Annotated in this window: 72 protein-coding genes, 4 pseudogenes and 3 riboswitches; of the genes and pseudogenes, 37 read left to right on the top strand and 39 right to left on the bottom strand. The window is 42.1% G+C overall.

The annotated features are described in order from the left end of the window. Positions 1–1,538, top strand: a 1,538-nt coding sequence (locus PHO71_RS12675) for a carbohydrate-binding protein (RefSeq protein ID WP_300203775.1), incomplete at its 5' end; no start/stop codon positions are given. A 257-nt stretch (positions 1,539–1,795) separates the two neighbouring features. On the opposite strand, the gene PHO71_RS12670 is transcribed toward PHO71_RS12675, so the two are convergent. The 5 genes from PHO71_RS12670 to PHO71_RS12650 all read right to left on the bottom strand — a co-directional run bounded on the left by PHO71_RS12670 (position 1,796) and on the right by PHO71_RS12650 (position 9,812). Continuing rightward, positions 1,796–2,890 (bottom strand): 6-bladed beta-propeller, encoded by a 1,095-nt coding sequence (locus PHO71_RS12670; protein ID WP_300203773.1) that lies wholly within the window; start codon positions 2,888–2,890, stop codon positions 1,796–1,798. A 159-nt stretch (positions 2,891–3,049) separates the two neighbouring features. Beyond that, positions 3,050–3,349: an NVEALA domain-containing protein gene (locus tag PHO71_RS12665; protein WP_300203771.1), complete on the bottom strand. Its 300-nt coding sequence runs from the start codon at positions 3,347–3,349 to the stop codon at positions 3,050–3,052. A gap of 1,652 nt (positions 3,350–5,001) precedes the next feature. After that, entirely contained in the window at positions 5,002–6,345 is a 1,344-nt protein-coding gene (locus PHO71_RS12660) for a citrate/2-methylcitrate synthase (RefSeq protein ID WP_300203769.1), read from the bottom strand. 28 nt (positions 6,346–6,373) lie between these two features. Then, positions 6,374–7,564, bottom strand: coding sequence for an NADP-dependent isocitrate dehydrogenase (gene icd / locus PHO71_RS12655; protein ID WP_300203767.1), 1,191 nt, complete (start codon positions 7,562–7,564; stop codon positions 6,374–6,376). Positions 7,565–7,568: 4 nt separating this feature from the next. Then, a complete protein-coding gene (locus PHO71_RS12650; protein WP_300203765.1) occupies positions 7,569–9,812 on the bottom strand; it encodes an aconitate hydratase in 2,244 nt (747 codons plus the stop codon). 53 nt (positions 9,813–9,865) lie between these two features. Between PHO71_RS12650 and PHO71_RS12645 the strand changes: the two genes are divergently transcribed. Next, positions 9,866–11,821 carry an AAA domain-containing protein gene (locus tag PHO71_RS12645; protein ID WP_300203763.1) on the top strand — a complete coding sequence of 652 codons (1,956 nt, stop codon included), beginning with the start codon at positions 9,866–9,868 and terminating at the stop codon, positions 11,819–11,821. 216 nt (positions 11,822–12,037) lie between these two features. Here PHO71_RS12645 and ilvC read toward each other — a convergent pair whose 3' ends face one another. From ilvC to ilvD, 6 genes are all read right to left on the bottom strand, one after another. Further along, positions 12,038–13,081 carry a ketol-acid reductoisomerase gene (gene ilvC / locus PHO71_RS12640; RefSeq protein WP_300203779.1) on the bottom strand — a complete coding sequence of 348 codons (1,044 nt, stop codon included), beginning with the start codon at positions 13,079–13,081 and terminating at the stop codon, positions 12,038–12,040. 84 nt (positions 13,082–13,165) lie between these two features. Then, complete coding sequence (locus PHO71_RS12635; protein ID WP_300203761.1) at positions 13,166–13,753, bottom strand: porin family protein; 588 nt, start codon at positions 13,751–13,753, stop codon at positions 13,166–13,168. 14 nt (positions 13,754–13,767) lie between these two features. Next, the gene (locus tag PHO71_RS12630) at positions 13,768–14,511 is read right to left on the bottom strand and encodes an acyl-ACP thioesterase domain-containing protein (RefSeq protein ID WP_300203759.1); all 744 of its coding nucleotides are present in this window, start codon (positions 14,509–14,511) and stop codon (positions 13,768–13,770) included. Further along, positions 14,511–15,071, bottom strand: coding sequence for an acetolactate synthase small subunit (ilvN, locus tag PHO71_RS12625; RefSeq protein ID WP_300203757.1), 561 nt, complete (start codon positions 15,069–15,071; stop codon positions 14,511–14,513). Before ilvN ends, PHO71_RS12630 begins: the two co-directional genes overlap by 1 nt. A gap of 32 nt (positions 15,072–15,103) precedes the next feature. Continuing rightward, on the bottom strand, positions 15,104–16,801 hold the full coding sequence (gene ilvB / locus PHO71_RS12620; protein WP_300203755.1) for a biosynthetic-type acetolactate synthase large subunit: 1,698 nt from the start codon (positions 16,799–16,801) through the stop codon (positions 15,104–15,106). Positions 16,802–16,868: 67 nt separating this feature from the next. Next, positions 16,869–18,671: a dihydroxy-acid dehydratase gene (gene ilvD, locus PHO71_RS12615; protein ID WP_300203753.1), complete on the bottom strand. Its 1,803-nt coding sequence runs from the start codon at positions 18,669–18,671 to the stop codon at positions 16,869–16,871. 471 nt (positions 18,672–19,142) lie between these two features. On the opposite strand from ilvD, the gene PHO71_RS12610 reads away from it, so the two are divergent. Continuing rightward, on the top strand, positions 19,143–19,733 hold the full coding sequence (locus tag PHO71_RS12610) for an FKBP-type peptidyl-prolyl cis-trans isomerase (protein WP_300203751.1): 591 nt from the start codon (positions 19,143–19,145) through the stop codon (positions 19,731–19,733). A 91-nt stretch (positions 19,734–19,824) separates the two neighbouring features. Here PHO71_RS12610 and PHO71_RS12605 read toward each other — a convergent pair whose 3' ends face one another. Then, positions 19,825–21,111, bottom strand: a complete 1,287-nt coding sequence (locus PHO71_RS12605; protein ID WP_300203749.1) for a serine dehydratase subunit alpha family protein — start codon at positions 21,109–21,111, stop codon at positions 19,825–19,827. Between the two features lie 134 nt (positions 21,112–21,245). Here PHO71_RS12605 and PHO71_RS12600 point away from each other — a divergent pair, with 134 nt between their 5' ends. Continuing rightward, positions 21,246–22,331, top strand: a complete 1,086-nt coding sequence (locus PHO71_RS12600; protein ID WP_300203747.1) for a PCMD domain-containing protein — start codon at positions 21,246–21,248, stop codon at positions 22,329–22,331. Between the two features lie 35 nt (positions 22,332–22,366). Continuing rightward, positions 22,367–23,152, top strand: coding sequence for a porin family protein (locus tag PHO71_RS12595; RefSeq protein ID WP_300203745.1), 786 nt, complete (start codon positions 22,367–22,369; stop codon positions 23,150–23,152). A 168-nt stretch (positions 23,153–23,320) separates the two neighbouring features. Here PHO71_RS12595 and PHO71_RS26210 read toward each other — a convergent pair. Beyond that, a pseudogene (locus PHO71_RS26210) lies at positions 23,321–24,043 on the bottom strand (PCMD domain-containing protein); the annotation flags it as partial. A 21-nt stretch (positions 24,044–24,064) separates the two neighbouring features. After that, positions 24,065–24,601: pseudogene (locus tag PHO71_RS26205) on the bottom strand (calycin-like domain-containing protein); the annotation flags it as partial. A 161-nt stretch (positions 24,602–24,762) separates the two neighbouring features. On the opposite strand from PHO71_RS26205, the gene aroC reads away from it, so the two are divergent. Next, positions 24,763–25,839 (top strand): chorismate synthase, encoded by a 1,077-nt coding sequence (gene aroC, locus PHO71_RS12585; protein WP_300203741.1) that lies wholly within the window; start codon positions 24,763–24,765, stop codon positions 25,837–25,839. After that, positions 25,839–27,200 carry a dipeptidase gene (locus tag PHO71_RS12580; protein WP_300203740.1) on the top strand — a complete coding sequence of 454 codons (1,362 nt, stop codon included), beginning with the start codon at positions 25,839–25,841 and terminating at the stop codon, positions 27,198–27,200. Before aroC ends, PHO71_RS12580 begins: the two co-directional genes overlap by 1 nt. Before the next feature lie 207 nt (positions 27,201–27,407). Here the strand turns inward: PHO71_RS12580 and PHO71_RS12575 are convergent, their stop codons facing one another. After that, entirely contained in the window at positions 27,408–28,466 is a 1,059-nt protein-coding gene (locus PHO71_RS12575) for a linear amide C-N hydrolase (protein ID WP_300203738.1), read from the bottom strand. 290 nt (positions 28,467–28,756) lie between these two features. On the opposite strand from PHO71_RS12575, the gene PHO71_RS12570 reads away from it, so the two are divergent. Further along, positions 28,757–29,308, top strand: a complete 552-nt coding sequence (locus PHO71_RS12570) for an SUMF1/EgtB/PvdO family nonheme iron enzyme (RefSeq protein ID WP_300203736.1) — start codon at positions 28,757–28,759, stop codon at positions 29,306–29,308. Positions 29,309–29,419: 111 nt separating this feature from the next. Here PHO71_RS12570 and PHO71_RS12565 read toward each other — a convergent pair whose 3' ends face one another. The 6 genes from PHO71_RS12565 to PHO71_RS12540 form a co-directional block, all read right to left on the bottom strand. After that, positions 29,420–31,663, bottom strand: coding sequence for a DNA topoisomerase 3 (locus tag PHO71_RS12565; protein WP_300203734.1), 2,244 nt, complete (start codon positions 31,661–31,663; stop codon positions 29,420–29,422). 99 nt (positions 31,664–31,762) lie between these two features. Beyond that, a complete protein-coding gene (locus tag PHO71_RS12560; protein ID WP_300203732.1) occupies positions 31,763–33,514 on the bottom strand; it encodes an AraC family transcriptional regulator in 1,752 nt (583 codons plus the stop codon). A gap of 330 nt (positions 33,515–33,844) precedes the next feature. Beyond that, the gene (locus tag PHO71_RS12555; protein WP_300203730.1) at positions 33,845–34,081 is read right to left on the bottom strand and encodes a 4Fe-4S dicluster domain-containing protein; all 237 of its coding nucleotides are present in this window, start codon (positions 34,079–34,081) and stop codon (positions 33,845–33,847) included. Positions 34,082–34,115: 34 nt separating this feature from the next. Continuing rightward, positions 34,116–35,684: a DUF6850 family outer membrane beta-barrel protein gene (locus PHO71_RS12550; RefSeq protein ID WP_300203728.1), complete on the bottom strand. Its 1,569-nt coding sequence runs from the start codon at positions 35,682–35,684 to the stop codon at positions 34,116–34,118. A gap of 16 nt (positions 35,685–35,700) precedes the next feature. Beyond that, positions 35,701–36,885 carry a DUF4876 domain-containing protein gene (locus tag PHO71_RS12545; RefSeq protein ID WP_300203726.1) on the bottom strand — a complete coding sequence of 395 codons (1,185 nt, stop codon included), beginning with the start codon at positions 36,883–36,885 and terminating at the stop codon, positions 35,701–35,703. Positions 36,886–36,923: 38 nt separating this feature from the next. Continuing rightward, on the bottom strand, positions 36,924–39,500 hold the full coding sequence (locus PHO71_RS12540) for a TonB-dependent siderophore receptor (RefSeq protein WP_300203724.1): 2,577 nt from the start codon (positions 39,498–39,500) through the stop codon (positions 36,924–36,926). Between the two features lie 237 nt (positions 39,501–39,737). Between PHO71_RS12540 and PHO71_RS12535 the strand changes: the two genes are divergently transcribed. The 11 genes from PHO71_RS12535 to PHO71_RS12485 all read left to right on the top strand — a co-directional run bounded on the left by PHO71_RS12535 (position 39,738) and on the right by PHO71_RS12485 (position 54,542). Continuing rightward, positions 39,738–40,913, top strand: coding sequence for a helix-turn-helix transcriptional regulator (locus PHO71_RS12535; protein ID WP_300203722.1), 1,176 nt, complete (start codon positions 39,738–39,740; stop codon positions 40,911–40,913). 389 nt (positions 40,914–41,302) lie between these two features. Further along, positions 41,303–42,523 (top strand): DUF3575 domain-containing protein, encoded by a 1,221-nt coding sequence (locus tag PHO71_RS12530; RefSeq protein WP_300203720.1) that lies wholly within the window; start codon positions 41,303–41,305, stop codon positions 42,521–42,523. A 13-nt stretch (positions 42,524–42,536) separates the two neighbouring features. Then, entirely contained in the window at positions 42,537–43,442 is a 906-nt protein-coding gene (locus PHO71_RS12525) for a DUF5119 domain-containing protein (RefSeq protein ID WP_300203718.1), read from the top strand. A 12-nt stretch (positions 43,443–43,454) separates the two neighbouring features. Next, positions 43,455–45,668, top strand: a complete 2,214-nt coding sequence (locus PHO71_RS12520; protein ID WP_300203716.1) for a fimbrillin family protein — start codon at positions 43,455–43,457, stop codon at positions 45,666–45,668. Between the two features lie 3 nt (positions 45,669–45,671). Then, positions 45,672–47,645: a fimbrillin family protein gene (locus tag PHO71_RS12515; RefSeq protein WP_300203714.1), complete on the top strand. Its 1,974-nt coding sequence runs from the start codon at positions 45,672–45,674 to the stop codon at positions 47,643–47,645. 3 nt (positions 47,646–47,648) lie between these two features. Next, positions 47,649–48,677: a fimbrillin family protein gene (locus PHO71_RS12510; protein WP_300203712.1), complete on the top strand. Its 1,029-nt coding sequence runs from the start codon at positions 47,649–47,651 to the stop codon at positions 48,675–48,677. Positions 48,678–48,721: 44 nt separating this feature from the next. Beyond that, on the top strand, positions 48,722–50,395 hold the full coding sequence (locus tag PHO71_RS12505) for a fimbrillin family protein (protein ID WP_300203710.1): 1,674 nt from the start codon (positions 48,722–48,724) through the stop codon (positions 50,393–50,395). An 11-nt stretch (positions 50,396–50,406) separates the two neighbouring features. Continuing rightward, the gene (locus PHO71_RS12500) at positions 50,407–52,092 is read left to right on the top strand and encodes a fimbrillin family protein (RefSeq protein WP_300203708.1); all 1,686 of its coding nucleotides are present in this window, start codon (positions 50,407–50,409) and stop codon (positions 52,090–52,092) included. 74 nt (positions 52,093–52,166) lie between these two features. Next, positions 52,167–53,165, top strand: a complete 999-nt coding sequence (locus PHO71_RS12495; RefSeq protein WP_300203706.1) for a fimbrillin family protein — start codon at positions 52,167–52,169, stop codon at positions 53,163–53,165. Between the two features lie 23 nt (positions 53,166–53,188). Next, complete coding sequence (locus PHO71_RS12490; protein ID WP_300203704.1) at positions 53,189–54,085, top strand: fimbrillin family protein; 897 nt, start codon at positions 53,189–53,191, stop codon at positions 54,083–54,085. Between the two features lie 235 nt (positions 54,086–54,320). After that, positions 54,321–54,542: a hypothetical protein gene (locus PHO71_RS12485; protein ID WP_300203702.1), complete on the top strand. Its 222-nt coding sequence runs from the start codon at positions 54,321–54,323 to the stop codon at positions 54,540–54,542. A gap of 312 nt (positions 54,543–54,854) precedes the next feature. Here the strand turns inward: PHO71_RS12485 and PHO71_RS12480 are convergent. Next, a pseudogene (locus tag PHO71_RS12480) lies at positions 54,855–55,151 on the bottom strand (transposase); the annotation flags it as partial. A 556-nt stretch (positions 55,152–55,707) separates the two neighbouring features. Continuing rightward, complete coding sequence (locus tag PHO71_RS12475) at positions 55,708–55,863, bottom strand: hypothetical protein (RefSeq protein ID WP_300203700.1); 156 nt, start codon at positions 55,861–55,863, stop codon at positions 55,708–55,710. A 489-nt stretch (positions 55,864–56,352) separates the two neighbouring features. Here PHO71_RS12475 and PHO71_RS12470 point away from each other — a divergent pair, with 489 nt between their 5' ends. From PHO71_RS12470 to PHO71_RS12440, 7 genes are all read left to right on the top strand, one after another. Continuing rightward, a complete protein-coding gene (locus PHO71_RS12470; RefSeq protein WP_300203698.1) occupies positions 56,353–57,603 on the top strand; it encodes a DUF3575 domain-containing protein in 1,251 nt (416 codons plus the stop codon). Continuing rightward, positions 57,600–58,646, top strand: coding sequence for a DUF5119 domain-containing protein (locus tag PHO71_RS12465; RefSeq protein WP_300203696.1), 1,047 nt, complete (start codon positions 57,600–57,602; stop codon positions 58,644–58,646). The genes PHO71_RS12470 and PHO71_RS12465 overlap by 4 nt, the downstream gene beginning before the upstream one ends. Before the next feature lie 112 nt (positions 58,647–58,758). Then, the gene (locus PHO71_RS12460) at positions 58,759–59,781 is read left to right on the top strand and encodes a fimbrillin family protein (RefSeq protein WP_300203694.1); all 1,023 of its coding nucleotides are present in this window, start codon (positions 58,759–58,761) and stop codon (positions 59,779–59,781) included. A 102-nt stretch (positions 59,782–59,883) separates the two neighbouring features. Next, entirely contained in the window at positions 59,884–62,733 is a 2,850-nt protein-coding gene (locus PHO71_RS12455) for a DUF1566 domain-containing protein (RefSeq protein ID WP_300203692.1), read from the top strand. A gap of 12 nt (positions 62,734–62,745) precedes the next feature. Further along, the gene (locus PHO71_RS12450) at positions 62,746–64,314 is read left to right on the top strand and encodes a DUF4906 domain-containing protein (RefSeq protein WP_300203690.1); all 1,569 of its coding nucleotides are present in this window, start codon (positions 62,746–62,748) and stop codon (positions 64,312–64,314) included. Positions 64,315–64,332: 18 nt separating this feature from the next. Beyond that, positions 64,333–64,890 carry a DUF1566 domain-containing protein gene (locus PHO71_RS12445; RefSeq protein ID WP_300203688.1) on the top strand — a complete coding sequence of 186 codons (558 nt, stop codon included), beginning with the start codon at positions 64,333–64,335 and terminating at the stop codon, positions 64,888–64,890. 113 nt (positions 64,891–65,003) lie between these two features. Continuing rightward, positions 65,004–65,231 carry a hypothetical protein gene (locus PHO71_RS12440; protein WP_300203686.1) on the top strand — a complete coding sequence of 76 codons (228 nt, stop codon included), beginning with the start codon at positions 65,004–65,006 and terminating at the stop codon, positions 65,229–65,231. A gap of 179 nt (positions 65,232–65,410) precedes the next feature. Here PHO71_RS12440 and scpA read toward each other — a convergent pair whose 3' ends face one another. Further along, complete coding sequence (gene scpA, locus PHO71_RS12435; protein WP_300203684.1) at positions 65,411–67,558, bottom strand: methylmalonyl-CoA mutase; 2,148 nt, start codon at positions 67,556–67,558, stop codon at positions 65,411–65,413. 1 nt (position 67,559) lies between these two features. Then, on the bottom strand, positions 67,560–69,461 hold the full coding sequence (mutA, locus tag PHO71_RS12430) for a methylmalonyl-CoA mutase small subunit (protein WP_300203682.1): 1,902 nt from the start codon (positions 69,459–69,461) through the stop codon (positions 67,560–67,562). A gap of 570 nt (positions 69,462–70,031) precedes the next feature. Between mutA and PHO71_RS12425 the strand changes: the two genes are divergently transcribed. Next, positions 70,032–71,696 carry a putative transporter gene (locus PHO71_RS12425; RefSeq protein WP_300203680.1) on the top strand — a complete coding sequence of 555 codons (1,665 nt, stop codon included), beginning with the start codon at positions 70,032–70,034 and terminating at the stop codon, positions 71,694–71,696. Between the two features lie 119 nt (positions 71,697–71,815). Here PHO71_RS12425 and PHO71_RS12420 read toward each other — a convergent pair whose 3' ends face one another. Next, the gene (locus PHO71_RS12420; RefSeq protein WP_300203678.1) at positions 71,816–72,445 is read right to left on the bottom strand and encodes an AAA family ATPase; all 630 of its coding nucleotides are present in this window, start codon (positions 72,443–72,445) and stop codon (positions 71,816–71,818) included. Between the two features lie 51 nt (positions 72,446–72,496). After that, the gene (locus PHO71_RS12415) at positions 72,497–75,259 is read right to left on the bottom strand and encodes an outer membrane beta-barrel protein (protein ID WP_300203777.1); all 2,763 of its coding nucleotides are present in this window, start codon (positions 75,257–75,259) and stop codon (positions 72,497–72,499) included. A 285-nt stretch (positions 75,260–75,544) separates the two neighbouring features. Then, positions 75,545–75,771, top strand: a riboswitch (cobalamin riboswitch). 148 nt (positions 75,772–75,919) lie between these two features. On the opposite strand from PHO71_RS12415, the gene PHO71_RS12410 reads away from it, so the two are divergent. From PHO71_RS12410 to PHO71_RS12385, 6 genes are all read left to right on the top strand, one after another. Further along, positions 75,920–76,960, top strand: a complete 1,041-nt coding sequence (locus tag PHO71_RS12410; protein WP_300203676.1) for a DUF4465 domain-containing protein — start codon at positions 75,920–75,922, stop codon at positions 76,958–76,960. 47 nt (positions 76,961–77,007) lie between these two features. Further along, positions 77,008–77,240, top strand: a riboswitch (cobalamin riboswitch). Positions 77,241–77,273: 33 nt separating this feature from the next. Continuing rightward, positions 77,274–78,347, top strand: coding sequence for a YncE family protein (locus PHO71_RS12405; RefSeq protein WP_300203674.1), 1,074 nt, complete (start codon positions 77,274–77,276; stop codon positions 78,345–78,347). After that, the gene (locus tag PHO71_RS12400; RefSeq protein ID WP_300203672.1) at positions 78,344–80,374 is read left to right on the top strand and encodes a TonB-dependent receptor; all 2,031 of its coding nucleotides are present in this window, start codon (positions 78,344–78,346) and stop codon (positions 80,372–80,374) included. Before PHO71_RS12405 ends, PHO71_RS12400 begins: the two co-directional genes overlap by 4 nt. A 20-nt stretch (positions 80,375–80,394) precedes the next feature. After that, positions 80,395–81,534, top strand: a complete 1,140-nt coding sequence (locus PHO71_RS12395) for an ABC transporter substrate-binding protein (protein WP_300203670.1) — start codon at positions 80,395–80,397, stop codon at positions 81,532–81,534. A gap of 99 nt (positions 81,535–81,633) precedes the next feature. Next, positions 81,634–82,650, top strand: coding sequence for an iron ABC transporter permease (locus tag PHO71_RS12390; RefSeq protein WP_300203668.1), 1,017 nt, complete (start codon positions 81,634–81,636; stop codon positions 82,648–82,650). Further along, positions 82,647–83,402 (top strand): ABC transporter ATP-binding protein, encoded by a 756-nt coding sequence (locus PHO71_RS12385; RefSeq protein ID WP_300203666.1) that lies wholly within the window; start codon positions 82,647–82,649, stop codon positions 83,400–83,402. The genes PHO71_RS12390 and PHO71_RS12385 overlap by 4 nt, the downstream gene beginning before the upstream one ends. Positions 83,403–83,489: 87 nt before the next feature. Here PHO71_RS12385 and PHO71_RS12380 read toward each other — a convergent pair whose 3' ends face one another. After that, positions 83,490–84,806 carry a DUF5074 domain-containing protein gene (locus PHO71_RS12380; protein ID WP_300203664.1) on the bottom strand — a complete coding sequence of 439 codons (1,317 nt, stop codon included), beginning with the start codon at positions 84,804–84,806 and terminating at the stop codon, positions 83,490–83,492. 167 nt (positions 84,807–84,973) lie between these two features. Then, complete coding sequence (locus PHO71_RS12375) at positions 84,974–85,990, bottom strand: PKD domain-containing protein (protein WP_300203662.1); 1,017 nt, start codon at positions 85,988–85,990, stop codon at positions 84,974–84,976. 161 nt (positions 85,991–86,151) lie between these two features. Next, a riboswitch (cobalamin riboswitch) is annotated at positions 86,152–86,363 on the bottom strand. Positions 86,364–86,519: 156 nt separating this feature from the next. Between PHO71_RS12375 and PHO71_RS12370 the strand changes: the two genes are divergently transcribed. The 3 genes from PHO71_RS12370 to PHO71_RS12360 are packed head-to-tail and all read left to right on the top strand — an operon-like array spanning position 86,520 to position 90,648. Continuing rightward, entirely contained in the window at positions 86,520–87,872 is a 1,353-nt protein-coding gene (locus PHO71_RS12370) for an MATE family efflux transporter (RefSeq protein ID WP_300203660.1), read from the top strand. 16 nt (positions 87,873–87,888) lie between these two features. After that, on the top strand, positions 87,889–88,452 hold the full coding sequence (locus tag PHO71_RS12365; protein ID WP_300203658.1) for a Crp/Fnr family transcriptional regulator: 564 nt from the start codon (positions 87,889–87,891) through the stop codon (positions 88,450–88,452). Positions 88,453–88,512: 60 nt separating this feature from the next. Continuing rightward, the gene (locus PHO71_RS12360; RefSeq protein ID WP_300203656.1) at positions 88,513–90,648 is read left to right on the top strand and encodes a hypothetical protein; all 2,136 of its coding nucleotides are present in this window, start codon (positions 88,513–88,515) and stop codon (positions 90,646–90,648) included. Positions 90,649–90,911: 263 nt separating this feature from the next. On the opposite strand, the gene PHO71_RS12355 is transcribed toward PHO71_RS12360, so the two are convergent. The 10 genes from PHO71_RS12355 to PHO71_RS12310 all read right to left on the bottom strand — a co-directional run bounded on the left by PHO71_RS12355 (position 90,912) and on the right by PHO71_RS12310 (position 109,075). Then, entirely contained in the window at positions 90,912–93,878 is a 2,967-nt protein-coding gene (locus PHO71_RS12355) for a hypothetical protein (RefSeq protein WP_300203654.1), read from the bottom strand. A gap of 18 nt (positions 93,879–93,896) precedes the next feature. Further along, on the bottom strand, positions 93,897–99,548 hold the full coding sequence (locus PHO71_RS12350; protein ID WP_300203652.1) for a leucine-rich repeat protein: 5,652 nt from the start codon (positions 99,546–99,548) through the stop codon (positions 93,897–93,899). Continuing rightward, positions 99,545–100,834: a hypothetical protein gene (locus PHO71_RS12345; RefSeq protein WP_300203650.1), complete on the bottom strand. Its 1,290-nt coding sequence runs from the start codon at positions 100,832–100,834 to the stop codon at positions 99,545–99,547. Before PHO71_RS12345 ends, PHO71_RS12350 begins: the two co-directional genes overlap by 4 nt. Positions 100,835–100,852: 18 nt before the next feature. After that, positions 100,853–103,033 (bottom strand): hypothetical protein, encoded by a 2,181-nt coding sequence (locus PHO71_RS12340; protein ID WP_300203648.1) that lies wholly within the window; start codon positions 103,031–103,033, stop codon positions 100,853–100,855. Then, positions 103,033–106,236 (bottom strand): phage tail tape measure protein, encoded by a 3,204-nt coding sequence (locus tag PHO71_RS12335; RefSeq protein ID WP_300203646.1) that lies wholly within the window; start codon positions 106,234–106,236, stop codon positions 103,033–103,035. The genes PHO71_RS12340 and PHO71_RS12335 overlap by 1 nt, the downstream gene beginning before the upstream one ends. A 540-nt stretch (positions 106,237–106,776) precedes the next feature. After that, positions 106,777–107,112 carry a hypothetical protein gene (locus PHO71_RS12330; protein ID WP_300203644.1) on the bottom strand — a complete coding sequence of 112 codons (336 nt, stop codon included), beginning with the start codon at positions 107,110–107,112 and terminating at the stop codon, positions 106,777–106,779. Between the two features lie 11 nt (positions 107,113–107,123). Continuing rightward, on the bottom strand, positions 107,124–107,420 hold the full coding sequence (locus tag PHO71_RS12325; protein WP_300203642.1) for a hypothetical protein: 297 nt from the start codon (positions 107,418–107,420) through the stop codon (positions 107,124–107,126). 40 nt (positions 107,421–107,460) lie between these two features. Continuing rightward, complete coding sequence (locus PHO71_RS12320) at positions 107,461–107,922, bottom strand: phage tail tube protein (RefSeq protein WP_300203640.1); 462 nt, start codon at positions 107,920–107,922, stop codon at positions 107,461–107,463. Between the two features lie 291 nt (positions 107,923–108,213). After that, positions 108,214–108,651: a hypothetical protein gene (locus PHO71_RS12315; RefSeq protein WP_300203638.1), complete on the bottom strand. Its 438-nt coding sequence runs from the start codon at positions 108,649–108,651 to the stop codon at positions 108,214–108,216. A gap of 31 nt (positions 108,652–108,682) precedes the next feature. Further along, a complete protein-coding gene (locus PHO71_RS12310) occupies positions 108,683–109,075 on the bottom strand; it encodes a structural protein P5 (RefSeq protein ID WP_300203636.1) in 393 nt (130 codons plus the stop codon). A gap of 220 nt (positions 109,076–109,295) precedes the next feature. Here PHO71_RS12310 and PHO71_RS12305 point away from each other — a divergent pair. Continuing rightward, positions 109,296–109,600, top strand: a pseudogene (locus PHO71_RS12305) (hypothetical protein); the annotation flags it as partial.

Below are 109,600 nucleotides of genomic sequence, written 5' to 3'. Positions count from 1 at the left end.
TGCTCTTCCAAGGATACGACGGACAGTTTTTTATAGACGATGACCATACGATGTATATCACCACAGACTCATGGCATTTTAAGATCATGAAACTAAAGTTTGATAAAGCAGGGAAAATATACATCGATAATGAGGACCCCAAATATGAGCAAACAGCCTCCAATAAATTTATCGGAACCTACAAATATCATCAAGTTGATGAAATTAAGAATGCTTTCGAAGCATCCTACATCTATAAAAAAAATGATTTATACTACTTAATGTGGTCTTTCAATGGAAGTGAAAATTACAATGTAAGATATGCAGTATCAGAACACATAACCGGTCCCTATCGGGAGATCAACCAATCAATGACCACTCCTATCTTGCAACGTGATGATACCAATCAAATCTTAGGACCGGGACATCATTCAATGTTTGATTATAACGGACGTATATTTATTGCTTACCACCGACAACACTATCCTTTTGTCGATAGCAAACGGCAAACATGTATCGAGGAAGTATTTTTCAACGCTGATGGAAGTATACAAAAAATTAAACCCACACACAAAGGAGTGACAGTAGCAAATACTAAGAAAGATTCTCGTAAAAACATAGCATTAGGCAAACAAACCAAAGTGTCATCTGCCAGAGAATATGACAGCTCAACTTTTTCCGGTCGTTACCGTACCAATGACATTTCATTCCGTTATTCCGGTAACTTTGCTGTTGATGAGAATTACGGTACACATTGGGATGCAGGAATCGATGTCAAGAATTCATGGATCATTGTAGATTTGGGAAGTAACTGTCGGATAAATGAGATAGAAACTATTTTTGAATTTACAAGCCGTACTTATAAATACAAGATCGAATATTTACAGCAAGAAGAAGCAAGTAATCTGGATATTGCATCAGAGAGTAAGGCTTGGAAAGTTTTTGCAGACAGAACTATGAACGGTGTATCTCAATCTCCTGTCACAGATACTCTCCCAAATAAGTCCTCCGTACAAGGACGATTCGTTCGTCTAAGCATTCTCGATGGTATAAATATTCCGGAGACGGCAGATGGAATCGATCTTATCAATGCAAAGAATGCATTGAGTATCTTTGAATTAAAGGTTTTCGGAGAAAACAAAGCAGATGATATTAACCGCACTTTTGAAGCTGAGAACTTCCATAATCTCTATGGATTAACTCTCGAAAAATGTACTCCCGACGGGTTGGATATTTGTAAAGGCGGAAACAACGATTATCTCCTATATGAAAACATTAATCTGGGAAATGGAGCTGATATTTTTTCAGCAAAAGTAGCTTCAGAAACGAAGGGAGGACAACTTGAGATTTATCTTGATTCCATGCTCAACAAGCCCATTGGTGTTTTAGAAGTAAAGAATACAGGCGGAGAACAAAAATGGACTATTCAATCCACCGGATTAAGTAAAAACGCAAAAGGTTTCCATAAGAAGCTTTATCTTGTATTCAAAGGAAAAGGACAAGAGAATAATCTTTTTAGATTAGATTGGTTTAGATTTGAGAAGTCTAGCAATTTATAGAAATAAAGTTAGATATTAAACTCCCTGTTAGACAATTAGAAACATTCAGCAAATATACAGCAAAACCGACCACTTCATTTGTAATGAAGTGGTCGGTTTTGCTGTATATACATAATTTATGCAGAGAACACATACATAACTAGAGCTTGAAATAACGTTAATGACAAACATAGACCTGAAAGTCAGGATAGAATCTACTAGAAAGCCATATTTCTCTCAACAGTATCCAGAAGACTAATAGCCGAACTACATAAAAGTTATTTCATAGTCCACTTAAGTATCATAAAGTTACTTTCAGGAGATATTATACCATTATAATGAGTTATAGGAAGCTTTTCCCAATATGTCAAGTATTCGTCTGCTGAAATCGGAGACAAAAGTTCTTTATTACTACCATGGAATGTTTTAGGAAAATGACCTGAATATTGACCATTTCTTACTATGGAGCCATCAGAACCTATGATCGCAAGATTATAACGTCCTTGGTGAATATAGCCAAGTAACATATTATCTTCATTTATGACCACCTCACTAATAAAGTCATAGTCACGTTGTTTCTCCATAAAATCCATAACATTAGCAAAAATGCCATCGGGCATCGGTGCAGGAAAGAGTATATCGTATTTTTTAATAACACTATCTACATCACAATTATAGGTATAAATAGAATTGGTAAAAACATCGCAACAGTATACTTCATTTCCAACTGTTTGCAGTGCAGAAGATAGTAAAGGCAGAGTAGGCATCTGTTTGGGAAGGACATGTATCCATTTGCCTTTGAGATTAAAATCACTATCAAAAGCATATAATAGATAGGCATTCTCACCCTCAGTGTATGTATTATGATTGGATGACATCAAGTATCCACAATCATTACTAGTAATATTCCACAACAAAGATTTACTCACTTGTTTAGACATTTTAAATTCGCCCTCTAAGCTATATAAATAAACCTTTGATAGTCCAGTAAGTATAACAACACAACCTGTCTTTTTATTTATAGTATAGTCATATATTTGTACATATTCTCCAGGACCTTGACCAAACTTTCCTATACGGCGCAAATACTTCCCATGCTCATCAAATACAAGCACACATTTCTGAATAGTTTTATCAAGAACGTAATACTCCTTATTAAAATATTCTATCTTTGCAACATCTCCAATAATGCATTCATTGAGAGTATCGAGTGTAATCCATTTCTGAACATCAATGATATCAGAGTATTTCAAATTTGTTTTTGGGTTATCATCTAATTTAATAGTGTATGTTATTCCTTCATTATTATTCTTATCGCGAGACGTACATGAAAATAATAGAATAAAAAGAAAAATAATACTTATATGTTTCATGGTTGATATATGTTAAGACATTATTATATTGCCTAATATCCACACATAGGAGTTTAGACTTTCATTTTGCACTATAGATAAAACATAGTTTAATTTAAAAGACCAAACACCTATGTAATATTATTAATAACGTCGGACCTTTAAACTCTAATTATCTAGTTATATTTTCGGACATGAAGTAAGACGAGCATGTTCACATATCTCAGCATCACTTTTTACCTCGTATGTCTCAATAGCTGTAATACTCATTCCATTCCAATTACCATCTTTATCATAACATGTTACCCAAGCTGATATTCTAGTACACGTTTGAGTTTCATGTTCATTATTAGCAAGCGCCTCGATATTGGTGAGTTTGATATCAGAGAATCTTTCGATTGATTGTACTTTTATCCATACAGTTGCTACAATAGCTAATGCTACAACACACAAAGTTGCCTTAAATAGTTTCGTTTTCATTTCTACTTTTTTTTAAGTTAATAATCAATTATTTAAAATTCTGTATATTCTATCTTTTTAAAGATTTTATTTCATCTTATTCTATCCATACATATACTGTTGCAGTTTACACATTTAAAGTATCTAAATGGTGATTGCAATAAAAAAACATGACTAATCTCACCCTTGTCAGTAGTGACAATCCTAATATCATTTAAAACAATATAAACGAGTCTCCTTCATAGAGTTAAAAATAAAAGTTATATAAACTAATTATTGAAACTGACAACATTGCAATCTTTAGTACTTTGCTTCTCATATAAATAAATTTAAATATTAATAGAAAAACAAATTTTACATACACCTTTTACAAATGTAAAAAATAAATCGTTTACTATGCTTAATATTATACAATATTAACCTTTTTAATACAAATTATGTATAGAACAGAATATAGTTTATTCACTTTCGAATAAAGGCATCTATCCCTATCTCTAAATCATTCTTTTACAGATACCTTATCCTTTATATTAAACAATAAAAGAAAAATTTATTCTATCTAGCTCCCAATTTCCAAAAAAAGTTTATTTTGTAAAATAGTAATAAGATTAAAGTTCTTCTTTTATTTATCTTTTACCAATCTGACATGAATAAACATAAATTGCAAAACGGTATAGTTGTATATAGCCTATTAGTTGATTTAGAACTCAATAATCTCTAAAGAGTCATTGGTAAACTTTGTTCTGTTTCAAGTCATTTTCCTTCCGTTTTGAGAAAGTCCATAATGCATCATTCCCAAAACATAGCACTCAGATTTTCAATCAATATTGTTACCTTATTGAAAATTGATAAATGTTTGCTTAAATAATCTCTTTGCTTACATATGTTCGCAATATAATTAATATAAATTATAACTCCGAACAAATCTTCTATCGATGAAATATTTACTTGAATATAGGAGAATAAGACTTACTCTTCATCGTTAAGCTCATAGTAAACATGATGCACTTTGTTGATCCAGTCCCCCAATTAACAAGTTAGGAGATGGCAATTAAAAAGTATAATCAACCTTATTGACTGTTACCCAAATCCACTCCTCTACCCTTTTATATTTCAAATATCTTTGATTGATATAACAAGTAGATATACATTAGCTACTTTACTCTTAAAGTATTAATAGATAAGTTCCTCTCCATTAATACTAAACTTGTTCTTCTCTAATAGAAAAGTTATTTTTGCCAAAGAGCAATCTATAATTGCAAGTTCTGATTATATAAATGAAACTTGCGTTTTTATAAACGGAACTTGCAATTATACAATCAAAAGTTCCATTTATAGTTTATACCAAACAGAGAGAAACTTTACTATTAAAGAATAAGAAGTTTAGTCTTAATGGAGAAGAATTTATCTATTAAGACTTTGGAAGAGAAGTAGTATAGGTTACTATATCAGAAAAAGGATAAGTCGGACAAAGGTGATAGGTTGATAGAGGATTATGCCTTCTTTCTATTGTAGGAAAGCTTTTAATTAAAACTCATCCAAAAGGAATCCCCCTTTTTAGCTCTGTTTTAAGATAAAAATAGAGTAAATAGGGGGATCTTGATATTCTTAACTTACTGATTATAAATAAAGCTGACTTATTTTTCTATTTTAAGACAGTTTTACCCAATCTATTAACGCTTCTTGATAGGAATATAAGGAGCTTCTTCCAAAACATTCTTATACGCCGGACGAATGATACGTTTACCTTCAAAGTTCAATTCTTCATTGCGGTGCGCACACCAGCCAACGATACGAGCCATGGCAAAGAGGGGAGTGAATATTTCTTGTGGCAAACCGATCATTTCATATACAAAACCGGAATAGAAGTCAATGTTGCTCGATACCGTTTTTCCGTTATTCTTAATACGTCCGAAAGTAGCAATGGCACGTTCTTCCAACAGTTCAAGGAAAGCGAATTCTTCCTCTTTGCCTTTTTCACGCGCCAAGTCACGCGCCTGTTCCTTCAACAGAAGAGCACGCGGATCGGAAATCGTATAAACAGCATGACCAATGCCATAGATTAATCCGGTCTTATTGTACACTTCCTTATTCAGCATACGGGTAAAGTAAGTATCTATTTCATCAACACTCGTCCAATCTTTGATATTCTGCTGCAAGTGATGGAACATATCTGCCACTTGAATATTGGCTCCTCCGTGAAGCGGACCTTTCAGCGAACCGATACCTGCTGCAATAGCCGAATAAGTATCCGTTCCGGTAGAAGAAGTAACGCGGACTGTGAATGTTGAGTTGTTACCACCACCGTGTTCTGCCTGAAGAATCAGCAGTAAATCCAAAGTGCGTGCATCCAACTCCGTATAGTCTTTTTTCAACATATAAAGGAAGTTCTCCGCTATTGACAACTTCTCCTGCGGATGACGAATATGGAGAGAACGCCCATGTGTTGCATGACGAAGCATATTATAAGCATACGCTATGATAGTGGGGAACTTAGAAATCAGTTCAATGCTCTGACGCATCAAGTTATCACGTGAAGTATCATCTGCATTCGGATCAAAGCGATACATTTCTAGTACACTGCGAGACAGAATATTCATGATATTGTTTCCTTCCAATTCGATGATATTCATCTTGGTTTTCTGTTCCAACGGCATATTGTCGTTTATCATTTCAGAAAAGGAAGCCAGTTCTTCTTTATCCGGTAAATGACCGGACAACAACAGATAAGCAACTTCTTCGAAACCAAAACGTTTTTCTTTGATGATAGCGTGAGAGATATCTTCCACATCATACTCCCGATAGAATAATTTACCGGGAATAGGTTTCAGTCCGCCCCCCGGGATACGTTCATAACCTACTACGTTACCAATTTTAGTCAGTCCCACCAACACACCCGTACCGTCTTCATTGCGCAATCCCCGCTTTACATCAAACTTGGAAAACAATTCGTTATCTATCCGGGTAGCTTCCTTCATCTCCTCGGAAAGTTTGTAAATCAAATACTCTTTCTTCATGATATTCTTCGTTTTAGATCGTTATTTCTTATTTTTCAATTCTCGCCACTATTTCACGTGTAAAAGCTGAGGTCGGAAGAGAAGTTCCTCCCGGCATAAAACGAGCCAAGTCGTGAGTAGCACGTGCCTCCAAAAAACTTTGTTCCAAAGACTTCTCGATCAGTTTCGCCGCTTCTCTCCAACCAAAATATTCAAGCATCATAACGGCTGAAAGTATGATGGAGCATGGATTCACTACATCCTTACCGGCAATATTAGGAGCGGTTCCATGAGTAGCTTCAAAGATGGCATGACCTGTGCCGTAATTGATATTTGCTCCCGGTGCAATACCGATACCTCCTACCATAGCAGCCAGTTGGTCGGAGACATAATCTCCATTCAAATTCAAGGTTGCTATTACCGAGTATTCTTCAGGAATCAACAGTGTATTTTGTAAAAACGCATCAGCAATACAGTCTTTTATCACCAGACGTCCGTCTGCCAGAGCATCGGCAAATTCACGTTCTGCCAATTCGTATCCCCATTTCTTAAATCCTCCTTCGGTGAACTTCATAATATTTCCTTTGTGCACCAATGTAACGGAAGGCAAATGATGGTCGAGTGCATACTGACAAGCTGCACGTACCAAACGCTCCGTTCCCTCTTTCGAAACGGGTTTCACTCCAAACGAAGAAGTTTCCGGGAAACGTACCTTTGTCACTCCCATTTCATTCTTCAGAAACTGATAGAACTTTTTAGCTTCCGGCGTACCGGCTTCCCATTCAATTCCTGCATAGATGTCTTCCGTATTCTCACGGAACACACACATATTTACTTTTTCAGGGGCTTTCACGGGAGATTGTACACCCTGATACCAGCGAACCGGACGAAGACATACATACAAATCCAAAGTTTGACGCAAAGCTACATTCAGTGAACGGATTCCTCCACCGACGGGAGTAGTCAGGGGACCTTTAATACCTACCAAATATTCATTAAAAGCTTCCATTGTTTCATCCGGCAACCATGAACCGGTAGCATTGAATGCACGTTCTCCGGCCAAAACCTCTTTCCATTCAATGCGACGTTTACCTTTATAGGCTTTATGCACTGCCACATCCACAATGGCTTGCATAGACGGAGTAATTTCCGCTCCTACTCCATCTCCTGTTATAAAAGGTACGGTAGGCATATCGGGTACCAACAGCGTACCATTCTCCTGCATTGTTATTTTGCTCATCTTTTTATCTTGCATTTAAAGCAGAGCCGGCACGGAACCAGGCAATCTGCTGTTCATTATAAGTATGTTGTACTTCAAAACTTTCTTTTGTTCCGTCTTCATGGTGAAGAACGACTGTCAGATTACGTCCCGGCGCAAAATTTACCAGCCCCGTTATAGAAAGAAGGTCATGTTCCTGTATCTTCTCATAATCAGCTTTATCTATAAAGGTAATAGCAAGCATTCCCTGTTTTTTCAGATTTGTTTCATGAATGCGGGCAAAACTCTTGGCGAGAATGACACGGACATTTAAGAAACGAGGTTCCATAGCAGCATGTTCACGACTAGAGCCTTCTCCATAATTTTCTTCGGCTACAACAATGGAAGGAATACCTTCGGACTTATACATCTTAGCCGTACCGGAGACGGTTCCGTAAGTATTGGTTGAACGATTCCATATCTTGTTCGTTTCACCATTAAACGCATTGACTGCTCCCATCAACATATTATCGGAGATATTCTCCAAATGTCCGCGGAAACGAAGCCATGGTCCTGCCATAGAGATATGGTCAGTGGTACATTTTCCTTGAGTTTTAATCAACAGTGGCATATTAAGTAAATCGTTTCCATCCCACGCAGAGAAAGGAGCCAGTAATTGTAAACGCTGTGATTTCGGATCTACCGTAATTTCTACATTTGTTCCGGCAGGGGCTATATATCCTTGATTACCCTTAGCAAATCCTTTAGGCGGAAGTTCCTTTCCTACCGGTTCAGATAGTTTCACTTTTTCTCCATCATGATTGACCAATCTGTCTTTCAGTGGATTGAAACAAAGGTCTCCGGCGATAGTCAATGCCATAGTCAGTTCGGGAGAAGCTACGAAAGCATAAGTATTGGGATTGCCATCCGCACGTTTAGCAAAGTTACGGTTGAATGAAGTTACAATCGAGTTCTTACGAGTAGGATCATCGGTATGGCGTTTCCATTGTCCGATACAAGGTCCGCAGGCATTTGCCATAATCGTAGCACCTATCTTTTCGAAAACTTCCATCATTCCATCCCGTTCAGCCGTTGCACGAATCTGTTCCGATCCGGGATTAACAATCAAAGGCGCAGCTACACTCAGATTCTTTTCGGCAACTTGTTCTGCCAGAGAAGCGGCACGGCTCAGATCCTGATAAGAAGAATTGGTACAAGATCCAATCAGCCCCACTTCCATCTTACGAGGATAACCATTCAATAATACCTTCTCTGCAAACTCGGAAATAGGAGTTGCAGCATCCGGAGTAAAAGGTCCGTTTATATAAGGTTCCAATTCTGTCAGATTTATTTCGATCACCCGATCATAGTATTTCTCCGGATCGTTAATTACTTCTTCATCCGCACGCAAGTCATCAGCAACGTATTCAGCCATTTCAACGATACGTTTTCTCCCGGTAGCTTCCAAATAACTCACCATTCGTTCGTCATAGGGGAAAAGTGAAGTAGTAGCTCCCACTTCAGCTCCCATATTGCAAATGGTTGCTTTACCCGTGGCCGAAAGTGAAGCCGTTCCCCGACCAAAATATTCGATAATCGCATTCGTAGCTCCCTTAACAGTCAGAATACCCGCTAGTTTCAGGATAATATCTTTCGGAGAAGTCCAACCGTTCAGTTCACCAGTTAGTTTTACACCAATCAGTTTGGGCATTTTCAATTCCCACTCCATACCGGTCATTACATCCACAGCGTCAGCACCTCCGACACCAATAGCTACCATGCTCAAACCTCCTGCATTAGGTGTATGCGAATCCGTTCCCACCATCATTCCGCCGGGGAAAGCATAATTTTCGAGCACTACTTGATGGATGATTCCCGCACCCGGTTTCCAGAAGCCAATGCCATAACGCGAAGAAACATCCCGCAAAAAATCATATACTTCAGCATTTGTCTTGGTGGCAGTGGCTATATCCTCCTTAGCCCCTTTATATGCCTGTATCAAGTGATCACAATGAACTGTAGAAGGTACAGCAACCCGTTCCTTTCCCGCATTCATAAATTGAAGTAAAGCCATCTGTGCAGTAGCATCCTGCATAGCCACGCGGTCGGGACGAAAATTTACATAATCCACTCCACGCTCATAATTTTTTAAACCACTCTCATGATACAAATGAACATATAAAATTTTCTCAGCTAATGTCAAAGGGCGTTTCAATACAGCCCGTATATGTTCTATCTTCCATTTATAGGCAGAGTAGAAAGCCTCTAACATATTCAAATCATACACCATATGCTTTTATTTTTTTAAGTCCAACTATAAAAATAACGAACGAAGCTCCTTGATTGTTTAACAAATTGAAATATATTATCGCTTCCGGCAGAAGATTTGTTACCTTTGCATCTATAATGAATGATAATTCGAAAAGTCCAATTTTGGACCTTCAGCAACAACAACTCCTCCTACGAATGGAGTACGAATATGAGAAGGAGGAGTTTAAGCGGCAAACCGAAACAATGGGTGTCGCCCGCAAAGTGAAACGTGGCCTTTGCTGGTATCCTGCTGCTCTTGGCCGAAGTTACTACAATTCTCTGAATCAACTTGTAATAGATATTACACGAACCGAAAATAAAGAAATAGAACACTCTTTCGAGTTTGGTCGTTCCGTCTGCTTTTTCCGCCAGTCATTCGATGGAAAGGTGAAATATATGAATTTCATTGCAACCGTCAGTTATGCGGATGAAGAACGAATGGTCGTTGTACTTCCGGGAGCCGGTGCGTTGCTCGAACTTCAAACGGATGATGTTCTGGGTGTTCAACTTTACTTTGACGAAACATCGTATCGATGTATGTTCGAAGCGTTAGAAGACGTACTCCGTGCAAAAGGTAACCGACTCGCCGAACTACGCGATATATTATTAGGTACTTCCAAAACCGGATTTCGTGAACTCTATCCCGTTCGCTTTCCTTGGCTCAACAGCACACAGGAGTCAGCAGTCAATAAAGTACTATGCACACGTGACGTTTCCATCGTGCATGGTCCTCCGGGAACTGGAAAAACAACAACACTTGTTGAAGCAATCTACGAAACGCTACATCGCGAACCGCAAGTGTTGGTTTGTGCCCAAAGCAATACTGCCGTAGACTGGATCAGCGAGAAGTTAGTGGATCGCGGTGTGCCCGTACTCCGTATCGGTAATCCTACCCGAGTAAATGACAAGATGTTATCGTTCACTTACGAACGCCGTTTTGAAAATCATCCCGCTTATCCGGAACTTTGGGGAATCCGAAAATCGATCCGGGAAATGGGTAACCGGATGCGACGGGGAAGTTATTCCGAACGGGAAGGTATTCGCAACCATATGAACCGCCTTCGTGACCGTGCTACCGAACTGGAGATTCAAATCAATGCTGATCTTTTTGATAGTTCACGTGTAATAGCCTCTACTTTGGTCAGTAGCAATCATCGACTACTTAATGGACGACGTTTTCCTACTTTGTTTATTGACGAGGCTGCCCAAGCAATAGAAGCTGCTTGCTGGATTGCCATCCGCAAAGCCGACCGGGTTATTCTTGCCGGAGATCATTGCCAGCTTCCTCCCACAATCAAGTGTATCGAAGCTGCCCGTGGAGGACTCGCCCATACATTAATGGAGAAAGTAGTAGCACAGAAACCTTCTGCCGTCTCTTTACTTAAAGTACAGTACCGAATGCACCAAGACATCATGCGTTTCCCCTCCGAATGGTTTTATCATGGCGAACTGGAAGCTGCTCCCGAAGTACGCCATAGGGGAATACTCGACTATAATACTCCGATGAGTTGGATCGACACATCGGAAATGGACTTCCATGAGGAATTTGTCGGAGAAAGTTTCGGAAGAATCAATAAACAAGAAGCTAACCTGCTACTGCAAGAGCTAGAAGCATACATCAACCGAATAGGCAAACAACGGATTTTAGACGAACGGATAGACTTTGGACTCATCTCTCCTTATAAAGCTCAAGTTCAATATCTGCGAGGTAAAATTAAAGGAAGTAGTTTCCTCCGTCCTTTCCGTAGCCTCATCACGGTCAATACAGTGGATGGTTTTCAAGGACAAGAACGGGATGTGGTTTTTATCAGCCTGGTACGTGCTAACGATGATGGGCAAATAGGATTTCTAAATGACTTACGACGTATGAATGTAGCCATCACACGAGCACGAATGAAATTAGTCATTTTAGGTGATGCTGCCACACTAACCAAACATCCTTTCTACAAAAAGCTAATGGAATATATTAATCCAGCTTCTTTTCAATAGTATTATAAAGATAGGATTGCATCAAGTTCTTATAGAGTATAAAAACACTTTATCTCTTTTGAGAAATATCTCGAATCTTATCCTTATCACAGTAGAAATATTCAGTAAATACTCTATTTTTTAATGAGATATTTACTAAATATCCCAAAAGTAAAGGGTGTCCTGCAAATTTACAGAACACCCTTTATTTTATAATATCTTATAACCTATACCAGATTAATTGTTTTCCGGACGAAGCTTACGAACAGTAACAGCAGTCTGCCACATTTCGCTTTCACGCAATTGACGAAGTTCTTCGTTCAGTTTTTCACGATAGTCTGGTTGTGAATTGCTATCAATAGAAATCTGTGCTTCATTACCAGTCTTCACACTGTGATACAGTTTTTCAACTACCGGTTTGATAGCATCGTGGAACGGGCCCATCCAGTCGAGAGCACCACGTTGAGCAGTAGTAGAGCAATTAGCATACATCCAGTCCATACCGTTCTTTGCAAACAATGGCATCAATGACTGAGTCAGCTCTTCTACGGTTTCGTTGAATGCTTCAGAAGGAGTATGACCATTTTCACGCAATACTTCGTATTGTGCCAACAGCAATCCTTGGATAGCTCCCATCAAAGAGCCACGCTCACCTGTCAAGTCGGAAGTAGCTTCACGAACGAACGTAGTTTCGAACAGATATCCTGAACCGATGCCAATACCTATTGCAATCGTTTTATCCATAGCTTTACCAGTAGCATCCTGATAAATAGCGTAAGAAGAGTTCAATCCACGACCTTCAAGGAACATTGTACGCAATGAAGTACCAGAACCCTTAGGAGCAACCATGAATACGTCAATATCTTTAGGAGGAACTACACCTGTGCGATCACTCCAGGTAATAGCAAAACCATGAGAGAAATAAAGTGCTTTGCCCGGAGTCAGGTAAGGTTTAATAGTTGGCCATACAGACATAACAGCTGCATCAGACAACAGACACATGATAATTGTACCTTTATCACAAGCTTCTTCAATGCTGAACAAAGTTTCACCCGGAACCCATCCGTCTGCAACTGCCTTTTCGTATGTTTTTCCCGGACGCTGACCAACAATTACGTTGAAACCATTGTCACGCAAGTTCAATGCCTGACCAGGACCTTGTACACCATAACCGATTACAGCAATTGTTTCATTTTTCAATACCTCACGAGCTTTTTCCAAAGGAAATTCGTCACGGATTACTACAGTTTCTGTAACACCGCCAAAATTCAACTGTGCCATTTTCTTTTTCATTTTTTAAGCTCCTTTTCATCCTCTACAAGGAGATGAATAAGAGCGAGTTATTAATAATTATAATCTTTCTTTCTAAAATCCCACTGTCCAACCTACATTAAATTGGAAGATGTTATTACACTTCTTTCCGGAAGGAGACCATTCTTCAGGATACTTCTTCCAGGCATCAATCAGTCCAAAGTTGTAACTTGCCGAAAGTTGTAAGCCAAAATCCCATTGATAACCGGCACCAACTCCTACAGAGAAGTCAAACTTACGAACCTTATCAATATCGGATAAGTAATCTTCATCCCTCCCATCATCCCGGACTACATTAAAACCAAATTGAGGACCTGCAAATAAAAACAATCCTTTATAAACATATCCTTTCGCATAAATCGGTATACTAAAATAATCCAACTTAGTTGTATATGAAATATAATCCGTACTAAATTTATTGCCTAACATCAGATAATAAATTCCGGTTTCTATCCCTACCCTTTCATTCCAGATAAGCCCTGCACCCAATCCAAAGTTAAATCCGGGACGCATACTACTTTTATCTTTGTCATTGTTCGTTATATTAGATAAACCTAACCCTACCTTAGGCAATAAGTAAAAGTCCTGAGCACCTACTCGAACTGTTATTAAAAGGAGCAATATAAAACAGTACTTCTTCATATCTATTTTTTTTTTTATTCAAAAACGACTTTCGAACGACAAACGACTTCATTACCATTCTTTCTCACTTCTACATGAAACTCATTTTCATTCGCTTCATCACAAAAGAAAGTGAGAGTATCCCCATAATAACTTTCCGCCACATACGCCATTTCAAAACGACGGATACGCTTGGTCTTATACAATTCAATCGGAAACAAGTCAAGAATGTGTTCGATATAACGGATACTGTTTACATGACCGTTAATATCAATATCACTGTATCTGGCAATTATTGTAGCCAATGGTTCAGTCGTAGTCACTTTGATACGTGATGGTTTCTCTATCGGACATGGCTCATCACATACATAGTCTTCAATACTTCCGCCATGCAATGCCAACAAATCAGCCGGCTTACGGGTGTTCAGATTAATCATAGCCCATACAGAACGAGCATAACCGATTTTCTTTCCGTCCTTATTGATGACAGCGAAATTACGATCCGTGAACAGACGATAGACATTCTCTACCCATGTCTGAACAGTAAATTCTTCGTATTGATACGGCATCTCGTCCAACTCGATAGCCAAACGTGAAAGTACCCATGTATAATTATCCTCATTCAATGTGGCAATTCCAAATCCGCGATCACTGGCATGGAAACCTGCACAATTAAGCAAGTGGTTTCCTAATACACCCATTGTCAGACGTCCATTAAAATCAACATGGAAAGGTTCTGCTACAAACTGATAAGTACCTATTTTGGTTTCTGCGTTCATTATTCCTGTCCTTTCTTACTCTTATTATATTTTGCTTCTTGTCCATCCAAAAACTCATTGACCCGTTCGAAGCAACTTGTGGTAATAGCCACACGGCCGGAACGGACAAACTGCAACACACAATTCAAAGCACGTAATTCATCATATAGGGAAGTTATATCTTCACTCATACCATTCTTCTCCACAATAGAGAAAACGGGATTTACTTCCACAATACGCGCATTGTACCTTCTAATAAGTTTCGATGCTTCCGTATTTTCCTGAAAAGCAGGAGTCGAAACTTTATACAAAGCTATTTCATGAAAATAAATTTCATCATCGGTAAAGTAATGAGCCTGAATAACATCAATCTTCTTTTCAATCTGCTTCACTACTTTCTCAATAGTGTCTTTATCGGTCCAAGACGTAATTGTGTATTTATGTACCCCTTTTATTGAAGAGGCAGAAACGTTCAGACTCTCGATATTTATCTGCCGGCGCGTAAAAACAGCTGTCACCTGATTCAGTAACCCGGCAATATTTTCGGAATGAACTATAATCGTATATAATGTTTTATCCATAACTTCTTAAATTAAGAATTATTCCTTTTTATTCAGCACTCCAATAACATCTGGTTTACCGAACCACCCGGAGGGGTCATCGGCAGAACATTGCCTTCTTCCACCACGCACGCCTCAAGCAAGAAAGGACCTTCAGTTGCCAGCATTTCGTCAATAGCAGCCTTCAATTCTTCACGATTAAAAATTCGCTTGGAGGGGATATCATAAGCAGATGCAATTTTCATGTAATCAGGGTTTAACATCGGTGTAAATGAGTAGCGACGGTTAAAAAACATTGCTTGCCATTGACGTACATTCCCAAGATAATTATTGTTCAAACAGATCATTTTAACCGGAGCTTTCTGCTCCATTATAGTACCCAGTTCCTGAATATTCATCTGAAGTCCTCCGTCTCCCATAAATACACATACAGTGCGGTCGGGTGCTCCGAATGTAGCTCCGATAGCTGCGGGAAGCCCAAATCCCATGGTCCCAAGTCCACCGGAAGTCACAATACTCCGCTCTTTCGTATATTTAAAATAACGGGCAGATATCATCTGATTCTGACCTACGTCAGTTACCAAAACGGCCTTATGCTGAGTGGCATTACTAACAGCACGTACCACTTCTCCCATACTCAATGATTCTGAAGAGGGATAAAGTTCAAGACGAATCACCTTCTCTTCTTCTACTTGCTCATATTCTTTAAAGCTATCAACCCATTCAGTATGCTGTTTCTTCTTTAAAAGCTGAGTAACGGCTGCCAATGTTTCTTTGCAATCGCCAAGCACAGCAACTTCTACTTTTACATTCTTATTTACCTCTGCCGGATCAATATCGAAATGAATAACTTTCGCCTGTTTAGCATATGTATCAAGCTTTCCTGTCACACGGTCATCAAAACGCATACCGACAGCAATCAATACATCACATTTATTGGTATTGACATTCGGACCCAGATTTCCATGCATACCCAGCATACCTTTGTTCAACGGATGATCGGTAGGCAAAGCAGAAAGTCCAAGCAATGTACATCCCGCAGGCATATCTGCCTTTTCAATAAAAGTACGCAGTTCCTGCTGGGCATTCCCCAATTCGACACCTTGTCCTACTAATACAAGCGGACGTTCTGCATTATTTATAAGTTCTGCGGCTACTTTTACAGATTCCTCATCAGTCTCGGGAACGGGAACATAGCTACGAATAAAATCGGCCTTTGTCGGTTCATATTTCGTTTTTTCAACCTGTGCATTTTTTGCAAAGTCCAATACTACGGGACCCGGACGACCGCTACGTGCAATGTAAAAAGCACGTGCTACCGCCCAAGCTACGTCTTCCGCACGACGAATCTGATAGCTCCATTTAGCGATAGGTTGTGTAATTCCGACTAAATCTACTTCCTGAAAAGCATCAGTACCTAAGAAACCTGTACCTACTTGTCCAGCTATTACAACAATAGGCGTACTATCAATCATTGCATCTGCAATACCGGTTATAGTATTAGTAGCACCGGGGCCACTAGTCACCAAGCAAACACCCACTTTTCCCGATACCCGTGCGAACCCTTGTGCTGCATGCGCAGCTCCCTGCTCATGACGAACTAATATATGATTTAAGTTCTTTTGATGATCGTACAAAGCATCGAATACCGGCATTATGGAACCTCCCGGATAACCGAAGATAGTATCTACTCCCTGATATTCCAAGGAACGCATCAACGCCTCCGCACCTGTTATTAAGTCTTTACTCATAATAATATAATGTAGTAGCATACCAGCCAATAGCTAATTGGCAAATGCACTTATTTTTTAATTATTCTCAATCAATTAATCTCACCGCTCCTTTATCGGCAGAGCTTACCATGCTGGCATACGCTTTCAGACTCTTCGGCACATAGCGATCACGAGTGACAGGAGTCATCGGGCGGGCAGCCAGTTCTTCATCGGTCAGTCGCACGTTAATCGTCCGGGCGGGAATGTCGATTTCAATAATATCTCCATCCACAATTTTTCCAATATTGCCACCCGCTGCTGCCTCAGGAGAAATATGACCGATACTCAATCCGGAAGTTCCACCGCTGAAACGTCCGTCAGTAATCAAGGCACATTCTTTTCCTAAATGACGGGATTTGATATAAGAGGTTGGGTAAAGCATTTCCTGCATACCGGGACCACCCTTCGGACCTTCGTGCGTGATGACGACGACGTCACCGCTGACGACTCGCCCACTTAGGATACCTTCACAAGCAGCATCCTGCGAGTCAAAGACTTTAGCAGGTCCGATAAATTTCCAGATGCTTTCGTCCACACCTGCCGTTTTTACTACACAACCGTCCTGAGCTATGTTTCCTTTCAGCACAGCCAATCCTCCATCTTTACTATAAGCATGTTCCACATCATGGATACAACCATTAGCACGATCTTTATCCAATTCCTTATAATAAGTATCCTGCGAACCCAAAACCAAATTAAATTTATTTCCGGCTGCACTTGAGTATTTCTTAATTGCTTTTTCGCTTACATTCGGACTCATGATGGAGTATTCATCAATTGCTTCTGCCAACGACATTCCATCCACACGGCGGACTGAAGTATCAACCAAACCTCCTTTTGCCAGTTCGTCCATAATGGCAATGATACCACCGGCACGATTGACATCCTGAATATGATATTTCTGAGTATTCGGAGCGACCTTACACAAACAGGGAGTTTTACGGGATAACATATCAATATCATCCATATTAAAATTCACCCCGGCTTCATGAGCTATCGCCAATAAATGAAGAACCGTATTAGTGGAACCTCCCATTGCAATATCCAGTGTCATTGCATTCAGGAAAGCCTGATGAGTAGCGATGCTACGTGGAAGTATGCTTTCATCTCCCTCTTCATAATATTTCATTGCATTCTCCACAATCAGCTTTGCAGCATCTTTGAAAAGTTTGGCACGGTTTTCATGAGTAGCTACAATCGTTCCATTTCCGGGGAGTGCCAATCCGATAGCCTCATTCAGGCAGTTCATGGAATTAGCAGTAAACATTCCGGAACAACTTCCACACGTCGGACAGGCATTTTGTTCTATCTTTGCTACTTCCTCGTCGCTTACACTATCGTCAGCCGACTTAATCATTGCATCAATCAAGTCCAAATGCTTACCATTCCATTCACCGGCTTCCATCGGGCCACCTGAAACAAATACAGTAGGGATATTCAGCCGCATAGCCGCCATCAGCATTCCCGGAGTAATTTTATCACAATTGCTGATACATACCATTGCATCCGCTTTGTGAGCATTGACCATGTATTCAACACTATCGGCAATAATATCTCGTGAAGGAAGCGAATAAAGCATACCGTCATGTCCCATAGCGATGCCATCATCAATGGCTATTGTATTGAATTCCGCAGCAAAGCATCCCAGCTTTTCAATTTCAGCTTTCACAAACTGACCAATCTCATGCAAGTGCACGTGTCCCGGAACAAACTGTGTGAATGAATTGACGATAGCTATAATAGGCTTGCCCATTTGGTTCTTCTTCATGCCATTGGCTGCCCATAATGCACGGGCTCCTGCCATGCGACGCCCCTGTGTACTAAACGAACTGCGTAATTGCTTTTTCATTTCAATATTTCTTTTAATTAAAAAGCCTTCCTCACAATAGTGAGAAAGGCTCCAAATTTTATCTTTTATGGTACGAATACATACATAAAACCTTTCTCACGCTCTTGATGGGACCACCACGACGCGAATAATATGCAAGACTGCTAGGTTAATAGATGTATGTAACATATTCATATCTTCTTCTATATTTTTGTGATGCAAAGGTAAGGGCTTTTTTCTTATCTCCAAACAAATCGAAGAAAAAAAACGCAAAAAAACGAATAATCGTAAGAAAAGAGAGGGTATAAATCTTATTTTATCACTTAAAGGTTGAATTTACAACTATTATCCACAAAGCTACATCAGTGTTCGTTTTTAACATTTCGCTTAATAATCTGAAATTTGCTATCTTTGCACCGAGTTCAACCAAATAAATATATATCTTTGTTCTTCCGGAATGCCGGAATTTATTAATCAGAAATAAAAAATTAAATGGAAACAGCAGAAAACAAGTACATTACCGTTGCATACAAACTATATACAATGGAAGACGGAGAAAAAGAATTGTTCGAAGAAGCAAAAGCTGAACACCCTTTTCAGTTCATCTCTGGATTAGGCGCAACACTCGAAGATTTTGAAACTCAGGTCGCTGCTCTCTCTAAGGGTGACAAATTCGATTTTACCATTCCTGCTGAAAAAGCTTATGGTGAATATGACGAACAGCACGTTATCGATCTTCCTAAAAATATCTTCGAAATAGATGGTAAATTCGACAGCGAACGTGTGCAAGAAGGAAGTATCGTTCCTTTGATGACTGCAGAAGGAGGACGTGTAAATGCCAGCGTAGTAGAAATCAAACCGGATATAGTGGTTGTAGACCTTAACCACCCTCTTGCAGGTGCTGCATTGATCTTCGAAGGTGAAGTTATCGAAAGCCGCCCTGCTACAAATGATGAAATTCAGGAATTGGTAAAAATGATGAGTGGCGAAGGTGGCGGTTGCGGATGCGACAGTTGCGGCGGCGGTTGTGGTGATCATGAATGTGGTGACGACTGCGGTTGCGAAGGCGGACATTGTCACTGATAAATAAAGAGCTAAAAATGAAAAATGAAGAATTGCTTTGCAGACATTACATAGCTAATTCTTCATTTTTTATTTTTAGCTCTTTATTATTTTAGCATCCTTTGTGGGTCATGATATCAAGTACCATTTTATCTGTTTCATTCATGGCTTGTGAACCAATCCGGGTTAGGTTACGGATACTTTGATCTACATCTTCGTCAATAATTCCCTCAACAGAAGTTACATAGCGGTTTTCCATTGCCATCATAGCAGATAATACCGCAGTTGATACCCCAGTGGTTACTTTTAGAGCACAACTTGGTTTTGCTCCATCACAAATCATACCTGTCAGATTAGCGATCATATTTTGAACAGCAAAAGCTACTTGGTTATAATCACCTCCCATCAACCAAGTGATTCCACAACTGGACCCCGTTGCGGCTACGACACAACCACATAAAGCAGACAGGCGTCCAAGACTTTGCTTGATGTAAATAACGGTAAGATGGCTTAATACCAAAGCACGAATTAATTCTTCTTCTGATTTTTCATTTTCTTCGGCAAAGACAACCACGGGCAAAGTAGCGGCTATTCCTTGGTTACCACTGCCGGAGTTACTCATAACGGGAATCATTGCGCCAGCCATTCGAGCGTCACAAGCTCCGGAAGTATAGGAAAGAATATGAGAGAAAATACTGTCTCCCATCACTTTATATTCGTAAGTTCCACGCAACATTCTGCCTAAAGAATGTCCGTAGTTACCTTTAAATGACTGCTCGGCAGCAGCTTTATTCAAACGGGCAGTATCAAGAATAAAATTGATTTCATCCAAAGGGGCTGTCAAAGCAAAATCATATACTTTACGCAAATTCAATTCAAGTATTTCTTCTTCATCCTCTTCATTGGTCGCTTGCAGTTTATCAAGCAGAATATTTTCGTCTGTTGCTATGTAAATAAAGGTAGTATGTCCTCCGGAAATCACAGCCTTCGCCATTTTATCTGCCGTTTTACAAATAACTTCGATATATAGTTTCTCACTAATACCCTCTTTCAAAGAAATACAAATACGTTTTTCCCCGATAAACTGTTTTCCCTGCTCTACTGCTTCCGGTGTACAATCTTTTAAAACTTCCAATTGATAGTCTGATTTTCCGATTAACACACCCAAAGCAATAGCTATCGGAAGTCCTACCATGTCCGTCCCCGGGATACCGACCCCCATTGCATTCTTCAATATATTGGCACTTAACAAAACTTCGATTTTTTCAGGTTTTCCCCCTAAAGTTTCGGCAGCTTTGGCAACACAAAGAGCCACCGCGATAGGTTCAGTACATCCAATGGCCGGAACAACTTCTCTTTTTATTAAACCGATGATTTGTTTTCTTTCTGATTCAATCATAAACGACATAGATTTAGTTCCCACAAAAATAGGAAAATCTTTCCTACCGACCATTCTAATTTGAACAAATAAAATATCATATTGTTATAAATTTCTTGAATACATAACATAAACAAGTAAATTTGATAAAGAAAATGAAAGCAAAACACGTAATTATCTATACGTTATCAATAATCCTCTCTACTGCCTGTATCCGCGATGAAGCACCCAACGCAGAAGCTGATATAGTAAGCTGTAGTTTGCCTGGAGTAATCATGACAACAAATCCTATTATAAATAATAATTCCGTAACCCTTTTTGTTGCTCCGGGTACTGACCTCACCACTCTTGCACCGGAATTCACTCTTACGCCGGGTGCAAAGATTGCCCCTGTGGGAGGAACTGAACGGGATTTCCATTCGCCACAAACATACACAGTCACCGCAGCCGATGGCTTCTGGAAGAAACTTTATTCTGTATCTGTTGTAGATACGGAATTAGCAACCAACTATAATTTTGAGGATACGCTTGGCGGACAGAAATATTACATATTTGTAGAACGGGAAGGAGGAAAAGTCGTAATGCAATGGGCAAGTGGAAATGCCGGATATGCTTTGACCGGAGTACCCAAAACAGCCGACAATTACCCAACTTTCCAGATAACAGGAGGCACAGATGGAAAATGTTTATCACTCGTTACCCGCAGCACCGGATTTTTCGGGCAAATGGTAGGAATGCCTATTGCAGCAGGTAATTTGTTTATTGGTTCTTTTGATGTAAACAATGCCATGAGTAATCCTTTGAAAGCAACTAAATTCGGTCTTCCTTTCCGGCACGTTCCTACTTATCTGGCTGGTTATTATAAGTATAAAGCCGGAAGCCAATTTACAGAAGGCGGTAAACCGGTAAACGGCAAACGCGATATATGTGACATATATGCCATTATGTATGAGACTAGTGAAACAGTTTCTACCCTTGACGGAACTAATGCCTTCACAAGTCCAAATCTGGTATCAATGGCACGTATAAACGATGCTAAAGAAACTGATGAATGGACTTATTTCAAACTTCCGTTCACTCCCCTTCCCGGAAAGTTCATTGACAAAGAAAAACTTCAGGAAGGAAAATACAATATATCCATTGTTTTCTCTTCCAGCCTTGAAGGAGATCATTTTAATGGAGCAATCGGCAGCAACTTACAAATCGACCAAGCCGAGCTGATTTATCATTCAGAGAACTAATCTTTAATGAAGTACTCATCCTATTTATAATAATCATGAAAATCTATCCTTATATAATATGCCTGTTAATCAGCCTTGGAGTTACCCTTCCTTCTTATTCCCAAGTCGATAGAAATGAAACTCTGATCCGTTCTGCCTTAAGTGGACTGGAATATGAAATTAAAGCCGGTTTCAGTATTGGTGGCACAGCGCCACTCCCACTTCCGGCAGAAATCCGCTCTGTCGATAGTTATAATCCCACTCTTGCTATCAGCATTGGAGGAGAAGTCACCAAATGGTTTGCTCTTCAGAATAAATTCGGAATCATTACAGGGCTGCGACTCGAAAACAAAGCAATGACTACAAAAGCCACTGTAAAAAATTACAGCATGGAGATTTTGGGACAGGGAGGCGAAAGAATAAGTGGTGTATGGACAGGCGGAGTAAAAACCAAAGTACATACTTCGGGTCTGACAATTCCCCTGATGGCTACTTATAAAATAAATAGCCGATGGAATATAAAAGGAGGACCTTATTTTTCCTATATACTCTCAAGAGAGTTTTCCGGAAATGTTTATGAAGGGTATCTTCGCGAAGGAAATCCCACAGGGGATAAAGTGGAATTTACTGATGGGAAAATTGCTACATATGACTTCTCGGACAATTTAAGACACTTTCAATGGGGATTACAGTTTGGTGCCGGGTGGAAAGCATTCAAACATCTAAATATCTATGCAGATTTCACATGGGGATTAAATGATATCTTTAAAAACGATTTCCATACAATTACATTTGCTATGTATCCTATCTATTTGAACATCGGATTCGGATATGCTTTCTAAATTTCTTTTCTGACTTTCTTTCAATTGGTGTCACTTAATTGGCGCGTTTGTGCCAATTAAGTGACATAGTGATGCCAATGGAACGGACAATCGTGCCAATAAGATGGCACAAATAAAATAATTATAGGTTTATATTTTGCTTACTAAAAGATTCAAGTAACGTTATAGTTACTCTGCTGATATCAACTCAAAATCATCTACTATCAATACACTGCCGGGAGCCCCACAAAACTTATCCCCCTCTTTACTGGACGAGCAAATGATGGCAAAACGATATTTCTGATTGGCATCATAAGGCTTCTTATAGTTTAAAGTAATATCAAAGAATGTCCAATTTGCTTGTGCACCTCCTTCAAGAGACGCAGTAGCTACTACTCTATTCGAAGTATAAATATCCGCTCCCGTCAGACAGTCGGAATAATCAGCTTTATATTCATCGGTAATATACAATACTGCTTTAATGGAAAATGCGTCTGTTTGAGTAGCATCTACCGTAGCTATATCGCAAGTTTCTATGGATTGGCAAACATAATAATTTTCACCCGGAGCATATTTATAATATCCTTTCAATGAAAGCGGTTTCTTACTAAATTCAATACCGAACTTAGTACTTTCAAGTGTATTCGGGAAACTGGTCTTAAAAGCTCCCAGAAACAAGGAGCCGGTAGTTACTTTGGGTATCTTGGCAAAACCTGCATCGGCTCCTTTAGAATCCAGTGTTTCAATTTTCGCTGCAGATTTTCCCCAATGCGCATCATTCGTTTGAGTTACTACATATCTATCCACATAATGCATTCCTTTCAGAAAGTGAGCACCCGTATTACTGGAACTCCATCCGGTCGGTTCATAAAAAGTCATGTCCGGCTCTTGTCCTTCCACACCGGGAACCCAAGTTTCAAAGTTATAATAAGTGCCCGCATCAGTAACTAGTTTCACTCCATCAAAAGACACTTTCACAGTTTGGCTCAATGCCGGTACTTTTACAAGAATATCCATATCAATATCTCCGCCTTCCACATCACCATCCACAGTAGTGGCACAAGTACCCAGCATAGCACCTGCTCCCTGAAAAGTCAAGTTTTGCTGACCGGTAAAGTTATATGAAGTTCCATCTTTCTTCACGACACACTTATCCACAACAATATCACCAAGTTTCAATATAGTTCCATTTATAAACAATTCGAATTCTTTCAATTCCATTTTCACTTCAGTATCACTAACCTGAGAGATTGTGATATTCTTCATCAGTCCGTCGGCTATAACCATTTCCTGATCCGAACCATCCGGCGTCATGGTAATATCCATATTTCCACGATAAGTTCCTACGACAGCCGGAGCTGTTATCGTTGGTGGCTCTTCTTTCTTTCCGTTATCATCATCACTACTGCAAGCAACAAAAAGACTAGCAGTACATACCAATGCACATAAATACAATAGATTCTTTTTCATACATTTTGGGTTTAGTTACTAAAAAATAGTTATCACTTATAAACTAAAAAGAGAAGAAAAGGTTCAAAACGCCTCTATTTCGGAAGATATTTCGAATTCACAACCTTCTTATCAAAAACTTTGTTATATTTGCATAGAGTAATTTTTAAAAAGCCACAACTATGTTTAATTCATTTGGCAACATTTTTCGACTCACAAGTTTTGGTGAGTCTCATGGGAAAGGAGTAGGAGGAGTTATCGACGGATTTCCTTCAGGAATTCCAATCGATGAAGAATTCGTACAACAAGAGCTAAACCGACGTCGTCCGGGACAATCAATTCTTACCACACCGCGGAAAGAAGCGGATAAAGTTGAATTCCTTTCCGGTATTTTCGAAGGAAAGTCTACCGGATGTCCCATTGGTTTCATCGTATGGAATGAAAACCAACATTCCAATGATTACAATAATCTGAAAAACGTATATCGTCCCTCACACGCGGATTATACATATAATGTAAAATATGGTATCCGCGACCACCGTGGTGGCGGACGCTCTTCTGCACGCGAAACTATTTCCCGAGTCGTAGCCGGTGCATTGGCAAAGTTGGCGCTTCGTCAGTTAGGTATCGACATCACCGCTTATACATCACAAGTGGGTGCTATCAAATTGGAAGGTAACTACTCGGACTATGATCTTGATTTGATTGAAACAAACGATGTGCGTTGCCCTGACCCGGAGAAAGCTAAAGAAATGGCAGACCTTATATATAAAGTGAAAGGCGAAGGTGATACAATCGGTGGTACAATCACTTGTGTTATCAAAGAATGTCCCATCGGATTAGGACAACCGGTATTCGGCAAACTGCACGCTGCATTAGGTAACGCAATGCTTACTATCAATGCGGCTAAAGCCTTCGAATATGGTGAAGGATTTAAAGGATTAAAGATGAGAGGCTCCGAGCAGAACGATGTTTTCTTCAATAACAACGGACGGATTGAAACACATACCAATCACTCCGGAGGTATACAGGGAGGTATTAGTAACGGACAAGATATTTATTTCCGTGTGGTATTCAAGCCAATTGCAACTTTGCTCATGGAACAGGAAACTGTTAATATCGACGGTATTGACACTACCTTGAAAGCTCGCGGACGCCATGATGCTTGTGTATTGCCACGTGCCGTACCTATCGTGGAAGCAATGGCTGCCATGACTATACTCGATTACTATTTATTAGATAAAACAACGCAATTATAATGACCGAAATTCAGAAATATATTGCTGCAAACGAGCCGAAAATGATGAAGGACTTATTCAGTCTCATCCGTATACCAAGTATTAGTGCTTTGCCGGAACATCGTGACGATATGGTTGCTTGTGCTGAACGATGGGCGCAACTTCTTTTGGAAGCCGGAGCCGACGAAGCACTTGTAATGCCTTCGAAAGGAAATCCAATTGTTTTCGGTCAGAAAATTGTAGACCCAAATGCTAAGACCGTATTGGTATATGCTCATTATGATGTAATGCCTGCTGAGCCTCTCGAACTCTGGAAAAGCCAGCCTTTTGAACCCGAAATTCGGGATGGATACATTTGGGCACGTGGAGCAGATGATGATAAAGGACAGTCTTTTATTCAGGTAAAAGCTTTTGAATACTTGGTTAAGAATGAATTATTAAAGAATAATGTAAAGTTCATTTTCGAAGGGGAAGAAGAAATCGGATCTCCTAGTTTGGAAGCTTTCTGTGAAGAACATAAAGAATTGCTGAAAGCGGACATTATTCTGGTATCGGATACCAGTATGCTGGGGGCAGAACTTCCGTCACTCACTACAGGACTTCGTGGTTTAGCTTATTGGGAAATAGAAGTCACAGGTCCGAATCGCGACTTACACTCCGGTCATTTTGGAGGTGCAGTTGCTAATCCAATCAATGTACTTTGTAAAATGATCAGCCAAGTAACGGATGAGAATGGAAAAATTACAATTCCCGGCTTTTATGACAATGTAGAAGAAGTGCCTCAAGCGGAAAGAGAAATGATCGCGCATATTCCTTTTGACGAGCAAAAATACAAAGGGGCAATCGGAGTAAAAGCACTTTTCGGAGAAAAAGGATACAGTACACTGGAACGTAATAGTTGCCGACCCTCATTTGATGTTTGTGGCATCTGGGGCGGATATACGGGAGAAGGCTCTAAAACGGTCCTTCCTTCAAAAGCATTTGCTAAAGTATCCTGCCGATTAGTTCCTCATCAGGATCATCATAAGATTTCTCAGTTATTTGCTGATTATATCCTCAGTATTGCTCCTGACACTGTACAAGTAAAGGTAACTCCGATGCATGGAGGACAAGGATATGTTTGTCCGATTTCGCTCCCTGCTTATCAGGCAGCAGAGAAAGGATTTGAGATAGCATTTGGTAAAAAACCATTAGCTGTACGACGTGGTGGAAGTATTCCTATCATTTCAACATTTGAACAGGTATTGGGAATCAAAACCATATTGATGGGCTTTGGGCTTGAATCGGATGCAATCCATTCGCCTAATGAGAACTTCTCATTGGATATTTTTAGAAAGGGAATAGAAGCAGTAGTCTATTTCTATTTAGAATATCCCAAATAACAGCTATTTAATAGAGTTTCAAGACATTTGATAAAATTGGATTTATATACTTGATAAATGAGAGTTATGTGAAAACTCTATTTCAAAGTTATAGATGTCCAATTCCTTGATTCTATAAGAATCGTCGAAATGAAAACGGTGGGCAGACTTGCATCATTGCAGTCCACCCACCGTTTCATTTTATAATAACCATCATCCTATCAACATTTACATCTCCGGAGTTTGAAAGAGAAAAGTAAACGGATTACTATCTTTCAAATCTCTGACAGCATCTCCTGCATAAATTTCTCCATGAGTCAATGCCAACTTCTTCACACTTGTTCCTGTGCTAAAATCTATTTTCTTTAAATCCAGCCAAAACAGATTTGGAGTTAAAGTAGACTCAAAATAATATACTTTATTCTTCTGATCAGAAACAGTTCGCCAGCGGGTAGAAGATATATACGGTTTATCAGGAGTATTAATGCCGAACGGAACAGATACATTACGCATGACACTCAATACACTGGGAACGGCTACTTTCTCATCCGAAGTCTGCGGAATTGCATGAATATAGAAAGAAGCACGAACAAAACGGTCACTCGAACGATTTGTCCCCGGAAGCATTTGTATTCCTCCGATTTCTTTCCAATAATTATTAATAGCCAGCTGATCTTCGTATCGAGGAGAGTTTGTCATTACTTGATATTCTTTTCCTTCATGAATATTCAATTTTCCATCGATATATTCCAGAATTGCCGTATTACCGGTTGCATCTGTAATAGCCAGATGCAAAGTAGATTCCGGTCCGTTATTGGGCATACGGGGAGCATCGATCCGAAAGGTTTCCTTTTTCAATTCATCTACTGCTTCACTCACTGTAGCAAAGTTATCAAGCACATATTGAGTCCAGATACTAATCCCCATTGCCGGACGAGTGTCTCCGGGAAGTGAATAAACTGATTCCGGTAGAAAAAGAAGGCTTGCTACCAGTCCCTTTTCATTCATTCCATCACAAGTACCTATATCATACCCGGTTGCTATTACACTTCCATATTTAGAGGTCCAATTCACAGTTTCTCCTTCATTATGTCCTGCACGCTTCATTCCACGTGGGAATACGTAAATATTTGACATAATATCCTCTTTCCAATCCATAGTACGACCTGTTATCACCATCTGTTCAGGACCAATATAGACAGCCCGGGTACAAGCTTCTATAGTCTGTATACTAGATAAAGAGACAGCAGCCAATAACAAAGCAATACCTATTAATTTCTTTTTCATATTCTTTTTCATTTAAAATATTGATATTCCTATGCTATAAGAACAATCATTCAATGATTAATATCGAAGAGTTAGAATAATTTTAAGGAAAAAAAGGGAGTTCACCCTCAAAGGGAATAAAAATCAAAAAGAAGTATATTAAACTAATTTAAGGATAAGCTTTGTAGTTATACTTATTCTCGCCCGTCTAAAAATATAATATAAGGTACATCACTCTCATGAAAAGGAAAAATATTATACTAATTATAACAATATTTGTCTTATTCCTGAAAACAGCATTATTATCAGGCATGGCACAAGAATGTCCTGTATGGGAACGTTATTACGATAGATGCCAACGCGACAGAAGTATTATTGACACCCTTCCTTCTTTATTAGAAAAGAACCTAAATTGGTCGCCTGCAGTGAATAAAGAACAGAAGGAGGTGATTCGTTATATATTATGGAATATGGTTTATGTAGAAGGAGGTACCATGTTTATGGGAGAAAATAATTCTTTATCTGTAACAGTCAATTCTTTTTTCATCAACCGTTACGAAGTAAGCCAAGATGAATGGTATGTTATCATGGGAAAGAATCCATCAAATCTCCATAGACGTGGTTATCCGGTAGATCAGATATGTTGGCTTGACACTGAACTATTCACAAAAAAACTTTCAAAACTAAGCAGACTGCCCTTACAGTTACCTTTTGAGGCAGAGTGGGAATATGCTGCGCGTGAAGGAAGTTACTACACTTACGATAAGTATTGCAAAGTCACCCACCGATATGGTGTCAATCCACATCGGTGGGATATTGATTACGGGTTACGATTAGTAATATCGCTGCCAAACAATCAGTAACTCTGATTTAAAATGATTAGTAGTTCTACTTCTACACATTAAGCAATCTAATTCCTCCATAATTTAGTATAGAAAAGAAGGCAATATCACTGTCACGACCCAATATTAAAATTACGATTCAAAAGCTTTCCGGTAAGTACATCCATTTCTCCATTCGGAACAACCATAGGCTGTTTTTCCTTTAATAATTGTGCCTCTATCACATAGCGGACAAGGCTGTCCCACCAGACCATCAGTCATAGTCGAAGCAGATACAGAGGTTGTTTCGATATTTGTTACAGCATTCGTTTCTTCTACTGCTTGCTTTTTAGGGTTAGTTTCTTTCGGAGTTCTTGGCTTCCGTTCCCGCTTCTTTGGCTCCTTCTTTTCTTTCTCTCCGACTTTTTCCAAAGCAGCTTCCTGAATTGTAATCCGTCGGTTCGAATTATCCGAAAGTACACTCATGACAACTTCTGATACCATCTGTTTCAGTTCTTCCAGAAACTGACGGGCATCATAGGTTCTTTTCTCAATCTCACGAAGTTTCTTCTCCCAAATACCGGTCAGTTCTGCCGATTTCAACAATTCCTCATGTATCATCTGGATTAGTTCAATGCCTGTCGGGGTGGCGATCAGGTTCTTCTTCTCTTTGCGAATATAGTTTCGTTTGAAAAGAGTTTCGATGATAGCAGCACGGGTAGAAGGTCGTCCGATACCATTTTCTTTCAACGCATCGCGGAGTTCGTCATTATCTACCAACTTACCGGCCGTTTCCATGGCGCGAAGCAAAGTTGCTTCAGTGAATGGACGAGGCGGCTGTGTCCACTTCTCATACAGAGAAGGGATGTGAGGACCACTTTCCCCTTTGATGAAGGTGGGAAGAACGTTTTCGTCTTCACCTTCTTTTTCGTCTTTATCTTCCTGAGTTTGTGCACCGGGAACACCAAATACTACCCGCCAGCCCGGTTCGAGAATTTGTTTGCCGGTTACTTTGAATTCAATACTTTCGACTCTGCTCAGAACAGTGTCTTTCTCCGCTTCACTTGGGACAGTAGTACTTTTTACTTCTCCCAGAACAGTAGTAGTAGATACTTTACAGTCGGGATAGAACACAGCTATGAAACGGCGAGCAATCAGATCAAAAACGCGACGTTCTAAATCCGTCAGATTCTGGGGATGTTGCCCGGTAGGGATGATAGCGTGGTGGTCTGTTACTTTCGAATTATCAAATACTTTTTTCGATTTCGTTAAGGTAACATTAGCCAACGGGGCAGTCAGAACTTCGTAGTCTTTCAGTCCTTTCAGTATATTGGGACATTTGGGATAAATATCATCGCTCAGGAAAGTAGTATCTACACGAGGATAGGTAGCAACTTTCTTCTCGTACAAGGATTGGATGATCTTCAGTGTTTCATCAGCAGAATAAGCAAATTTTTTGTTGCATTCCACTTGTAGGGAGGTTAAGTCAAACAGACGAGGAGGATATTCTTTTCCTTCTTTCTTTGCAACGCTAGTGATGGTAAAAGGGGAATCTTTGATTTGGTCTACGAGAGCCTGTCCTTTTTCAGCATTCTCTATGGGATCTATTCCTCGGTTCTCTTCTTCTCTAACTAACTTTTTTGCTGTTGCTTTATCGTCTTTCTTCTTTTCTTCTTCCAAAATTAACTCTTCTTCACTTTTTCTGATGATCGCTGAAAAGGTGGTATCCCGATAAATGGTTTTCAGTTCCCAGTATTGTTTGGGATTGAAGTTTTGTATTTCAAGTTGGCGGTTCACAATAAGTGCCAAAGTAGGTGTTTGCACCCGTCCGATGGAAAGTACTTGCTTATTCTGACCATATTTAATAGTATAAAGGCGGGTGGCGTTCATGCCTAGTGTCCAGTCTCCGATGGCACGGGAAAGTCCTGCTTCGTACAAAGGTTGGAACTCAGACTGATCTTTCAATTTGGAAAATCCTTCTCGAATAGCTTCTTCTGTCAATGAAGAAATCCAAAGCCGTTTCACCGGACAACGTGCACCGGCTTTCTGCATCACCCATCTCTGGATGAGTTCTCCTTCTTGCCCGGCATCACCACAGTTGATGATTTGATCAGCCTGCTGCATCAGCCCTTCAATGATATGAAACTGTTTTTCGTAAGTAGGATTTTCAATGAGTTTAATACCAAAACGCTGTGGAATCATCGGCAGGCTACCCAAACTCCACGACTTCCAGGCGGAAGTATATTCATGCGGTTCTTTCAGGGTACAAAGATGTCCGAATGTCCAAGTCACCTGGTATCCGTTTCCTTCTATATATCCTTCTTTTCGATTGTGGGCACCAAGTACCTCGGCTATATCTCGTGCTACTGATGGCTTTTCGGCTATGCAAACTATCATTCTTTATCTTCTTCTTTTTACTAATAGTCTACAAAGTTACACGATTATTTCGCTCCGACCTTAACAAAGAGAAGAAAAATCGGAATATCTTATCGCTTATCAAGCAGTGATTGCCTGTTTCAGATATTCATTAGGTGTCATTCCCGTACATCTCTTAAAGTTGCGATAAAACGAATTGAGTGAAGCAAAGCCTGCTTCGTCCGCCAAGTGAATAAGATCGTTGGTGGTATGGATACGTGCCAGAATGTATTGGATGCGGTAGTCGTTGAGCCATTGATTGAAGTTACTACCCGAATGGCTATTGACGGCAGATGACAGATAGGAACGATTGGTATCGAGGATACGCGCCAGAAGTTCAAGCGAAAGTTCTTTATTGAGGAAAAGCCTCTCGGTGGCGATTTTCCGTTCAGCAGTGCGAAACAGTTCTTCCTGCGGACTAAATACGGGGACAGATGAGTTTCCCCCGGACGATAACACTTCGGTTCGTAGCCGTTCAATCTCGAACTCCTTATCCTGAATAAGCAATAGTTGGCGGCGGCGCTGACGGTAGAAGACGACCAGTGCCACAATGCTGCAACCTAGTACCAACGTAGCAACACCCACGATGATAAGTATCCGATTGGAGTAAGCAAGCTGAGTTTGTTGCTTTTCGATAGTATACATCAGTTCACTGGTTTTAAAACGGTCGATCACCCGTTTCTTATCCCATTTGTCGATGATGCGGATATAGATGTCTCGCAGCGAGTCACGGCGAGTGAGTAGGTCGGACACTTTTTCGTACTGCCGAAGGGAACGACATAAATTACTATAACGAGTGAGAGCATCAATCTGGTCCGCCAATATGGAAGATGTTTCGGTGAATTCCTCCATCAGGGGGACGATAAGGCGGAAGGTTTCAGAAGCTTCACGGTCTTTGCCATTGTGGTGGAGCAATGTGGCATAACTAGAGCAAACAGGCAGAAAACTGAATGGAAAAGGAGAGTCAGCCTCTGATAACCCTTCGGTAGATTTCGCTTCTTTGCGGAGACAATCTATCAACTTCGTCATAGTAGCAGTAGCGGAATCTTCCCGGTTTTCAGAGAGGTAGGTTTCCGCCAGACGGCTATAAAACGTAGCATCGGAGGCAGTCGCCGATCCTTGCACCATCTTCTCCAAATAGAAGCGGGCACTGTCGGGGCGGGCGAGCTGTAGATGACAGGATGCCAGCATGGAGTAAGCATTATATTCGGAGCGAGCAAAGAAATCGAGATTTGTTTTCCAGTACAATTCGATGATTTCAGCATATTTTCCAAGCCGATACAAGCCAACAACAAGGCTTCTGGAACATTTTTTTTGATACTCCGGTAATTGATGTTCTACCGCAAGTTGATAAGCCTCTTTTTGAAGAGATATCGCTTTTTCATGGTCACCTAAGCTGCTAAAGATTGTGGCAATGCTACCAAGGTCTTCAATAATTAGTTCCGGTTTGTCAGCAGCACGGTGTTCAGCAAGGAGCTCGAAGTAGACGGACAACGCACGTTCTGTTTCAGAAAGATTTTGCAGTATCAAGGCCTTTACTTTTTTAACTGCCCAGCTTTCTTCCTGCGAGAGTGAATAGTGTTCTTCCAACTCTGCCACCCGCAGAAAACATTTCTTGCGCACATTGCTCATCGGAGAAAAGCTACCGTATCTGGCGTAATAATCGACCAGATGCAACAACAACTTCTTCTTCTCTTTTTTCGAAGCAAGTGGCAGGGCCTCCAGTATGCAGTCTTCCTGCTTTATCACCGCCTTTCTTCCTTCATCCCGTGAGGCTACCTCCAACAGGATGGCAACCCGATAGGTTGGGGGCAACTGACGTACCTGCTGCATCAGCGAGTCGAACTGCGAGGAAAGCAGGGGCATCTGCGCTAGCTCGGTGCTCAGTTTGTCAGCTTTCTTGCGCTCCGTCTCCGAACCGGTGCAGCCGATAAATGTAAAGTAACACAAGAGGACAAGAAGTAACAGAACTTTAGCTGTGACTTGTTTGGTGTTATTCCGATGTATTTTCATGTCATTTACTACTTTCTGATAATTAATTTATTTCTGCGCTTTATAAAGCAGATGTAACTGTCATTCAGAACGAAGCGAAAAATCTCTTCAATCGTCTGAATGATAAGTTACTTCTGCCCGTCATAATCTAAGTCCAAAGGCTTACATCACCTAGTCATTTATCGAAATAGCCCTTTTGAGACAACGCTTCAAACAATCAGCACACTTATTACATAGCTCAACATCAGTTACCTCTAACTGATTATTCACCATCACGAGTACCCCCGGCACGCAAACCTCCGTACATCTCCCACAGTTATTACATTTGTTATAATCAATCATTAGGCTGACAAAAAAGTCCGATTCCATTTCCGGATCTTCTGCCGGATTCTTTTCATTGTTTTCCATGTTCATTTCATTTTTTTAAATTAATACTATTTATTTAAAACAAGATTCCTACCTGAGTGGAGATCTCGCTCCCCTCGGTCTGAATCAAACTCTTTACTCCCTGCTCGTACTGCCCCGACAGGCGGACGAACCACCGCACCAACGATCGTTTAGGTTCACGGGTATACGTCAGCGAAGCGTCGATCTTCCAACGTGACGCCACCTCATAGCGGTAGACGCGCTGTCGGAGTTCTTCGTCCATCCACAGACGGATATCCGGCTGTTCCTGCCCGTCCTGCCGCTTCTCGTTCAGAATAGAACCGCCTCCGGTACCATAGCACGCACCCACTGAGACGTCGAGATGCGCACAGGGCAACAGGACATTACGCTTCAATCTCACGTCTGCCGTCAGTCGATGGAGGGGCTGGATGTACTCCACCGGATAGAAAAGCAGTGCACTTTCCGTCTGCCGGAAGGTGACGCCGCAGAGAACGGAGAAACGCGGATGCCACGCATCACGCAGGCGATGGTAACTGTAAGCGAGCTTGTAAATTCCCTCGTGCCAAGTGGAACGAAGCACTCGTCCATAGGTTTGCCACGGTGAACCTGCCTGCTGACGTTGCAAAGGATCGTAATTATTCGCCTGCTTATAGTCTGCTCCCACCGCCCACTCATGCCGGGCATGGGGGGCAAGACGCTGAAGCCGTGCAGTGTACATCAGTCGCCACGCTTCCGTTTCGCTTTCGCAACGGTTCTCCACCCGGTTTCGCTCTACATCCTCACGGATGATGCCGCCACCCAACTGATGAAAAAACTGCACATCGCGACGGACGATGCCCATCTGCAACGCTCCGCCTACCTCGCTACGGGTGTATCGCCACTCGATGGGCTCACCACCGGGAAGTGTGGCGAAGAAACCCGCCGGATAAGAGATGAAAACGGGATAAGTGACATGGCTACCCACGTTCCGATAGTCCACCCCCTCCGCGGAGCGCACATAGAGCAACGAAGCACCCAGACGCATCGCACCCCGTTCATATGCTATGCCGGGGGTCAGTATCCACTCCATCCAGTCATTGCGGTTGCGAGGATCAGTATCCTTAGCAGTCTGCTGCACATCGTAATCGAACTGTGCGCCCACTACCCACTGCCGCCCCAAGGGGAGAGAGAAGGCACCGGTGAGTTCATACTGCTCCGCACGGCGATTACCGCTGACAGAATCACAAAGATTGGCCGCCGACCATTCCGAAGAAGGGGTCATCCCGTTCCAATTCACATCCCGTTCCCGTGTCATCGCATAGCCCAGCCGGCCGTAGAGCGAAACGCTGCCCAACGTCTGATATGATTCGCAACGGACACCGTATCGGTCAGCCGAAGCCGGAAGCATCGGATCACCAAATGCCCCCGATAAATGCCCGTAACCTACTTCTGCAACAGAAAAAGAATGGAAACTGTTCATCGACAGTGCTACCGGATTGGTTCCCGCTAGCCAGACGTTTTGTTGGCGCACCGCTTCCATCGAAGGGATGCGCAGCGTATCCGGTTGCGCAAAAGCGGTAACCATCGAAGGTTGCGCAAATGCTGCAAACGCCACGCAGGCGAAAAGTACTGTCCACTCTTTCATCGGTCGGGTTTATTATTTATTGTTTCAGCAAAGGAACGGATATTTCCATATCCTCCGCAGAGTTATTCGTATCCTGATAGACTGACCGTCCATTCGTAGCAACACTCTTCTTACGAACGAACGACTTGCCCGAATAATTTCCTGAGGAAAAGATAAACGGCTCATTATCCAATACGGCAGGCACGCGCTTCACTCCCGCATCGGCATCGGCCGACACACACTCCACGCAGTCTATTATCCATTCGCGGGGTACCATGAGAAACATCTCGTTCGGGTCGCCCCAGAAATCAGGTTCCATTTCACGGTTAGCAGGATCGGCCACGTAAGCCGGAACGTCGCTCACTGGTAGGGCAAAGACCATCACGGTCGGTCCCCACATAGAAAATCCGGAATTATTTGATGTACCCACCTTCAGCAGCATTGTCATTGGTTTCACATCCGGTGCAATCACATTCTTCAATGTCGGATGATAGAATCCCCAATCCACCGCACTAAGGTTTACTGAGTTTTGGTGCCCGTACTCACCGGCAGTGTGGTTCACGGCATTGGTGGCAATGGTCGTTTCGGCTCCGGATGGCAAGGGATAATCTTGCCCGTTACCGGGAAATTGCCAAGTGAAATACCCGGCAGGAATGCGTTCCATGTCCGGGTCGAGTTCCATCCAAGGTGACCCTATACCATGACTGAAGTCTACTTCTGCCACACACAATCCGTCGAGATAGATCGTTTCGTCAGAGTTGTTGTAGAGGGTAATGTATTGATCGAAGTCATAATCTTCACCCGCCTTTCCTTTACAACCGTCGTAATAAACTTCTTTAATCACTAGGGCATTCGTTTTGGCTTGTGTCAGTGCCAACTTCACTGTGCGGACTGCCTCGTCGGTGTTGGGCAGCAAAGACAGGGATTCGATACGTCCATTGAACACAACACCCGTAGTCGTCTGGTAATGCACCGAAGCCGCATAATCGCCCGGTTCCACGACAAACGCTGCTACTCCGGCAGAGGAGCAGGCAGAGGTATAGACAGTTCCTCCGGTCTTATTAGTTAGCACTACTTTTATGCCATCAAACGATTCGGTGGCAGCTCCTTCGGAGAACACAACCTGCACATTGACCCCACACGAAGTGGTTTCTTCGTCCGAGCAAGCGCCCAGCAGAAGGGTTATAAGAAGAAAAACAGGGAAAATAAGATTCTGTTTCATTGTTTGTTATCAGTTTTGTTGATTATTATTCATTATTGCTAAAATCGGAACATCACCTCCGCTCCGTAATACAAATCGGGATTGAGGATGGCATACTGTTGTGTGCTATTCGTATATCGTTTCGGTTTCGATTGCGTCAGATTATTGGCACAGAACGCTACGGACACGTGCCGTCCTATCTCCTTTGTCACCCGCAGGTTGAGCAAGAAATACGGTCCCCACGAGTCAGTCTGAAAAGAAGTCGTCGTGCCGGCATCCCTCACAAGGTCTGCAAAGCGGGGGTCGGCAGCCATATCGGAAGTAAAGACGTGTCGGTTGCCTTGAGCGTCGAGGTAGAACACCGGATTGAGTTTCTTGCGATGCGCCATGTCTGTTACAATGTCACCCTCTATTCGGTTTCCGGCATCATCCGTCAGATACACCGGATTGTTGTAGTTGCTCTCCATTCCCCTCCGCACGCGGTCTGTCCACACAGCTTGTAACGTCAGCGAAGCTATTAGTCCGATACGGGGCAATTGCGTAATTGCCTGAAAGCGGGTATTGAACTGTTCCCATACACGGAAGTTCGCTACTCCGGTGGCGGCTTCGTACAGCCCCACATAAGGATAAGGCTGACCACCAACCTCCACAGCGGGGTGATAGGCAGAGAGGGCGGCATTTGTTTCTTCCACCTTCAGCCACCCGCCACTGATAAGCATTGACGTGCGTAATGGTTGCCAGCGACCCAAATCGAGTGTATATTCAACTCCTTGCTTACGCTGCGTGACTCCATTTTCGGGACGCTGATAAGCAGCAAAGGTGGATAGCATATGGTATGAAAGGAGTTGCCCGTTGTTCATCACTCCATCCGGAGTGAGCACGGGAATTGCCCCTTTATCTTGCAGATAGTCGTAACGGCGGTAAGTAAACGGTTCCGCTTGCAAGGCTGTGCAAAATCCATCGCGCAGGTGCTCGCTGAACCAAACCACGTCGGCAGTCACACTTGCCAACCGTATATGCACCCCCAGTTCCAATTTCCGGTTCACGGGCAGACGCAGATCAGTATTCGAAGTGCCCTCCGTCGCAAAAGTATGCTTCACCGCCAGGCGGTTTCCATTTTCCGTATCATTATAAGTAAAGCTGTTCTTGTCTATATAAGCCTTGTCGGGGTAAAGATAGGCAAGCAGCGGCATCTTGTGCATCCGTCCCCAGCCCACACGGACACTGAGGTGGCGCAACAAAGAAGCATCATCCCCCTCATTTTCGACCAACACCTGCCGTACATTGATGCGGGGATCTACAGCTGTCCGACGGATGGCATCGGTCTGCAAACGGTCTACCCGGACTCCCGCCTGAATTTCGGTACGCATCTGTCCGCCTGTGCGCAGAATGATTTTATCCTCCGCAAAAGCGGTATAACGATTCATAAACGGCAAGTCATTGTATGAACGGGTGCGCACTTCGAGCATTTCCAACGGCGGACATATAGGATCGAGCTCAATTCCCGCCCCCCGGTTTCCTTCCGTTCCCGCTTCCATACCCAGCATAAAATGATTGTTCACCTTATTATTATATAAGGTATGCTGCCAGTTTGCCGTAAGCGATGCGTTGGCACTTATCGGTTTGCCCTCCACCGAAATCCGGCTGAAGTAATTAGGCGCGATAAAGATACCTTGGTGCTCACCCTCTTCGCGTGTATAAGTCGTTGTCTGTTGCGTGCCCGAATAATAGGTACTCCCTTCGTTCCGTTGAAATCCGTAAGTCATCCCCGTCTGAACTTCCAGACTCGTGAGCCACGGTTTCCCCACCTCCCATCGTCCGCCTGCGGAAAGCGACATACCCCGGTCGATATTTTTCTGGTATTCACCATCCATCATATTCTCCCCCTTCTCCTTATTGTCCTGCCCCCAATATCCACGGGCATTGATCCGTAGCGAAGCCGTACCCAAATCCTGTGCATAAGCCGCCTGTATCCCTACCCGCTGAAAATCCTGTTCGGGGATACGAAGGTCTTGTGCCGAAAGAGCGTAGTCCGCTCCCCAATACAACGTGCCACCCCGCTCGCCAAGAGTTACCCCTTTACCGATAGAGGCCAGTTTTTCAGTGGTTGTAAACCGCAATCCTACGGTATAAGGCTGTACACCAGCTTTCGACTTGACCAGCACCATGCCGCTCGTCACGTCGCCATAGCGGACGGAAGGCACACCGCGTATCACCTCCACCGACTCGACAGATGCCGGCGAAAGTTGGCGCACATCAAATCCGGAAAGTGCCGAACTATTGAAAGGTGCGCCTGAGCCACTAAAACTGTACCGTTGAAGATTGGCATTATTCGTCATCCGTAACCCATCCACAACTATAGCAGTTCCCAGCGCATTAGTCGTATTAGAAGAGGTGGCACTCCGAATGGTAAATGCAGAAGGAGTATTAAGATTAGGGTTGCGTGTAAGCACACCGGGAAGTAATTGCATAAGGTCGGACAGATCGGCAGCCTGGATATGACGAATAGCATCGGAACCAATTATCGAACTGGTACCGGGACTATTCGGTTGGGTAGCAACGACTACCACTTCTTCCAACCGGACAGTATGCAAAGTATCCGCTGAATTTTCTTTCTTATTTTGTCCGAATCCCATAAGTGGAAATAAGAATAAAAGTAGCAGAACAAAGTTATAACATAATATACTGTTTATTTGCATACAGACACATCAACTATAAAGCAATTATAAAATAAGGTAGCTATTTTAACGGCAAAGGTAGAAAATCTATTTTATTTAAGAGATTACCCGCTAAAGAAATAAAAAAAAGATGCAAAGTTCCCTTTCTGTAGCCTTTTAAGTATATATTTGCATACGAATTATTTGAAACATTTCATGTTACTATTAGTATTACATATATTCGTCATTTGCACTTCTTTGCTTGCATGGACTATGCTTACCATCAGCGGGTACTGCCTCCTCCGACATCATAAAGATGCAAAGACGCTTCTTTTTACCTTTATTGTTCTGGCATTATGGATAATCACTTCATTTAATGCGTGGTATGAAGGCGTATTCCTACTTGAGCGAATTGCTCTGGTATCCACCATTAATAGTTGGGGTTTCACGTTCATCACACCATTATTCTATCTATACTACCGCTTTTGTATCACCGATATACCTCCTACCCGCAGAAAATGGATACAGCACTTACTTCTTCCGGGTATACTGGCGATGATCTACATCGGATTCGCTCCTTCCACCTCTACGACTGATAAACTCATCTACACCTGGCAAGAACTTCTCAATCATGATTATACATGGTGGACATTTTTCCGATTCAGTTGCTACCTCTCTCTTGTCGCTCAACTAATCGTCTACCTGCCTCGCCTGTTCGGTCGGAACGGAGTAGGCGGCAAACATACACAAGCAGCTTTACGCATTCGGCAGAGTATGAAATATATCATTTGTTTCTGTCTGATTTCAGTTGCAGCCATGCTTACTCCTTTCCTATTCTCCAAACTGATCTACAATTTGGCAGTCACTGCTCTTGCCGGATATATTTTCATGCAATTGCCTTCGTACCGTTTGCTGAAACGAAAGTTAAATTTCTACTTGGCTCCTCCTATCAAAATTCACGAGCTTACTGAAGTCCAACAAGCTCCGGTTATGAATTCATCGGCAACAACATCTTCTGTAGAAGAAACAATACCGCCTACTCAGGAAGACTCCTTCATCCTCTTTCCACCCGAAGAAGAGAAGAGAGTGATTGAGCGTCTCACCTCTCCGGAGCTTCTACACAATCCCAATTTATCCATCAGCATGCTTGCCCGTGAACTTTCTACCAACGAGACCTACCTTAGCCGCTTTTTCAACCGACAGCTAGGCGTCAGCTTTCCCGAATACGTCAGCACTAGCCGCCTCAATATAGCCGAAAAATTACTCAAAGAAACAGACGCCACCGTGATTGAAATCTCCGAACAGGTCGGTTTCCAATCTGTTTCTACTTTCTATCAAGCTTTCAATGCCAGACATGAAATGCCACCTTCGCAATGGCGAAAGTTGTGCTAAACGTACTCAACAAGTTACACTCGGAAATGCTCCCGTAGTTTCTTTTAGACCAACCCAAGCCTCATTTTATCCGTCATCTTTATCTTTGGTTGCGATGCATAGGCGATATCCATTATCGCTATCATTTTAGTGATTACGGCGTTTACTCCTGCCCCAAATAGTCTCATTTGCCATATCAAGACATTAAGAATCTCCCTTTCAAAAGCCTAATCTCTAAAAATAAAATTCCAAATCGTAAAAAGCCCATTATCAAATCATAAAAAAGCCAATTTTAGCACAAGAAAAATCATTCATAATCAATCAGTTATTTTTTTTATTCTAAATATTTTTTTCAAGAAGCGGTTAGTTTTATCTGAAGCTATATTTGCATCAGAAAATAAACAAATGAAATGAAACGAATCGCTTTTTTATGCACTTGCTATCTCTTGCTTGCTTTACCTATTCACGGTGAAGTGAAAGACAGCGTATCTGTCAGCGATGAAATAATCCTCTCGTTCCGAATAAACAGTTCAAAGATAGACAGTACTTACCTTGATAATAAAGAGAAACTGGAAGCTATTCGAACCCGTCTGCATCAGTTGATCAATGACTCCTGCATTTGGATTGACAGCATAAAAATTGAGACTACAGCTTCACCTGATGGCCCTTACGGTACAAACTTTAATCTGAGTAAAAACCGTAGTGAAACGATAAAAAAGTATTTGTTGGCCCAATTCCCCGCTGTGAACCGCTGCCCAATTCACTTTTGTCAAAAAGTAGAAAACTGGGAAGGACTCATGGAAGCTGTCATTGCTGATACTGCCGTACCCGCACGCGCACAGGTATTGGCATTACTAAATAACACATCTTTGTCTCTCAACAGTAAGAAAGAGGAACTGAAACGAATTGGTGAAGAAAAAGCTTATAGCTATCTCGTAAATCATATCCTACCTTACTTACGAAACGCAACCGTATATATAAAATGGTATATCAAAGAGGCTCCCGCAGAAACATTACCTCAGCCACAGGCGACTCCTGTTTCTACTGATACCTGTACACTTCCTGTAACCACTACAGACGTTATCACACCCATCTCTCAGGAGCTTATGCCGACTGTTGTAAAAAGCCGTCCGTTCCCTTTCAACCTCCGTGCAAACCTGCTTAGTTGGGCTACGCTTTCAGTCAATGGAGGAATCGAAATTCCCTTTGCAAAACGATGGTCTGCTCTTTTTGAAGCCGGATGGACGCACTGGAACTGGAAAGACGGGCAACGACGTTACCGCTACCGCAGTCTCTGGCCTGAAGTGCGCTATCACTTTGCCGCCAACAATACGGGAACCCGTTTCTGGTACATGGGACTATACCTTGCAGAAGGTCAATACAACCGTCATCTAACCGGTAGTGACGGTCGTCAGGGACATTTCTTTGGTGCCGGTCTTTCCGGAGGGTATCTCCTGCCTTTGAATCATCGCCTTAGCCTCGACTTAGGCATCTGTGCAGGCTATACCGGCGATCATTATCACATCTATCGCTACCAGACAGACAGGGATATCCGAATCCGTACCGACAACGGCAACCATTTCGGGCTCACCAAAGTACGTGTTTCACTCGTTTGGAAATTCAATCAATAACTCAAACATTCGTATGAAAACGATTTTCTATTATATAGTCTGCCTATTCGCAATGCTCATCCTGCATGGATGTGTACCCAGTCCGATGTACGAACCAATAAGGATGGCATCAGAAGGTACAGTAGGAATCACTTTCGACTGGCAACACACCACTCCGGGGGCAGTTCTCCCCAAAGAATTGGAACTGCATTTCTATCCCGAAGATGGAGGCGCCGACTTCACCCGTGCTGCGTCTGCTGCCGGATTCGAGGGCGAATTACCTGCTGGAAATTACCGGGTGCTGGCCATTCAAAGCACAGAGCCGGGGATGTTTATAGCCGAAAGTAATTCATATACGTCGGCTTGCGTTAATCTGCAACCCCTGAATGCCACTAATTCCACTACCGAAAACGAACTGCCTTCAGCCTCTTGGTATTTTGGGGCAAGCGCGGAGCAACTGGTGGTGAAGCCCGGCGAAACTACCGTTCGCACGTTACCCGTCATACAACACGTAATACCGATCAGTATACGTATCAAAGGCACAGGTTTGGAATACATCCATAGCCTTAGCGGAGAGATAGCCGGAGTAGCCTCTTGCGTAGACCTTGCTTCTGGAATGAATCATTCATCGCTACCCGGAGATTGCTGCTACAATTGTTTCTCTTTTACTACCGGACATGAAGTCTCTTTCCTGTTATTGGGCACCGTGCCCGAAGTCGGGCAATCACTCTCACTTTCCATCGTTTACACCGACGGAAGCAGCCAGAAACTGACCTATAATATGTCCGATGCTTTAAAGGATGCCAACAGTCAAAAATCCCAACCGATCACTCTGGAATGTACCCTATCTATCCACCAACAAGCGGGAGGATTCGATGCCGGTATTGTGAAATGGGAAATCATAGATATGGGCGAAATAGAACCTACCAGAAACCATTAATGAATGAAAGAAATGATACATAGACTACGTAACCTCTACTTATCGCTCCTGATATTATTGCTAGCCTGCCTAGCAGCTTGTCAGGACGACCGCTTAGGTATCGGTTTTCTGGACGACATCGCCTCTACCGATACTCCCCTGGCTCCCCGTACCATCGGTGATTATACCTTTGCCGACAACGAAATGCGATTTGGCATAACCGTCGATAATCTGAATCCTACACAGACACGGGCAATAATAGGAGGCAATGAAGATTTAGATGCCGTAAGCGGAGCAACGGTAGGAATCCCAGGTAATGGAGAGGTAGAAAATATTAGCGGATATACTGCCTTCGAAGAGGGCGATGAAATAGGTATCTTCGTTGTCGAACGTACCGATCCCAACACACAGGCCTATCCTAGCGATCGCGAGAATTATGCGCACAACGTGAAGTGGAAGTATCATGCCGATTCGGATCCATCGAAAGCGGGATTTATTCCTGCCGGAACCACTGTCGATGAGCAACAACAGAACCGTATTTTATATCCCGGAGACGGAGTAAAAGTAGACATTTATGCCTATTATCCTTACACAAAAACAGAAGATCTAGAGATTGACGCCAACCACCGTTTTGTGTTCACAGTGCAGAGTAATCAACGATGGAATGCTATACCTTCGGATGACCGGGGAGACCTCAAAAAAAGTACCTTTATGAAAAGTGACTTACTTTGTGCGGATTCCGGTAAAGAAGGAAAAGAAGAAGGCCCGGTGATACTCAACTTCAACCATGCTATGGCATTGGTAGAACTAACTATTACAGCAGACAATCCGTATCTGACCGATATAGATAAAATAATGGAAGTGCAACTACTTGACGCGAAGACTGAATTGCATTATGGCGGTAATGCCGATCCAAGTACCGAAGGTAAACCCCAAAATATAAAAATGAGATTGGTACAGCAAGAGGAAAGTGTACCGTATGAGTCAATAGGTGGCACGGATAAATACATTACCCGCGTGTATCGAGCATTGATTCCGGCACAAACATTCATTATGGATGAAGAGCTTTTTTATGTATCCATGGGAAGTAACGCTTATACCTACCGAGCAAAAAGCAATAGTAATTTTACAGCAGGGACAAAGAATACGTATTCGCTAATATTGAATGATAGAGATCAGAATGAATTGTTTTATACACGGGATAAGAATGCAGATGGTTATAATGTGAAACTTAATAAAAATATAAGTGGTCTAAGTACCGATTTATTTATTGCAGCACCATGGGTTAATAATGGTAAAGGAGTTTGTTATACTTATTCATATGCAGGAATAAATTGGATTAAAACTGGAGATTTAAGGGAATTAATTAGTTCTAATGACTGTTTAAGTTTCGGTTCATCCATAAGTGTGGGAAAAGAATCAGTATTAGTAGGTGCTCCACTTGATAAGAATAAGACCGGAACTGTATTTCTATTTCAGCATAAAAACGACAAATGGACACCCACTGTCGAAAAAACAGACAACAGTGAGAACAACGAATTTGGCACTTCAGTTGCTCTTGCAGAAGTAGGAAATACAACCAAGTTCTTTGCTTCTGCTCCCGGAGTTTGGGATCAACAAGGGTGGTTAAAGACAACATCTTTGCTTAATATAGATTCCTGGGGTACGCCTTTAGAGGCAGCTACGACGGTACAATCTACTAAGAATATTTTAGCATTCGATACAAAACTAGTCACTCAACACTTAGGTAAAACCACGATTTATGATATAGGATACGATATCTATCGCCCTCTTAATCCTACAGATGATATAACAGATCCTATTATTGCGCTAAGTAAAGAATATCTATTTTGCCAGTCCGAAAATACGGTTAAGGTCATAGATTTGGAAGATTTCACAATTCAGAAGCTAGAAAAACCTGTAGATGTAGATAATACAAGCGATCAATTTGGCTTCGCTGCGCACATGACAGGAACTGGCAAATCAGGGTCTGCTATTATAGGAGCACCTGGAGCGAACAACAGTAAAGGAGCTATATACATCTGGGTATGTAATAAATACACATGGACATATTTAGGTAAAATCCAGCCGGAGAGCCTTAAAGAAGGTACCAGATTCGGAACATCCGTCTCGATTATTGAAACAACAGATATTTACGGGAATACAGAACTCACCGTTGCAGTCTCTGGCAAAAACAATGTCTATGTTTTCAACAATATAGAAAGTGGAAAATTCTTTAAAAAATAACAAATGAGCTATACGAATAAATACCTAATCCTCTTTGCTCTCTTGTTCCTCGCTGCCTGTTCAGCAGAAGAAACGGAAGAACGTCGTTCGCTTTCGGACAACGACCTCATCCGTATATCCGCCTCCATAGCCGGCACACCGGTTGCTACCGAAACAAGAGGAACTACCGGAAATGCTGCTGCCGATGGTGAAAAAACTACCTTTGCTACGAACGATGAAATAGGAATCTATATTGTAGACTACGTAGGAGATACCCCCGAAGAGTTACTCCCTCGTGAAAATCATGCCAATAATATACGCCACTACTTCGATGGCTCGGTATGGAAGATGAAAGATCCAACACCCGAAGATACGGAGCAAATGTACTGGCCTTCATCCACAAAAACAGCCATTGGTGTATGCGGCTATTTCCCATACAATCATCTAACTGTTACTCCCGATACAGATATGAAGCAGATTCCTTTCAATATAAAGGAAGATCAGCAAGAGAAAGAGAACTATAGTTACAATGATTTGCTATGCTCGGTAAACCGGATGAAGAAAACCGAACGTAATTCTACTGATCCGGCTTTAGCAATGGAGTTTGTACATGCCCTAAGCAAAATACAAATCAACCTCCGATTTAATAATGAGTTCAAAGACTTGGCTGGCAACTCCATCGTTGCCTCTCACAAATTGAAACTAAACAACCTTTATGGAACAGCCGCCATCAATCTCTCTACTACAGATACAGAGACATCTCCTGTAGCACTGCCTCTAACTAGCGGAGCACAAATTGGAGTGATACCCTACAAATTCACCCCCATCGACGACGCACAGGGAAAGGCATACGACGCCTCCTACAAAGCCATCCTTGTGCCGCAAACCATTACAAAAGAAATGATTTCAGTCGCTGTAACAACTACTACGAACGAAACATTTCATTTAGTCTACCAACCGACTCAGGACAATGGCACTCCGTTTATCCTCAAAAGTGGTACAAACTACCGTTTCGACATCACAGTAGGCAAGAACGAATTAAACGTAACCACAACTAACTCTATCTCTTGGGCAGATGGCGAAAGTGGTCAGCAGGAAGAAATCATCATGAGCAACGTGGTATTCAACGAACTGGAATGGAACCGATACAATCTGGGAGCAACTTCGGTAAACTATGAGTACAACTGGGATCCGAGCTTAGGCAAATTCTATCAATGGGGGCACGATATCGGATTCCCCAAAAGTATAACTGCCTCTGAAGTATATACAGGTCCTATCGTAACAAGCGACATCGAAACATACAAAAATTACTTTATCACCAACGCCAGTGGAAATGATTGGCTGACCTCTCCATCCGATAACACCTTTTGGGTGGGAGAAAACGTACAAGGTCCTTGTCCTAAAGGATACCGGCTGCCCACCGCATACGAATTACGGGGAATTACAGGAAATATAAATAATGATAATAATAAGACGGAGGTGCAGATACAGACGGATGAAATACTTACGTCAGACCCGACTGCTAAGTCAATAGCACATTATATATTCGACCCGACACCTGGCACAACCGGCTCATCTGTCATACTATATGGGCTTAAGAAACAAGGCACACCCGATGCGTACCTGATAAGTTGGCAAAGGAAAAATATCACGGCAAACTATATCTCCTATCTCCATCTGGAATATAGAAAAGCAAACATGGATGCCTCTTTTGAAGGTAAAGACTTGCAAAAAATAAAAGAGAAGTATTTCATTGGGAAAGCAGAAGCTATTCTGGAATTTCCTTGTGCCGGAGGGATAGATAAATCGACCGGTGCATATCAGCACAAGAAAGTAGATGACCTAAATACATACGGTCACTACTGGTCGTCTACGCCGGGAACTACAGAAGGAACTGCTTGGGGGCTCTCTTTTGAAGCGAAAGGTCCGCAAGTAACCGAATATCCTCGCGCCCACGGATGTTCCGTGCGATGTGTAAGTACAAGAAAAATGAAATAAGATATGAAACAAACAATAGGGAGAACTTTACTAATGACCGGCGTCTACGGCTGTTTGTTGCTTGCCACTGCTTGCAGCAGCCGGTCGGAACTGCCGGAATTGCCGGAGAATTCTCCACTCCCGGTACGATTTGTTGCGGGTATCCCGGCCGAAACCCGTACTACAGACAACAGGCTGCAAACATCTTTCACTCAAGGAGACAAGGTACATCTCACTGTAGAGTACTCACCTACAGAAGATACAGATGATGACGGACATCAGGTACGGAAACTAATCGCACAGGCCTCGGGTTACGAAAATATCGCCTTCACTGTCTGTCATCCCGATAACGACACCGAACTGCCGCTTTACCTCACCGAAGAGCAGCAACACAACGCCCGCTTCTACGCCCTTTACCCCGACAAACAAGAGGAGGGAACAGCAGGTAAATTCAACATTCGCCTCTCCGCCAATCAACAGAACGACGGATATACCGAAAGTGATTATCTGGGAACCTGTCAGCAGGGGACGATTACAAGGGACGGAGTGCAACCGGAACACGTTTCCGTTGCTTTGGCCTTCAGGCATCTGCTATCGAAGGTAATTTTCCGCCTTAAGACAGAATCGTATGCTGAAAACCCCAGTCTGTTACAAGCTACCATAAAACTGTACGGGCAAAAGCTCAAAGGAACCTATGACTTCAACGCTACGCCTGCCTTTGAACCGACTGGCGAAGCGACCGAAGAGATACTAACTCCTGCAGGTGAATTTCAACAAATAACCTCGGACAAAGGTGAAATTTACTATGAAGGCGTAAAAGCGATTGTGATACCTCAGGAAGTGAAAAACGGGACGCATCTCTTCTCGGTATTCATTGACGGCATAGAATATCCATACCACGCCCGTGATAACATTTATCTGCAAAGCGGTATGCAGCAACGTTTCGTTATCACAGTTAAGAAAGAAATTGGAGTAAGTAACATCGAGGTATCTACCTCTATCAATGCTTGGGACAACGGAGGATTCACCAACGGAGATGCCGAAGGAGAATAAAGATAAATCTTTAAACAAATATATAATGAATTAAAAATAAAGAAATGATGAAATCAAACAATGAATGTAACAAGACCATTGACCTTTGGAAGCACAGCTTATATGGTTGCATGGCACTTCTGTTTTTAGCAGGATGTGAAAAGAATGAAAGTTCCGAAACTTATGTAGACGACAACCAAATCAGAGTGTCGGCACTTATCAATGGAGCGAAAGATACACAGCCGCGCATAGCAGCTGTTGATGGTAAAGCATTTGAGAAAGACGATGAGATAGGTATCTTTGTGGTAGATAACGACGTATCCGGCTCAGTGGTGGCGGACGGCACACTGCTCCCGTTGGGAAATCACGCCGATAATATAAAACATACGCTGAATGACAAGAATATATGGGAAAGTAGTCAAGGCTCGATGTTATGGAACAACAATCAGAACAGTGTTTACCTTACTGCCTATTATCCTTATCTATCTGACATTACCACAAGCGTGACAGACATGACCAAGGTGCCTTTCGCAGTAAAAACAAATCAGTCGAAAACGGAAACAAATGCCAAACGAAGCAATTATCAATTAAGTGATTTGCTTTGGGCACATTCGGCGAATGCAACAAAAAATACAGAGACAGGTCAAGCGGGTGCTCCGGTTAAACTGATATTCAACCATGTGTTGAGTAAGGCAACCATCCACGTAACGTTCAATGATGAGTTTAAAGACGCAAGTGGTAATATTGTAGTACCTACCCATAGCATCTCCATCACCGGGACGAATGTAAATTCATTAATCGACTTTACCAAAAAGACAGCAGGCAATGATGGCAAGCCGGAGACGACAGGTACAGACATAGCTATAGTGAATGAAACGACTACGGATATACAACCTATCACTCCCGCAAGTTTAGCATCAACGGGTGACACCCGTGATTATCAGGCTATCGTAGTGCCACAGACTATTACAAACAATACATTGATTAGCCTCAATGTAAATGGAAAGGTATATAACTATGCCCCATCGTCATTTACGTTCAAGTCGGGTTTCCATCATATATTCAACATCACAGTAGGAAGTTATAATATCACTGTTTCTACTGAAACAGCCATTAATGACTGGACTCCCGATAATAACGAAGACACAGGAGACGCTGACAAAACATCTGATTTCAACAAGCTATTCTGGTCTACATCCAATTTCGGGACAAATGCCACCTATCCGTTAGGAGAAACTTATGAATGGAAAACATCATTGGCTCCTGCCGGATACCGATTGCCTACACCAGAAGAGTTTGCAGCTATACTTCCTGCTAATAGTGTCAAATTCAACACTTCTGGATATATATTAGATGAAGATAATGAATATTATTCAGATGGGGTAAATACTATTTATGGTATCAAGAAAGTCGGAACAGACAAATATTTCTTTAGCTGGCAATATCTGACTACGACTACTCCGACTATTACCAAATATCTTAGAATAAGTACTTGGACAGACGCAGTGACCGCTGGTACTACATTAGATAACAAAACAACCAATGAAGTAAAAGCCCTTTTCCCAAAAAGCCAAGCGCAAGTACTGATTCTACCTGCTTCAGACGGAAATGGTAGCGGAAGCTATTGGACAGCAACAGACAAAAAGTATATGAATTTCGATGCTACCCAAATTAGCATGAAAACCGATGCTGTTTCCGGAAAGAAATGCAGTGTACGTTGTATTCAGAAGTTTAATTGAATTGATTAAATATGAAACCACATACCAAAATATTCTCTCCCGCAATAGGGTTCGTGCTGCTACTTTTATATAGCTGCACGGACAACATTACGGATTCAAATCTCTCATCCACCGATACGGCGATCCGGTTTACTGCGTCGGTGGATGGAGGGCAGGAAGCGAAGACGCGCGTGGCGGACAACACGTCACTAGCCTCAACATTCGAAACCGGGGATGAAATCGGAATTTATGTGGTGAACTATGACCGCTTATCCGAAAACCTATTCACCCCTGGAACGCTGAAACTGTATGGCAACCACTCGGACAATATGAAGCATACCTTCTCTGTAAATGGAGGCACCTCCTTGTGGACACCAGAAAAGCCCGAAGTGATGCAGTGGGCAGACACGAAAACCCCCATCGATGTATTCGCCTACTCGCCCTACTCGGCTGTAATCAACGACAATGCCGAAGTGATGACCGCCGTACCTTTTGAAGTGCTCACCGACCAATCGGGCAACAATAGCAAGACCGGTAGTGCCAAACGTAGTAACTACCAGTTGAGCGACCTGATGTACGCAAAATGTCAAAACCAAAAGAAAACCAACAGTGTAGGAAAGAGTAGTGACCCGATTGATCTAAAGTTCTCACACCTGCTCAGTAAAATGACCATCGAAGTGACTCTGAACGAGGAATTCCTGCCCAAACCTGCCGACAAACCTTACAAAGTGGAAATCATCGGTACGGTTGCCAGTTCAAACATCGATTTCACCAAAGGGGAAGCGACAGTAGTGCCCAACGCAACGGATTTCGATCCCATCACCCCAACCAATGAGCAGATAAATGTCGGCGTAACATACCACTATCTGCACAAAGCGATCTTCATTCCACAAACGGTCAAAGGAGGAACAAACCTGCTCCTCTTCACCTGCGGGACGGGAAAGGAGACGAAGTATTTCCGTTATCCGGTGGAAACGGACACCAAGTTCGAGCCCAATACGCACTACCTCTACCGGATTGTACTAGGTCGCTACGGTATCACCGTAAAAACTGATATCATTGGCTGGAACGATGGAGGAACCACAACGGGCACACCGGAAAAACTGACCTCTTTCTGTAACATCATCTTACAGAAAGAAAACCTGACGGAGAGCACAAAAAGCGTTTGGAACTGGAAGGAAGCCTCAGTGGATAAACTCACCATGGGCTATCACTTACCTACATCCGCTGAAATCGCAGAGATATGGCCGACATCCACTGAAATTGGATTCGATAAAGAGGCTGTATCTTCTGACGGAATGTATTTTTGTGACGCTGCCCACAAGGTGATTTATGGTATCAAAACAGACGCGGGAGGAAAAACCTATTGGATGCGATGGGAATACCAAGGCACAGGAACCGATGCCAAACTAAAGTTGAGTTACTGGAAAAGCGGCGGACCGGAAAATTTCAATATAGTTATAAACAATGCCGGAGGAAGCGGGATTACTCAAGCGGAAAAGTACGAAGCAATACGAAATAGTTACCCCGTTACCCGACCGGAAATAATCTATCTTCCTTCGACCGAAAAGGATACAAAGGCAGGTCAAGGTATCTACTGGATGAAAGATGGAGATGAAGCAAAAACTTTCTCTTTCGATGCAAAAGGTGTTACACAGCCTGTAGCAATCACTCCTATGGACGAGACTTACGCAGTACGTTACATCCAAAATCGATAAGTGGGATTAGTCGGACAACTCGTAATTCTGAGTTGTCCGACATATAAAATAACTTAATTAAAGACAGAACAGTCATGAAACAAATCTCTCTCATTCTTATATTCGCTATCGCCACCACAACTACCTCCTCCTGCACGCAGGACGAAGAAAATGAAGCGAGTAGCAGAGAAATTCGTCTTTCCACCTCCATTGTCACTCCCGTACTCAACCGGACCGCTGATTCCGGACTAAGTTCGTGGTTTGCTAAGGATGACAAAATAGGATTCAGCCTATGGACAGCAGAAAATGAGACCCTCACAGCCTTCCATGAGAATGTTCCATTCGTATGCACCACGGCAGGATCTGAAACAACGAATGCTGCCTTCGCCACGCAAGAGACACCTATCTTATGGCCCGAAGGTAATGAACCATGCACCTTATTTGCCTACTATCCTTATCAGGAGACATCTCCCGTAGTGAATGATAAAGCCACCGTTGAGGTATCTACCCAACAGCAAACCGGTAATAACTACAGTCAGAGCGATTTCCTGACAGCACAGATCGACGGACAATTGCCACAAGCCGGTACTGTCTACCTTAACTTCCTCCACCGCCTGTCGAAAGTAAACTTCATTCTGAAAAATGGAAAAGACATCAACAAGCCCGAGGACTTACTTCCTGCCACAGTCATCGTGACCGGAATGAATACTCACGGAATCATTAACCTGAGCACCCCCATAACAGTATCAGGACAGAGTACTGTAGCAGAAATCACTCCTGCTGGATCATTTACAAAGACCACCTACAAGACAGTACCCTGCCTATCGGGAGTAAAAGCGCTGGTGATCCCCCAAACGGTAGCTGAAGGAACTGTGCTTTTCAAACTCACCATCAACGGAAAAGAATATACCTATCAGGCAAACGCAGGTAATGCTCCTACCCCGACGAATGTCTTCGAAAGCGGAACTTCCTACAACTTTATATTCACCCTGAAAAAAGGAGCAGCAGGAGCCGACGAACTTGACGTGAGCTGCGGCATCGGTAAATGGAATGAAGCGGAAGACATCGAAGTCGATCTGGAAGAAAAAGTATAAAACTCACTAAGACAGGAAATTAAATGAAACAAATAAATTTATACTTCCTGCTCCTACTCTTCGAAGGAGTTTTAGCAGGATGTAGTGATAATAGAGAAGAACAAGCATTTGAATCAACGCCTGTTCGTATAGGAGCCAATATCGGTAATCTAAATGCCACTACGCCTCTGGAACCCTTTGAAGAAAACGCCACCATCGGTATATTTATGGAACCGGAAACAGCAGTGATGACTTTCCATGCAGAAAATAGGAAGTATTACAAATCGGAAGGAGAACAAAACTCCGGATTTGTACCGGTCACACCTGACCAAACTTTATATTATCCAATGGACGGAAGTACTGTGTCTTTTAGCGCATACGCCCCACATAAGGATGAAGTCACAGAAGGTATAGTCCCAATAGACTTATCCGTTCAAACTTCCCTTGCACCCCTTGATCTGTTGTATGCCGACCGTGTCAGTGGTATGAGCGCGAGCCAACCCAATGTTTCGTTTGTATTCAAGCATATGCTGACTAAACTCCATTTCGAATTAAAACAAGGTGAAAATGTTACAGAAGATGAGTTACTACACACTCTTGTCGAAGTTCGAAACATCAGTACCCGTGCTTCTTTCCAACTGGCAACGGGGAGCCTGATAAATCGTTCGACGACCGAAAGTTCCATCACTGCCCGAAAGGAATCCGGCAAACCAATAGCCGTAGCCATCCTGCTACCGATAGAGGATGCTAATGGCATCGAGTTTACATTTACCTTGGGAGACGAGACATTGCGGTATGTCGTTCCTGCCGGACAGTCATTCATGGCAGGCGCACAATATAATTATACCGTGAAGATCAACGGATCGCAAGCCCTTTTGCCACTGGAAATAGAGTGTGGTATTTCCGACTGGATAAACAAAGATTATGAAATTGAAATCTAAAAGACGTTTACGCAAAAGGAGTCATTTTTACCTCATTTTTTTCTTTGAGTTGATGACACCTCCGATAATTTATAAAAACAGCAACTTGCAAAACAACCACCAAATCACAGATTCTTGAAAATCGTCATAGAGACTTTTAAATGTATTTGTATGACAATAATTTTATTATTACTATATCCTGCTTCATTGCCATCTTTGATGAAAAACATGAATCCCCACAAAATAGAATAATAGCATGAAAAAAAACAAGATAACCCCAACTGCCAAACTAATCGAGCGAACTGCCCGTGCCTCTATCATTGATGAATTGCAAACGCAGACATACCTCGATAATCCACATGGAAAACGCTCACTCCGAACAGCTACTATCCGTGCTGCGGCCATCCAAACACTTGCTGCAACGCCCGGAGGTATCCCAAACAGCATTGCCAACACTTCTGAACTACAACGTGAGTAATGCCCTCAATCACAAAAGCAATGAAATAATTAATATATAAATAACTAATAGTATGAAAACAACCATATCCCCACACACTGAGACTAGGAATAGAAGTGACCATAACATGATGCGTATACAACGAACCGCACCTGAAAAAAAAAATCATCCTCACTTTTTGACCGATCGAGATCTCATACTTCCCGCTATATTTGTTTTTGTCTGTGGTGCACTAGTAATGGCCATCATCGCTATCATTTTTTTGGCTACGTCTTCTACTCTAAAATTGTACTAATTAACATGAGTTCGATGAATTTATTAGAATAAAGTAAGCTATCTATCAACCATTTTTTCCAAGTTGATAGACGGTTTCTTGGGGAAGAAGCAATATGCAGCAATTCCACTCAACAGATTCACCACAAAATCATGAAATGCCCTATGCCTTGAATGCTCTATTTGTGCAATGTTCTTGAGTTCATCATTAATGGTTTCAATAATGGCTCTTTTTCTCAGCAGTACTCCATCTGATACTTTCAGGATTGCTCCTTTCATGTTGCTTTTGAGTTTAGTAATCAATTGTATTCCATCAATAAACAGTTTTTCAAAAAGCTTTTTGCTGATGTATCCTTTATATCTCCCACCAGTTTGCCGATAAATCAAGCGAATATATTTCATCAAACTCAAGTTATTTATCTTTAGTTGCGATGCATCAGCGATATACATTATCGCTAGTGATTACCGCGTGTATTCTTTCCCAAATAGTTCATTTGCTAAATGAAAACATTAAGAATCTTCGTTCAAAAGCCCAATTTCCAAAAATAAAAATCCAAATCGTAAAATTCCTATTCTCAAATCATAAAAAAAACATTTTCCACATAAGAATATCCATTCATAATCAATTGGTTATCTTTTTTATTCTAAATATTTTTTTTAAGAAGTGATCAATTTTAAATGAAGTTATATTTGTACTAGAAAATAAATTATGAGAATCAGTAATCAAACTATGATTCGCATAATTTAGAAAATTAGATAAATGAATGCAAGGCTATTTTGCCCATTGTATGTACTAGAAGCCCAGATATTGATCTGACCTTCATCGCTCTTTGAATATTTGTCTTCTCATTCAGCCGTTTTAAAACGGTTCTATGGGTTATCTGATCTTTGAAACAACTGGGAAAAATAAGTCTCAGGTTACAATTTCACTAGCCATTTTCCCGGTTTTATTCTTTCCTTGGCAGGTAATCATGGGCATAGACTCAATAAGTAATGTCACAGAATCGCGATCAGATGGCTTAAAGAATGTAATGAGATGCTTTACTAGTTCGTTAATCGCTCCAGTCATCCAGTTCAACCGATAGTTGAATGTCTGATAAAAAGATTAGGAAACTAGAAAAGAAAATATTCTTAGTAAAATATATATAGATTTTATAAGTTTTGGTTCTTTCTCCTTGGAAAACATAATTAGAATAATGAATAGTTTCAATTTTCTAATATGCTAATTTTTAAAGACATTAAGAAGAAAACAAATGAGATAATTAACTAAACAATAACATTTTGGCCAACAGAATCAGAATGCTTTTTTAACAGCTGATTCGTATAAATTATAAAAAGATGGAAGAGGTCTTTAGACAAGACACACTAATTAGGGTTCAAATACCTTGCTTTCTCAGTACTGCAAAAGTTGCTGAGAGAGGAATTTTGTGTATTGGTACGCTACCTTATGCCATATTACTATTACAGGATAATAAACATTCTTCCGCTCGGGTTGTGCTTTCTGTAATCCAAGGGAGGATTGTGCGTATTTATTGAAATTAAAAAGTAGATTTATACAATGAAATTTTTAAGTAACATATTGCTATTCTCATTGGTTCTCGGATGCTACACCGGAGAGTGTTACGGTCAGGCAGATACTGTATCAAGGTATGTGCTTTATTTTCAATTTGACAAAAATGTACTGGATAGCCAATATATGAATAATTCAACTTGGTTGCAAGAATTTGATCGCATATTTAATGATCGAAATATTGCTTCAAAGATTGATTCGGTGGTAATTACTGCTTCGGTATCACCAGAAGGGGCGGTTAGGTACAACCAAGAACTTTCCTCACGCCGTGCAAAAGCAGTAGAACAATATCTTGTTTGCAAATATCCGTACACAAAACAATACAAAATTCTGCTTAACTCTATTGGAGAAGATTGGGCGGGTTTGCAACAACTTGTCGAAGAAGACGCTAACGCCCCCTACAAGGAACAGATATTGAAAACAATTACTTCGGATGTCGATCCTGTGATCAAAGAGTGTCAACTACGACAGATCGAAGGTGGTAGGGTGTGGAGTTATATCACCAAACACTACTTGAGACATTTAAGAGTAGCCAGAACTTGTATCGTATTTTCCCCAAAAAAGGGCATTGAAAAATGCATAGAACAGCCATTTGAAGAGTGTGTTGAGCTACCGATTGATAAAGTTGTACCTGAACAAGAGATTACAGAGCAGCGGACAACAGCTGTAGTTGAACAACCGATAGAGACTCAGGTAGAGACTCTAACAAAACCGCTTTTTGCATTCAAAACCAATCTACTGTTCGATGCTTTACTGCTACCGAATATCGAGGTCGAAGTACCGATCGGCAACCGTTGGTCGGTGGCGGGTGAGTGGATATTTCCGTGGTGGTTGTCAAAGGACAACAGCCGTGCGTTGCAGGTACAGTCGGGCAATATCGAGGGGCGTTACTGGCTCGGCAGGCGCACTAACCGAAAGCAGCTCACCGGGCACTTTGTGGGATTGTACGGAGGTGGCGGATATTATGACTTGGAAAACAAAAGCAGCGGTTATCAGGGTGAGTTTTATATCGCGGCGGGAGTCAGTTATGGCTACGGATTGCGGTTGTCCAAGCATTTCAACATGGAGTTTTCGATCGGTATCGGCTACCTCCACACCAAATACCGTCACTACCACGGTGAGCAAAATAACACCGTGCTGATGTGGCAAAACGACGGTCGCTACACTTGGGTCGGCCCTACCAAGGCAAAAGTATCGCTTGTGTGGCTAATCGGGAATAAGACAGGAGGACGGCGATGAAAAGATACCTATATATAATAATATTTGTCGTGAACATTGTGCTGTCGGGGTGCGAACGTCGCGAATTGACTTATCCTTCGCCTTATCCACTGTGTGATGTTTTGGTGAATGTTGATTGGTCGGATGTTTATCCGACACCCACCGGGATGACCGTAATGTTCTTCCCGACAGATGACACCGCCCCTACAACCGTTCAGACTAACACAATTCATTCGGCATCACCACGGCTGCGCAAGGGGACATATCATGTTGTGGTGTTTAACCAGATTCCGAGCGACTTCGGCACTTTGGAGTTCCGAGGAATGGATCACTATAGCACGATGGAGGTTTGTGCCACTGCTACCACCTCGAAATGGTATAAGACAAAAGCCAATAATGACAAGATAATAGTACGAGAACCCGAACTATTTGCGGCAGACCGATATGAGAACTTTGAGGTAACAGATGCAATGGTCGAGACAAGTATGCAAAATCGCGCACGGTCAAAGAGTATGCCTGCGGTTTCACTCAATTTGAAGCCTATGCCGATGATTTACACCGCCACGGTACGGGTAAAGATCGAAGGCATTCAGAATGTCCGGTCGATGCGAGGCTCGCTGGGCGGAATGGCTCAGGGTGCATTTATCGCCACCGCAGAGCGCAACTCGCACGGGGTTACGCACCTGCTGGAGGAGTGGACTGTGACCAAAGACGAAGGCTCTGCCACCAACGGTGAGGCAATCGTTATGATCACCACCTTTGGACAGCCCCTAAACGCACTACTTCCAACGGACAGCAAGCTATTCTTGTCCTTTTTACTGGTCGATAATCAAACTATTATCAACAAAGAGTTTAATGTGGGCGATTTAATGCAGAAAGACGAGCATGAATTTACCATCACTATTCAGATTGGCATGGGAACCAAGCCCGGTGAGGAGCCTCGCCCCGAAGATGATTCTGTTGAGTTGCCCAATGTGAAACCAGAGGGCGGATCGGATAGTGGATTCGATGCCGAGATAGACGGCTGGGATGAGGAAGAAAATGTTGATATTCCAATGGAATAATGAAGTATAATCTCAAACAGATAAGCCTATGAAAAGAGAGAACTGTTAGGTAGTGATACTACTCAAGAAAAAATAAGCAAATAATTCAATAACAATTAAAAAATTAAACAAAATGAAAAAGATTTTATTTTTTGCTACCGTGGTGGTAATCGGTTTGAGCTCTTGCTCAAAGGACGAGGTTATTATAGATCAATCACCGGACAATTTAATTGGTTTTGATACCTGCACAGGTGTTACGAACAGAGCGACAGAGATGGTAGACGCCAATTTCAAAACATTCAATGTTTCTGCCTACTATCTTGCAGATGCATGGTCGTCAGGAACAGTAGGTACGCCTTATATTAACAACGAAGTTATCGATCGGACAGGTACTTCCGCTAAGTGGGTAATTACATCAGGTAAGCATTATTACTGGCCCATGGGAACGACAGATAATCTGAATTTCTTCGCCACCTCACCAGCCCAGAACCTTTCAGGTGCTGCCTCAGGAATGCCGAGTTTTACATATAATGTGAATCCTTCTGTAACCGATCAGGAAGACCTTTTGGTTGCGCTTGCAATGAATAAAACAAAAGCAAATACAAATGGAAGTAATGGGGCTGTAAACTTTACATTTAGCCATGCTCTTACTAAAATTCAGTTTTCAGCCGCTTGTGCCGTAACTGGGGGCATGATATGCAAAGTTAAGAAGATTGAGGTAATAGATGTTTTTCCTACCAATACATACACTTTTGCAAGTAGCGGTGGAGCGTGGGCTACAGCAGAAGGAACAAAAACTAATTATACCTATTATGAAAATAGCACAGGGAGTGACATAAGCACTGTGACACCGAGTAAAACAAATGTAGATGGAACAAACGGTGCTTTGATGATGGTGCCACAAACAATAGGTACAATCAATATTCAGGTGACATACGATGTGTATCAAAACGATATTAAGATCGCAGACTTCACTACAACACCTAAAAAGGTAGCCATTACAGATAATTGGGAAAAAGGTAAAAGTATTCGTTACAACCTTGTTCTGCCAGCAACAGGAGGTACTGGAGGTGCATCAGAAATTACATTCACAACAGATGAACTTGGAGCTTGGGATAGTGAAGGTGCAGCTGACGTGACAGTGCCGGCTAATTAATCGTGCGAATAGACATTATCGCATAACACCGGTCGGTGGGGGTTGGATCTCCCCCTCCGATCACCAAAGCAACCGCAAAGCGTTGCATAAACAACAAAAAATATGAAATTATACGGATATTTGATAGGTCTATCGTTGCTTGTTACCGTATCGGGCTGCAATAAGGAGGAGCTACCCTATTACGAGCCGAGCGGTGATGCCATAGCCTTTCACGACGGAGATAGCTGGACGCGGGCAGCGGTAAAGACGAGCTTCGCAGAGGGAGACAAGATAGGTGTGTTTGGTTACTATTTGCCGAGTGGCACGTGGAGTGCCAACAGCAGTAATACTGCGCCCAATTTTATGTACAACAAAGCGATGACCGCCGCTACAAACGGCAAGGATTTCACCTATTCACCTACGATGTACTGGCCTGCCGACACTGATGCTAGCCTCTCGTTCTTCGCTTATTACCCCTTCACCGACAACAACGGTATCACGGTATCCGATCAGACTACAACAGGTGCCCCGACGCTGACCTATACCGTAAATCCAGATGTTACCAAACAGGTCGATCTGCTTACCTCCAAACCACTCACCGACCGCAAAAAAGCAGACGGAGCGATCGCATTCGAATTTAAACATGCCCTGACTCGAGTAAGCATATCGGGGAAACTGGCCGATACCTCAATGGATCAGGTCGTTATTACGTCGGTCAAACTAACCTCTGCTAAATCGACAGCCATCTATAATTATTCGACAAATTTATGGAATGTGCAGAATGGCTCGGCAGAATATACGGCTTTTACAGGTGGCACTACACTACTGACCCCTACCGCCACAAACCTTATGAGTGATAATAAATATATGATGTTGATACCTCAAAATGCCTCTACCTGCATATTGATTGTTGATTTCACAGTAAACGGCATAGCACAAACCACGCAGAACGTCGCTATCGGGGGCACTTGGACGAATGGTCAGTCGGTAAACTACACCATCTCGGTTGATCGCAACCGAACACTCACGTGTACAATGAATGTTCTTCCGTGGAACGATAGCAACATAGACGGAGCAATAGGCGCGGTGCCACAGCCTGCGCCACTCTATTATGGCGATGCGAATAATAATGGAAACATCACCACTTCACTGCTAGGTTTTACCACAACAAGCTACAACAGCTACAGAGAGGGTCAGTATCAAACAGAAGATGTTTTCGCTAACGAACTACCTTTCTATCGGTTAGAGGTGGCGCTTGAGGATGAGGTAAACATGATGACATGGAAGCAGGCTATGGATGCTTGTAAGAATAGATCTACCAATGGTACAGGTTGGCGTTTACCGAGGATCGCAGAGGTACAGTTGATGTACAATAACAAATCTTCGCTTGAGTCTGTTTACGGCTTTACCAAATTTACTTCTGACTCATACTGGGGTGCTACTGAGAGTGGACCGGATGCCGGTTTCACCATCGAATTTACCAACGGCTCGTTCGCGGGAAAAGCGAAAACAGTACCTGCTAGCGTGCGTTGTGTACGTGAGGTGCCATTACTTTTTGTGCCGTTCTATTACGGTGATCCGAATAATAATGGAGCAATAGTCACCGATCTATACGGAGCAACTACATCGAGCTATAGCTACGAGTCCGCAGACCACTATTTAACTTTCTCTACTGCTGACGACGTATTCAAAAACGATTTTCCATATGCAAAGTTGCAGGTAGCACCAACAAACGAGATAAATGACGCCAATATTAGCTGGAAGGATGCAAAGGTTATCTGTGATGGGAAAATGAGCGATGGCGGAGGTTGGCGATTGCCGAGAGTTTCGGAACTACGCTTGATGTACAATAACTACCAAACACTTAATGATATTCCGGGTTTTGAGCGATTAGGTTCTTCTACATACTGGAGTGGTACGCGATATATGGATAATTACAGTTGGTATTTTACAGCTAATACCGCTTATAGTGATTATGCACAAAATACTAGTCAGTATAAAGTACGTTGTGTACGCGAGGTGCCAATGTTGCCTTATGTACCGCTCTATTACGGCGATGATGCAAATAACGGAGGAAGCACCACCAGCCTATACGGTGCGACCGCAATGAGCTACAACAACGAGCCCGCAGACCACTATTTAACTTTTCCTACCGGTGAAGAAGTATTACAAAATGATCCTCCATACGCTAAATTACAAGTCGCGACAACAAACGAGAGCATAAGTCTTACTTGGAATGAGGCAAAAATGGCTTGTAAGAATAAAACTACCAATGGTACAGATTGGCGATTGCCGAGAGTTTCGGAGCTATTGTTGATTATGAATAACAGATTAACACTTAATGCGATTGCGGATTTTCAGCCAATAGACGCTAATAATGCCTTTTGGAGTGGTACGCAGTACGATACTGATAATTGTTGGTATTTGGGGAATTCTGTTACTTTTGGAGCAAAGACACTAACGTTCAGAGTGCGTTGCGTACGCGAGGTGCCAATGTTGCCTTATGTGCCTCTCTATTACGGTGATGATGCAAATAACGGAGGAAGCACCACCAACCTATACGATTCGACTACAACAAGCTACAACAACGAGCCCGCAGACCACTATCTAAATTTACCTACTGGTGACGAAGTATTCAAAAACGATCTTCCATACGCTAAGTTGGAGGTAGCGGTAGCAGACGAGAAAAATGAAAATGTCAGTTGGGATGAGGCAAAGACTGCTTGTGATAGCAAAACTACCGATGGCACAGGTTGGCGCTTACCAAGACTTTCGGAGCTATGCTTGATGTACAATAACCTAGCAAAACTTAATACTATTATCGGTTTTCGCCCAACAAGCTCTAGAGCATACTGGAGTGGTACGCAGCATAGCGATGTCCAGAGTTGGGCTTTTGGGTTGAGTACAGGAGTTTCATGGCCTCAAGCAAAGGAAACGCAATATAGGGTACGTTGTGTCAGGGAGGTGCACTAAAAAAGATAGATTATGAAACATTTTTGTATTTTGATAGTTGTGGCAGCAGCAATGGCGAGTTGCACAAAAGATGGGCTAACCGATGACAGTACGATCCCTGTGGGAGAGCCTGTAGAGGTGTCGCTGAACTTGAGTAGCGTACAGATGCAAACGCCTACTGACAGGTCTGGGGTAACGAAATCCCTCGACAGCAGAGCGTCCGAAAGCCGTGTGATAGCCTCGGACCGCAGTGCAGCAATGTTGGTCGAACTCATCGAAGAGCCTGTCGCCCTATCGACTCGTGCTGTGGACGATGATGCTATTGCCAATATATGGGTATTCCAGTACAATGGCACGGAGACGACCGCGAAGTTATCCAAGAAAAGTTATTATAGCACTAAGCCTGACAAAATCATACTTGCAGCAGGTACAGAGCAACGCGTGGTAATTATTGCCAATACGAATGACACATCATTTGATACAGGTATGACGGTAGGCACATCCACCTACGCAGATCTGCTAGCTAAGACTCAGAGTGTTACCGACGAGGCGTCGCTGCTAACAGGAGGTGGAATTAACTTACCGATGAGCGGTATCTGGACAGGAGATCTCGAGACAGAAGGTGCTACCGTCGAAATGGATGTCATACGTAATGTGGCGCAGGTTATCTTCAAAGTGAAGACGGGCAGTAATCTTACCGCCACCGATTGGACAATACAGATGTGCAGCGTGCCAGACGTGAGCTACTCAATGCCACATCAGAACGAGACCGCCATATTTCCCTCAACCGTTACTTCTGTCGATTACGCCGCGCAGCCTATCACCACAATGAGTAGCACCGCATTCAGCACGTTCAGTTGGTATGTGCCGCAAAACAGACGCGGAATGGTGGAAAACACAACGGCTCAAACTCGCAAGACAAATGCCCCCTCAGGTGCTACTTATGTAAAGATTAGCGGTATGACCCACGGTGATGGTTGGATTTACACCCTGCATCTGGGTGCCGACTTCGCCACCGATTACAACCTAAGGCCCAACTATCGCTATACCTACGAAGTGACGCTCTATCCCGATCCCGACAATACCGACTCGCGGGTGGAAGTGTTAAACCTTTATGTTGGTATGTTTGGCGGCGAATTGTTAGAGGATGAATCCGGTGTGTGGCAGTTTACGAATAAACTATATGTAGATGCGGTGGATAGTGAGGGGCTGTTGTGGGCAAACGAACCAAGAAACAATATAACCACCCATAAAAATAACGGCAAAGGAAATACTTGGACGTTGAACACAGGAGATAACTCAACCAAATATCCTGCTGCCAATTATTGCTTCCAAAAAAACGTGGGTTGGGAATCACTCGGCTCAACAACTGCCCCGAATTACGTTTGGTACTTACCTGCACAGAATCAATTAATGGGCGTTTGGATCGCAAAAAACGGATTAGATACCGACATCAATATTCTCAACCATTGGAGTTCTACAGATTTTGGGAATGAGGGGAAAAGCTGGTTTGTGGGTTTCGGAGGCGGTACAACTATTTCTAACCCCCAAAATGTAATGGGCGGATACCTCGTGCGCTGTGTAAGAGAAGTTAAACCGTAGATTAAATAATTGAAAGATATGAAAAAACTGATTTTAATAATTTACTGCCTAGGGCTTATCAGCCTTGGAGTATGGGCGCAAAAGGCTTATAAAAAAGACAATAAGCTCATACTTGACTGCTCGGCATCGAGCGGTTTCCCGCAACGTGCTGTGGAAAAAAACAAGAAGCAGAAATGTGTTTTGGGTGCGCCTAGTCTCACTGCATTCAGAAATGTAAGTGCATCGAACCCCTATAATTCGGAGAACGATAAAGTATACATAAAATTGGAAGTGGCAAACTATAATTTGGGTACACACGGACTCAACATTGGAGTAACAAAAATGAACTGGGTAGATGCATATAATGGATGCAAAAATTTGACATACGACGGAGGAGGTTGGAGGTTGCCTACGCAGCGGGAATTGATGATGATATGGATTTTCAATTCCATGTTTCTTCTAAATTCTGAATATTTTTGGAGTGCTACTGAAACTGGCGTACAGACCCAAAGTTGGTATGTCACCTTCATTAATGGCATGACCAATTGGGACGCAAAGACATCTCTTCACTACGTGCGTTGCGTCAGAGAGTTGTAACGCTTTATAAAACGATATCAAATAAAAACGTATGCTATCATCTGTATCATAATATTATTTTAGTTCTCCTGCATAGAAGTAGGAGAACTAAAAGCAATGAAATAACTAATAGTATGAAAACAACCATATCCCCACACACTGAGACTAGGAATAGAAGTGACGACAACAATAACATGATGCGTATACAACGAACTACACCTGAAAAAAAAAATCATCCTCACTTTTTGACCGATCGGGATCTAATACTTCCCGCTATATTTGTTTTTGTCTGTGGTGCACTAGTAATGGCCATCATCGCTATCATTTTTTTGGCTACTTCTTCTACTCTAAAATTGTACTAATTAATAAGAGGTAAACAACAGGCTATCGATATAGCAAAAAGAACCTGAAATAACCTTTAAAATCTGCGAATAAAAACTTAAAAAGAAAACCCGGTAACAATCTTTCGACTACTACCGGGTCACCTCAATTCCTCACGAACATTTGCCAACGAGCAACGTTCGTATCATATTGTATTCTTTTATTCTTCGCTCATCAGAATTTCGAGAATCTGACAAGCAGCTTTCGCAACCGGAGTACCAGGACCAAAGATCGCAGCAACACCCGCTTTGTACAAGAAATCGTAATCTTGCGCAGGAATTACACCACCGGCAATCACAACGATATCTTCACGACCCAGCTTTTTCAACTCTTCCATAATCTGCGGGATCAATGTTTTGTGTCCGGCAGCCAATGAAGATACACCAACTACATGAACATCATTTTCTACCGCTTCACGGGCAGCTTCTGCCGGAGTTTGGAATAACGGTCCCATATCCACGTCGAAACCACAGTCAGCATACCCCGTTGCAACTACTTTGGCACCACGGTCGTGACCGTCTTGTCCCATTTTGGCAACCATGATACGAGGTTGTCTTCCCTCTTTTTTCGCAAACTTCTCAGCCAATTCACAAGCACGCTTGAAGTCGCTATCATTCTTACTTTCTGATGAATACACGCCTGATATTGTTCTAATTATTGCTTTATAACGTCCTACCACTTGTTCGCAAGCAGATGAAATCTCACCCAACGTTGCACGAAGATGAGCTGCCTCAACAGCCAATTCGAGTAAGTTACCTTCCTTCGTCTCTACGCACTTGGTGATTGCTTCGAGGGCTTTCTTCACTGCTGCCTCATCACGACCTTCTTTCAGAGTCTTCAGATTCTCAATCTGTTCTTTACGAACAGCAGTGTTGTCTACTTCAAGAATATCAATCGGATCTTCTTTTTCCAAACGATATTTGTTCACACCGACAATGATCTGCGAGCCACTGTCAATACGAGCTTGTGTACGTGCGGCAGCTTCTTCAATACGCATCTTAGGGATACCGGTCTCAATCGCTTTTGCCATACCACCCAGCTTCTCTACTTCCTGAATCAGATCCCAAGCTTTGCGAATCAACTCATTGGTCAATGACTCTACATAATAAGAACCACCCCACGGATCTACATTCTTACAGATATTAGTCTCTTCCTGAATATAAATCTGAGTATTACGTGCAATACGTGCGGAGAAATCTGTCGGAAGAGCAATAGCCTCATCCAACGCATTGGTATGCAAAGACTGAGTATGTCCTAAAGCTGCAGCCATTGCCTCGATGCAAGTACGTCCCACATTGTTGAACGGATCTTGTTCGGTCAGTGACCAACCGGAAGTCTGAGAGTGTGTACGCAATGCCAATGATTTGGGATTCTTCGGATTGAATTGCTTCACAATCTTTGCCCACAGCATACGTGCAGCACGCATCTTGGCAATTTCCATGAAGTGATTGGTTCCGATAGCCCAGAAGAAAGACAAACGGGGGGCGAAAGCGTCAATATCAATACCCGCCGCAGTTCCGGCACGGAGATATTCCAGACCGTCAGCCAGCGTATAAGCCAACTCGATATCTGCGGTAGCCCCTGCTTCCTGCATATGGTAACCGGAGATAGAAATAGAGTTGAACTTAGGCATTTTCTGTGAAGTATATTCAAAAATATCAGAAATGATCTTCATAGAGAATGCAGGCGGATAAATATAAGTGTTACGCACCATAAATTCTTTCAAGATATCGTTCTGGATGGTACCTGCCATTTCTTCCAGATTAGCACCTTGTTCAAGACCTGCATTGATATAGAATGCCATAATAGGAAGTACGGCACCGTTCATTGTCATGGAAACAGACATTTTATTCAAAGGAATGCCATCGAATAAAACTTTCATATTCTCCAATGAACAGATAGATACACCTGCTTTACCAACGTCACCCACTACTCGTTCATGATCGGGATCATAGCCGCGGTGTGTAGCCAAGTCAAATGCAACAGACAGCCCTTTCTGACCGGAAGCCAAGTTACGGCGATAAAAAGCATTTGATTCTTCCGCAGTAGAGAATCCGGCATACTGACGGATAGTCCAGGGACGAAGAGTGTACATCACTGAATATGGACCACGCAGATAGGGAGGAAGTCCGGCAGCATAGCCAAGGTGTTCCATTCCTTCAAGGTCTTCTTTTGTATAAACAGGCTTTACTTCAATATGTTCCGGTGTCTTCCAATCGGCAGATATACCGTTAGCCTTCTGCCATTCAGCACCATTTGCAGGCTGAAATGCGGCATATATATCTAGGTTTTTAAAATCTTTTCTCATCTTACTTCAATAGTTTGGCATTAAACTCTTTCAAGGTATCCAATACGCTTACACGAACATGGATGAAGTGCTCGATACCGGCAGCCTTAAGTTCTTCGGCACAAGCAGGATTACCGGCAATAATAAACATAGCACGTCCATTCAATGCTTTGAAAGCAGGAATAGCATATTCAGCATATTCATCATCACTGGAACAAAGAACAACAATATCCGCCTTAGCAGCCATTGCTGCTTCAACACCAGCTTCCACCGTTTCAAATCCAAGGTTATCGATTACTTCATAACCTGCACAAGCCAGGAAATTACAAGAATATTGTGCACGTGCCTGACGCATAGCAAGATTACCGATAGTCAGCATAAATGCTTTCGGGCGTTTACCGGATGCTTCTGTCTCCAGACGCAATGCTTCAAATTCGCTGGCAGCACGGTCGAATATCAATGTATCGGCATCCTTTTCACAAGTTTGAGCATCACCTCCACAACAACATTTCGCCTCGACCGGACGTTTCTCACCAGCCTTCTCATTGAAGTTAGGGAATTGATTAGTACCCAACAAGATTTCACGGCGTTGAGCTACTGCTTTATGACGAGCTTTATTGCTTTCGTTTACAGCAGCCTGAACAGTCCCCGCTTTCAGTGCAGCATAGAAACCACCAGCTTCTTCTATAGAGAGGAAGAGTTCCCAAGCCTGTTTTGCAATAGATACTGTCAGGTTCTCAATATAATAAGAACCCGCAGCCGGGTCAATTACTTTATCAAAATGAGATTCTTCTTTCAATAACAATTGTTGGTTACGTGCCAGACGTTCAGAGAATTCATCCGGAGTTTCATATGTTTTATCAAACGGAATAACAGTCATTGAATCCACACCAGCCAACGCAGCACTCATTGCTTCAGTTTGTGTACGGAGCAGGTTCACATGAGCATCAAATAATGTCAGGTTGAAAGTAGAAGTCTCGGCATGAGCAACCATTTTCGCAGCGCAACGGCATTCTCCATTAACACCTTTGTTATCACAGTCACGTAGACATTCAGGATTGTAAGAAGCTACAATATTAGCCCATAACATACGAGCTGCACGGAATTTCGCAATTTCGAGAAAGTAGTTAGAACTGATACCAAAATTAAATTTTATTCTCTTAGCAATGGTAGCAGCAGGAATACCAGCTTCTGTCAACTGGTTCATATATTCGTTACCCCAAGCCAACGCATAACCCAATTCCTGAGAAATATATGCACCGGCGTTGTTCAAAGACAATGCATTTACATTAATTACTCGATAGAAAGGAAGTGGTTGGATAGCTTCAATCAGAGCTTTGGCAGTTTGTACCATGTCTCCCTTTTCTTTGCCACGAGTCAGCATCTTGTTGAAGAAATCATAATTGATTGAACCTCTCAGTTTCTTTACATCATAATCCTTCTTCTGGAAATAAGCTACCAGCAGACTGGCTAATTCAACAACATGCCCCTGACAAGTAGAGAAATTCAATTCTACACACTCAGCCTGGATGTCATTCAACAACGTTTCAATATATTCAGCATCCAGTTCCTTCGCCTTTACGTGGAAAGAAAGAGAATCGACGCCCTTATTCAGAATATTCAATGCTTTCGCATTCGCTTCTTTTGGACATTCTACCTTAATCTCCTGACGAACCAACCATGCGTTGTTGTCTTTCTTCGTACCTCGTAAGTAAGGAAATTCTCCGGGAAGTGAGTCAGTTGTTTTCAAGCCTTCCAAGTCTTCCATACGGTAGAAAGGTTTTACCTTGAAACCTTCGTTTGTTTTCCAAACGAGCTTCTTCTCAAAATCAGCGCCTTTTAGGTCAGCTGTGACCTTTTCCATCCACTGTTCGGTGGAGACAGGGGAAAAGTCCGAGAAGAGTTTTTCTTTTTTGTCTGCCATAGTTTATCTAAAATTAAAACAAGATTAATATTGTCCTTATTTTTATCTACTTATTTTTAAATGTCCGTTGTTGGACTTGCAAATATAACTATTAAGTTCAAAAGACTGTCTTTTTTAGGGAAAATTCGTACAAATAGAAAGTTACTCTTTTCCGTTTAAAGGAAACGGTGCAAAGACTTAAGATTCCCGGTTCATAGAACAACGATCGCTTATGCACAAAATAAATCGTAGGACTATAGTCTACCTTTCGTTGAACTATAGTGAACGTTTCGTAGGACTATAGTTCAACGAAGCGTTCACTATAGTCCTACGAATTAATATATGCACCCGAAGAAGTAACTATATGCAGCCAAAATCATTATTGTATGTAGTAAAAAGGAATAACCATTTGAATCAATTAAAAACAGTATTATCTATAATAAAGAAATAATCTTCTACATTTGATTATCTATAGATTTGCATAAATGGATATTCTTCATTTTTAATTCTTCATTTATTTGATTAGCTCCGATGTTATGACTAATTTTGCATCCGTTTTTAGAAAAATATTATAAAAACTACTATTAAATTATGGATTGGTTACAAAGTTTATTGTGGGACCCTAGCTCCGTAGCGCATATCGTGTTCCTCTACGCATTCGTAGTGGCAGTTGGTGTGTATCTAGGTAAGATCAAGATCTTCGGAGTATCTTTGGGAGTCACTTTTGTTTTGTTTGCCGGCATCTTAATGGGACATTTCGGCTTCACAGCCGATACACACATCCTACATTTCATCCGCGAGTTCGGGTTGATCTTGTTCGTATTCTGTATCGGTCTTCAGGTGGGGCCGTCATTCTTCTCTTCTTTCAAGAAAGGTGGAATGACATTGAACCTGTTGGCTGTAGGCATCGTAGTGTTAAATATTGCTGTTGCCCTGGGGCTTTATTACCTTTGGAATGGACGTATTGAACTGCCGATGATGGTCGGTATTCTTTACGGAGCGGTAACGAATACTCCCGGACTTGGTGCTGCCAATGAAGCACTGAACCAGTTGAGTTATAATGGTCCGCAGATTGCACTTGGTTACGCCTGCGCTTATCCGCTGGGAGTAGTAGGTATCATCGGCTCAATCATTGCCATCCGTTATATTTTCCGTGTCAATCTGAGCAAAGAAGAAGAAAGCCTGAAAACTCAAAGTGGAGATGCACATCACAAGCCACACATGATGAGTCTTGAAGTTCGTAATGAATCTATCAGTGGAAAAACATTGATTGAGATTAAAGACTTCCTGGGACGGCCATTTGTTTGTTCACGTATCCGCCATGAAGGTCATGTAAGCATCCCCAATCATGAAACTCTTTTTCATGTAGGCGACCAATTATTTATCGTTTGTTCGGAAGAAGACGCTGCTGCCATCATTGTATTTATTGGAAAAGAAGTGGAGTTGGATTGGGAAAAACAAGATCTTCCCATGGTTTCGCGCCGCATCTTGGTAACAATACCTGAGATCAACGGAAAAACCTTAGGTTCTATGCATTTTCGTAGTATGTATGGTGTAAACATAACTCGTGTCAATCGTTCCGGTATGGATCTTTTCGCTGATCCTAATTTAGTATTGCAGGTAGGCGACCGCGTAATGGTAGTGGGCCAACAAGATGCTGTAGATCGCGTTGCAGGTGTATTGGGAAACCAATTAAAACGTCTGGATACCCCCAATATTGTTACTATCTTTGTTGGTATCTTCTTAGGTATTCTGTTAGGTAGTCTTCCGATTGCTTTCCCTGGTATGCCGACTCCGTTGAAATTAGGTTTGGCTGGTGGTCCGCTGGTAGTAGCCATTTTAATCGGACGTTTCGGACATAAACTCCATCTGGTGACATACACCACAATGAGTGCCAATCTGATGCTCCGCGAAATAGGTATCGTACTCTTCCTTGCCAGTGTAGGAATCGACGCAGGTGCTAATTTTGTACAAACAGTGGTAGAAGGTGACGGACTACTTTATGTAGGTTGTGGCTTTCTGATTACCGTAATCCCACTGCTTATTATCGGTGCTATTGCCAGACTATATTATAAGGTAAACTATTTCACATTAATGGGATTGATTGCCGGTAGTAATACTGATCCTCCCGCATTGGCCTACTCCGGTCAGGTAACATCGGGAGATGCCCCCGCAGTAGGATATTCTACCGTTTATCCGTTATCTATGTTCCTTCGTATCTTGACGGGACAGATGATTCTACTAGCAATGATGTAAATTAATTCCAGGACATATTAAATGCTACATTTATAATATGTCTGAGAAAAATAAATAAAGCCGACTACATTCTTTAACGAATTAGCCGGCTTTATTATATTCCTATTTTGAGTCTGATTTTACAATTGAAGTCTTTTAGCGACAAATTCTTCTATAAACCGAACGGTTTCATCAATGCCCAAAGAAGAGGAGTCAATACACAAATGATAGGTAGCAGCCGCGCCCCAAGTTTTATAGCTATAGTAATTATAATATTCCGAACGTTTCTTATCTGCTTTCACCATCATTTCTTCCGCAGCTTCTTCATCAATGTGATGAATCTGACAAAGACGCGCAATACGGTCCTCCTTTGAAGCGGAAATAAAAACATTCGCACAACGGGGATGCTCTCTCAGGATATAGTCAGCGCAACGCCCAACAAATACACAAGATTTTTCTGCTGCCAGACGACGAATCACATCACTCTGCACTTTAAATAGAGCATCGTTGCTCAGGCAATTGGTACAAGGCATCGCTCCTTCACTAATAAACGGAAATCTCATCCCGAACAAACCTCCAATAATACCTTGCGAGGCCTTTTCATCAGCCTTTTCAAAAAACTCTTTGCATAATCCGCTTTCTTCGGAAGCCAAATTAATCAGTTCTTTATCGTAGAAGTCAATACCCAAACGAGCAGCCAACTTCTCTCCTATTTCTTTTCCGCCGCTACCCAATTGGCGACCGATATTGATGACATAATTACCACTCATAGTACATTTGTTTTATGGTTTTGAAGCAAACATACGAATTATTTCGAGAACTTACATCATTGTGCGAAAGTTATATTTGAAACTAACAATGAAATATCCACGTATCTGCTGGCTGCGATATTCATAAAATCCATCGGAAGTAGCCGTTCTCGTATAATTCTTCTTATCACTCAGAATATCCGACCAATATGCTGACAATTCTGCCGTTTTCTTCTTCAGGAATCGATAGGTAGCCCCCGCATTCCAGAGTATCTCATTCTCATCGTCTTTTTGAATATTCGTACCGCCACGAAGTTCATACGTTGCATCTGAACGCAGTTGCAATCCGAAAGGCAAATCAACATAACTTTCAAGTCCGAAGCGATAATTACGGGTGAACGTATTATTATTATTCACCGAATTGAGCGAATACTGATACTGCCAGCCTGTAGTAAGATCAATACCACCCCATGTCGGCTGATACGCAAGATGGGCTTCGCAATTCAAATTGGAAGCACGAGTCGTACTCTTCTCCGGTTCCTGACTCCTGTCTTCATTAATCATACTGACTCTGTTATCTCGATTTCCGTTGGCATTTAGTCGTAAAGAAAAAGATTTCCCCATACGCTTCCACCAATTGGCTCCGGCATTCACTCCCCAGTTACCATTTATATTAATAGGATATGTCTCTCGCCCTCCTGTCTGAGAATCGTATATCATGACTTGAGTAACGCTATTTTGTTCCATCCGCCATCCAACATTCGCAGATAGTCCTTTCGCTTGATTCTGAAAACTCAGGCGTAGATTATGAGTAAACATCTGCTTTAAATCCGGATTTCCGCGAGTGATAAACAACGGGTCGCTATTATCTGTCAGAGGCATCAAATCAGACAAAGAAGGCTGGCGGGTCATTCCATCATAATTTAAGCTTAGTTGAAGTTCCTTCTTCCGCCAGGTTAGCCACATCATAGGTTGAAAATCAACCGTATTCATGGTCGTATCCGCACTAAGTTTTCCAATTTTCCGATCAATTGTACGCTTTTGTGGAGAAACAACTACCATCGCATTAAACATCCACGTCGTATCATTATAATTCACTCCCAGACTTAAATCATGTCCGTTCAAACGGCTACGGCTACGGTTACTCAGACTGTCCACATATCCTTCTTCATAATTGTCAGGCAATTTGCCGAAGGTATCCGTACTTGTCAGAGCAGAGAGTTCATAAGTATCACGATTATCACGTTCGTATTGGGCACTCCAGTTATACGACGCTTGCAAACGTACTTTCTTGGCTATTAGTTGAGTAAGAGAAAGACCTGCCCGCCAAGTACCATTCCGGGTAGGCGATTGCAAATACTGGTTCCGAAAAAGTACCGAGTCGTTTCCCTGCTTATCTTTCAGCCGGTAATAAGTCGTGTTAGAAAGAGAGAAGTTTTTGTTAGTTCCCCAAGTATCCGAGTTCTGAAGGTTTAGGCTGACAGTCGTATTTCCTTTTTCATCCATACGCCTCATAACGCTCGCCATCCACATATAGTTATTCGATTGCCCGTCAGATAACGAACGGTTCTCGCTGCGATTGATTCTAATATCTTTAGGAATAGACTCAAAGTCGTGAAACAGATTACTTTGGTCAATACCCGGAGGAGCATCAAAAGTAGCATTCTGATTACTATTCTCGCTTTGATTGGGAGACAGCCCGAAATTCCCCATAAAATGGAATCTGGTACGTTCATCTATTTTCCCATCTCCAAATAAGTTTCCTGATATAGTCTTGTTTTTAGAATTACTTTCACTAGCGGAAGAAGAATATTGATTACCACCGGTCAGATACTGCTCCTGATAAGTAGTGGAAAGATTACCATTCCGGTTAAGACCATAATTCACACTACCAGATAGGTTTATTTCTTTTCCTAACTTCTTCGTCATATTCAGTCCCACCGAATTATTGATATTATCTTTATAAGTACTATTCTGATACCTGTTCGTAGAACGCAGCATCAATGAAATGTTATCTCCGTTCTTACGGAAATAGTTTGCTTGCCCTTCCAGATCTTTTTTCCGGTTATTACCAAACCCAATTTTTGCATTTGTCAGCCAAGTTTCATTCAGTTCATCTTTAGTCTGGAGATCGAGAACGTAATTTTTCTTGCCGTCATCAACACTGGTAAATTCTTCTTCTTTCGAGCGTTTGTCGTATACTCTCAGCTTGCTAACCAGATCTGCCGGAAGATTCTCTAATGCAGTTTCCTTACTGCCAGAAAAAAAGGATTCACCATTTACATTAATTTCGCTGATCGTTTGACCGTTATAGCTCAGTGATTTATCGTTTTTATTATATACCAATCCCGGAACACGTTTCACCAAATCTTCCAGATATGAACCTTCGGGAGTTTTATAGGCAGCAGCATTGATTACAGTCGTATCACCTTCCGTCACAATCTCCTTAAGCTTGGCAGTAACTACTACTTCGCTAATCTGAATATCGTCATCCTTCAAGGTAATTGTCCCGACATTGACAGATGTGGAATCTTTCAAGACACGGTAAACAGATTGCATCCCGATAAATGACATTTTCAACAGATACGCCTTCTTACTCTGAGGTTGAAAGCTAATCGTAAAACGGCCCTCTTTATCACTTGTCGTTCCTTTCACTAAAGTAGAATCGCTCTTTGACAATACAACGATACTGGCAGAAGGCAAAGGCTGTTTTTCTTTACTTCCGACTTCCACCGTCAGTATTCTTCCTTTGATTGTTCTTGTCTGTTGGGCATACAAATTTGTATGTACCCCCAATAATAATAAAAGTAGTCCGCCTAGTTTGATATTTTTCATGTCAGTAATAATACTTTTGCCTACACTGCCTCCCATACCGGTAAGCATGAATCAGTTTAGTCTATTCTTTTTTCCTTCTTTTGACATTTCACGGATATGAAATCCCAACAAGAATGTTTTCTGTTTTTAAAGGGGGTAAAAGTACACAATATTAAAGGGATTGAAGAAAAAAAACAATATAAAAAAAACAAAATATATACAGTTTTATACGTTTATATTCTTTCGCTGCTAACTGCCCCATCCAACATTTATTATCCTCCTTGTTTTTCATTCTCGAAAAAACAATTACCTTTGTGCCGTTAAGGTTTCTATTCGGAAAATCTACATTTCCGGCAGAATTAAAAGGGAATGCCGTGTAAACCGGCAACAGTTCTCGCTGCTGTAAATTTCAATTCTCCTTTTTTTAATCAAGGAGAATATATGGAAGCAAAAAGCCACTGATCTTGCAAGACCGGGAAGGCGCATCCACTAAGAAATGAGTCAGAAGACCTGCCTATACAACTAAGGTAATACTCTTGCGAGCAACAAGAGCACCGATGACTCCATTGTCTTAGTAGTAGATCGTTTCATCTATCATTTTAGAACAATATTGTCGGATGTAGCTTCAGCTTGCTCTTTCGTAAGACAATAATTGTTTAACTATATAATAAAATGAAACGTATGAAAAAGTATTTTCTTTTCTTAATTACCACTTGCCTGTTGGCAGCCTGTTCCAATGACGATTCCATTCCAGTAGCAGAACCTTCCTTAAAAATCACCGCCGATCCTACCGTCGAGTTCAATTACACGGAAAGCAAAACTTTCAAAGTAGATTTGCAAAATGTAAGCTCAACCACTATCAAACAACCTGGAGGATGGAATACCTCGCTTAAAGATGGGATACTAACAGTCATCGCACCTCAAAAAGGAGTAACCGGCACATCAAACACCGGCAGGGTAGAAATCATTGCAGTTGGAGAAGATAAATCGACAGTGAATGCTACTTTTGAAGTAAAAGCATTTCAATTCGTGACTTTTGAAAACATAGACGAAAGCTATCTGGCAGGTCCAACCTCTTATGGAGAGAATTTATATTCAGTCTATACAGGAGAATATCCCTATGGAGGCTATGACGACCAAGGCTCGGGTTTATTTTTCCATACAAGCACAGATTATTACAGTGGCGGTATCGCTATTTCACAATGGAATGATACCGAAACAGCAGGTTTTACAAATCAATGCAGCGTTTACTCCGGAGATCATAATCAGAAAAACGGAGGATACAACCACTCTAAAACATTTGCAGTAACTTATGTCAGTAGTTGGGGAGGATCAGAAATATACATGGATTTTATCAATGACGAAACGGCTGAATACACCATCGACCATCTATATGTTTCCAATAACACCTACGCTGTACTCTCTATGAAAGAAGGTGATGGCTTTGCTAAAAAATTCTCTTATGAAGATCAAGACTGGTTCAAACTAACAATCGAAGGATTTAATGCTGCCGGAGAATCGGTCGGCCAGGTAGAGACTTATCTGGCAGACTTCCGTACAGCTGATTCAGGAGGTATTCTTACCGAATGGAAACGTGTAGAGCTGTCACCTCTTGGCAAAGTTCATAAAATCCGGTTCAGCATGAGCAGTTCTGATTCCGGTTCTTATGGAATGAATACTCCGGCATACTTCTGCATGGATAATATTGCCGTTGCATTCTAAATCAAAATAGCTTTGAAAAGAATGGCTATCTTAGAAAAGATGACTATCTTTGTCCACACGAAACAGGTTCTTTAATAATGCAGATTCCAATCTTAAATCTGCATTATTAAAGATAAAAGGGAATACCGTTTAAATCGGTAACAGTAGCCGCTGCTGTATTTTCCCGCATGATTCAAGGATCATGCAATTTGTAGCAAATTGCCACTGGATTTCTTCTCCGGGAAGGCGCCACAAATCAAGGGAATAAGTCAGAAGACCTACCTGTTTCGTATGTTTTTTTACTCCTGCGGCGCTCAGGAATAAACGATAAATTATGAATAAAAAAGCTCAAATTATTATTCCTCTCTTACTGGTGTTCTTTGCCTTTGCATCGTGCATGGACTATAACCCCTTCGAAAAAAAAGAATTTAAAGTGTCCGGAAACGGATTATTTATTACTAACGAAGGAAACTTTCAATATGGCAATGCAAGCCTTTCCTACTACAACACAGAGAATAAAGAAGTAGACAATGATGTGTTTTTCCGCGCCAATGGCAGGAAATTAGGTGATGTAGCACAGTCTATGACGGTTCATGACGGTAAAGGGTATGTGGTAATCAATAATTCAGGGGCAGTCTATGTTATCGATTTGCAAACCTTTGAAATTCTGGGAGGAATCACTAAACTAACCTCTCCGCGCTATGTGCATTTTGTTAGTGATACAAAAGCGTATATCACCGACCTTTATGCTCCTACTATAACCATATTCAATCCGCAAACTCTACAGAAAACAGGCTACATAGACACAAAAGGTCACAAATCTACAGAGCAGATGGTACAATACGGAAAATACGTATTCACCAACTGTTGGTCTTACGACAACAAGATATTAGTCATAGACACCGAAAAAGACGAAATGGTGGATGAAATTACCGTTGGAGTACAACCAACTTCACTTACACTCGACAAATATGGCAAAATATGGACTATTACTGACGGAGGTTATGAAGGTAGTCCATACGGTTATGAAGCCCCTACTCTTTATAAAATAGATGCCTCCACCCGAACTATCGAAAAAACATTTACTTTTAAAAAAGGCGAAAGAGCTTCGGAAGTAGTGCTCAATGGTGCACGAGATACACTCTACTTCATCAATGAAGATATCTGGTGCATGGATGTCACTGATACCCGCATTCCCGTACGACCATTCCTGAAGTCACCTAACAAAAGCAGTATCTATTACGGACTGACCATAGATCCTTACACTTCAGAAGTATACGTAGCGGATGCTATTGATTATGTACAACACGGTGTCATTTACCGTTTCACTCCAGAAGCTGTACCGGTAGATACATTCAAAGTAGGCATTATTCCGGGAGCTTTTTGTTTTAAATATAATCGTCCATGAATATACCGAATACAATCAAAATAAGTATCATATTTCTATTTTGCTGTGTTCTTTCTGTACAAGGACAGGATAATAACGTTGTATGGCAATTAAGACTGGATACAGTAACAATTACCGGCAAACGCCCTTTCCGGGATATAGGAACGACAAAAACCGTACTCGACACACTTGTTTTACGGGAAAGCATCACTAACAGTCTGGCAGATATCTTGTCGCAAAGCACTTCTATCTTTATCAAAAGTTATGGTAGAGGAACAATGGCGACAGCTTCATTCAGAGGAACTTCACCCTCTCACACACAAGTACTTTGGAACGGTATGAACATCAACTCTCCGATGCTTGGACAAGTAGATTTTTCTATGATTCCATCTTATTTTATAGACGACATGAGTCTTTGGCATGGCGCAAGCTCGGTCAATGTAACCGGAAGTGGTCTGGGAGGTGCAATCACGTTAGGAACCAGTCCGGAAAAAAAGAAGGGCTTTGACCTCAGGTTTATACAAGGCATCAGCAGTTACCATACATTTGATGACTTCCTCCAATTCCGTTACGCAGGTGAAAAGTGGCAAAGTTCCACTCGTGTGTACTTTGTGCATTCAAAAAATGATTTCAAATACATTAACTACGACAAGCCGCAGATAAATGATGACGGCAGCTATAATCCTGAATACGAAACCACCCGGAATAAGAACTGTGAATATCAAGATTTCCATCTATTACAAGAATTATATTATGACCGCAAAGACGGGAATAAATTTTCGTTTACTGCCTGGCTTATGGATTCCGACCGGGGAATACCAATGCTTACAACAGACCAACGGGAGGAAGCTGACTATAAAACCCGCCAAGAGGAAACAACTCTCCGTACAGTGGGAGGATGGGACAGAACTGCCGAAAAGCTGAAAGTATCCAGTAAATTAGGATATACTTACACGCATATGCTGTACACGTACGATACGCGGATTGGGAATGAGCAAATGAGCCAGATGCAACACGCCAGCAGTTACATCTATTCAGGATTTCTTTCAGGTAATGCGGAGTATATTCCATCCGAAAAATGGATGATCGGAGGAAATGTGAATGGTACTTTTAATTACGTAGACACTTGGGAGAAAGAAACCAGAACCGGATATATGGAAAGCCGTCCGGAAATATCTGCACTCGCCACAGTACGCTACCGCCCGTGGTCTCGTGTAGGGTTAGCTATAGATTTACGAGAACAATATTACGATAAATTTACACCACTTATCCCTGCGGCATTTCTTGATATAGCACTTTGGTCTCGTTATAATGTGATATTTAAGGCATCCATTGCACGGAACTACCGCTATCCGACCTTAAACGATCTTTATTTCCAACCCGGAGGAAATCCGGAATTGTTGCCGGAAAAAGGATTTACTTATGATACAGGAATGGAATTTACATTAAAGTCGGACGATCGGTTTACGCTGAAAGGAGAAGTAACCGCATATGATTCGCACATTGACAATTGGATTCTTTGGCTTCCTACCGCCAAAGGTTTTTGGACTCCACGCAATGTAAAGCAAGTACACAGTTACGGAATAGAACTGAAAGGAAAAGCCTCCCTCCGATTAGGAGAATGGACGTTATGGATGGACGCTAACTGGAGCCGTACCAAAGCCATTAACAATGGCGATCCTATGGGTACTGAAGATGTATCTGCCGGAAAACAATTGGTTTATATACCGGAATATTCTTCTGCTTTCATGGGACAAGTGAGCTGGAAAAATATCTTTCTTATTTATAAGTACAATTATTACAGCAAACGTTACACGACTTCAAGTAACGAAATGTATACCAACCGGGATGAACTTAACTCTTACTATATGAATGACGTATCACTAGAGAAACGGTTCAGGTGGAAGCAGACCGGTGTTTCCGTAAAATTCTCCGTATACAACTTGTTTAATGAAGAATATGTATCGGTACTTAGCCGCCCGATGCCACGAAGAAACTATGGTTTCACAATCAGTATCAATCCTCGATGGGGAAAGAAAGATAAATAATAGACATAAAAAATACAGATATGAAAATAAACTCGCTTATTTCAATTTTCTCACTGTTATCGGCACTTTGTCTAATGGGTTGCATATCAGGAAACAAAACTACACCGAAAGCTTTCAATCAAGAAATATACACTCCCCAATACGCATCAGGCTTCAAAATATTAGGTGCGGAAAATACCCGGAGTACGATGATACAGATAACTAATCCATGGCAAGGAGCAAAGGATGTGAAAATGTCGTACTTCATTTCCCGTAATGGAGAATTACCTCCGAAAGGATTCACAGGACTTGCTATCCCGGCCGGCGCCAAACGTATTGTATGTATGGCATCTGCTTATATTGCGATGCTCGACATATTGGAACAAACTGACCGGATCGTCGGAGTTTCAGGAATAAACTTTATCTCGAACCCTTATGTTCTTGCACATAAAGATTCAATTCAGGATATGGGTCCGGAAATGAATTATGAGTTATTAATCGGATTGAAACCGGATGTTGTCTTACTATATGGCATTGGAGATGCTCAAACTGCCATAACAGACAAATTGAAAGAATTGTCTATCCCATCTATGTATTTCGGAGAATATCTGGAAGAATCGCCACTCGGTAAAGCTGAATGGCTGGTCGTGATGTCCGAACTAACAAACAGCCGCGAGAAAGGAATCAAGATATTTCAGGAAATTCCCAAACGTTACCAAGCATTGAAAAAACTGACAGAATCTGTTGAGCAACGTCCTACTACCATGTTCAATACTCCCTGGAATGATACTTGGGTGATGCCCTCTACTCAAAGTTATATGGCACAATTGGTTACCGATGCAGGAGCGGATTATATTTATAAAGAAAACACGTCAAATAGTTCAGTACCTATCGGGCTGGAAACAGCTTACGGACTTATACAGAAAGCTGATTATTGGATCAATGTAGGTTCTCCATCTACGCTGGGCGAATTAAAAGCAATGAATCCTAAATTTGCAGATGCCAAAGCGGTACGCGAAAAAACTGTCTACAATAACAATCTAAGACTAACGCCCGCAGGAGGTAACGACTATTGGGAATCAGCCGTCGTGCACCCGGATATCGTACTACGGGATTTAATCCATATCTTTCATCCAGAACTCATATCTGACTCAACTTATTATTACAGACATTTAGAGTGAAGGCCAACAGGATGTTATGTTATTCAAAAGAATTTGAGCATTTTTCATTTCTATGCGCTATCTTTGCAAGGTTCACCATATAGTAAATAATTACCGAAGATGATAAGTCCCCGTAAACGTACCATGTTTTTGTTTATTTCACTAGCAATAATAGCCGTACTATTATTACTGGTCGATATGGCAACGGGAGACACTTACATCCCGATCTACAAGGTATGGGCTGTACTGACCGGGGGTGAATGTGACGAAATGACACGCAACATCCTCCTTTCCATCCGTTTTATACGAGTAGTGGTTGCAGGACTGATCGGTGTAGCACTTTCTGTAAGCGGTTTGCAGATGCAAACTGTTTTCCAGAATCCGTTGGCAGATCCTTACCTATTAGGAGTAAGTTCCGGTGCCGGATTGGGAGTCGCACTTTTCATACTCGGAGCACCGCTATTGGGATGGACAGACTTTCCTTTACTGCAATCTATCGGAATTGTAGGTTCAGGATGGATAGGGACAGCCGTTATTCTGTTAGGGGTGGCAGTGATCAGCCGGAAAGTAAAAAATATACTTGGTGTTTTGATTATGGGAGTAATGATCGGCTATGTGGCGGGAGCCATCATCCAGATATTGCAATATCTAAGCTCCGCCGAACAACTTAAAATGTTCACCTTGTGGTCGATGGGATCACTTAGTCATATCACGTCTACTCAATTAAGCATCATGATACCAATGTTGTGTATAGGTTTATTAATCTCTGTCGCTTGTATCAAATCACTAAACCTGTTATTGCTTGGCGAGAATTATGCACGCACTATGGGAATGAATATCAAGCGTTCCCGAAGTTATATCTTTATATCCACTGCATTGCTGACAGGCACAGTCACTGCTTTCTGCGGTCCGGTAGGCTTCATCGGTTTAGCAATACCACACGTCACACGACTACTATTCAATAATGCTGATCATCGGATACTGGTTCCGGGCACTATGCTGACAGGACTTATTGGTATGCTGATTTGCGACATCATTGCCAAGAAGTTCTTATTGCCAGTCAATTGCATTACAGCGTTATTGGGAGTTCCGGTTATTTTATGGGTAATTGCTAAAAATTTGCGTATAATCAAATGATTCAACTCAAAGATATATCATTAGGCTACGGACAACGTACACTGCTTGAAAAAGTATCTGCTCGTATCACAGGCGGACAACTCGTGGCATTACTGGGACGAAACGGAACCGGCAAGAGTACACTGCTCCGAGCTATGATGGGATTGGAAAAACCCCAGGCAGGAGAGATCATACTTCAAGGAAAAAATATTGCTTCACAGAAACCGGAAAAGCTTGCCCGAAGCATCAGTTTTGTCACAACGGATAAAGTACGAATCGCTAATCTTCGTTGCGAAGACGTTGTTGCAATGGGACGTGCTCCTTACACCAACTGGATGGGCCAGTTGCAACCGGAAGACAAAGAACGGATCACCGAAGCCATGCAATTAGTGGGAATGTGCGACTATGCCGAAAAGACAATGGATAAAATGTCCGACGGTGAATGCCAACGCATTATGATTGCACGTGCACTAGCCCAAGACACCCCCGTTATTTTACTGGATGAGCCAACTGCTTTTCTGGACTTACCTAATCGATATGAACTCTGTCTGCTCCTTAAAAAACTAGCTCAGAAAAAAAATAAATGCATCGTATTCTCCACACATGATCTGGATATTGCCTTATCACTTTGCGATTTCATCATGTTGATAGACAATCCTCAGTTATACAGCCTGCCTACTCCCGATATGGTATCCAGTGGACATATAGAAAGATTATTTCGGAATGAATCAATCTTATTTGATGCAAAAGAAATGAGAGTACGGATAAAATAACAATAAAAAGCCTGCCAATTCATTTAAATGAACTGACAGGCTTCCTCTAACAACTAAAAATATACTATTAAGTTTAATACTTCATCTTTATTCAAAATTAGCAGTGAAGTAAACACCCGCCGGAAAACTATTCTTGTTCTTGTAATCCTGCTGCATAGCCGGTGTTCTTGAGAAATCAAAGATACCAATGTCATTAATCTTATAATCTTGCCCCCAGCCTTTCAAAGTAGCCAGATAAACTTTTCCACTTTCCGGATCTACTCCCAAACTATTATAGTAAGTTTTAGCATCCGGAAGGTATTCCTGAATATTGGCTACAGTCTCAGTCTTATCTTCCTTAAAAATATGACGATACAGAGTGGATGCTCCCTGACAGAAATAAAGAGTATCTTCCCTTGCGGCTATAGCGGGGGCAGATCCATAGTTATTACTAACACTAACGTTCAGAGTATGAGTATCTATCACAGAATAATCTTCCGGATTAATTTTCATAATCTGACCGGGACTTGTACATGAAGCCCACAAATTACCATCATAAGCCCTGGCAAGGCCGGATAATGAACCGGATAATTCTATTGTTTTTACAATTGCCTTATCCTGAATAACACAAATCTTTTTTCCATTGATTGCAAAAACTTTGCCACCAATAGTAACCATGTGATTCTTGGCAATACCTCTGCTACCATCTATAGTAACGATTTCTTTTGTAGAAGCATTCAACACTTGCACCCCATTATTATCACGTATATAAATATTCTCCCCCACAGCGGCAAGGTGAGTAGGCCATGACAATTTATTGGCATCATCATTATAAATCAATTCTTTCTCCAAAGTTTCGGCATTAGCTATTGTCAGCAAACCTTCTCCTCCGTTTTTAGCTCCATTCTGAGAAAGTATATACACTTTATTATTTGCAATGAACATATCCTGACATACAGCTCCCAGCAAACTTTGATTCACCCGGTAATAAGCACTGTCCACCAACACTCCGTTACGATCGATAAAGCCCAAAGTTCCTGTCTCGTTAGTCATATTTCCTTCATTCAAAACAAAAGCTCCCTTACCAAATCTCGCATATACTTTTGCCGTCATTACTGATTGGATTTTCTCTCCATTCACATCGGCCATAGCCAATCCGATAGCATATTCACCCGGCTTAGGCTGAGTAAATTTATAAGAAGAAGAGGTAGAAACTTCCTTTCCATTAACTGTCCAGACACTTTTTGTCCCTGCCGGTACATTCTCCATTTTTGCTTTCAGATACAATGTATCAAGCTGAGCAACAGAGTTTACTTCCGACTCATTAACAATGGACACAACAGGTTTAATCACATCTTCGTCATCGTCACAGGCAGTAAATCCCACACTCAACGCAACTGCTACCAGTACTAAATACTTTTTCATTCTTGTTTAATTGATTAATATTAAATAGACATTATATGAAATAAATCAAAAAAGTTATCAACAGGCTCTCTGTCATGCAGAGTGTAGTGAAGTATCTCTTCTTTGTTTTAATATCAAGAAAGAGAAAATCCTTCACTTACGTTCCGGATAACAGAAACGCATATTATTTATTTTTTCAGCAAATGTAAATCTTCCACTCCACAAACCTCGGTAGAAGTATCTCCAACTGCTCCGCAAGTCTGTAACACTCCCGTATATACTTTGATAAAATCAACCCCCGGAAGCGTGACCGGATCGCCATTCTTATCTACAGCCCAATCTATATCAAACGTACTCCCCTCTTCCGCATTCAAATGATTGTCCGCATACCCCCAATCGTAGGCATAAAGTACCCAATAACTTCCTTTACCAAAAGCAGTTCCCTCGTCTACCCCATTAGGCGGTAGCAAGTTTCCTTTCAATGTCAGTTCTTCACCTTCTATCCATTGTGGAAAATAGCTATTGTCTTTGTGATACATATTCTTCACGATATAACCATCATTCCCCCGGTTATCTACCCAGTGGATATATTCCGGATCAATGACCAATGCCCCTTCTTCCACTTCCGGCGGAGTCTTATTTTCATCCGGACGAAAATAAGTTATTTCATAGTTTTTCAAGGTTGTTTCGTTTGAATATTCGCTACCTGCAAGTTCGTACCATTCATCATCATCAGGTTTTCCATTCTTATTCTTATCATAAGCCACCATGACAATTCCCGGTTCACAATTTCCTCCCTCTCGCGATGGATTGGGATTGGGATTCTGATTGGAATAAAAGGCATTACCTAATAGACGGAAATCACGTTGTCCGGATACATTCTCTATTGTATGGTCAAAACCAACAACGATATATCCACCAAAACTTCCTAAGGAAACCATTCCACCCTTATTATTTCCAATTATATCCAATACTTTTTTATTGATAGTTTCTTGCGTATCTCCTTCCTGCCAAGTAGGCATTGTATTGGTAAATTGTCCCGGTGCCGGACAAAAATCCAACACTTTCGTTACATAAGGAGAGTATAAATCCGAAGGGCCCGGAATATCTTCTCCCCGATCATTTCCAGAGCAAGCCACTAGGATCACTCCACACGCCACAGCCCATGAAAGGGCTAGCAAAGATGTTACATTCTTTCTTTTCATTTTTTGCTTGTTTTAAGCTATTTAGATTGTAAAAAGGCAACGCACGTATACACATAGGCAATACGTAACAACATATGAGATAGCTCATAACCTCTCATCGTCTTTTCATACAAAATTATAAAGAAAATAAATTGCACTTTTGAAACCTCACTCCCAGAAAGTATCAAAAATTCTATCTTGGCAGGTCTTCTGACTTACTCCATTTTCCCAACGCCCTTCCCGTCTACCTAAAGTGAGACAGTGGATTTGAGTATTGTGGGAAAACTTTAGCAGAGCTTACAGCAGCGGGTCTGTTCAGGACTTACACCTGATTCCCTTTTCACCACTCATTCCGTAGGATCGGAAGAGTGACACCAAAATTTCCAGGACAAAGATACACAAACCAGAGAAAATAAAAAGTAAATTATCTAAAAAATAAAATCTTCTTTTAATCTATCCGGAGGAGAGAAATTACCAATTGGTAATTTTTATCTCATTCTATCCCCCTACCTTTGCAGCGGTTTTCAAACATTAATATAGGTAGAAAGTGATGAAAGACAGTATTGATTTCGGCAGTATGGACATCTCTAAGTTGTTCCGCAAATTATTGATTCCTACAGTATTGGGAATGGTATTTTCAGCGATATTCGTTATTACCGACGGTATTTTTGTAGGTAAAGGAATAGGCAGTGACGCATTGGCAGCCGTCAATATCACCGCTCCTTTGTTTATGATTACCACCGGCATAGGGCTGATGTTCGGAGTCGGGGCTTCAGTAGTGGCTTCCATTCATCTGTCGCAAGGTAAACGTAAAGCGGCAAGTATCAATATCACTCAGGCACTTGCTGCCTCAGCAATCATTATATTAGTGATGTCGGCTCTCTGCTTTTATTTTGTAGAGCCACTGGCACGATTACTCGGAAGTTCGGAGAGATTGATGCCGGATGTAGTGGAGTATATGATCTGGTATGTTCCTTTCCTTGTTTTCTATGTATTGTTGAATGCCGGTATGTTCTACATTCGTCTGGACGGTTCACCCAATTACGCCATGTTATGCAATGCTGTTTCCGCCGTACTCAACATCATACTTGATTATATTTTCATTTTTGAATTCGGATGGGGACTGATGGGCGCAGCCTTCGCTACCAGTCTGGGTATTACTGTAGGAAGCCTGATGACAATTATTTATCTCACCCGATATTCCTGCTGCATCAGCCTGTGCCGTATCAAATTGAGCAAGAACAGTATGCTGCTAACTATACGGAATATCAGTTATATGGTCAAACTTGGCACTTCTGCATTTATCAGCGAAGCATCCATTGCCTGTATGATGTTTCTGGGTAACTATGTCTTCATCCGCCATTTGGGAGAGGACGGAGTAGCCGCATTCAGTATTGTCTGCTATTTCTTCCCGATTATCTTCATGGTATACAATGCGATAGCTCAATCTGCGCAGCCCATTATCAGCTACAACTTCGGAGCCAATTTACACGAACGGGTACGAAAGACGCTTCATCTTTCTATCTGTACAGCATTGCTATGCGGAGTATGTTTCTTTATTATCACCGCTCTTTGTAGCCAAAATATTGTGGCTGTGTTTATTGACCGCAGCTACGGGGCTTTCGACATTGCAGTGAAAGGCATACCTTACTTTGCCATCGGATACATCTTCTTTGCTTTCAACATGGTAGGAATCGGTTACTATCAAAGTATCGAACGGGCACGGAGAGCTACAATCATTACTATTCTACGGGGAGTTGTATTCATGTTAATAGGTTTCTTTGCTTTGCCTCCCATTTTAGGTGTACCGGGTATTTGGTTGGCTGTTCCTCTGGCCGAATTACTAACAACCTTATATATTATTGGAATTTATTTGAAAGACCGTTTCTTTGTAAATCTATGATGTGTATCTTTGCATCATGGATACATTTAAAGAGAAACTTTGTAACAGATATAGAGTATCAAAAGCCGACACACAAACTTTATTGGATTGTATGGAAGAAGTACATTTCAAGAAAAAGGAACTAATCGTGCACGAAGGAGCAAAGAACAGCAACTTCTATCTGATAAAGAATGGTATCTGGCGAGCATACTACCACAAGGATGGAGTAGACACTACCATCTGGTTTGCCTCGGAGGGAGAGGCTGCTTTCTCCGTATGGGGATTTGTGGACAATGCTAATTCACTAATCAGTATCGAAGCAATGTGTGATAGTACAGCTTACTGTATATCGCGCACTGCTTTGAACCAATTATATGCTTCTTCCATCGGACTCGCCAATCTAGGGCTTAACTTGATGGAACGCCAGTTCCTTGGACAGGAGAATTGGCTGATTAGTGCAGGAAGCCCGAAAGCGAAAGAACGTTATCTCACATTAATTAAAGAAACTCCGGAGTTACTTCAACACGTACCTTTGAAGCATATAGCTTCTTATTTGTGGATTACACCTCAGTCATTGAGTAGAATCCGGGCATCTTTGTAATCTGTAATTATCCAATCGCGAAACGAAAAATCGAATAAAAACCTTTCAAATCAAATACTAATGAACAAAATTCATTCTATTGCTTTCAACTATTTAGCTGTAATAGTTTTACTTACTTGCTTTCATCTTCAGACTCTAAGTGCCGGAAACAAAATCAAAAACAATGATTGGGAAATTGTTTATAACTCTTCAACGCATACTACTGACTACAGTTACAAAGGACAGTTTTTACTGAAAGGAGCTTACGTTAAAGCTAAGATAGGAGAAACTGATGTCAGAAGCTGTGATTTCAAAACAATAGAAATCCGAAAAGAAAAAGTCAATGACAAGCTGGGTAAAGGAAGCAAATATATCGTAACTTATGCCGATGGTACTATACCGGAAATCAAGATAGAACAATATTACTATTTCTATTCTAATAAAAATTATTTTCTTACGGAAGTATGGATCTGTTCTGCCGATAAAGAAATAGCAAGTAACTACATCGCTCCTTTATACACCTCGGAAAGAAATTCTTTTTTGCCCAAAGATAGTACCAATCGGGGATTACGCGTCCCTTATGATAATGATGCCTTTGTAAGTTACCTGTCTGCTCCGTTAGAAAAAGAAGAAGTATCTTTTGAAGTCACTTCCATATTCAACGGAACCAGCAGAAAAGGACTGATCATCGGCTCGGTAGAGCATGATACCTGGAAAACAGGTATTCGTTATCAAGGGGAGAATAATCAATATATCACTAAGCTTGAATGTTTTGGAGGTATTACCCATGAATTGACCCGTGACATCAGTGATAAGCCGGACCGTCCCTCCAAAGAGCACGGAAGTATCCGGGGAAAAAAGCTGAAATCACCTAAAATACTGATTGGCTTTTTTGACGACTGGCGGAAAGGATTGGAACAATTCGGAGAAGTAAATGCTGCTATTGCTCCTCCCCGTCAATGGAATACAGGTACTCCTTTCGGCTGGAACAGCTGGGCAGCTATGGCTACAAAAGTAAATTATGAAGGAGCTGTCGATGTAGCCGACTTTATCAAACAAGAACTTCAACCGCAAAGTTTTGAAAACAACCAAACAACCTATATCGGATTAGATTCTTTCTGGGACAATTTCAATGAAGACCAATTAATCGCCTTTGCCCGTCATTGTAAAGAGAACGGCCAGAAAGCCGGAATTTATTGGTGTCCCTTCTCCGACTGGTTTGGAAATGCGGAAGGTATCGTTGAAGGTACTAACGGACAATGGAAGTACAAAGATATCTATCTGTACGCAAACGGAAAGCCACGCAAAATAGAATCGCTGGCAGTAGACCCTACCCATCCGGGAACGAAGTTACGGATGAAGCATTACATAGAGAAATTTAAAAGATGGGGATATACCTATATAAAACTGGACTTCATCAATAACGGAACTTTAGAGGCCGATTCATTCTATAATCCCGATGTTACTACCGGTACTCAAGCATACAACGAAGGAATGCAATACTTATCTGATTTATGTGGTCATGATATGTTTCTTGCTTTATCTATCGCACCTGTTTTTCCGACACAATACGGAAACTCACGGAGAATTAGCTGCGACACTTGGGGGGCTATGAGTGAAGAAGGTTGGGGAACCACTAACTATATGCTCAATAGTCTATCCTTTGGCTGGTGGCTCGACCGTGTGTACACATTCAATGATGCCGACCATATCTTATTGTATAAACCGGAAGAAGCGGATAATTATAATGAAGGAGCGAATAGGGCAAGAATTACTTCGGCTGTCATCACCGGAATATATATGTTAGGTGATAATTTTAGTTCTAAAGGTTCGCTACCGGGAAATGAAACAGCCAGGAAAAAGGCAAAAGCCTTGGTTACCAATAAAGAAATAAACGAAATTGCCCGATTGGGAAAATCATTTTATCCCGTAGAAGGATATATGGCAAAGAGCCCGGAGAAAGCTGAAAGTATCTATATGATGGACACTGATCGTTATATTTATATTGCTATTTTCAACTTTGACACAAATTCTGTAAAAGAAGGTCGGTTGGATATGAAAAGAATCGGTTATTCTCAAAATAAGCGTATCGAAGGAAAAGAATTATGGACCTCTACACCTATTATTTCAGTTAATAAAGAACTTGTCTATTCCATTCCTCCACAGGATGTTAGGGTCTATCGAATTGATGTCAGCCATAAAAATGTGGATAAATAAAATATATATCAGAAGAAAAAGTAAACAGCTAAAACCTACCTGCTCAATGAATGAGTTGATTGGTTTTAGCTGTTTTTAATAGAAGAATATTCATTACGGATATTGTACTCTTTCTATTCCATTATTTCATTTAATACTTATTATTGGAATATTAAGTATTATAGTTTATTCCCAGTCCTTAAAATGGTAAAACGACTGGTAATATTTCTCAAAACAATTAGACCCATATTTAATTATATTAACACAAAATAAAATGTGGCATTTTATTTAGGATTCCCAGAGATGATAACTGTGAAATATTTAGGATAACATTTAGACTTCTCAGGTCCCCAAAAAATTATCTTAAAAGAATTCGGATTAACACTATCATAAGTCGCCATACATGGTTCCCAAGAATCTGATTCTCTTTGTCCAGTAGGAATAGCCATTACAAAATAATTAGTATGATTTATATCATGTGTAAACACATACTCTCTAGCACTTCCCAGATTGACACTAATGTTGCCTAATCCATTTCCCCATTTTTTATTTATAGAATAATGAATATCGTTACCATTCCTATAAGTATTAACCTCTATACATGCAAGTACTCCTGGCATACACCAATGATCGTTTTGATTTATGTTCCAATGACATCCCCCCGTCGATTGCAATGCAATATTACTATACCCACCATATCCAATATATGGAATTTTACTTCCTGAAGCATGAAGTTTCAAAGCATAATTTGTACGATCACCAGATGCTTCAAAATAACCAGCCGTATCAATCCCTGTTGTTTCAGAGAAAATATTACCAAGAGATGATATTCTTCTAGAATTATTGTTTCTATGATCAATACTAATCCAACAATCTCCATTATCTTGATTACTTAAATTAACACCATCAATCTGGAAACCGCCAATCTTTCCTCTAGTTGCTATAACTTCTCCTTCAAATTTTCCACTCGTTGCATTCACTTCTCCCTCAAACTTATACTTCTTAGTAATCGGGTCAAGTTCAAATACAGGTTCATTATCAACTAGTGCAAATATACCTGTACGCTTATTTCCATCTTTATCAGTAATACATTCTTTTCCGATTGCTATACCTGTCAATACAGGATCGTCAGCTGTACCCGAATTTATACCGGAAAACATTTTAGGAGATACTACGTATTCGCTACCAATTTGTGTTTTGTTCTTTTCCCATTGCTCTACCCAAGGTAGTAAGTTAGCGTCTTGTCCTGGATTACCAATATCTCCTTTAATTCGAATAGGGTCGCCCCAAACTCCGGAAGACGCGTTATCTGCAACTTTCTGTGATATCCAAATTACTGTAGCGGTAGAATTTGTATGCCACCCTCCTATTGTTCCATCTCCGGTTGGTTTATCCGGTTCTGATTCACTGTCATGATAAGTAATATAGACCCCTTTTCCATCTGAACCATTTTGGCCGGTAGCTCCATCTATACCATCATTACCATCGGCAACCATTAATTCCCAAGCGATACCATTATAGATATATACGCGCCCATTATCCATGTCACGATATGTCCAGTTCTTCTGAGGATTAACAGGAGGAGTGGCAAGATCGCCTTTCCACGTAATACTTATGCCATCATTACCATCTTTACCATTGAGGCCGTCTTTTCCGTTAGCCCCGTCAATAGTCATTACATACCATGCGTTATCATGGCAAACATAGCTTTTTTTATCTGTTGTATTACGATAGTACCAGCCATTCTGAGGATTTGAGGGATGAGACGGGTACTCGCCTTTGTAAATCATGCTTATGCCGTCGGCTCCATTGACTCCATTCGCTCCATCTATGCCATTCTTTCCGGGTTCGCCTCTAAACTTACTCCAAGTATAGTCGGAAGGATTATTACTCTCAACAGCAGTGTCTTTATTGACCGCTATACCAATATACTTTGTATTGTCAGTCGGTTGCTGGTACATATTGCTGCCGTCGGCATTGTCGGAATAGGCAATCCAGGTATAATATGTTTTACCGTCTGTCCCTGTTTTTCCGGGTACTCCTTGTTCGCCTTTTATCTCGGACCATGTATATTCAGCCGGGTTGTTGCTCTCTATGTCGGTTTCTTTATTATATGCAAATCCGATGTGTGTTTTTCCGGTAGGATTATTGGATATTCCAGAGCCTTGATTGTTGTCGGCGTATCGAATCCAGGTGAATAGTACTTTACCATTTTCGCCAGGAGTTCCCGGAATGCCTTGTGGTCCTTGCTCACCGGTATCGCCTTTGTCTCCTTTGAGATTTTCCTTTGTCTCATCATCCAGATTGTCCCATGTAAGTAGTACTCCTTCCATGGTGCACACGTATTTCCCTTTTGTGGCGTCCCATTGCCAGGAGATTGCTCCGCCGGCTATGTGACCGGATCGGTCTGTAGCAAAACGGGCGGAACCATCTCCAAACTCTGCCGTTCCATCAGGGTGTATGGAGTAGACGGTATGTCCATTGGAGTCTGTTCCTTTTATCATTCCATTTTCACAGTAGAAGCCTTTTAGTCCGTTTGTGCCGGGAATGTTTCCTCCTATTCGTTGTTTGACGCATCCGGTGAAGTTCTTGCTTTTGATTCCAAATAGAATGTCGATTGCGGGCTGACCGCCTTCATCGGCATGAAGATAGATGGCGCTCTGACGGTTTACGTTTACTGAGTTGCCAAATTGTACGATTTCATCACCGGAAGAGGGGTTAGTCATTCCGGTTAAGTTTGCTTTGACAGCTTCCATGTCGTTTTCATAGCCAATACCGCCTGTAAATTCGGATACGGGGATAATAATTGTATCTATTCCTTCGATTTTACGTATTTCGGAGATTTCGACCCAATATCCTTTGAGTGTTCCACGGCTCCAGTCTTGGCATCTGATGATGTCATGGGCAACAAAAGACATTTCATCTTCGATGGTGATAAGCCAGGCTTGCTCTGATTCATCGAATACTGCTGACTTTATTTTACCACTGGCTTGAGTGATATTTAATGCGCCTTTTACAGCTCTGATCTTTTGGATAAGCAACTCGAAAACAACCATCGTATCGCGAATTACGAGTGAGTCTATCTCTAGTTTCCATTTTCCTTTGATATATTCCCATAGTTTCCAACCGTGTCCGGTAAAGCCTGACAGGAAATCTTCCACGTACTCTTTTACACCGTTTGCTAATTTGTTACCGGTTTCTCTTGCTGAGCAAAGGAAACCATAAAATTTACCATTTGATAGTATTGCCATAATTTAATTTTATTAATATTAGATATTACATTCATATAATTGGGTTGGCATATATCCCGTATAAGTAGATAATGGGAATATTATATCAACAACGCCTGTCCATTTTCCGCCAGCTGTTTTATAAGTTTCCACCGCTTCATCGGGGACATAAATGGAATCTATAAATGACAAACAACGGTATGGATCTGTTTTGGGTGGAGTGGTCTGCTTAAAAATAACTGATAGATTAGTATTATTCAGAAATATATCTTGTGATAAACTATCAAAATTTCCTTCAAATACTACAACCCTTAAATTAGGGCAATTTGCAAATTGTGTTCCATATTGAAAATTATTTATATAACTTGGTACTAGAGAAGCAGTAATAGGGGTTCCATTAAAGATACTCACCGATAAACAATTTATGCCGCTAACTTCACCAAAGTCTAATGTTTCTAAAGATACGCAACCATTAAAAGAAGGAAATGTCCATATATTAGACAAAGGTTCTTTGGAATGAACTTGAAAAGAATTAAATTTAACTTTTTTCAATTTAGTGCAACCATCAAAACTTCCATTCCATATCAATTGTTGCCAATTTGAAGGCATTATGAAATCATTCATCCTAAATTCTTCTAATTCTGTACAGTTACAAAATGCAGTAATTTGGTCGCTACCTCCTGTTTCGAAATATAAACATGAATCTGGTAAAATAGCTTTTTTAATTTTAGTTTTATAAAATACTCTGGCCCCAATACTAATTAGATTAGGCGGAAATACAGCATTTTCTAAATTTGTTCCTTCGAAAGCTCGGGCGCCTAGATGAGTGCAGTTAATAAATTTATCAAAACCGTCCAACGACTTAATATTGGTATATTCAGATCCGACCAAAGCTGGATTCATAAAATCATTGGGAATTTTAAGAATCTTATCAGCTTCTAATTGAGTTAATCCACCGTCATTATTTATATCCCAATACTGGATTACTCTGCTGGCTACAATAGGATCACAGAATCTTATGAAATATTCTCCAATAAAGTTCAATACGAGTTTTTTGAAAATGGTCCTTAAACTTTCTATTGAATCTTCATAAGCATTTGCGTGGATATTTAATGTACCATCCAACACCGGGATGTTATCTTCTCCGGTGAGACCATCAGAGCTCAGACCGACATAGCTGCCATCCGCCAGTTCTGTTAGCTTGTCAAGCATTTCTGAAGTATTGTACGTTTCATTAAATCCGACTACACGAATACGCTTCAATGCATGAGCACTCCCCTGAGTAGTCTGTGCATTCATTATATCAACCAGCATTTTTATTGGCTCTATCTGCGGACAGTCCACAATAAAAAAGTCAGTGATTATAGGTTTGCACAAGTCAATCTTGACGCCTTCATTTGTTAATAGCGGATAGTTGGAAAGGGTGATATACTGATTCTGCGAACTATATTCCACGAGTTCCAATCCACCACCAGCAGGTAGTTTGATTTGAGAAAGAGATGTGCCGCCGGCATGGACTTCTTTGAGGTGGGTGCAGGCTACCAGACTTAAAGCGCCACTTAATGTGGGGATGTTGGACAAGACTAGCTTCTGAAGTGACACGCAATTGGAGATGGTCAGTGATGAAATGGAGATGGTTATGGGTTCGGTTTTACTGCCCAGACGTATCTCACGCAACATCTTTCCCTGAATTACCATAGAGCCTGTCACATTCTTATTGTGCCAATCACCGATGTCTTGAAGATAGGAAGCTCCTTGAATGGCGTTTTGTTGATCTCCGGAACCGGAAAGTTCGATTTCCATTTCGCAGATATCACCTGCTTTTGTGCGGTTTCCTTTTATGATACTTGTTCCATTAGAGATTGCGGGATACAGGTCCATAGCAGGGGTCAAGCGGTAATTGATGGTGTTGCCTGCGGCACGAACGGTTATCGTATCGGTGCCGGTGGCGGAGAATAGTCCGAAATTGTATTTAGCCATCATGTATAGGATGCGTTTGGTAATCCAACGTTGCTCTGCCAGATAGTGATCTCCCAGTGACTGGGTGATTGGGTCGGTGTCATTGGAGTATATTCCGGCAATATAGGCTAGTTTTCCATTTTCATAGCAATACTTTGCGTCGGCGTTGTAACCGTTTTCGGGGAAGTATTCTTGTGCTTGGGTAAAGTAGTATTTATGGTAGAATGCATACATTTTCTCAAGATCATTGCCGCTTTTAAGTCCGCCCAGTTCTTGCATGGCAAGCATCATTTTACGCATACTGATTGCTTTTTCTTCGGGGAAGGCAAGTTCCATCAGGTTGAAGAAGTTGTTTGTCTCTCCATTCCATACAGAGGCTCCGTTTTCATCTACATCGTGTGTTTCGACATTATAGGATTTGTCTGGCAATCCACGGTTGGTAGTATCGAAGCGGGTATCGGCATCATCCACACGCCAACGCCACTTTGAGGTTTGGGTTCCGAAACAGTATGGGTAGGTATTCTTTGCCCGTTCGTCGGTTCCGGCGTTGAACTCTACGTTATTCATAAAGAAAAGGCAATCGTCGATGTCCCAGTACTGAGGGGCTTCTTTTCGGAATTTAGCAATACGGGCATTGATGAATAAGGTGTTTAGTTGGTCGTTTGTCTTTCCGGAAAGATCGGAAGAGGTAAGTCCGTAGCCTTTATCACATAGTTGAGTAACGAGATTGATGGTTCCTTCTCCTGTATCGGATGGAACAAACTGTCCTTCACTTGCTTCGAAGTAATACACATTGTAACGGTTGGCATCGCCTGCTTTCGCTATCCAGAATTCATTGGGTTGTGTACGCATGACGGAGGCTTGGGCGTTGAGTTCTTGTACAGTGCCATCGAATGGTTTCAGACGGGGTGAGCAGGAGTACACATGATTGTAGGTTGGTATCCATTGGTTGATATTTGCTACTTCGCCGGCTCCAAAGTCCCATGAGTTGGCACCATTGTATTGAAAAGCTTCTTCGTCTTCGTTGTATGCTACTTTCCCGCTATCAGGGTTCCAGGGCACACGGAATAAAGTGAGTAGTGGCGAGTTGTCGGAACCTTCGATAGCTATGAGTCCGGGGAAAATGTCTGTATCATGACCGAAGCAGTATTTATCTCCTTTGTCGGGACCGAAGGTGTAAAGTCCTCTGAAGGTATATACAGGTTGTCCTTCATCATTGATTGACTTTTCGAAGCAGAAGAAGGGAAGTTCGTATACTGATACGCGGGCATCGGGGTATTTTTCTGTCTGCATGGCTTCGTTGGTCAGACCCACTTTGCGGTATAGATCGGTGTAGGAATTGACTGCTCCGATTTTATGTGACTGCATACTGGAGGCGAAGTTTTTCTTTGCGGTAAACTTCTGTCCGGCGGGAATGCCGGGAACCATCTGCCAGACTTTTTTACTTGTACTTCCGTCGGCGTGGGTGATAACGGATAGTGTTTTGTCAAGTTGGTAACGTGTATTCCATATCCAGTATTTCATGGAGGATGTTCCTTGTCCCTTGGCGGTGACGTTTGAAATGGAGACATTCCATTCGGGATGGTCGTGGTAGTAGACTTTCAAGGTTCCTATGCGTGAGGTCTGATCTGCAAGGCTGGGGATGGTATTGTCATACACCAGGACGTTGTATTGGTCTACTGTGTTCTCAAAATCTATTTCTGAACCATTAGCGTCCAATATATCGTTTCGGGATTTGAAAGCTGCTTTTTGTTCTGTGTCGGAGAGCCAGTTCACGTAATTGGTCTGTGCTCCCTGAGAGGTTAGTGCGGAGTCATATTCGCGTATACCATAGATATCGACGTCGGCATATTGTGAGCCGATAATGATCTCACCGTTGTGTGCAAAGTAGTCGTTATTTTCATAGGTGAACTCGCGGTTTTTGATTCCGTTCACATAAAGGATGCAGAGATTGAACCCGGAGTTGCCGTAGGCATCGGGCATGATAGTCAGGGTGAGTCGTGTACGTCTTTCTTCAAAGGTGTGCAGGCTTTGCACGTCTTTGTTTTTCAGGGACTGGGAGTACATGATTACGTCGTCGGGGTAGATGTTGAGTCCGATAAATGAGTTACTTACGGGGGTGGATAGTGTAATCACGGGCTTTGAGAAATCGGTGACATTTGAAATGAGGTAGTCTATTTCAAAGGTTTTGCCGGTACGGGCGCATTCTTTTTGAAATGGGCTATGGTTTATTTTAATGTCGGAACCGGCAAGTAAACGAAGGACTTTGTTACCTTGGTTATCTGTTACCCAACAATCATTTCCCCAATTGACACTTGTCCAAGTAGCTTCAATGAGTGATCCATCTACTTCGTTTATCATAGATTGCCTGTTTTCTTGGCGGTTGGTACGTGTTTTTGGATTGATGTAGAGGGTAGTTCCGGAAACAGCGGAGTACCCCAGTGAGTTGTTCACAAGGAAGGTTAATGGTGTTGTGAGTGGGGTATCGTCACTACTGATAGAGGTTACAATCGAAAAGTCCTGATTGTCGATCGTTTCAATTTCTAGTGGGAGAGAGAACGAGTATTTTGTAGAGGTGTAGATGTTGTTTTCTGTGGAGTTAAATATTTCTTGGTCATCTTTGGTGACAATGAATATGGCGGAGGTGTTTACGTTATCGCCGTCATACATGGCATATTCAAACAGGGTGTTTTCACTCCAGTTGGTGACTTTGTCGTATATATTGTTGATAGTGATGAGTTTCTCTTGTGAACCGGATAGTGCACATATGATGTTGAAAGTAACCGTTCGGGTACGGATGCTTCCGTCGGTATTGGCCACGTAGGCGGTTACTTTGAATATTCCGGTGGCGTTGGGGTGTGGGATGCTGTAGTTGTATGCTGTTTCAACGTAGATGTTGGTCCCAAGAGGGATTTCGTAACTCTGGATATATTCATTGCCGGATACGGTGATGTATAAGGTTTTGGATACATTACCACCGATATTGAGTGGAAACAGAATGTCGCCTGTGTATGCTGTCCACCATTTAAAGTTGTTGGCGGAGATAGACAGGGAGGTAAGTTGCACTGTGTAGACGAAGGAAGGAGCGGTTACTTCTGTCACTTCACCGGTTACTTTGATCATCACATTGTTGGCTCCGGAGGTTAGGAACTCGGCGATGTCGAGTTTCTGACGTTGTCCGGAAGGGATATACATTTGCTTGACAACTGCGTATTCTGCATTGACGGTGTTTTTAACGGAGATCTCACAGAATCCGCGTTCGCCTGTATTTTCGTAGGGGTCGTTGATGCTGTATCTTTCTTGTGAGATAAAGGTAAATTCGAGATAGCAGGGTTCGCCTTTGCTGGCTGAGATGTTTTTCGAATCAAGGTTGTTGAGGATGCGTACATTGCGCTGTACTTTATCGCCGCCACCGGAGAGGTCGATCATCAGTCCGATAAGATCGTCGAATGTTTGTATCTTGGTTCCGTCGCCGGTTTCTCCTGTAGGGAGGAAGGCATTGGATTGTGCCCATTCTCGGTTTCCTTTGTAAACGTATTCTTTATTTTCGGATGCGACATAGACTTTGCATCCTTCACGCAGGCGTGCCGATGGTATTGAGTCGCGTTGGGCAAGAGTAGATACTTCTTTGTATCCTCCCAGGCCATAACGGCTGTCGTGGGTTGGATAGGTATCGTCACCGGTATAGGGGACGATGGTAGCGGCTATATTGGTTCCTTTTAATTCGCTCATCTTATTTCTATATTTAATACACCTGTCTGGGTGTTGTTTAACCTGTATATTGTGTAATTCTCGGTGTAACCGTAGGCATTGGTGATGCTTTTTGTTTCTTCTGTCCAGTCGGTATTGCGTAATCCTCCGATCCAGAATTGGATGCCGGCGGTGATGGACGTGGGCAGGATGTAGTAAGGGTATTTGCCTCCTGTGCAGTTGAAGATGGTAGATGCTTGCGGACGTTCGGCCCAGGCACTGGTCAATGTTAAGATCTCTTCGTTCGTGATCGTTTTATTGGGGGACACGCCGTAGTATTTCTTCAGTCTGAATTTAGCGGCAACGGACTTTGTGTATGATTGTCCGCCGGATATGGCGTTGAGTGTATACTCTGTATCGGTAGTCACTCCGGGGTACTGCTTTGACCGGACGGTGGTATCAAGTGCTTCGTTATTGACAGTTTGGGATTCGATGCTTCGGTCGTATGTCCATGACAGGGTTACCGTCTGCACGCTTCCTTTTTCGTAAGTGCCGCCTCCTGACAAGTTCAGGGTGAACGGGAATACTTTTGTCATGAGCTGTGATACTTGTGAGAGGAGTGTTGAGTTTACGCTCCATTCCTCTGTTCCGGCATTGCGTACAAGGATGTCATTGGTCTCGGAGGTATCGTCTGCGTCATCGGCTACGTTGGTAAGTTCGCCCAGAGTAGCTGCGCTACCGGGAGACACGGTATTGATTTCTTCGATTAGTGAATCTTCTGTTTCCTCGGTCAGATGGTCGCCATAGCTCGTGAGGGACATTGACATCGGGACAGGTTCTTCTACTATTTCCTGTTTTCTAATCACCAGTCCGTTGTTGGCTTGAATCAGGTCTTTCGATGTCAGTCCTCCCACTCCCAGGTGGTATTTGGTTTGGTCAGCTTTGGTTTTGTTCAGGAATCGTTCATTCACCGGGCTGTCTTGGTCCAGATCATGAGAGATTCCTGCTTTATCAGCATAGTCGGCTTTATCGGCCATTGCAGCTTTATCGGCATAGCCGGCTTTCACCTTCTCATGGGTCACAATCACCTCTCCGGTTTCTTCATCAAGGTTACCGACCCGTATGGTTTGATATCCTTCGGTATCCAAACCTATACGTTCCAAATCGGCGAGATTAGTATGTGTATGCCCATTTCCACCGTTGTTAGTATCAGAAGAGCCGGACACTAGGACGGCTGCTGACGAAGCAGACTGACCGGCTTCACGCATTCGTTTACTTCGAGGCACAGCCTGCCGTTCGGATATGACGACGTTATATTTCTCTTTCATATTTATAGTGGTTTGATATTATTCGTATACTATTCCTTCAAAATTATCGACAGCTATTTCGGCTAGTTTCACGTTGCTTTCATCCATAATCACATCCTGCACGTCAGATACCATGAGATATGTACCGTTCTCATTTGCGTCGGTATATGTGCCGAAATAATTTAATAGCCGAACTGTGCCTGAAAGGGTATTCATTCGTTTGTTGTAATTGCTATACCATGTTCCTATCAAGAGTTTTTCCAATGAGGTAGTGATGCCTGCACGAGTAAATTTATAAAGTGTTACACGCGAAGAAGCCTTCATAAGTATTCCCATTCCGAAGTTATTTTCTGTATTGGGAGTGCCTACAATTGTTTCTATTTTCTTTTCCTCTTTTGCAGATGAATTGAGCCACGATTTGTATTCGATATCATTTCCTTCTATTTCCTTTCCTTGGTGATTAACCAGTGTCAATTCCGGCATTTTGTAAAGTATCCACTTGGGTCTCTCTTGCGAATCAGTCATCAAAGATTCCAAACCTGAAAGAGTACGCCTTCTCCCAAAACAACCTATTACTGTCAATTCTAAAGTGTATCCCTGACATCCGACCGGAATTGGAATTAAATCTCCATCTCCTGAGGAATCACGTGGTATATAAGAATGTGAATAACCTACTTTATTCGTTTTCCATCCTCCATTCCAAGCAGTGTAACCATTATCATAATAATTTAAAGTAGTTACCCATGGATCTTCATTAACCACATCACCATCTACCCATTTTCCATCTATTTCTTTATAATAAGTTTTCGGAATATTAGGAAATATAGTTCCTTGAGTTTGTACCTTGTTTTCATAGTGCATCTTTACATCTCCGTTCAAATCTTTGATTCGCAATTTATAGGCTATACTATATTCCTTTATATTCTGTAGTTTTTCATATCCACCCTTTTCATTTGAGTCTGTCGCTTCTTCGAATGGATTATATCTGGCGTCTATCAGTGCTTCTACCTTTAGCCGTAACATTATATTTGTTGCACCAAAGTCTGCAACTCCTGAGGTACTAGATTCAAATATTGATCGTGTTTCAGGTAAAGATAGAGTGCGACATACTTTAAATATATAGGAATTAGAATTTGCACTTGTGTCTATAGGCGTTACTCCATATGATGAACTCAAAAGGGTGTGTACATTTCTGACACGTGACGCAATCCCAAATGCTTCATATCCTGAGTAAACAGGAGTAATCTTGAATAACATAGCGGATGATGTGTTGATTTCCAGTTCTCCACTGACTCCGGGTGTTTTTTTCAGGTCTATCATGAAACCTATATTATTGCGGGCCTGTATGTTTTGTCCGTTATCCTTTGCTACATAATAGCAGTCTGCACGTTCATCGAGCAGCTTTTTTGTCAATGTAGTGGTGTATAGTTCTTTCTGCGGATAAGGGCTGAAGGATAGCGTCACGTTCTTATAGATTTTATCTACTCCGAGTACGGCGTCGTCGCTTTCCCAACGCACAGTTTCGGGTTCGAACGTCGTTTGAAGGGCATTTAAATCGTATATGAACAAGTTTCCGGCACGTTGCACGAGCCGTAGGGCGAATGGGCGGAGGATTTCATCGAGCACTTCGCGCATGGTCAATGGTGCTCCTTCTTCATCATAGAAGTTCTCACAGCTCACTGCCACCGCGTCGAGCATTTCACCCGACATATCGGGACAAGTAGTTGAGATATGCCGGGTGATTCCGCGATGGTTTATCTTTGTTTCGGCAATGATACTTTCTATCAAACTTCCTATCGTTCGTGCTCCACGAAGGGAGAAGTTCCTCTGTTCGAGCATAGCGAAGTCGCTAAACGTGAGTTTCACTTCGTATTCTTTTTCGTAAGAGAAGGGTTCTTCGTAGATTTCCGTATCCATCGTTCCGCTCCAGTACAATACGTCATTTCGATATGCGTCCATGCGGACACTTCCGGCTTCTACTGTATAGAGGTCTTTGTACTGGCGGTCTGCCTTGCTCACTATCTGGAGCGTAGCGGCACTTCCTTGTACCGGTTCCAGTTTATCTGTCTCCGCCCATTCGAACACAAGCGGGCTATCGGCGGGGAAACGTAGTTCACCTACTGCCAGGTACGGAACTTGTGCATCCTGCCATATTTCTACCCTCCAGCGTACGCCTGCCACGCTGAAGAATTCTCCTTTGTATCTTAATTGCTTTTCCATTATCTTGTACGTTGGTTATATCGATCTACTTTATTCAAGACTCCACGAAGGAGGCGTCCGTCTATGACGAATTCTACTTGGCCGCTTGCTCCGCCTGCCGGTTGAATGAGGTGTCGGAGTTTGCTCAGAGGGGCTATTACTTCGGGGTTGTTTTGTGCTCCGGAGTATTCTCCGAACAGTCCCATTGTGGGTCCGTAGGCTAGTGCTCCATTGGCAAACTTGGGAAGACTGGCCAATGAAGCCAGGACGCTTGCTACAGCAGCTACAGCTAGTATGGGACCTACAATCGGTATACTTGACATGGATGCTGCTGCTCCCGAACCGGCAACGGCTGTATTGGCGGCCACTTGTGTGCCTTGCAGCCCCAGCATAGCTGTAATTTGCGGGATGGCTGTCGCTACGGATTGTATAACGTTGGCTCCCCAGTTCAGCCATTCTCCGGCAGCTCCGCCTATGGCTGTACCCAATGATCCCATAGTAGAGCCTACGGCACCCAGACCGGCTATCAGGTCTTTATTCTTTTCGGCTGCGGCATCTACGGCTGCGTTCCATTGGTCTATTCCCGATTTCTTCGGATCTAGCTGAGGCGTCTCAGGGGAGGTAAGCTTCACTTCCTTCATGTCCTCCCTGACTTCTGGTGTTATCATCTTTGGCTTTGTGCCGGGGTTCTTTCGGAGATCTTCGTCCTGAATGTCTTGTGCCATTTGTGGTATCGGTCTTCCGGCCGGCGAAGAAGGTAGTGGATCGGCTTTTATTTCTCCATAGGTATTTTTGAAGGCATTATTTTCAATCCATGTTTCTGCGCCTTTGATCTGTGCTTTCAGGTCTTCGATGTCAACTTTCAATTTTATGGAGGCCTCTCCTACAGGTTGCGACGCCAATTGTTTCTCGAGCTGATCCAGATCACTTTTCATGGCATCGAGGCCTCCTGGCTGGGAAGCAGGATTAGGTTTAGTGATACCCATTGCTTGCTCTTTCTTTTTCTTGAGTTGTTCAAGTTGGTCGATCTGTTGTTGTATATTGCGACCTTCGGCGTCAGAAGCAGTTTGTTGTAGAGTTCGGAGTCTTTCTATTTCTTTTCCAATATCGGAGAGGGTAAGGATTTTATCTTTCTGGGGATCATTTGGCGTTTTGCCAGTGGCAGCTTTACCAGAATTGTTCTCGGAGTTAAGAGTGTATTCGTTACCGGCTTTGCCAAATAATGCGTTGGCTTCTCTCATTTCTTGCTCGTACGCTTCTCTTGCGCGCTTGGAACGAATTATTCTATTTTGGATATACCCTAGGGTATAGTTTGTTGTATATTCTTCACCTTCGGGGGTAGACATGGTTGTACCCAGTTTTTGCAAAATAGCATTCGCCTCTTCCGGAATATCTTTTCCGCTACGGACTGCTTCACGAATTTGCGCCCATGTTTTGCCCGCTTCCTGAGCTGTTATATTTTTTTCTCCCGACCCTATTTGGGAGTAAAGTTGTTCCCGAATTTCTTTTAATGCCTTGCTTTCTGTTTTGGCATAAGTTTCTGCCGCTCCTGTTGTTGCTTTTTCCATAGCGCGGCTACGGGCGGTGTCGAGAATGGCACGACTTAGCTGCTGGTAGGCTGTGCGGGCTGTATTGACATCGGTGATTTCAATGCCTAGTTTGTTCAGGTAGTCTCCATATTGTTCTACGATCTTATTTTTCGCATTGTTCCATCCTTCTGATCCTTCTTTGGCTCTGTTCAAAGGTTCGAATAGGGCGTCCAACCTTAGTCGCTCAGTGGCGACTTGCTCATTCATAGAGGTCATCGCATCGCCCAGACGCTTCTGTGCCTTTTCGGCTTCGCTATCAGCTGTAGCAATTTTATAAATCGCTACTCCGAGTGCTATTGCAGCAGTTGCAGCCAACATGTATGGGCTGGCGGCAATGGCCATGTTCATCAGTTTGGTGGCTCCTGTGGTGGCAGCAATGGCGGAACGTGCAGTAAGTACCTGCATCTGGTAGACGTAGATTGCCCGTTCTCCAAGAGCAACTGCGCTATTGTAAGCTGTCTGGGCAACGCTTGCCGCCCTGATGGCGATTGGAAGATTGCGTAATGCGGATAGTGTTCTAGTGGCTAATTCACCAAATAAGGCTATGGCAACAGCATTTTCACTTATGACAGCAACGTAAGCAGAAAATGGTCCCATTGAATCAGCAATACCTATTTTAATATCATTGACCTTTGCCCGTAGCTCCTCCATTTTGAAAGCTGTGGTTTCAGTTCGTATAGTCGCCAATTCTTGCGCCGCATTACTGTCTGTCACTTTCTGTGTCATCTCTCCCAATGCCGCAGAGTTCTGTATGAGGTATTGTGCTGCTGACAAGTTTTCTGCTCCAAACACTTTACTTAGGTAGGTAGCATCTGTGAGGCGAGGTTTCAAGGCGTCCAATGCTGACGACAAAGAGGTCTGGCTAAGATCTACATTTAATTCAGTATTTAGTCTGGTGATAATATCCCGAAGTGCTGTCCCGGCTTCGCTTCCTTTCAGATTTGCTCTGGAGAGTACTTCAAGTGCTCCTGCACTTTGTTCTATGCTTACTCCCATATTGGTAGCAGTAGAACCTACAGTTCTGAAACTCTGTGAAAGATCTTCTATCCCAGCCGCTCCAAATCGGCTACCGGCTGCCAATACATTGACTACACGTCCCGCTTCATCTGCCGATAGTCCGAACTGGCTAATGCTTGCTGCCATAGAAGTAACGGCCACATCAATACTTGTTCCTGTAGCTTGCGCAAGGGTGATACTTTGCTGCTGTAAATTATTCAAACCGGACATGCCGATGGCAGCCACATCAAGCTGACTTGCCAATGTGTTGTATGCACTAGCTGCTGCATCAGCTCCCAATCCTGACTCTTTACCGACTTTACGGGCATTATTACTAAGAGCTTCTAACGCATCACCTGTAATACCTGTTTTGGCACTCAGATTGGCCATTGATTGTCCGAAGTTTACTCCTTCTCTTGATAAATTGGCGAATAGAGTGCCTAATCTATCTGCTACTCCAAGTATAGCGTTTAAGTCAGGGATTTTTAGATTACGAAATGCATTTCCCAAACGGTCCGTATTGTTGGTAACTTGAGTTGTTGAGTTATTTAAACCATCAATTTGCAGTTTCACATTGTTTAATGCTCCAGCATTCTTGATTTTTAACTCTAAAATAATATCAATTATATTTTTTTCCATACCTTTGTATAATTTAAAAATGGATCGGTTATGACTATATGGGGTTTTTTATTCATTGTATTTGTAGTATTTGGAATTTATGCTGTTTTTAGCAAAAAGTATTAGTATTACATTATGATACGTGTCTGAAATATATTTTTCAGACTTAGTACGATGTCTGATTATCTTTTACATATCTTTGTATAATTAAAAAATGAATCAGTTATGACTATATGGGGAGTTTTATTTTGGGTATTTGTAGTATTTGGGATTTATGCTGTAGTAAGTAGAAAGTATTAGTATTACATTATGATGCGCATCTGAAATGTATCTTTCAGAATCAGTATGATGTCTGATTATCTTTTCCATATCTTTGTATGATAAATACAGCTACCAACTCATGCTTACCACTACATTTTCAGTTCCAAATACCTTCCTTAAATAAGTAGCATCCTCCATTTTTCATTTCATCTCTCCCCCAACACATCAACCACACATCCCGTTCCATCAACCAACAACCCGCATTGGCCAACACCTACCGCCATAAAGACAGCAGTCACATCAACTTTCATTTTCAGTGCTTTCGCAAGTATGTGTATCATCATTCCAGAATGCTTTAATCATTTCGAATCGTTCTTTTGTACTAGCTTCGGTTTCCAAATTGGTATTCGCCTTAGTGTCCCATGCAAAACGGCATACGTCCGTCAGTTCGAGCCTTTTTTTGCTGTAAGGTTGCAGCACGCTACATGCAAGGAATCGGGTTTGTTCCCATGCTCTGTGCTCTTCGTGCTCCTCCCTCTGCTGCCAAGCTTCAAAGACGGCTGTAAACTCTAATGGGGTGAGATGGCAAAAATCATCCAGACCTATCCCAACACACCCCATCGCGAGTCCCAGCAAGGATTCAATCGTTACACTTTCGCTTCCTTCTTTTTTTTTGTATTACCTTCGTCCGCAGCCATTGCATTCTGGAAGGCGGTGAAGTCTTCCAGGTTGATGCCATCGGCAAACTCTTCGAATGTCAGTTGGAAGTCTACCTTGTCGGCACGACAGGCACTGCGCGCGCAGCAGTACATGAACATGGTTAGTTGGCCGATATCGGTACCGATTTCGTTTACGTCTATTCCCGTTTCACGTTTGAAGTCGATCATGGCTCCCATGGTGACACGTGAAGGGTAGGCTTTGGTGCTAATGATAATTTTATTCATAATAGTATACTATTTTTTTGTTGTTAGAAGTTGTGGCGAGTTACGCTTGGGGTGTCACTACTTTTGTTTCAACCGGGCCGGAGTTTTCCATCGAGATGGTGTAAGTAGCGTCGTCGTCGGACGGAGACACTTCTTCGAGGCTGGTGATGAGGAACTTACCTTCACGATACTTTGTTTTCTCTTCGCCGCGTAAAGCGTAACGCACAGTAACGGGCTGACTCTTTTCCCACAATTCGAGCAGTTTGTCGTAACCCATGTCGTCACCGTAGAATTTGAAACCTTCGGAACTGATTTCTACAGAAAGTCCGTTCACTGATTTTTCTTTCCACTTTCCGACATTGGCTGCCGCGCTTCTGTCTTCTAAACTTGGCTTCACAGCGCGTTCTTTAGTCTCTGCTTTGTTGCTGATGGTACACGTTTTTGAGTGTCCGAACGGTGTAAACGCTTCACCAATCACTAATCCTACCAGCATGTCGCTGCCATGTGCAAATCCTGTTTCCATACTTTAAAATTTTTTGTTAATTATTTTTTTAATTGCCGCCGTATTACTATCAGGACGAGGATGGCGACGGCTATCCGACCTGTCCATATCTGAAACCATTGCCATCCGGTGGGCTCGTTGCGGATGCTCACCGAGGGGGGTAGTTGTTCTTTCACTGTTTCGCCGCGTACACGAGTCAGCTCTTCTTCGAGAAGTATGACCTGACGGCTGAGGCTGTCGCAGGTGGCGGTGACGATGATGGTGTCGCCCGCGCCCCAGCCGATGGTGACGGCTGCCTGTCCGCTCCGGGAGCTATATCCCGCTCCTTGGGGGAGCGTTGTCAATGCTTGCGCCGGTATCGTCACTTGGGTAGTGCTGGAGGCTATGGGCATCAGGATCATTTCTGATCTTTTTGTGCTTTGTATGCTGTCGGACCTTTGGGTTTGGTTCAATCCCTTCGGACTTTTGCAGCTCGTCGCGCATAGGACAAGTAGTGTAATGAGGACAGCCTGTGGCCTTCTGAATGGTCTGGTTGAGCTGGCGAACGGCCCGGTAGAGTCTTTTGTTTTCATTCTGAAGTTCGATTAAAGTGTCGGAGATGTTGTCGTACATCACCTTATATATATCATTTTTCTCTTTGGCTGCGAGTGCCTTGCGGTTTTCACGGGTTCTGATCCATTGCCAGGCGTATCCTACGAGTCCTGTGGGGATGAGTACTTGGATGATATCCATCAATTGTCCGAATGTCATGGTTCTTCCGTTTTTTAGGGTTAATTGTTCCTTAGAGGAGGTTCCACCCGGCTTGCACATCGGTCATGACTGCTTTCACGCCGTTCTCAACGTAGCTCATGGCGGCAGCGAGGCTGCACATGGTGTCGGGGTCGGCAATGTTGATACGCCGGTCGGGGTCGATGCCGGTGAGGTGGGCAACGGTAGAGATGTAGCTCTTTGTATCATTTTCGGAAGGCGGAGCCCAACGACTGATCATGGTGCGGAGCGTATGGCATCCGTTGAGCCGGGAGTAGTTTTGAAGCAGGCGTATCATGGCGCGGTATCCGTATGCCATGGTGGTGAACTGCTTGAAGCTGCGATCGGTAGAAGGTGATACTTCTCCTTTCCATAGGGTGTTGCTGTTCCGGATGTTGCCCGGATTGTTGTTTCGTAATCCTCTCATAGTTTTCTTTTGAACCTATCATTTTGTTGATTCTGGTGCAATGTTAGTGAGATATAATGAGGGGTGCAAATAAGTTTCCGAGGGTTGGAGTAATCATTCCGAGGGTTGTTGATAGAGGATGATTCTTTCGTTTTTTTTACCAATCTTTGCGTTATGAATTTTAAAATCAGAAACGATGAAAGAATTAGTAGAGCAGATTATGTTGCGCCTTGGCGCGGAAGTGCCGGAGATCCGGTGGATTGCTGTCAATCGGGGGCAGATGGAGTCAGAGGGTGCTTCGATGAGCTATCCGTGTGTGTTGGTAGATGTGAGTAATGTGGAGTGGAGTACAATGACAGGGGACGGGTCGCAGCGTGGCAAGGCGACGATTGAGGTTGAATTGCATCCGGACAATGGTGCGTCGGCGGTGGCAACAACGGAGGAAGTGATTCACAATCAAGGACTGGAAGCGTACGAACTGGCAGAGCTGGTGAACGGGGCGTTGCATGGATGGACACCGGGTGCAGGTGGCAGACTGACGCGGAT

It is taken from the genome of Bacteroides sp., from assembly GCF_028690125.1.
Lineage (GTDB): Bacteria > Bacteroidota > Bacteroidia > Bacteroidales > Bacteroidaceae > Bacteroides.
Note: the sequence above shows the minus strand (reverse complement) of the source record. Positions and strands in the feature narration are given on the sequence as shown.

What these genes read in the sequence shown, in the direction of transcription:
- PHO71_RS12630 (WP_300203759.1), bottom strand. Translation starts at nt 14,511, where the DNA reads ATGAACGCAGAAACCAAAATAGGTACTTATCAGTTTGTAGCAGAACCT.
- PHO71_RS12415 (WP_300203777.1), bottom strand. Translation starts at nt 75,259, where the DNA reads ATGAAAAATATCAAACTAGGCGGACTACTTTTATTATTATTGGGGGTA.
- PHO71_RS12490 (WP_300203704.1), top strand. Translation starts at nt 53,189, where the DNA reads ATGAAACAAATAAATTTATACTTCCTGCTCCTACTCTTCGAAGGAGTT.
- ilvN (WP_300203757.1), bottom strand. Translation starts at nt 15,071, where the DNA reads ATGGATAAAACATTATATACGATTATAGTTCATTCCGAAAATATTGCC.
- PHO71_RS12450 (WP_300203690.1), top strand. Translation starts at nt 62,746, where the DNA reads ATGAAACATTTTTGTATTTTGATAGTTGTGGCAGCAGCAATGGCGAGT.
- PHO71_RS12665 (WP_300203771.1), bottom strand. Translation starts at nt 3,349, where the DNA reads ATGAAAACGAAACTATTTAAGGCAACTTTGTGTGTTGTAGCATTAGCT.
- PHO71_RS12540 (WP_300203724.1), bottom strand. Translation starts at nt 39,500, where the DNA reads ATGGGATTCGGACAAAATAAGAAAGAAAATTCAGCGGATACTTTGCAT.
- PHO71_RS12670 (WP_300203773.1), bottom strand. Translation starts at nt 2,890, where the DNA reads ATGAAACATATAAGTATTATTTTTCTTTTTATTCTATTATTTTCATGT.
- PHO71_RS12535 (WP_300203722.1), top strand. Translation starts at nt 39,738, where the DNA reads ATGTTACTATTAGTATTACATATATTCGTCATTTGCACTTCTTTGCTT.
- PHO71_RS12575 (WP_300203738.1), bottom strand. Translation starts at nt 28,466, where the DNA reads ATGAAAAAGAAATTAATAGGTATTGCTTTGTTATTGGCTGCTGTCTCT.
- PHO71_RS12395 (WP_300203670.1), top strand. Translation starts at nt 80,395, where the DNA reads ATGAAAATAAACTCGCTTATTTCAATTTTCTCACTGTTATCGGCACTT.
- PHO71_RS12310 (WP_300203636.1), bottom strand. Translation starts at nt 109,075, where the DNA reads ATGAGAGGATTACGAAACAACAATCCGGGCAACATCCGGAACAGCAAC.
- PHO71_RS12525 (WP_300203718.1), top strand. Translation starts at nt 42,537, where the DNA reads ATGAAAACGATTTTCTATTATATAGTCTGCCTATTCGCAATGCTCATC.
- PHO71_RS12610 (WP_300203751.1), top strand. Translation starts at nt 19,143, where the DNA reads ATGGAAACAGCAGAAAACAAGTACATTACCGTTGCATACAAACTATAT.
- PHO71_RS12555 (WP_300203730.1), bottom strand. Translation starts at nt 34,081, where the DNA reads ATGGAAAACAATGAAAAGAATCCGGCAGAAGATCCGGAAATGGAATCG.
- PHO71_RS12470 (WP_300203698.1), top strand. Translation starts at nt 56,353, where the DNA reads ATGAAATTTTTAAGTAACATATTGCTATTCTCATTGGTTCTCGGATGC.
- PHO71_RS12400 (WP_300203672.1), top strand. Translation starts at nt 78,344, where the DNA reads ATGAATATACCGAATACAATCAAAATAAGTATCATATTTCTATTTTGC.
- PHO71_RS12445 (WP_300203688.1), top strand. Translation starts at nt 64,333, where the DNA reads ATGAAAAAACTGATTTTAATAATTTACTGCCTAGGGCTTATCAGCCTT.
- PHO71_RS12455 (WP_300203692.1), top strand. Translation starts at nt 59,884, where the DNA reads ATGAAATTATACGGATATTTGATAGGTCTATCGTTGCTTGTTACCGTA.
- ilvD (WP_300203753.1), bottom strand. Translation starts at nt 18,671, where the DNA reads ATGAAAAAGCAATTACGCAGTTCGTTTAGTACACAGGGGCGTCGCATG.
- PHO71_RS12510 (WP_300203712.1), top strand. Translation starts at nt 47,649, where the DNA reads ATGAAACAAACAATAGGGAGAACTTTACTAATGACCGGCGTCTACGGC.
- PHO71_RS12485 (WP_300203702.1), top strand. Translation starts at nt 54,321, where the DNA reads ATGAAAAAAAACAAGATAACCCCAACTGCCAAACTAATCGAGCGAACT.
- PHO71_RS12600 (WP_300203747.1), top strand. Translation starts at nt 21,246, where the DNA reads ATGAAAGCAAAACACGTAATTATCTATACGTTATCAATAATCCTCTCT.
- PHO71_RS12410 (WP_300203676.1), top strand. Translation starts at nt 75,920, where the DNA reads ATGAAAAAGTATTTTCTTTTCTTAATTACCACTTGCCTGTTGGCAGCC.
- PHO71_RS12530 (WP_300203720.1), top strand. Translation starts at nt 41,303, where the DNA reads ATGAAACGAATCGCTTTTTTATGCACTTGCTATCTCTTGCTTGCTTTA.
- scpA (WP_300203684.1), bottom strand. Translation starts at nt 67,558, where the DNA reads ATGAGAAAAGATTTTAAAAACCTAGATATATATGCCGCATTTCAGCCT.
- PHO71_RS12335 (WP_300203646.1), bottom strand. Translation starts at nt 106,236, where the DNA reads ATGGAAAAAAATATAATTGATATTATTTTAGAGTTAAAAATCAAGAAT.
- PHO71_RS12350 (WP_300203652.1), bottom strand. Translation starts at nt 99,548, where the DNA reads ATGAGCGAATTAAAAGGAACCAATATAGCCGCTACCATCGTCCCCTAT.
- PHO71_RS12660 (WP_300203769.1), bottom strand. Translation starts at nt 6,345, where the DNA reads ATGAAGAAAGAGTATTTGATTTACAAACTTTCCGAGGAGATGAAGGAA.
- PHO71_RS12405 (WP_300203674.1), top strand. Translation starts at nt 77,274, where the DNA reads ATGAATAAAAAAGCTCAAATTATTATTCCTCTCTTACTGGTGTTCTTT.
- PHO71_RS12375 (WP_300203662.1), bottom strand. Translation starts at nt 85,990, where the DNA reads ATGAAAAGAAAGAATGTAACATCTTTGCTAGCCCTTTCATGGGCTGTG.
- PHO71_RS12650 (WP_300203765.1), bottom strand. Translation starts at nt 9,812, where the DNA reads ATGGTGTATGATTTGAATATGTTAGAGGCTTTCTACTCTGCCTATAAA.
- PHO71_RS12340 (WP_300203648.1), bottom strand. Translation starts at nt 103,033, where the DNA reads ATGGAAAAGCAATTAAGATACAAAGGAGAATTCTTCAGCGTGGCAGGC.
- ilvB (WP_300203755.1), bottom strand. Translation starts at nt 16,801, where the DNA reads ATGAGTAAAGACTTAATAACAGGTGCGGAGGCGTTGATGCGTTCCTTG.
- PHO71_RS12420 (WP_300203678.1), bottom strand. Translation starts at nt 72,445, where the DNA reads ATGAGTGGTAATTATGTCATCAATATCGGTCGCCAATTGGGTAGCGGC.
- ilvC (WP_300203779.1), bottom strand. Translation starts at nt 13,081, where the DNA reads ATGGCACAGTTGAATTTTGGCGGTGTTACAGAAACTGTAGTAATCCGT.
- PHO71_RS12325 (WP_300203642.1), bottom strand. Translation starts at nt 107,420, where the DNA reads ATGAATAAAATTATCATTAGCACCAAAGCCTACCCTTCACGTGTCACC.
- PHO71_RS12315 (WP_300203638.1), bottom strand. Translation starts at nt 108,651, where the DNA reads ATGACATTCGGACAATTGATGGATATCATCCAAGTACTCATCCCCACA.
- PHO71_RS12385 (WP_300203666.1), top strand. Translation starts at nt 82,647, where the DNA reads ATGATTCAACTCAAAGATATATCATTAGGCTACGGACAACGTACACTG.
- PHO71_RS12635 (WP_300203761.1), bottom strand. Translation starts at nt 13,753, where the DNA reads ATGAAGAAGTACTGTTTTATATTGCTCCTTTTAATAACAGTTCGAGTA.
- PHO71_RS12380 (WP_300203664.1), bottom strand. Translation starts at nt 84,806, where the DNA reads ATGAAAAAGTATTTAGTACTGGTAGCAGTTGCGTTGAGTGTGGGATTT.
- PHO71_RS12365 (WP_300203658.1), top strand. Translation starts at nt 87,889, where the DNA reads ATGGATACATTTAAAGAGAAACTTTGTAACAGATATAGAGTATCAAAA.
- PHO71_RS12595 (WP_300203745.1), top strand. Translation starts at nt 22,367, where the DNA reads ATGAAAATCTATCCTTATATAATATGCCTGTTAATCAGCCTTGGAGTT.
- PHO71_RS12520 (WP_300203716.1), top strand. Translation starts at nt 43,455, where the DNA reads ATGATACATAGACTACGTAACCTCTACTTATCGCTCCTGATATTATTG.
- PHO71_RS12440 (WP_300203686.1), top strand. Translation starts at nt 65,004, where the DNA reads ATGAAAACAACCATATCCCCACACACTGAGACTAGGAATAGAAGTGAC.
- PHO71_RS12605 (WP_300203749.1), bottom strand. Translation starts at nt 21,111, where the DNA reads ATGATTGAATCAGAAAGAAAACAAATCATCGGTTTAATAAAAAGAGAA.
- PHO71_RS12425 (WP_300203680.1), top strand. Translation starts at nt 70,032, where the DNA reads ATGGATTGGTTACAAAGTTTATTGTGGGACCCTAGCTCCGTAGCGCAT.
- PHO71_RS12390 (WP_300203668.1), top strand. Translation starts at nt 81,634, where the DNA reads ATGATAAGTCCCCGTAAACGTACCATGTTTTTGTTTATTTCACTAGCA.
- PHO71_RS12460 (WP_300203694.1), top strand. Translation starts at nt 58,759, where the DNA reads ATGAAAAAGATTTTATTTTTTGCTACCGTGGTGGTAATCGGTTTGAGC.
- PHO71_RS12580 (WP_300203740.1), top strand. Translation starts at nt 25,839, where the DNA reads ATGACCGAAATTCAGAAATATATTGCTGCAAACGAGCCGAAAATGATG.
- aroC (WP_300203741.1), top strand. Translation starts at nt 24,763, where the DNA reads ATGTTTAATTCATTTGGCAACATTTTTCGACTCACAAGTTTTGGTGAG.
- PHO71_RS12560 (WP_300203732.1), bottom strand. Translation starts at nt 33,514, where the DNA reads ATGCAGCAGGTACGTCAGTTGCCCCCAACCTATCGGGTTGCCATCCTG.
- PHO71_RS12320 (WP_300203640.1), bottom strand. Translation starts at nt 107,922, where the DNA reads ATGGAAACAGGATTTGCACATGGCAGCGACATGCTGGTAGGATTAGTG.
- PHO71_RS12565 (WP_300203734.1), bottom strand. Translation starts at nt 31,663, where the DNA reads ATGATAGTTTGCATAGCCGAAAAGCCATCAGTAGCACGAGATATAGCC.
- mutA (WP_300203682.1), bottom strand. Translation starts at nt 69,461, where the DNA reads ATGGCAGACAAAAAAGAAAAACTCTTCTCGGACTTTTCCCCTGTCTCC.
- PHO71_RS12355 (WP_300203654.1), bottom strand. Translation starts at nt 93,878, where the DNA reads ATGGCAATACTATCAAATGGTAAATTTTATGGTTTCCTTTGCTCAGCA.
- PHO71_RS12370 (WP_300203660.1), top strand. Translation starts at nt 86,520, where the DNA reads ATGAAAGACAGTATTGATTTCGGCAGTATGGACATCTCTAAGTTGTTC.
- PHO71_RS12345 (WP_300203650.1), bottom strand. Translation starts at nt 100,834, where the DNA reads ATGAAAGAGAAATATAACGTCGTCATATCCGAACGGCAGGCTGTGCCT.
- PHO71_RS12505 (WP_300203710.1), top strand. Translation starts at nt 48,722, where the DNA reads ATGATGAAATCAAACAATGAATGTAACAAGACCATTGACCTTTGGAAG.
- PHO71_RS12550 (WP_300203728.1), bottom strand. Translation starts at nt 35,684, where the DNA reads ATGAAAGAGTGGACAGTACTTTTCGCCTGCGTGGCGTTTGCAGCATTT.
- PHO71_RS12500 (WP_300203708.1), top strand. Translation starts at nt 50,407, where the DNA reads ATGAAACCACATACCAAAATATTCTCTCCCGCAATAGGGTTCGTGCTG.
- PHO71_RS12360 (WP_300203656.1), top strand. Translation starts at nt 88,513, where the DNA reads ATGAACAAAATTCATTCTATTGCTTTCAACTATTTAGCTGTAATAGTT.
- PHO71_RS12495 (WP_300203706.1), top strand. Translation starts at nt 52,167, where the DNA reads ATGAAACAAATCTCTCTCATTCTTATATTCGCTATCGCCACCACAACT.
- PHO71_RS12515 (WP_300203714.1), top strand. Translation starts at nt 45,672, where the DNA reads ATGAGCTATACGAATAAATACCTAATCCTCTTTGCTCTCTTGTTCCTC.
- PHO71_RS12465 (WP_300203696.1), top strand. Translation starts at nt 57,600, where the DNA reads ATGAAAAGATACCTATATATAATAATATTTGTCGTGAACATTGTGCTG.
- PHO71_RS12545 (WP_300203726.1), bottom strand. Translation starts at nt 36,885, where the DNA reads ATGAAACAGAATCTTATTTTCCCTGTTTTTCTTCTTATAACCCTTCTG.
- icd (WP_300203767.1), bottom strand. Translation starts at nt 7,564, where the DNA reads ATGAGCAAAATAACAATGCAGGAGAATGGTACGCTGTTGGTACCCGAT.
- PHO71_RS12570 (WP_300203736.1), top strand. Translation starts at nt 28,757, where the DNA reads ATGGCACAAGAATGTCCTGTATGGGAACGTTATTACGATAGATGCCAA.
- PHO71_RS12475 (WP_300203700.1), bottom strand. Translation starts at nt 55,863, where the DNA reads ATGACTGGAGCGATTAACGAACTAGTAAAGCATCTCATTACATTCTTT.